Source organism: Luteibacter sp. NPDC104163 (assembly GCF_055584245.1).
This window is the reverse complement of sequence record NZ_JBVJMK010000002.1, coordinates 175,851-291,193: the sequence shown is the minus strand read 5'-3', so window position 1 is coordinate 291,193 and position 115,343 is coordinate 175,851. Positions and strand designations below refer to the sequence as shown.

General features: G+C 65.4%; 94 protein-coding genes, 1 other RNA gene and 1 riboswitch (2 of these 96 cut by a window edge). Of the genes, 38 read left to right on the top strand and 57 right to left on the bottom strand.

Annotation, left to right across the window (positions count from 1 at the left end):
• Positions 1–1,102, bottom strand: partial view of a BaiN/RdsA family NAD(P)/FAD-dependent oxidoreductase gene (locus ACZ6YI_RS04415; protein ID WP_465777582.1) — the 5' portion only. Its footprint begins 74 nt before the window's first position; only the first 1,102 of its 1,176 coding nucleotides appear in the window; its start codon is at positions 1,100–1,102; its stop codon lies beyond the left edge, outside the window.
• 89 nt (positions 1,103–1,191) lie between these two features.
• Between ACZ6YI_RS04415 and ACZ6YI_RS04410 the strand changes: the two genes are divergently transcribed.
• On the top strand, positions 1,192–1,674 hold the full coding sequence (locus tag ACZ6YI_RS04410; RefSeq protein WP_247427502.1) for a YajQ family cyclic di-GMP-binding protein: 483 nt from the start codon (positions 1,192–1,194) through the stop codon (positions 1,672–1,674).
• A gap of 254 nt (positions 1,675–1,928) precedes the next feature.
• A complete protein-coding gene (locus ACZ6YI_RS04405; protein ID WP_465777581.1) occupies positions 1,929–3,095 on the top strand; it encodes a M35 family metallo-endopeptidase in 1,167 nt (388 codons plus the stop codon).
• Between the two features lie 217 nt (positions 3,096–3,312).
• Here ACZ6YI_RS04405 and ACZ6YI_RS04400 read toward each other — a convergent pair whose 3' ends face one another.
• The 4 genes from ACZ6YI_RS04400 to ACZ6YI_RS04385 all read right to left on the bottom strand — a co-directional run bounded on the left by ACZ6YI_RS04400 (position 3,313) and on the right by ACZ6YI_RS04385 (position 10,679).
• The gene (locus ACZ6YI_RS04400) at positions 3,313–6,297 is read right to left on the bottom strand and encodes a ligand-binding sensor domain-containing protein (protein WP_465777580.1); all 2,985 of its coding nucleotides are present in this window, start codon (positions 6,295–6,297) and stop codon (positions 3,313–3,315) included.
• Positions 6,298–6,391: 94 nt separating this feature from the next.
• A complete protein-coding gene (locus tag ACZ6YI_RS04395) occupies positions 6,392–7,936 on the bottom strand; it encodes a putative bifunctional diguanylate cyclase/phosphodiesterase (RefSeq protein ID WP_465777579.1) in 1,545 nt (514 codons plus the stop codon).
• A 247-nt stretch (positions 7,937–8,183) separates the two neighbouring features.
• On the bottom strand, positions 8,184–10,238 hold the full coding sequence (locus ACZ6YI_RS04390) for a S9 family peptidase (protein WP_465777578.1): 2,055 nt from the start codon (positions 10,236–10,238) through the stop codon (positions 8,184–8,186).
• A gap of 150 nt (positions 10,239–10,388) precedes the next feature.
• Entirely contained in the window at positions 10,389–10,679 is a 291-nt protein-coding gene (locus ACZ6YI_RS04385; protein ID WP_440329022.1) for a GNAT family N-acetyltransferase, read from the bottom strand.
• A gap of 126 nt (positions 10,680–10,805) precedes the next feature.
• On the opposite strand from ACZ6YI_RS04385, the gene ACZ6YI_RS04380 reads away from it, so the two are divergent.
• The 4 genes from ACZ6YI_RS04380 (at position 10,806) to ACZ6YI_RS04365 (ending at position 14,613) form a co-directional block, all read left to right on the top strand.
• A complete protein-coding gene (locus ACZ6YI_RS04380) occupies positions 10,806–11,231 on the top strand; it encodes an OsmC family protein (protein WP_465777577.1) in 426 nt (141 codons plus the stop codon).
• A 60-nt stretch (positions 11,232–11,291) separates the two neighbouring features.
• A complete protein-coding gene (locus tag ACZ6YI_RS04375; RefSeq protein ID WP_465777576.1) occupies positions 11,292–12,254 on the top strand; it encodes a CorA family divalent cation transporter in 963 nt (320 codons plus the stop codon).
• A 2-nt stretch (positions 12,255–12,256) separates the two neighbouring features.
• Positions 12,257–13,177, top strand: a complete 921-nt coding sequence (locus tag ACZ6YI_RS04370; RefSeq protein WP_465777575.1) for an oxygenase MpaB family protein — start codon at positions 12,257–12,259, stop codon at positions 13,175–13,177.
• Positions 13,178–13,545: 368 nt separating this feature from the next.
• Complete coding sequence (locus ACZ6YI_RS04365) at positions 13,546–14,613, top strand: GGDEF domain-containing protein (protein ID WP_465777574.1); 1,068 nt, start codon at positions 13,546–13,548, stop codon at positions 14,611–14,613.
• Between the two features lie 102 nt (positions 14,614–14,715).
• Here ACZ6YI_RS04365 and sodC read toward each other — a convergent pair whose 3' ends face one another.
• The 3 genes from sodC to ACZ6YI_RS04350 all read right to left on the bottom strand — a co-directional run bounded on the left by sodC (position 14,716) and on the right by ACZ6YI_RS04350 (position 17,211).
• The gene (sodC, locus tag ACZ6YI_RS04360) at positions 14,716–15,243 is read right to left on the bottom strand and encodes a superoxide dismutase [Cu-Zn] SodC (protein ID WP_440329428.1); all 528 of its coding nucleotides are present in this window, start codon (positions 15,241–15,243) and stop codon (positions 14,716–14,718) included.
• Positions 15,244–15,406: 163 nt separating this feature from the next.
• Entirely contained in the window at positions 15,407–16,108 is a 702-nt protein-coding gene (locus ACZ6YI_RS04355) for a pseudouridine synthase (protein WP_465777573.1), read from the bottom strand.
• On the bottom strand, positions 16,105–17,211 hold the full coding sequence (locus tag ACZ6YI_RS04350; RefSeq protein ID WP_465777572.1) for a class I SAM-dependent methyltransferase: 1,107 nt from the start codon (positions 17,209–17,211) through the stop codon (positions 16,105–16,107). Before ACZ6YI_RS04350 ends, ACZ6YI_RS04355 begins: the two co-directional genes overlap by 4 nt.
• A gap of 133 nt (positions 17,212–17,344) precedes the next feature.
• On the opposite strand from ACZ6YI_RS04350, the gene ACZ6YI_RS04345 reads away from it, so the two are divergent.
• A complete protein-coding gene (locus ACZ6YI_RS04345; protein ID WP_465777571.1) occupies positions 17,345–18,166 on the top strand; it encodes an alpha/beta fold hydrolase in 822 nt (273 codons plus the stop codon).
• A 143-nt stretch (positions 18,167–18,309) separates the two neighbouring features.
• Here the strand turns inward: ACZ6YI_RS04345 and ACZ6YI_RS04340 are convergent, their stop codons facing one another.
• The gene (locus ACZ6YI_RS04340) at positions 18,310–19,863 is read right to left on the bottom strand and encodes a protein adenylyltransferase SelO (protein ID WP_465777570.1); all 1,554 of its coding nucleotides are present in this window, start codon (positions 19,861–19,863) and stop codon (positions 18,310–18,312) included.
• 214 nt (positions 19,864–20,077) lie between these two features.
• Between ACZ6YI_RS04340 and ACZ6YI_RS04335 the strand changes: the two genes are divergently transcribed.
• Positions 20,078–20,728, top strand: a complete 651-nt coding sequence (locus tag ACZ6YI_RS04335; RefSeq protein ID WP_440325971.1) for a hypothetical protein — start codon at positions 20,078–20,080, stop codon at positions 20,726–20,728.
• Here the strand turns inward: ACZ6YI_RS04335 and ACZ6YI_RS04330 are convergent.
• The 16 genes from ACZ6YI_RS04330 to ACZ6YI_RS04255 all read right to left on the bottom strand — a co-directional run bounded on the left by ACZ6YI_RS04330 (position 20,713) and on the right by ACZ6YI_RS04255 (position 48,817).
• Complete coding sequence (locus tag ACZ6YI_RS04330; protein ID WP_440325973.1) at positions 20,713–22,386, bottom strand: putative bifunctional diguanylate cyclase/phosphodiesterase; 1,674 nt, start codon at positions 22,384–22,386, stop codon at positions 20,713–20,715. The genes ACZ6YI_RS04335 and ACZ6YI_RS04330 overlap by 16 nt on opposite strands.
• A 145-nt stretch (positions 22,387–22,531) precedes the next feature.
• The gene (locus ACZ6YI_RS04325) at positions 22,532–23,479 is read right to left on the bottom strand and encodes a type II secretion system minor pseudopilin (RefSeq protein ID WP_465777569.1); all 948 of its coding nucleotides are present in this window, start codon (positions 23,477–23,479) and stop codon (positions 22,532–22,534) included.
• Positions 23,476–24,120 (bottom strand): prepilin-type N-terminal cleavage/methylation domain-containing protein, encoded by a 645-nt coding sequence (locus ACZ6YI_RS04320; protein WP_465777568.1) that lies wholly within the window; start codon positions 24,118–24,120, stop codon positions 23,476–23,478. Before ACZ6YI_RS04320 ends, ACZ6YI_RS04325 begins: the two co-directional genes overlap by 4 nt.
• Positions 24,117–24,554: a prepilin-type cleavage/methylation domain-containing protein gene (locus ACZ6YI_RS04315; protein ID WP_465777567.1), complete on the bottom strand. Its 438-nt coding sequence runs from the start codon at positions 24,552–24,554 to the stop codon at positions 24,117–24,119. The genes ACZ6YI_RS04320 and ACZ6YI_RS04315 overlap by 4 nt, the downstream gene beginning before the upstream one ends.
• A gap of 108 nt (positions 24,555–24,662) precedes the next feature.
• The gene (locus tag ACZ6YI_RS04310; protein WP_465777566.1) at positions 24,663–25,982 is read right to left on the bottom strand and encodes a substrate-binding domain-containing protein; all 1,320 of its coding nucleotides are present in this window, start codon (positions 25,980–25,982) and stop codon (positions 24,663–24,665) included.
• A 332-nt stretch (positions 25,983–26,314) separates the two neighbouring features.
• Positions 26,315–39,070, bottom strand: coding sequence for a filamentous haemagglutinin family protein (locus ACZ6YI_RS04305; RefSeq protein WP_465777565.1), 12,756 nt, complete (start codon positions 39,068–39,070; stop codon positions 26,315–26,317).
• A 38-nt stretch (positions 39,071–39,108) separates the two neighbouring features.
• Positions 39,109–39,498: a hypothetical protein gene (locus ACZ6YI_RS04300; protein WP_465777564.1), complete on the bottom strand. Its 390-nt coding sequence runs from the start codon at positions 39,496–39,498 to the stop codon at positions 39,109–39,111.
• Between the two features lie 86 nt (positions 39,499–39,584).
• Complete coding sequence (locus ACZ6YI_RS04295) at positions 39,585–40,211, bottom strand: hypothetical protein (protein WP_465777563.1); 627 nt, start codon at positions 40,209–40,211, stop codon at positions 39,585–39,587.
• Between the two features lie 9 nt (positions 40,212–40,220).
• Positions 40,221–41,927: a putative porin gene (locus ACZ6YI_RS04290; RefSeq protein WP_465777562.1), complete on the bottom strand. Its 1,707-nt coding sequence runs from the start codon at positions 41,925–41,927 to the stop codon at positions 40,221–40,223.
• 44 nt (positions 41,928–41,971) lie between these two features.
• On the bottom strand, positions 41,972–42,655 hold the full coding sequence (locus ACZ6YI_RS04285; protein ID WP_465777561.1) for a TonB C-terminal domain-containing protein: 684 nt from the start codon (positions 42,653–42,655) through the stop codon (positions 41,972–41,974).
• A 4-nt stretch (positions 42,656–42,659) separates the two neighbouring features.
• Positions 42,660–43,067 carry an ExbD/TolR family protein gene (locus tag ACZ6YI_RS04280; RefSeq protein WP_440327912.1) on the bottom strand — a complete coding sequence of 136 codons (408 nt, stop codon included), beginning with the start codon at positions 43,065–43,067 and terminating at the stop codon, positions 42,660–42,662.
• A 12-nt stretch (positions 43,068–43,079) separates the two neighbouring features.
• Positions 43,080–44,864, bottom strand: coding sequence for a DUF2341 domain-containing protein (locus tag ACZ6YI_RS04275; protein ID WP_465777560.1), 1,785 nt, complete (start codon positions 44,862–44,864; stop codon positions 43,080–43,082).
• Positions 44,865–44,898: 34 nt separating this feature from the next.
• Positions 44,899–46,506: a ShlB/FhaC/HecB family hemolysin secretion/activation protein gene (locus ACZ6YI_RS04270; protein ID WP_465777559.1), complete on the bottom strand. Its 1,608-nt coding sequence runs from the start codon at positions 46,504–46,506 to the stop codon at positions 44,899–44,901.
• A 135-nt stretch (positions 46,507–46,641) separates the two neighbouring features.
• Positions 46,642–47,610 carry a FecR family protein gene (locus ACZ6YI_RS04265; RefSeq protein ID WP_465777558.1) on the bottom strand — a complete coding sequence of 323 codons (969 nt, stop codon included), beginning with the start codon at positions 47,608–47,610 and terminating at the stop codon, positions 46,642–46,644.
• A 5-nt stretch (positions 47,611–47,615) separates the two neighbouring features.
• A complete protein-coding gene (locus ACZ6YI_RS04260) occupies positions 47,616–48,158 on the bottom strand; it encodes an RNA polymerase sigma factor (protein ID WP_465777557.1) in 543 nt (180 codons plus the stop codon).
• Positions 48,155–48,817: a hypothetical protein gene (locus tag ACZ6YI_RS04255; RefSeq protein ID WP_465777556.1), complete on the bottom strand. Its 663-nt coding sequence runs from the start codon at positions 48,815–48,817 to the stop codon at positions 48,155–48,157. The genes ACZ6YI_RS04260 and ACZ6YI_RS04255 overlap by 4 nt, the downstream gene beginning before the upstream one ends.
• Positions 48,818–49,045: 228 nt before the next feature.
• Here ACZ6YI_RS04255 and ACZ6YI_RS04250 point away from each other — a divergent pair, with 228 nt between their 5' ends.
• Positions 49,046–49,348: a hypothetical protein gene (locus ACZ6YI_RS04250; RefSeq protein ID WP_465777555.1), complete on the top strand. Its 303-nt coding sequence runs from the start codon at positions 49,046–49,048 to the stop codon at positions 49,346–49,348.
• An 80-nt stretch (positions 49,349–49,428) separates the two neighbouring features.
• On the opposite strand, the gene ACZ6YI_RS04245 is transcribed toward ACZ6YI_RS04250, so the two are convergent.
• The 3 genes from ACZ6YI_RS04245 to gndA form a co-directional block, all read right to left on the bottom strand.
• Positions 49,429–49,794 carry a hypothetical protein gene (locus ACZ6YI_RS04245; protein WP_465777554.1) on the bottom strand — a complete coding sequence of 122 codons (366 nt, stop codon included), beginning with the start codon at positions 49,792–49,794 and terminating at the stop codon, positions 49,429–49,431.
• Between the two features lie 214 nt (positions 49,795–50,008).
• Positions 50,009–52,360, bottom strand: coding sequence for a type II secretion system secretin GspD (gene gspD, locus ACZ6YI_RS04240; RefSeq protein WP_465777553.1), 2,352 nt, complete (start codon positions 52,358–52,360; stop codon positions 50,009–50,011).
• Positions 52,361–52,545: 185 nt separating this feature from the next.
• On the bottom strand, positions 52,546–53,961 hold the full coding sequence (gene gndA / locus ACZ6YI_RS04235) for an NADP-dependent phosphogluconate dehydrogenase (RefSeq protein ID WP_465777552.1): 1,416 nt from the start codon (positions 53,959–53,961) through the stop codon (positions 52,546–52,548).
• 203 nt (positions 53,962–54,164) lie between these two features.
• Here gndA and ACZ6YI_RS04230 point away from each other — a divergent pair, with 203 nt between their 5' ends.
• The 4 genes from ACZ6YI_RS04230 (at position 54,165) to ykgO (ending at position 57,054) form a co-directional block, all read left to right on the top strand.
• Entirely contained in the window at positions 54,165–54,884 is a 720-nt protein-coding gene (locus ACZ6YI_RS04230; protein WP_465777551.1) for a CoA transferase subunit A, read from the top strand.
• Positions 54,885–54,894: 10 nt separating this feature from the next.
• A complete protein-coding gene (locus tag ACZ6YI_RS04225; RefSeq protein WP_465777550.1) occupies positions 54,895–55,530 on the top strand; it encodes a 3-oxoacid CoA-transferase subunit B in 636 nt (211 codons plus the stop codon).
• A gap of 394 nt (positions 55,531–55,924) precedes the next feature.
• A complete protein-coding gene (locus ACZ6YI_RS04220) occupies positions 55,925–56,839 on the top strand; it encodes a LysR family transcriptional regulator (protein WP_440327923.1) in 915 nt (304 codons plus the stop codon).
• Between the two features lie 89 nt (positions 56,840–56,928).
• Positions 56,929–57,054, top strand: coding sequence for a type B 50S ribosomal protein L36 (ykgO, locus tag ACZ6YI_RS04215; protein ID WP_029213509.1), 126 nt, complete (start codon positions 56,929–56,931; stop codon positions 57,052–57,054).
• 1,057 nt (positions 57,055–58,111) lie between these two features.
• Here the strand turns inward: ykgO and ACZ6YI_RS04210 are convergent.
• The 6 genes from ACZ6YI_RS04210 to ACZ6YI_RS04185 all read right to left on the bottom strand — a co-directional run bounded on the left by ACZ6YI_RS04210 (position 58,112) and on the right by ACZ6YI_RS04185 (position 63,013).
• The gene (locus ACZ6YI_RS04210) at positions 58,112–59,905 is read right to left on the bottom strand and encodes a diguanylate cyclase (RefSeq protein WP_465777549.1); all 1,794 of its coding nucleotides are present in this window, start codon (positions 59,903–59,905) and stop codon (positions 58,112–58,114) included.
• A gap of 5 nt (positions 59,906–59,910) precedes the next feature.
• Positions 59,911–60,222, bottom strand: coding sequence for a hypothetical protein (locus ACZ6YI_RS04205; RefSeq protein WP_465777548.1), 312 nt, complete (start codon positions 60,220–60,222; stop codon positions 59,911–59,913).
• Positions 60,223–60,385: 163 nt separating this feature from the next.
• Positions 60,386–60,877, bottom strand: coding sequence for an Ohr family peroxiredoxin (locus tag ACZ6YI_RS04200; RefSeq protein WP_465777547.1), 492 nt, complete (start codon positions 60,875–60,877; stop codon positions 60,386–60,388).
• A gap of 22 nt (positions 60,878–60,899) precedes the next feature.
• Positions 60,900–61,661: an SDR family oxidoreductase gene (locus tag ACZ6YI_RS04195; protein ID WP_465777546.1), complete on the bottom strand. Its 762-nt coding sequence runs from the start codon at positions 61,659–61,661 to the stop codon at positions 60,900–60,902.
• 78 nt (positions 61,662–61,739) lie between these two features.
• Positions 61,740–62,747: a LysR family transcriptional regulator gene (locus tag ACZ6YI_RS04190; protein ID WP_465777545.1), complete on the bottom strand. Its 1,008-nt coding sequence runs from the start codon at positions 62,745–62,747 to the stop codon at positions 61,740–61,742.
• Entirely contained in the window at positions 62,744–63,013 is a 270-nt protein-coding gene (locus tag ACZ6YI_RS04185) for a sigma factor-like helix-turn-helix DNA-binding protein (protein ID WP_465777544.1), read from the bottom strand. Before ACZ6YI_RS04185 ends, ACZ6YI_RS04190 begins: the two co-directional genes overlap by 4 nt.
• Before the next feature lie 166 nt (positions 63,014–63,179).
• Here ACZ6YI_RS04185 and ACZ6YI_RS04180 point away from each other — a divergent pair, with 166 nt between their 5' ends.
• From ACZ6YI_RS04180 to ACZ6YI_RS04170, 3 genes are all read left to right on the top strand, one after another.
• Positions 63,180–63,662: a carboxymuconolactone decarboxylase family protein gene (locus ACZ6YI_RS04180; RefSeq protein WP_440327435.1), complete on the top strand. Its 483-nt coding sequence runs from the start codon at positions 63,180–63,182 to the stop codon at positions 63,660–63,662.
• 25 nt (positions 63,663–63,687) lie between these two features.
• A complete protein-coding gene (locus ACZ6YI_RS04175) occupies positions 63,688–64,113 on the top strand; it encodes a cupin domain-containing protein (protein ID WP_465777543.1) in 426 nt (141 codons plus the stop codon).
• Between the two features lie 217 nt (positions 64,114–64,330).
• Positions 64,331–65,224 (top strand): RNA polymerase sigma-70 factor, encoded by an 894-nt coding sequence (locus ACZ6YI_RS04170; protein ID WP_465777542.1) that lies wholly within the window; start codon positions 64,331–64,333, stop codon positions 65,222–65,224.
• A gap of 159 nt (positions 65,225–65,383) precedes the next feature.
• On the opposite strand, the gene greA is transcribed toward ACZ6YI_RS04170, so the two are convergent.
• The 3 genes from greA to carA are packed head-to-tail and all read right to left on the bottom strand — an operon-like array spanning position 65,384 to position 70,281.
• Positions 65,384–65,866 carry a transcription elongation factor GreA gene (gene greA, locus ACZ6YI_RS04165; RefSeq protein WP_440326577.1) on the bottom strand — a complete coding sequence of 161 codons (483 nt, stop codon included), beginning with the start codon at positions 65,864–65,866 and terminating at the stop codon, positions 65,384–65,386.
• Positions 65,863–69,090, bottom strand: coding sequence for a carbamoyl-phosphate synthase large subunit (gene carB, locus ACZ6YI_RS04160; RefSeq protein WP_465777541.1), 3,228 nt, complete (start codon positions 69,088–69,090; stop codon positions 65,863–65,865). The genes greA and carB overlap by 4 nt, the downstream gene beginning before the upstream one ends.
• A 51-nt stretch (positions 69,091–69,141) precedes the next feature.
• Positions 69,142–70,281, bottom strand: a complete 1,140-nt coding sequence (gene carA / locus ACZ6YI_RS04155) for a glutamine-hydrolyzing carbamoyl-phosphate synthase small subunit (protein WP_465777540.1) — start codon at positions 70,279–70,281, stop codon at positions 69,142–69,144.
• A 209-nt stretch (positions 70,282–70,490) separates the two neighbouring features.
• Between carA and ACZ6YI_RS04150 the strand changes: the two genes are divergently transcribed.
• Complete coding sequence (locus ACZ6YI_RS04150; RefSeq protein ID WP_465777539.1) at positions 70,491–71,183, top strand: 2OG-Fe(II) oxygenase family protein; 693 nt, start codon at positions 70,491–70,493, stop codon at positions 71,181–71,183.
• Positions 71,184–71,320: 137 nt separating this feature from the next.
• Here ACZ6YI_RS04150 and ACZ6YI_RS04145 read toward each other — a convergent pair whose 3' ends face one another.
• The 6 genes from ACZ6YI_RS04145 to hrcA form a co-directional block, all read right to left on the bottom strand.
• Positions 71,321–72,328, bottom strand: a complete 1,008-nt coding sequence (locus ACZ6YI_RS04145; RefSeq protein ID WP_465777538.1) for a sodium:calcium antiporter — start codon at positions 72,326–72,328, stop codon at positions 71,321–71,323.
• Positions 72,329–72,356: 28 nt separating this feature from the next.
• A riboswitch (yybP-ykoY riboswitch) is annotated at positions 72,357–72,548 on the bottom strand.
• A gap of 26 nt (positions 72,549–72,574) precedes the next feature.
• A complete protein-coding gene (dapB, locus tag ACZ6YI_RS04140) occupies positions 72,575–73,369 on the bottom strand; it encodes a 4-hydroxy-tetrahydrodipicolinate reductase (RefSeq protein WP_465777537.1) in 795 nt (264 codons plus the stop codon).
• A 150-nt stretch (positions 73,370–73,519) separates the two neighbouring features.
• Entirely contained in the window at positions 73,520–74,650 is a 1,131-nt protein-coding gene (gene dnaJ, locus ACZ6YI_RS04135; protein ID WP_465777536.1) for a molecular chaperone DnaJ, read from the bottom strand.
• A gap of 129 nt (positions 74,651–74,779) precedes the next feature.
• On the bottom strand, positions 74,780–76,705 hold the full coding sequence (gene dnaK / locus ACZ6YI_RS04130; RefSeq protein ID WP_465777535.1) for a molecular chaperone DnaK: 1,926 nt from the start codon (positions 76,703–76,705) through the stop codon (positions 74,780–74,782).
• A gap of 91 nt (positions 76,706–76,796) precedes the next feature.
• Positions 76,797–77,330, bottom strand: a complete 534-nt coding sequence (grpE, locus tag ACZ6YI_RS04125; RefSeq protein WP_440324227.1) for a nucleotide exchange factor GrpE — start codon at positions 77,328–77,330, stop codon at positions 76,797–76,799.
• An 82-nt stretch (positions 77,331–77,412) separates the two neighbouring features.
• Entirely contained in the window at positions 77,413–78,471 is a 1,059-nt protein-coding gene (gene hrcA / locus ACZ6YI_RS04120; RefSeq protein ID WP_440324229.1) for a heat-inducible transcriptional repressor HrcA, read from the bottom strand.
• 131 nt (positions 78,472–78,602) lie between these two features.
• Between hrcA and recN the strand changes: the two genes are divergently transcribed.
• Positions 78,603–80,273 (top strand): DNA repair protein RecN, encoded by a 1,671-nt coding sequence (gene recN / locus ACZ6YI_RS04115; protein ID WP_465777628.1) that lies wholly within the window; start codon positions 78,603–78,605, stop codon positions 80,271–80,273.
• Positions 80,274–80,368: 95 nt separating this feature from the next.
• On the opposite strand, the gene ACZ6YI_RS04110 is transcribed toward recN, so the two are convergent.
• Positions 80,369–80,998, bottom strand: a complete 630-nt coding sequence (locus ACZ6YI_RS04110; protein WP_440324231.1) for a response regulator — start codon at positions 80,996–80,998, stop codon at positions 80,369–80,371.
• Positions 80,999–81,087: 89 nt separating this feature from the next.
• Here ACZ6YI_RS04110 and ACZ6YI_RS04105 point away from each other — a divergent pair, with 89 nt between their 5' ends.
• Positions 81,088–82,707 (top strand): MASE1 domain-containing sensor histidine kinase, encoded by a 1,620-nt coding sequence (locus tag ACZ6YI_RS04105; RefSeq protein WP_465777534.1) that lies wholly within the window; start codon positions 81,088–81,090, stop codon positions 82,705–82,707.
• A gap of 302 nt (positions 82,708–83,009) precedes the next feature.
• On the opposite strand, the gene fur is transcribed toward ACZ6YI_RS04105, so the two are convergent.
• A complete protein-coding gene (fur, locus tag ACZ6YI_RS04100; RefSeq protein ID WP_045829542.1) occupies positions 83,010–83,426 on the bottom strand; it encodes a ferric iron uptake transcriptional regulator in 417 nt (138 codons plus the stop codon).
• A 75-nt stretch (positions 83,427–83,501) separates the two neighbouring features.
• Between fur and ACZ6YI_RS04095 the strand changes: the two genes are divergently transcribed.
• Positions 83,502–83,972 carry an outer membrane protein assembly factor BamE gene (locus tag ACZ6YI_RS04095; RefSeq protein WP_465777533.1) on the top strand — a complete coding sequence of 157 codons (471 nt, stop codon included), beginning with the start codon at positions 83,502–83,504 and terminating at the stop codon, positions 83,970–83,972.
• 86 nt (positions 83,973–84,058) lie between these two features.
• On the opposite strand, the gene ACZ6YI_RS04090 is transcribed toward ACZ6YI_RS04095, so the two are convergent.
• Complete coding sequence (locus tag ACZ6YI_RS04090; protein ID WP_465777532.1) at positions 84,059–84,316, bottom strand: RnfH family protein; 258 nt, start codon at positions 84,314–84,316, stop codon at positions 84,059–84,061.
• A 7-nt stretch (positions 84,317–84,323) separates the two neighbouring features.
• Positions 84,324–84,752 (bottom strand): type II toxin-antitoxin system RatA family toxin, encoded by a 429-nt coding sequence (locus ACZ6YI_RS04085; protein WP_440330219.1) that lies wholly within the window; start codon positions 84,750–84,752, stop codon positions 84,324–84,326.
• A gap of 80 nt (positions 84,753–84,832) precedes the next feature.
• Here ACZ6YI_RS04085 and smpB point away from each other — a divergent pair, with 80 nt between their 5' ends.
• The 5 genes from smpB (at position 84,833) to ACZ6YI_RS04060 (ending at position 87,390) form a co-directional block, all read left to right on the top strand.
• Positions 84,833–85,333: an SsrA-binding protein SmpB gene (gene smpB / locus ACZ6YI_RS04080; protein WP_440330217.1), complete on the top strand. Its 501-nt coding sequence runs from the start codon at positions 84,833–84,835 to the stop codon at positions 85,331–85,333.
• A gap of 146 nt (positions 85,334–85,479) precedes the next feature.
• Positions 85,480–85,872, top strand: a transfer-messenger RNA (tmRNA) gene (gene ssrA, locus ACZ6YI_RS04075).
• Between the two features lie 264 nt (positions 85,873–86,136).
• Complete coding sequence (locus ACZ6YI_RS04070; protein WP_440330213.1) at positions 86,137–86,361, top strand: hypothetical protein; 225 nt, start codon at positions 86,137–86,139, stop codon at positions 86,359–86,361.
• Between the two features lie 28 nt (positions 86,362–86,389).
• Complete coding sequence (locus ACZ6YI_RS04065; RefSeq protein WP_465777531.1) at positions 86,390–86,920, top strand: methylated-DNA--[protein]-cysteine S-methyltransferase; 531 nt, start codon at positions 86,390–86,392, stop codon at positions 86,918–86,920.
• A gap of 101 nt (positions 86,921–87,021) precedes the next feature.
• Positions 87,022–87,390: a VOC family protein gene (locus tag ACZ6YI_RS04060; RefSeq protein WP_465777530.1), complete on the top strand. Its 369-nt coding sequence runs from the start codon at positions 87,022–87,024 to the stop codon at positions 87,388–87,390.
• Positions 87,391–87,396: 6 nt separating this feature from the next.
• Here the strand turns inward: ACZ6YI_RS04060 and ACZ6YI_RS04055 are convergent, their stop codons facing one another.
• On the bottom strand, positions 87,397–88,305 hold the full coding sequence (locus ACZ6YI_RS04055) for a LysR family transcriptional regulator (protein ID WP_465777529.1): 909 nt from the start codon (positions 88,303–88,305) through the stop codon (positions 87,397–87,399).
• A 132-nt stretch (positions 88,306–88,437) separates the two neighbouring features.
• Between ACZ6YI_RS04055 and ACZ6YI_RS04050 the strand changes: the two genes are divergently transcribed.
• Complete coding sequence (locus ACZ6YI_RS04050; protein WP_465777528.1) at positions 88,438–88,989, top strand: lipocalin-like domain-containing protein; 552 nt, start codon at positions 88,438–88,440, stop codon at positions 88,987–88,989.
• Positions 88,990–89,053: 64 nt separating this feature from the next.
• On the opposite strand, the gene ACZ6YI_RS04045 is transcribed toward ACZ6YI_RS04050, so the two are convergent.
• Together ACZ6YI_RS04045 and ACZ6YI_RS04040 are read right to left on the bottom strand one after the other, a co-directional pair.
• Entirely contained in the window at positions 89,054–90,253 is a 1,200-nt protein-coding gene (locus tag ACZ6YI_RS04045; RefSeq protein WP_465777527.1) for a glycoside hydrolase family 27 protein, read from the bottom strand.
• Positions 90,254–90,291: 38 nt separating this feature from the next.
• Positions 90,292–93,201, bottom strand: coding sequence for a TonB-dependent receptor (locus ACZ6YI_RS04040; protein ID WP_465777526.1), 2,910 nt, complete (start codon positions 93,199–93,201; stop codon positions 90,292–90,294).
• Between the two features lie 283 nt (positions 93,202–93,484).
• On the opposite strand from ACZ6YI_RS04040, the gene ACZ6YI_RS04035 reads away from it, so the two are divergent.
• Both ACZ6YI_RS04035 and kdsA read left to right on the top strand, forming a co-directional pair.
• The gene (locus tag ACZ6YI_RS04035; RefSeq protein ID WP_465777525.1) at positions 93,485–95,902 is read left to right on the top strand and encodes a glycosyl hydrolase family 95 catalytic domain-containing protein; all 2,418 of its coding nucleotides are present in this window, start codon (positions 93,485–93,487) and stop codon (positions 95,900–95,902) included.
• 89 nt (positions 95,903–95,991) lie between these two features.
• Positions 95,992–96,837 carry a 3-deoxy-8-phosphooctulonate synthase gene (kdsA, locus tag ACZ6YI_RS04030; RefSeq protein ID WP_465777524.1) on the top strand — a complete coding sequence of 282 codons (846 nt, stop codon included), beginning with the start codon at positions 95,992–95,994 and terminating at the stop codon, positions 96,835–96,837.
• A 23-nt stretch (positions 96,838–96,860) separates the two neighbouring features.
• Here the strand turns inward: kdsA and ACZ6YI_RS04025 are convergent, their stop codons facing one another.
• Positions 96,861–97,193, bottom strand: coding sequence for a hypothetical protein (locus tag ACZ6YI_RS04025; RefSeq protein WP_465777523.1), 333 nt, complete (start codon positions 97,191–97,193; stop codon positions 96,861–96,863).
• A gap of 407 nt (positions 97,194–97,600) precedes the next feature.
• Between ACZ6YI_RS04025 and ACZ6YI_RS04020 the strand changes: the two genes are divergently transcribed.
• On the top strand, positions 97,601–98,854 hold the full coding sequence (locus tag ACZ6YI_RS04020) for a DUF6624 domain-containing protein (protein ID WP_465777522.1): 1,254 nt from the start codon (positions 97,601–97,603) through the stop codon (positions 98,852–98,854).
• A 75-nt stretch (positions 98,855–98,929) separates the two neighbouring features.
• On the opposite strand, the gene ACZ6YI_RS04015 is transcribed toward ACZ6YI_RS04020, so the two are convergent.
• Positions 98,930–99,886, bottom strand: a complete 957-nt coding sequence (locus tag ACZ6YI_RS04015; RefSeq protein WP_465777521.1) for a quinone oxidoreductase family protein — start codon at positions 99,884–99,886, stop codon at positions 98,930–98,932.
• A gap of 184 nt (positions 99,887–100,070) precedes the next feature.
• Between ACZ6YI_RS04015 and ACZ6YI_RS04010 the strand changes: the two genes are divergently transcribed.
• The gene (locus tag ACZ6YI_RS04010; protein WP_465777520.1) at positions 100,071–102,221 is read left to right on the top strand and encodes a TonB-dependent siderophore receptor; all 2,151 of its coding nucleotides are present in this window, start codon (positions 100,071–100,073) and stop codon (positions 102,219–102,221) included.
• Positions 102,222–102,250: 29 nt separating this feature from the next.
• Here ACZ6YI_RS04010 and ACZ6YI_RS04005 read toward each other — a convergent pair whose 3' ends face one another.
• Positions 102,251–102,757, bottom strand: coding sequence for a S1 domain-containing protein (locus tag ACZ6YI_RS04005; protein WP_465777519.1), 507 nt, complete (start codon positions 102,755–102,757; stop codon positions 102,251–102,253).
• Positions 102,754–102,984, bottom strand: coding sequence for a DUF4160 domain-containing protein (locus ACZ6YI_RS04000; protein WP_465777518.1), 231 nt, complete (start codon positions 102,982–102,984; stop codon positions 102,754–102,756). The genes ACZ6YI_RS04005 and ACZ6YI_RS04000 overlap by 4 nt, the downstream gene beginning before the upstream one ends.
• Before the next feature lie 208 nt (positions 102,985–103,192).
• On the opposite strand from ACZ6YI_RS04000, the gene ACZ6YI_RS03995 reads away from it, so the two are divergent.
• The 5 genes from ACZ6YI_RS03995 to ACZ6YI_RS03975 all read left to right on the top strand — a co-directional run bounded on the left by ACZ6YI_RS03995 (position 103,193) and on the right by ACZ6YI_RS03975 (position 108,819).
• Positions 103,193–103,606, top strand: coding sequence for a hypothetical protein (locus ACZ6YI_RS03995; protein WP_465777517.1), 414 nt, complete (start codon positions 103,193–103,195; stop codon positions 103,604–103,606).
• 136 nt (positions 103,607–103,742) lie between these two features.
• Positions 103,743–106,604: a beta-galactosidase gene (locus tag ACZ6YI_RS03990; protein WP_465777516.1), complete on the top strand. Its 2,862-nt coding sequence runs from the start codon at positions 103,743–103,745 to the stop codon at positions 106,602–106,604.
• A 277-nt stretch (positions 106,605–106,881) separates the two neighbouring features.
• Entirely contained in the window at positions 106,882–107,064 is a 183-nt protein-coding gene (locus ACZ6YI_RS03985; protein ID WP_440325221.1) for a hypothetical protein, read from the top strand.
• Positions 107,065–107,202: 138 nt separating this feature from the next.
• Complete coding sequence (locus tag ACZ6YI_RS03980) at positions 107,203–108,426, top strand: Fic family protein (RefSeq protein ID WP_465777515.1); 1,224 nt, start codon at positions 107,203–107,205, stop codon at positions 108,424–108,426.
• Positions 108,427–108,462: 36 nt separating this feature from the next.
• A complete protein-coding gene (locus ACZ6YI_RS03975; protein ID WP_465777514.1) occupies positions 108,463–108,819 on the top strand; it encodes a hypothetical protein in 357 nt (118 codons plus the stop codon).
• 5 nt (positions 108,820–108,824) lie between these two features.
• Here the strand turns inward: ACZ6YI_RS03975 and ACZ6YI_RS03970 are convergent, their stop codons facing one another.
• Positions 108,825–110,423: a Na+/H+ antiporter gene (locus ACZ6YI_RS03970; protein ID WP_465777513.1), complete on the bottom strand. Its 1,599-nt coding sequence runs from the start codon at positions 110,421–110,423 to the stop codon at positions 108,825–108,827.
• 121 nt (positions 110,424–110,544) lie between these two features.
• Between ACZ6YI_RS03970 and ACZ6YI_RS03965 the strand changes: the two genes are divergently transcribed.
• Together ACZ6YI_RS03965 and ACZ6YI_RS03960 are read left to right on the top strand one after the other, a co-directional pair.
• On the top strand, positions 110,545–110,763 hold the full coding sequence (locus ACZ6YI_RS03965; protein WP_440325228.1) for a hypothetical protein: 219 nt from the start codon (positions 110,545–110,547) through the stop codon (positions 110,761–110,763).
• Positions 110,764–110,844: 81 nt separating this feature from the next.
• Positions 110,845–112,830, top strand: a complete 1,986-nt coding sequence (locus tag ACZ6YI_RS03960) for a CocE/NonD family hydrolase (RefSeq protein WP_465777512.1) — start codon at positions 110,845–110,847, stop codon at positions 112,828–112,830.
• 50 nt (positions 112,831–112,880) lie between these two features.
• Here the strand turns inward: ACZ6YI_RS03960 and ACZ6YI_RS03955 are convergent, their stop codons facing one another.
• Together ACZ6YI_RS03955 and ACZ6YI_RS03950 are read right to left on the bottom strand one after the other, a co-directional pair.
• Positions 112,881–113,648, bottom strand: a complete 768-nt coding sequence (locus ACZ6YI_RS03955) for a LytR/AlgR family response regulator transcription factor (protein WP_465777511.1) — start codon at positions 113,646–113,648, stop codon at positions 112,881–112,883.
• Positions 113,641–114,882: a sensor histidine kinase gene (locus ACZ6YI_RS03950; RefSeq protein ID WP_465777510.1), complete on the bottom strand. Its 1,242-nt coding sequence runs from the start codon at positions 114,880–114,882 to the stop codon at positions 113,641–113,643. The genes ACZ6YI_RS03955 and ACZ6YI_RS03950 overlap by 8 nt, the downstream gene beginning before the upstream one ends.
• A 216-nt stretch (positions 114,883–115,098) precedes the next feature.
• On the opposite strand from ACZ6YI_RS03950, the gene ACZ6YI_RS03945 reads away from it, so the two are divergent.
• Positions 115,099–115,343, top strand: the 5' portion of a protein-coding gene (locus tag ACZ6YI_RS03945) for a hypothetical protein (RefSeq protein WP_465777509.1). It continues 88 nt past the right edge of the window; only the first 245 of its 333 coding nucleotides appear in the window; it begins with the start codon at positions 115,099–115,101; its stop codon lies off the right edge, out of view.

Sequence of the window (115,343 nt, the reverse complement as noted above, 5' to 3'; positions counted from 1 at the left end):
CGTCGAGCACCTCGCCGACGAAATACAGGCCCTGCTGGCGTTTGGACATGAGGGTCGCCGAGGACACCTCGTCGGTATCCACGCCACCCAGCGTGACCTCGGCGGTGCGATAGCCCTCGGTGCCGCTGGCGACCAGCGGCCAGTCCTGCAACTGTGCCGCGATGTCCTTCAATTCGGCGTCACGGTACTGGCGCATGGGCTTGCTCGGCAGCCACACCTCGCACAACCGCTCCGCCAGGCGGCGCGGCAGCAGGCTCGAGAGCACCGTGCGGAACTCGGCCGCCGGGCGCTCCTCCCGTCCCTCGCGCAGCGCTTCGTAGGCGTCTATGCCTGGCAGCAGGTTCAGGCGCAGGTCCACGCCCGGCTCCCAGTACGACGAGATCTGCAGGATCGCCGGCCCGCTGATGCCGCGGTGGGTGAACAGCATGGCATCGCGGAAGCTCGTGCCGTCGGCTCGCGCCTCGATCGGCAGGGCCACGCCGGCCAGGCCATCGTAGCGTTCCTGGTGCTTGCCGCTGAGCGTGAGCGGGACGAGCCCCGCGCGTACCGGCAGCACGGCATGGCCAAACTGCTTCGCCACGTCGTAGCCGAAGCCGGAGGCTCCCAGGCTGGGGATCGACAGCCCGCCGGTGGCGATGACCAGCGACGGCGCGCTGAACCGGCCCAGCGGCGTATCGCAGCCAAAACCACCCTCGCCCGCCTTGATCCGGGTCACCGGTGTGTTCAGCTCCACGCGGACGCCCGCGGCGGCACACTCGTCGAGCAGCATGCGCACGATGAGCTTGGAGGATTCGTCGCAGAACAGCTGGCCGGGGCTCTTCTCGTGGTATTTGATCCGGTGCTTCTCGACCAGGTCGATGAAGTGCCACGGGGTATAGCGGGCCAGGGCCGACTTGCAGAAATGCGGGTTGCGGCTGAGGAAGTTGGCGGGGGTGGTGTTGGTATTGGTGAAGTTGCAGCGCCCACCGCCGCTCATCAGGATCTTCTTGCCAGCCTTGTTGGCATGGTCGAGGACCAGCACCCGCCGGCCGCGCTGGCCGGCCACGATGGCGGTCATGAGGCCCGCGGCGCCTGCGCCGATGACGATGGCGTCGTATTCCATGGGTGGGGGCCTGCCTGGTCGTGCAAACGCATATGGTAGCCCGGTCGCGTAGACTTGTCGGCTGTGACCCCTATGTGAGGATTTGCCCCATGCCTTCCTTCGACATCGTTTCGGAAGTCGACAAGCACGAACTGAGCAACGCCGTGGACCAGGCCAACCGCGAGGTTTCGAACCGGTTTGACCTGAAGGGCACCAAGGCGAAGTTCGAGCTGGAGGACAGCGTCATCACGCAGAAGGCCGATAACGAGTTCCAGATCGAGCAGATCCACCAGATCCTGCGCACGCGCCTCGCCGCGCGCCAGATCGATGTGCGCGCGCTGGACGTGGGCAAGGTGGAAACAAACCTGGCCGAAGCCCGCCAGAAGGTGACCGTGAAGCAGGGTATCGAGCAGCCGGTCGCGAAGAAGATCATCGCGAAGATCAAGGAAGCGAAGCTGAAGGTCGAAGCGCAGATCAACGGCGAGAAGATCCGCGTCACCGGCAAGAAGCGCGACGACCTCCAGGACGCCATCGCCCTGCTCCGCAAGGCCGATTTCGAACTGCCGCTGCAGTTCGAGAATTTCCGCGACTGAGGCGGCTCGCCTTCGCGTCCGTACCGGAGTGCGCCTCCGGCGCAAATGTACGGATTCGGACTTCCGCCGCACTTACGTACCCTAGGATCACGTACAGACCGTCGTACTCCGAAACATCTGAAAAAATCCACGCATTTTTCAGACTGGTCTCATTCCCACTCTCGGATCACTTGCCTAGATTTCTCCCGTCCCACGCCACCCCGGCGTGGATATGGGAGATGTGCATGGGTTTGAGTTCAACACTAATGAGATGCATGACGGTTGCGACGCTGATTTTCACCAGTCTGACGCCTGACCGCGCGGCCGCGGCTGGCCGCATCGAGGTAATGCTCAAAGCCGCAAGTCCCGATACACCCGGAGGCAGGATCCTCGTAACAATGACGAACTCCGGGGACGCACCAGTTCACGTCATGAAACTGAACACTCCTTTCGTGGAGACCGGCGGACGCCTTCCTCGCAACCTGTTCAAAATCACCGACGAACAGGGGCACGAGGTGCCGTACCGTGGGCAGTCGATCACCTTCGGCCCGCCGACCATGAGCACCTTTCGACTGATATCACCGGGCGAAGTCCTGACCAAGGAAATCGACCTTGCGCCCGAGTATAAATTTCTTCCCAACAGCCTCTATACCGTCGACTACGAACTGAACCTCGACAGCGAGCCCGACGCCTACGTGACCTCCTCAGCCGAACGAGCATCGTTCTTGAAGCCAACGCAAGCGCGCGCCGTTGCAAACCAGATCACCATTTTCTTCGAGACCGCCGTCGCTACTCGAATAGCACCGCCGAGTGACCAAGACTTAACGTGCACCGACGACCAAAATATGGCAATCCTCGGCGCTCGTGCAGAGGCACAACGGAGGCTTTACGCAGCGGAAACTGCAATGGAATCGCGCTATACGGCGCATATCGAGCACGGAAAACTCGTTTATCGCTTCACACCCCATGCGAGATACACGCGATGGTTCGGAGTGCATGATGACTCGGAGGCAAACCGCGCTTCCGACGACTGGGGTCTAAACGATAATGCACGCGCTCTCGAGACAGTGGTGGCCACCGTGAAACGGATGAACGCGAGCAAGCTTGACGCCCAATGCGGGTGCCCAGGTTTTGACCCCAACACAGCCGCGCACGTCGTGAAGGATGAGCCTTATAGGATTTACTACTGCCCCAGGTTCTTCACACTTCCTAAATTTGCGGCGTACGCATCGCAAGCAGGCTCAGTGATGCACGAGCTTTCGCACTTCAACACGTTTTATCCCGGTACCGACGACTTCGAGTACGGCCGGATCGAGGCAGAGAAATTGGCTAAAGAAAGACGGTCGACCGCTGTACGCAATGCCGACAACTTCGAGTTTTTCTTCACTGACACCACGCCCTACGAAGCACCGGATATTTCTTCGCACGAGGGGACACCATAAGTGATTGTTAGTGCGGATGCGTTAATCGCCGCGCAGGATCAACTGCGACGCAAGTGCATTGCGATTGCCCTGCTCCATAAGGCCGACTTTGAACTGCCGCTGCAGCTCGAGACTTTCCGCGACTAACGATTCGCCGTGGGAGCGCGCTTGCGCGCGATTCGAGCGTTCGGCCAGCCCCAATCGCGAGCAAGCGCGCTCCCACGGGTCTCGCTCTGCTTTAAAGGCTAGCGATACGACTACGGTTACGCCCGTCGTTCTTTGCTTCGTAAAGCGCTTCGTCAGCGCGGCCAAGGAGCGAGTTCAACGACTCCGGCGCGCGCCACATCGCGACGCCCGCGCTCACCGTGATCCGGATCCTGTAATCGCCGTGGACGATCACCTGCGACGCCAGTGCATGGCGCACGCGCTCGGTGATATCCAGCGCATGTTCCGCCAGTGCGCCCGGCAGGCACAGGATGAACTCCTCGCCGCCGAAGCGGCCCGCCAGGTCATCCGCGCGGCACATCGACGAAATCACCCGCATCGTCTCGCGGATCACCGTATCACCCGCGAGGTGGCCGAACGTATCGTTCACCGTCTTGAAGTCATCGATATCCAGCAACACCATGCTGAACGGGATGCCATCCGTCGCCGCGCCCTGGCGCACCCGCTCCGCCTGCTCCAGGAACCGGCGGCGGTTCAACGAACCGGTCAGCTCGTCGGTACCCGCCAGGTGATCCAGCCGCTCATTCGCCGCCTTCAGGTCACGCGTACGCGCTTCCACCTGGGCCTGCAGCAACTCCGCGCGGCGGCGCAGGTACAGCGTGCGCAGGTAGACCAGGCCAAAGAACATCGCCACGGCCACCGCGACGCCAAGCAGCAGGGTCCACGGGCTCTCATACCAGCGCGGAACGACTTCCACCCGCACCGATGTCTCGATCGTCCGCGCGTCCAGCCCACGCATCGTCGCGCGCAGGCGCAGCGTGTACGTGCCGCTGGCCAGGTTCGTGTAGATCGCACTCGGCGGAATCCCGCGCGCCACCTCGTTCCACGCCGTATCCGTATCGTCCATGCGGTACGCGTAATGGGTTTCCTGCGGCGCACGGTAATCGAGCAACGCGAAATCCACGCGCAGGTTACGGCCGTCGCCGTCCAGCTTGATCCTGCCGTTCTCGTCCGGCAGCTGGGCCAGCGGCACGGACTTGTCATTCATGGCGATATGCGTGACCGCCAGGCGCGGCGACGCCATCTGCGGCGCGACCCAGTACGGGCGCACCACGGTCAGGCCGCCCAGGCCGCCGAACATCAGCTCGCCGCCGGGTGCTTCGGCCGCGGCGCGGTGGATGTAGCTCGGGATGCGTAGGCCATCGCGGATGCCCAGGTCGAACACCCGATGGCTCGCCGCGTCGACCATGGCCACGCCGTTGGCCATCGACGCCCACACGCGGTCATCGTGGTCCACCAGCAGCGCGTTGATCTTCGTATTGACCAGGCCCTCGCGCGCGCCGATCACGCCGAAACGGAACGGCCCGCGCTCCTGGAAATCATCCAGGTAGGCGATGCCGCCGAACGTGCCCAGCCACAAGCGGTTGTGCGAATCGAACGCCATGGAGCCGGTGTAATCCTGCGGCAGGCTCTTCGGGTCCGCCGGCTCGTGGCGGATATTCACGAAGCCTGGCTCGCCGTCATACGCGACGCTGATGCCGCTGATGGTTGCGAACCACCACGAATGCGCCATGCGCACGATGTGCCGCACCTGGTCGCCGACCAGGCTGCGCGGATCCTTGTCGTCGTGGCGCATCTGCCGCAGCGCGCGGGAGACAGTGTCGTAGCGGAACAGGCCATCGTACGTGCCGATGAGCAGGTCGTTCCCGTCGCGCTGCATGGAGAGGATGAGCCGGCCATCCAGGCTCGGGATCATCGAGCTCTGCAGGGCGAAGGTGTTCGGATCGATCCGCGATACGCCCTGGGCGCCCGCCCAGATCGACCCATCGGGCGCGACGACGAAGGCCTGCACGTCGCGCTCGGCCTGTTCACCGCCCAGCTGGAGGTGGCGCATGCCGCCGCTGGCGAGATCGAGCACGTCGATGCGGCCCATGCCCAGGCCGAGCCAGATCCGGCCGCGCGGGTCGACGAACACCGAGTGCACGTTGGCGTTCGAGAGGGTGTGTGATTGCAGCGGCGACGGCAGCACCGAGAACACCTTGCGGCCGTTCGGGTCGTAGTGCGCCGCGCCCAGCTCGGTCGCGACCCAGATGTTGCCGGTCCGGTCCTGGAAGATATCGCGGGTGATGTCGCCCGGCAGCGACGAGGCCATGGCCGCGTCGTGCGAAAGCGCGCGCAGTTGCCCCGTGTTGAAATCGTAGGTGACGACGCCCGCACCGTCGGTCGCAGCCCACAGCACGTGCTCGGGCGTTTCACGGAAGGCGCGGATGGTGCGGCGGCGTGCCAGGCCGGTCTTCCCGGAATACCCGGCGACCGCACGCGCATGCCAGTCCGCGGTGACGTATACCGCGCCCGACTGCCCGGTACCGATCCATATCCTGTCCTTGCTGTCCTGGTACAACGCCCAGACCTGGTCGTGCAGGATCGAGTCGATTTCCGGATCGCCGGAGATGATCCGTTCGAAATGGCCGCCCGGCTTGCGCACGAACACGCCGTTATCCAGGCCGACCCACAGGTTGCCGGCGCGGTCCTCGCTGACCGCGAACGTACGCCGGACCATCGACGGATCGTCGCCGGGCTGGCCCGACACGTGCGTGATCTCGCCGGTCGAAAGTTGCAGGCGGTCGAGGCCCCCTTCGGTGGCGATCCAGAACACGTCGGGATCGTGCGAGCGTGCGATCGCGAACACCTTGCCGTTCGAGGTACCGCCCTTCCCCACCGGATAAAGATGGAAGCGGACCGTCTTCGGATCGAAGCGCAGCAACCCACCCGCGTTGGTGCCTACCAGCAGGCCGCCATCGTCGAGCGGCATCAGCGCGCGCACGTAGGCATCGGGGAGCACCGCGCCGCCGTAGGAATCGGGTTCCTGCCCGAACACCTGCATGCGGTAGCCGTCGTAGCGCGCCAGGCCGCCGAAGGTGCCGATCCAGATGACGCCGGCCTTGTCCTGCACGATCGCCGTGGTCGTCGAGTGCGGCAGGCCGTCCGTGACGCCTACGGTATCGAACCAGGCCGTCTCATACGCCGCCCACGGATCGACACCGACTTTCGGCGCCACCTGTGCATGCGAGATACCCACCCACAACACAGAGGTGACAAAGACAACAAGAAGGGCACGCCACGACAGAAAGCGGAAGGGCCAGTGCGGACGTTCAGCCTGCATAAGCCATCGAAGGGTCGAGGTAACGGCTGAACGCATCGGCCGTCATGGGGCGAGCGAAGAAATAGCCCTGGCCGATGTCGCAGCCAAGGCCGCGCAGCCAGTCGGCCTGCGCTTCGGTTTCCACGCCTTCGGCGATGGTCCGCATGTTCAGCTTCTTGGCGAGCCCGACAATAGCCTCGGTGATCTCGCGATCGGCCAGGTTCGAGTCGCTGCCGCGGACGAAGCTCTGGTCGATCTTGATCGTGCCGACGGGCAGTTCGCGCAGGTGGCTGAGGTTCCAGTAACCCGCACCGAAATCGTCGATCAGCAGGTCGAAGCCGTGCGAGCGCAGCTTCACCAGCTGGCGAAGGGTCTCCTCGGGCTCGCGCATGGCCGTGGATTCAGTGAGCTCGAAGCGGATGCGCGTGGGGTCGACGCCGAACGAGCGGACCACGCGGTGCAGCGTCTCGACGAAGGCCGGGCGGCTGAGCTCGTGCATCGAAAGGTTGATCGCCACGTAATCCACGTGGCGGCCCGCCTTGTCCCAGGCCTGGACCTGGGCCAGCACGGCGCGCAACACGTATTCGCCGAGGCCATGGATCAGGCCGGAACGCTCGGCCACGGCCACGAAGACGCTCGGCGGGACATCGCCGCGCACCGGGTGGTGCCAGCGCGCCAGCGCCTCCACGCCGGCAAGGCTGCCGTCGTGCAGGTGGCGCTTGGGCTGGTACTCGACATCCAGTTCGCCGCGCTGCAGGGCCTCGCGCAATTCGACGGTCAGCGCGAGGCGCTCGCGGGCGGCCTCGAGCATGCCTTCTTCATAGAAACGGAAATCGGCCTTGCCGGTTTCCTTCACCGCATACATGGCGGCATCGGCGTTGCGGATCAGGCTGTCCGCTTCCTTGCCATCCTGCGGCGCAATGGCCACGCCGATGCTGGGGCTGACCGCGACGAGCTGGCCCGCCACGTTCACCGGCTGCGAAACGAGGTCGAGCACCTTGCGGCACACCCGGACCAGGTTTTCCATGCCGCCATAGGATTTGACCACCACGACGAACTCGTCGCCGCCAAAGCGCGAGACGGTGTCGCGCTCGCGGACGCTGCTCCGAAGCGAGGTGGCCACGGCGCGCAGGAAGGTATCGCCCGCTTCGTGGCCCAGGGTGTCGTTGATCGACTTGAAGCCGTCGAGGTCGATGAACATCACCGCCAGCATGGCGTCGCGGCCGTCGGCCAGCGCCTCTTCCAGCTCGCGCATGAGGAACGCCCGGTTGGGCAGCCCCGTCAGGGTGTCGTGGTAGGCATGGAAGGCCAGGGCCCGGCGCGCTTCCTCGCGTGGATCCTTCAGGCGGGCGTGGAGCTTGCGGCGCTGGGTGACCAGCATGGTGATGACGATGGAGGCCACCGCGAAGACCACCACCAGCGAGACCAGCCAGCCGAGCCCGGCGCCGCTGGTGCTGAATCCCGAGCAGCTGTTGCCGTCCGGCCCCGCGAGGGGCCAGCGTGCGCAGTTCGAGACGGCATGGCGTATGCCGTTTTCGACGCTAATTGTCAGCACGCCTCGCTCCGGCCTGGCTTTGCCAGGCGCTGGGACCAACCAACCATTGTGACCTCACCGGGAGCCTGGGGAGAGCCCGGGCAAGGTACGACTCATCTCCGGCTTATCGGCCGTGGGCACCCGCAACTTTAATGCCCCCGCCACGCCGGGTCCCGCCGTCTTCACATTCGGTGAGATTGGCGGGCCCAGCACGCATGATGCTGCCTTAGCGGAAAAACGCAATCCGTGCCGTTCGTCGTACCCCGGATCAGCGTCCCTTGGCCGGGGCGGCCAGGTAGGTGTCGAACCAGGCCAGGGCCCGTGCGAGCACGTCGCGGCGGCTGGCGTCGCGGGCAAAACCGTGGCCCTCGCCCGGGTAGACGATCAGCGAGGTCGGCACGCCCTGGGCGCGCAGGGCGTGCCAGAACTCGAACGACTGCGGCGCCGGGGTCTCGGCATCGCGCTCGCCGACCACCACGAGCGTCGGGGTCTTCACGTGCTTGATGTAGTTGATGGCCGAGCTCTTGCCGTAGACGCCCGGGTCGTCATACACCGAGGCGCCGAAATACGGCTTCATCCACTGGTCGATCAGGTTCTGGCCGTAATAGCTCTGCCAGTTGGAAATGCCCGCGCCAGCCACCGCGGCCTTGAAGCGGTCGGTCTGGGTCACCGCGAACATGGTCATGAAGCCGCCGTAGCTCCAGCCGGTGAGGCCCAGGCGCTTGTCGTCGACCGGGTGGGTCTTCTCGATCGTATCCACGCCGGCCAGGGCATCACGCAGGTCGCCGTAGCCGAAATCCTTGCGGTTGGCCTGGACGAAGGCTTCGCCCTGCCCGTAGCTGCCGCGCGGGTTGGGCATGAACACGAAGTAGCCGAGCGCCGAGAGCGGCGCCGCACCGTAGCCGGCGTTGGGCCAGCGCGGGAGCACGGCGGCGGCGGGGCCGCCGTGGATCGAGACGATCATGCCGTAGCGCTTCGCCGGGTCGTAGTTGGCCGGGTACAGCAGCCAGCCCTGGACGTCATGGCCTTCGTTCTTCCAGGTGATCGACTCGGCCTTGCCCCACGACGGCTTCAGGCCGGCGTTGAAGGACGTGACCGCGACCGGGGCCGACTTCGCGCCGAGGTCGGCAACGTGCACTTCGTAGGGCTTGTCGAAGCTGCTGGCGACGAACGCGGCGTGGCTCTGGTCCTGGGTCAGCGAAAGCGACATGGAGAGGCGGCCGTCGCCCAGCGACATCGGCAGGTCGAACAGCGTGGTGGGGGTAGCCGCACCCTGCGCCGGCACCGCATAGCTGGTGACGCGGCTCGCGCCGGCCACCTGCTCGGAGACCACGAGGCGATCATCCGCCGCCCACGACAGCCAGGCCGGCGTGGTGTGGATATCGGGGGTGATGTCTTCCGGGGTGCCGCCGTTGGCAGGCACGGTCCAGATGTCGCCGCCCGTGGAGCCCTGGTCGCTCATCAGGCCGCCGATGAAGGCGATGCGCGAGCCGTCCGGCGAGAAGCGCGGCACGGCGATCTGCAGGTCCTTCAGCGGCCCCTTGAGGGCGTTGGTATCGACGATGACATTGCCCTTGGCACCTTCGGTGGCGGGCTGGACGTAAAGCTTGGCGATCCACCAGTTGTTATCGCCCGGCGGCTCGGCGGCGACGTAGGCGATGCGTTTGGCGTCGGCCGAAAGTGCATATTCGTAAACGTGCAGCCCGGCCGGGGTGAGGACGCGCACCGGGCCGCCGGAGGCGCCGACGGTCGCGACCTGCTGCACCTCCAGGCCCTCCACGCCGATCTCGCCCAGCTGCGGCTTGGCCGCGGCGGTGGCGCTGGCACGGCGCGTGGCGTTAGGCACGTAGAGGAAGGCCAGCTGCTTGCCGTCGGCCGACCAGGCCAGGCTGCTGACGTAGCCGGTGAGGTGGGTCAGGCGCTGTGCCGCGGCCTTGCTGGTGGTATCGACCACCTGGATATCGTTCTGCTTGCCCTCTTCCACGCCGGCGCCCTTGCCGCCGCAATCGGAGAGGAAGGCGAGGTGCTTCGAATCGGGTGCCCAGGCGACGCTGGTTTCGCTGCAACCCTTCGTGGCGGTTACCCGGCGGGCGTTGCGCCCGTCCACATCGGCGACCTGCAGCACGGGCTTGCCGTCGGTCTTCACCGCCCAGGCCAGGTGCTTGCCATCCGGCGAGATCGCCACGGACTCCACCGTGCGGACCTTGCCAAGGCTTTCCAGGATCGCGGCGATGCGCGGGTCGTCGGCTTTCGGGGCCGGCTCGGCCTGTGCAGCGGTGACACAGGCAAGCGCGATGGCTGCGGCGATCCAGGTTGTACGCATCGTTTGGGCTCAGGACGTGTAGGAGCGGTGAAACCTACCACACCACGTCCGCCGGGTTGTGGGAGCGCGCTGTGGGAGCGTGCTTGCACGCGATGGGTGCTTGCGCCACCACCCATCGCGCGCAAGCGCGCTCCCACAAGGAAGGGCCCGTCAAACCAGCAGGTTCTTGTACTCCGTATTCCGCTCGAACCAGCGCACGGCGTAGGAACATGCGGGGTGGATCTTCCAGCCGTTGTGGCAGGCCACGTCCACCGCCTTGCGGGTCAGCAGGTTGGCGATGCCGCGGCCGGCGACCGGCTCGGGTACCCCGGTATGCGTGATGACCATGGTCTTGCCTTCCAGGCGGTAATCGAGCTCGCACTCGTGGCCGTCCACGGTCGCCAGGAACACGGTGTTCGCACGGTCGTGGGTGATTTCCAGGGGTTTCGGGTCTGCACTCATCGTCGTTCTCTCCAAGCCATCTCGGCCGCCCCTTCGCATTCTGTCGATGGCCGGGGCGTTAGCTTTATCGATGACAGAGCATGCGCGCCTTCACCACCACAATCCAACACCCAACGGAGAAGCATCATGCAGAAATGGGGCAAGGCAGTCTGGACGGGCAACATCAAGGAAGGCCAGGGGCTCATCTCGAGCCAGACCGGGGTACTGAAGGATGCACCCTACGGCTACGCATCCCGGTTCGAGGATGGCCCGGGCAGCAACCCGGAGGAGCTGCTGGGCGCCGCGCACGCGGCGTGCTTCACCATGGCCCTCTCGCTCATGCTGGGTGACAACGGCCTCACCGCCGACCGCATCGAGACCAAGGCCGACGTCACGCTGGCGAAGGATGGCGAAGGCTTTTCGATCACCAAGGTCCACCTGACCACCAAGGCGAAGGTGCCCGGCACCGACCAGGCGAAGTTCACCGAGATCGCGAAGCAGGCGAAGGAAGGCTGCCCGGTGTCGAAGGTCCTGAAGGCCGAGATCACCATGGACGCCACGCTGGAAGCGTAAACTGCCCGCGCCGCCGGGTTCGCCCGGCGGCGCATCCGGCTGCCAGGGTAACGACCACACGTGCTGATCATCCACGAACACGGCAAACACGAACGCGCGACCGTCTGGACGCCAGGGATGGGCCGCCCCGACGCGCCGATCTGGATCGACCTGCTGGAACCGAGCGAGGACGAGCGCCGCTGCGCCGCCGAGATCACCGGGCTACGCGTGCCCGAGCGCTCGGACATCGTGAACCTCGCGATGTCGAGCCGCATCCGCACGGATGACGACGCGATGTACCTGTCGATCCCCTATTTCGCGGACACCAACAACGGCCACGCGTCACAGCCCGTCGGCATCGTGGTGACCAACCACGTGCTGATGACACTGCGCTTCAGCGAATCGCCCGCGTTCGACCTGGCCAACGAGAGCTGCACCCACCAGAACTGGGAATCCAGCGCGGACGTGCTGGCCACGCTGATCGAGGCCATCGTGAACCTGGGCGCGCAGCGCATGGAGGATGTCTCGGCCGAGCTGAAGAAGCTCTCCGACCGCGTGTTTACCCCGGAACGGCTTGGCACGCCCGTGCTGCGGGATTGCATGCTCGAGGTCGGCCGACTGGAGGGCATGCAGGCGCGCAACCGCTCGTCGATGCTGGGCGTCCAGCGCATCGTCTCGTTCGTGCGTGCGAAGAAGCCGGAATGGATGAGCGAAGCGGTGGAGGTCCGCCTGCGCGTGGTGGAGCACGACCTGCGCACGCTCGATGAATTCGACGACCAGCTCACCAACAAGCTGCAGTTCCTGCTGGATGCGACGCTGGGCTTCATCAGCACCGACCAGAACCATGTGATGAAGGTGCTGACCGTCACCTCGGTGGCGACGATCCCGCCGGTGATCCTCGCCGGCATCTGGGGCATGAACTTCAAGTACATGCCCGAGCTCAACTGGCACTGGGGCTATCCGCTCGCCATCCTGGTGATCATCGTCAGCATGATCCTGCCGGTGCTGTTCTTTAAATGGCGCGGGTGGTGGTCGGGGGACTGAGCATGCTGCGCAACCTGCTCCGCCCCGCGACCGCGCCGATCCGGCGCTGGGTGATGACCGCCTTCCCGAAGCCCCCTTCCGGCGGCATCGACTATGAACGCCCCGTCGGCGACCCCGGCCTGTTCGGGCCGAACTCGGTCACCTGGCGCATCCACAACGATTTCTGCGGGATGCTGGCGGGTGGCTTGTGCGCGCTGTACCTGCAGACGCTGCATCCCCGTGCGCTGGCTGGCGTGTGGGACCATTCGAACTTCCGCGGGGACCTGGTCGGCCGGCTGCGCCGCACCACCACGTTCGTGGGCGGCACGACCTACGCGCCCACGCACGAAGCGCAGGCCATGATCGAACGGGTCCGCACGATCCACGCGCAGGTGCGCGGCGTCGACGAGGCGGGCGTGCCCTACACCGCCGATGACCCCGACCTGCTCACCTGGGTGCACGTGAGCGAGATGTCCAGCTTCCTGGCCGGCTTCCGCGCCTATGGCCCGATGGAGGTGCCGCCGGCGGCGGCCGATGCCTACTTCAATGAAACCCGGCGCATCGCGGAGGCGTTGGGCGCCCGCGATGTCCCCGGCTCCGTCGCGGCCCTGGACGATTACGTGCGCAGCGTGATCCCCACCCTCGCCTATACCGAGCGCACCCGCGTCGTCCTCGAGGTGCTCGCCGACCTGGACCTGCCCGTCCCGCTCGCCGGCCTGTCACGCGACATCTTCCTCCACGCCGGCGCCTACCTGCTGCCACCCTGGGCGAGCGAGCTGCTACGCCGCAGCCCGGCCGACCAGATCAAGGGCCGCGTCGCGGCGCGAACGCTACGCGGCATGGCGCCGCTGTTCCGCGCGGCCCTGACCGATGGGGTCGCGACGCGATCGTGTCACCGGGTTGGGGTGGATCGGGGGCTGCTCACGACTTGGCCCGCACGGTGACCTGCCCCAGCCGCACTTGTGGGAGCGCGCTTGCGCGCGATTGACGCTGCCGCTAGCACCCATCGCGTGCAAGCACGCTCCCACAGCACGCCCCCACAACACGCTCCCACAACACGCCGCGTCCTTACAGGGGCTAGCGCCGTATGTGAAGGCCGCCGCGTGCGACTCAGTTCACAGTTCTCACCATTCCGCGAGAATTTGCACTAAAGTTATCGGCTTTCCGGTCGCTATAACTTGCTGGGGAGCCCACCGGCTCCTTCGCGCGTCGCGATCACCAGGGCTCACAGGGGGCCTTCTCGGGGGAGGATGGGTTCGGTGCGACTTCATACGATCAAGCGTGGCCTGCTGGCCGCGGGCATGGGCCGGCCGTGAGTTCAGCCTGGCACTCGCTCGCCGGTGGCATGCCGGAATCCAGGCTCCTCGCCTCCGTGGCGGAGTTCACCCATCACCGCGATATCGACGCGCTGGACCACAGCCTCGTGCTGTCGATGGCCGAACTGGTCGCGGTGAAGAGCGTGACCCTGTGCAAGGCGGGCGACAGCCTGCAACACCCCGTTGAATCCCTGACCGTCTGCACCCGCAACGGCGAGGGCCGCTGCGTCGTCGAGGCGCTCGAGCCCATGCGCGATGGCGACCCGGTGGATACCATCGTCTGCTCGATGGAGACGCTGGAAGTCATCTCCGACGTGACCGACGACGGCAGCTGCCGGCTGGTCGTGCCGATCATCCGCGACCATGTCGCGATCGGCGCCCTGATGCTCGAGGCCGACGACACGCTGGATAGCGTGCGCACCATGGTCGAGGGCTTCGCCCGGATCTATGCCAACTACATCGCCCTGCTCAATGAGAGCGAGCGCGACAAGCTCACCGGCCTGTACAACCGCCGCAGCTTCGAACAGCGCCTGCAGCGGCTGCTGAAGCTCCAGCGCCAGCGCGCCCGCGCGCTGCGTCGCGACGAGGAGCGGCGCAGCGCCAGCGAGGATGTCGCGCAGATCTACCTCGCGATCCTCGACATCGATCATTTCAAGCGCATCAACGATACCTGGGGCCATGTCTACGGCGACGAGGTGATCCTGATGCTCGCGCAGCAGATGCGCGCCTGCTTCCGCCAGAACGACGTGCTGTTCCGGTTCGGTGGCGAGGAGTTCGTGATGCTGCTGGCGTCGGAGGACAAGTTCTCGGCCGCCAATGCACTGGAGCGTTTCCGCGAGCATGTCGCCCGCTGGTCGTTCCCGCAGGTCGGCCACGTCACGGTGAGCATCGGCTACGCGCGGATCAGCGAGCACGACTATCCCGAGATCGTGCTGGATCGCGCGGACAAGGCGCTGTACTACGCCAAGCAGAACGGGCGGAACAGCGTGCAGGGCTTTGAGGCGCTTACCGCGCGAGGCGAACTGGCTGCGCCGGTGGCGTTGGGCTCGATCGATCTGTTCTAAGCGCGTGACAACCTGTGGGAGCGCGCTTGCGCGCGATGGGTGTTACCGCAAGCCCCATCGCGCGCAAGCGCGCTCCCACAACGGCGTGACTGCAGCCGTTGGTTACTTCACCACACCGCAAGCAATGCGATCACCGCCACCGCCCAGCGGCTTGGGTTCGTCGGAGTAGTTGTCGCCGCCGGCGTGGATCATCAGCGCGTGGCCCTTCAGCGTGGCCAGGCTCTTCAGGTGCGGGGCGGTCACAGCGGTCGTATCCGTGCCGTCGGCACCCACCGTGATCTTCGGCAGGTCGCCTTCATGGCCCATGCCGTCCGGACCTTCGTGCTTGCCGGTCTTGGCCGGATCGAAGTGGCCACCGGCCGCCAGCGCGGCGCCCTTCTTGCCGTCCTTCTCGCCCGGCGCGCAGCTCGGCTTCTCATGCAGGTGGAAACCATGCTCGCCCGCCGGCAGGCCCTTGAGGTCCGGGGTGAAGACGAGGCCGCCAGCGCTTTCGCTGATCTTGACCGAGCCCACTGACGCGCCGTTGCCGTCAACCGAGACCATCGTCATCGGCACCGTCACGCTCTTGTCGGCCGCCTGCGCCGCGCCACACACCAGCAGCCCGGCCGCCACGATTGCGAACTTTCTCATCTTGCACTCCCCAAACGGATGAAAGGTGGTCTGGGATACTGCACCGCGCGTGCACGTGGCGTCCACATCGGCGACCCGGCCCTTGTGGGAGCGCGCTTGCGCGCGATGGGTTTGCCGCGAGCACCCATCGCGCGCAAGCGCGCTCCCACAGGCGGGGGGTGGGCTAGCTGCCGAAGATCGCGCGGATGTCTTCTTCCGTCAGCAAGCGCCACGTGCCCGGCTCGAGACCACCGAGCGTCAGGCCGCCGAGGGCGGTGCGCTCCAGCGTCTCGACATGGTTACCGACGGCGGCGAACATCCGCCGGACCTGGTGGTAGCGGCCTTCGGTGAGCGTGAGCCGCACGTGGCGTGGCCCGAGCACCTCGAGCGATGCCGGTTCCAGCGGATCGGTTTCGCCTTCCAGCATCAGCGTGCCCGCGGCGAACACCTCGGCTTCGTTGCCTTTCAGGTCTTCGGCCAGGGTCGCTTCGTACACCTTCCCGAGTTCGCTCTTCGGCGAAATGATCCGGTGCAGCAGCTGGCCGTCGTCGGTGAACAGCAGCAGGCCGGATGTATCCCGATCGAGCCGCCCCACGGTGGAGAGCACGGGGTTGCGCACTCCGAAGCGCGGCGGCAGCAGGTCGTAGACCAGCCGGCCCACGTCCTTGCGCGAGCAGGTGTAGCCGGTGGGCTTGTTGAGCATCAGCAGCATGCCCTGCGGCGGGTCGAGCGGCTCGCCTTCGAAGCGGACATCGGCGTGCTCGACCTTGTCGTCGGCGTACAGCACCTCGCCGCTGGCATCGGTTACCGCACCTTCGCGGAAGAGCTGGGCGACCTGCTTGCGGCTGCCGTAGCCGAGGTTGGCGAGGAGTCTTACGAGTTTCATGGGCGGGGATCCTTCGCTTCGATCACCTTGAAGCCATCGCGATCGACCACGGTGCGCACCTGCCCGAAGCAGGCGGCAAGCGTGGCCTCGTACGCGAGATGGCGGTTGGCGACCATCCAGAAGCGGCCGCCCGGCGCCAGCGCGCGGGCAGCGGTAACAATGAAGGCACGGCCAAGTTCAGGCTGGTCGGCACGGCCCTGGTGGAAAGGCGGGTTGGAAACGATGGCGTCGTAGCGGCCATCCACGCCATGGGTGACATCGCCCCACACGACCCGCGTATCGATCGCGCGGCCGCTGCGAGCGACCGCCGCGGCGATGTTCGTGCGGGCCGGCTCAAGGGCGCGCCCTTCGGCCTCGAAGAGGTCGATCGACGTCACCTGTGCGCAACGCTCGACTACTTCGCAGGCGAGGTAGCCGAAGCCTGCACCGAGGTCCGCGACGCGACCGCGCAGGTCGCCGGGGAGCACGCTGGCGAGCAAGGCCGACGCGATGTCGATGCGATCCCAGGCGAACAGTCCGCGGCGGCTGGTGAAGCGGCCGTCAGCGATCGGCTGGGGAGCGTCGAGCGCGAGCCATTCACCGAGCAGCGCGGCGTCGGGGGCCGCGCCGGGCAGCGTCCAGAAGACGCGGCATTTGTGTTTCGAGAGCTGGCCGACGCTTCCGGACAGCAGGGCGAGGTCCGCTTCGGCGGTCTTGGCGCCTTCGGTGTTGGGGACGCTGGCGACGACGATGCCGGTGGGTGAAACGACGCTCATGGCCTGGGCGAACAACAGGCGGGTTTCTTCGCGTTGGCGGGTGGGGAGGATGAGGACGAATTCGTACTTGGCGGCGTCTACCATCGCGCGCAAGCGCGCTCCCACAGGGGGTGTGTTGGCTGTGGGTGGGTCGGTGATGACGTCGTATTTGTGGCGGGCGAGTGCGTTGGCGGCGGGGGCGAATGATTGTTGCAGCACCCAGCCGGGGCGGATGTGTTCGCGAAGGGCCACGCCTTCGCGGGCGCGCAGCATCAGCACGCCGCCTTGCGCCGGCAGCGTGAGTTCGCCGGTGGCGAAGGGTACGAACAGCGCTTCAAGCGCGGCGTCGGAGGCGGAACCGGCGGACACGTCGGTGATTCCATGAGGTCTTGGACCCGCCATTCTAGCGTTTTGTACGGAGCCCGCAGATTTGTCCAATAACGACACCCGGCCAGCCGCCAGACTCTGCCTTCCCGACTTTTTTCCCCGGAGATCCACCCCCATGCCCTATATCAAGGTCAAAGACGGCACCGAGATTTTCTACAAGGATTTCGGCAACGGCCAGCCGGTCGTGTTCTCGCATGGCTGGCCGCTCAGCGCCGATGCGTGGGATGCGCAGATGATGTTCATGTCGAACAACGGCTTCCGTACGATCGCCCACGATCGCCGCAGCCACGGCCGCTCGACGCAGACGTTCGACGGCAACGACATGGATACGTATGCCGATGACCTGCACGCCCTGATCGAAGCGCTGGACCTGAAGGACATCATCATGGTCGGCCATTCCACCGGTGGTGGCGAAGTGGCGCACTACATGGGCCGCCATGGCACGAAGCGCGTTGCGCGCGCCGTGCTGGTGGGCGCCGTGCCGCCGCAGATGATCAAGACCGAAGCCAATCCGCTGGGCCTGCCGAAGAGCGTGTTCGATGGCATCCGCGATGGCGTGTGGAACGATCGCTCGCAGTTCTACCGCGACCTGACGATGCCGTTCTACGGCTACAACCGCGATGGCGCCAAGGTGTCCGAAGGCGTGCGCGAATCGTTCTGGCTGCAGGGCATGATGGGCGGCCTGAAGGGCCAGTACGACTGCATCCGCGAGTTCTCGGAAGTCGATTACGGCCCGGACCTCGACAAGATCGACGTGCCGGTGCTGCTGATCCATGGCACCGACGACCAGATCGTACCGATCGACGCCGCCGCCCGTTCGGGCGTGAAGCGCCTGAAGAACGGCACGCTGAAGGAATACCCGGGCGCCCCGCACGGCCTGGTGACCACCGAGCAGGACAAGTTCAACGCCGACCTGCTGGCGTTTGCGCGGGGCTAAGCCCGCACGCCTGCCTGACCCTTGTGGGAGCGCGCTTGCGCGCGATGGACGGTGCCGCACCCTTCATCGCGTGCAAGCACGCTCCCACAACGCCCCCCTGACCCTGTGGGAGCGCGCTTGCGCGCGATGGCGGTGCCGAACGGTCAGCTACTGCACGAAAGCATCGAGCAGCCGACCCGGTCGCGGGCCCAGTCGGGCCGGCGGCCGGCGAGGTGATCCTTCCCGGGCTGCGCCTCGTACGGATAACGCAGGACCTCGAGCAGCTCCGTCACGCCGCTGTTATCGCCCTGCTCCGCCTTGTCGATCGCCTGGTGGGCAAGGTAGTTGCGCAGCACGTAGCGCGGATTGCTCGCGTGCATCAGCGCCAGCCGCTCTTCCTCGGAGGCCTCGTCCTCGCGCACCCGCTGTACGTACTGGTTCAGCCATGCATCCAGCGGTTCACTGACCGCCAGGCGCTGCGCCTCGCTGTAGAACGCCGCACCCAGCACACCCGCATGCGGAGCATGCACGTCCAGCGACGCGAGGTCGCGGTAGAAGATCGTCATGTCCATGCCGCCGGCGGTCAGCACGCCGCGCAGGTCGGCGATGAGGTCGTCGTCGCCGTCGCGCGCATGCAGCAGGCCGAGCTTCGCGGCGGAATACGCCGCGTCGGTCGCCTCGAAGGTCTCGACGTACGCATCGAGGCCCCGCTGCAGCGGCTCCGCGCTATCGAACAGCGGCGACAACGCCTGCGCCAGCGCCTGCAGGTTCCAGTAGCCGATCTGCGGCTGGTTGCCGAACCGGTAGCGGCGGTGCTGGCGATCCGTCGTGTTGGGTGTCCAGTCCGGGTTGAAGTCGTCGATCCAGCCGTACGGGCCGTAATCGATGGTGAGGCCCAGGATCGACAGGTTGTCGGTGTTCATCACCCCGTGGACGAAGCCCACGCGCATCCATTCGGCCATGAGCCGGGCCGTGCGCGTGCTGACCTCGCGGAAGAAAGCGGCATAGCGCTCCGCTTCCGGCAACGCGTCGATCGCAGGGAAATGCGTGCGGACGGTGAAGTCCACCAGCCGCCGCAGCAAGGTCGTGTCTCCCCGCGACGAGGGCAGCTCGTAGTTACCAAAGCGCAGGAAGCTCGGCGCGACGCGACAGACGATGGCGCCGGGCTCCGGAGCCGGGTTGCCGTCATACATCACATCGCGCACGACCTGGTCGCCCGTGGCCACGACCGAAAGCGCACGCGTGGTCGGTACCCCCAGGTGGTGCATGGCCTCGCTGCACAGGAACTCGCGGATTGATGAGCGGAGCACGGCGCGGCCATCGGCGCCGCGCGAGTACGGCGTACGCCCTGCGCCCTTCAACTGGAGCTCCTGGCGCCCGTCGTGCGCGGTCAGGACCTCACCCAGGCCGATCGCGCGGCCGTCGCCGAGCTGACCGGCCCAGTGGCCGAACTGGTGGCCACCGTAGGCCATGGCGTAACCGGTCATGCCCCGGATGCTGGCGTTGCCCGCGAAGATCTCCGCGAAGTCCGGCCGCCCCGGGTCGATGCCGAGCATGGCCGCGACCTCGCCCGACACGGCCACGATGCGGGGTGCCGCCGCGGGCGTCGGTTCGACCCAGGAAAAGGCCGCGCCGGTCACCTGGCGCGAGGCCAGGTGCGTATCCGGGTCGGCGGGCAACTCGCGGGTGAAGGCGTTGTCGAAGCGGAGGTCTGTCATCGGGGTGGGGGCTTGGGCGTTCTCTGGTATATCCGGCCGGACATGGGCCGCAACAACCCCCATCACTCTGCGGGAGCGCGCTTGCGCGCGATGGATCTTGTCGCGGGTCCCATCGCGCGCAAGCGCGCTCCCACAGAATCCCGGAGGCGCGCGGCAGGACGGCCCACCATGAATTTGCGAAAACGTGCACACTAGCGCCCCCGAACCTTCGACCATGGCCCGCATGCGCCTGCCGACCGTCACCGCTGCCTTGCTTGCCGCGCTGGCCGCCCTCCCGGCGGAGGCGGCGGTGCCGCCGCGCAGCGACAAGACGCTGGTGGAGCTGATCGACAGCACCATGGGCACCCTGCCCAATGCGGTGGACCAGCTGGCGGCCAAGGTACCGGGCGGCCTTCACTCCACGCCGGATGCCCCCTCGCAGATCGTCCGCAGCGCGCCGTTCGTCACCCGGGATGGTTTCCGGGTTTCGGCCCTGGAGGTGCGCGGGTTCAACGAAGGCGGCGACGTGCCGATGGCCCGGTTCACGTCGATCCAGCTGGAGCAGCGCCCCTGCTTCACCCGCCAGGACATCGCCGGACACTTCCACGTGGCGAGCTCGGAGACGACGCTACCGACCGCGCCGTCGATGCTGCCCAACCGCTACACCATGATGCAGATGCCGTGGGGTCGCCTGTCGTTCGGCAGCTCCCAGGAAAGCGGCAGCTGCGTGATCGCCATCGTCGGTGACGCGACGGGTGGCTTGGCCGGCGTGCAGATGCCTTTGCCACTGCCCCAGCCGACCTCCATGCCCGGCATGCCCGACCTGCGCCGGACCTGGCCGATGCCCGCCAGCGCCTACCCGGCCAGCCCTTATCCCGCGGAATGAAGCAAGGCGGGTGAGAGCAGCCCGCTGACGCGCTCGATCCGGTCCTCCGGTACGGCGGGCGAGAACAGAAAGCCCTGTAGCTCGTCGCACCCGGCATCGCGCAGGAACTGCCGCTGCTCCTCGGTCTCCACGCCTTCCGCCACCACGCACAAGCCCAATGCCGAGCCCAGGTTGGAGACGGCCCGCACGATCGCGGCCGAGTCCTCCGCCAGCGGCGCCATCTGCACGAACGAGCGATCGATCTTCACCTTGTCGACGTCCAGGTCCTTCAGCAGCGTGAGGCTGGAATAACCCGTGCCGAAGTCGTCCAGCGAGACGCGCACACCGGCACGACGCAGCCGCTTCAGCAGCAGGGTCGCCGCGCCATCGGCATGCACGATCGCGGTCTCGGTGATCTCTAGCTCCAGCCGCCGCGGCGGGAGGTTGGTCTCGGCCAGGATGGACAGCACCGTATCGGCGAAGCGGCTGTCACGCAGCTGCACGGCACTCACGTTCACAGCGATATACAGGTCGTCCACGCCCTTCATCCGCGCACACGCCGTGCGCAACACCCATTCACCCAGGCGCCCGATCAGGCCGGTCTCTTCGGCCACCGCCACGAACTGCACCGGCGGGACGACGCCCAGCTTCGGGTGCCGCCAGCGCGCCAGCGCCTCCAGGCCGATCACCTTGCCGTCGGACGCCCGCACCATCGGCTGGTAATGGCAGCTGAGGCCTTCACCGGTGCGCATGGCTTCCTCGAGCGCCAGCTCCACTTCACGGCGGTGCGCCAGGGAAGCGTCCAGCGCGTCGGAAAACACGGTGTAGCGGTTGCGCGCCTTCTTGGCCTCGTACAGCGCGCTATCCGCCTTGCGCGCCATTTCGCCGGAGGTGACGGCGTCGGCGCCAATCCGTACCACGCCGATCGACGTGCCGATGAAGGCCTTCGCGGCAAGCACGTCGAACGGCGTCGCGGCAAGCGTCAGCATGGCATCGGCCAGCGCATCCAGGTCGAGATCGCCGCTGTCCTCGACGAGCACGGCGAACTCGTCGCCACCGATGCGCGCGACGACATCGTTCGCGCCGACCGCATGGCGCAGGCGCTGGCCAAACTGCACCAGCAGCTCATCGCCCACGAGGTGGCCGTAGGTATCGTTGACCTTCTTGAAGCCATCCAGGTCGAGGTAATACAGCACCGCCCTGCCCCCGTTCTCCGCGGCGCGCGCCACGCTCGCATCGAGGCGGCTGAAGAGCGCCGTGCGGTTGGAAAGACCGGTGAGCGCGTCATGGCAGGCCAGCCAGCGCACATGCGCCTCGGATTCGCGTAGCTCGGTGATATCCGTGACCGACGCGAGCACGTGCGGCTCGCCATCCAGTTCGATGCAGGTCTTGCGGGTCAGCAGCGTGCGCACCCTACCCTGGAAATCATGCACCGCCTCTTCCGATTCCACCACCTCGTGGCTACGCAGGACGGCGTCATCGCCCCGTGCGAAGCGCTCTGCCTGCTCCGGGGGAAACATATCCGCGTCGGTCTTGCCGAGCACATCGTCGGGCTGGAAACCAAAATAGTCACAGCCCATGCGGTTGACGAACACCCAGCGGTGCGCCGCATCGCGCACGAACATCGCCGTGGGCATCAGTTCAAGCACTTTCGACCAGTTGGCAAGGTCCTGGATCACGCGCGCCCCCGTGCTTCGTTAACGGCCAATCTGCGACCCATGTCGTGACGTGGGTGTGTGCGGTTCCGTTTATGTGCGCGCGGGGTTTCGAGGAATGCACTAAGTCGGCAAGAAAAGCGCGGCGCGGATAAGCACGCTCAAGGGATCAGCCGGGCGGTCCGTCACGCCAGCGGACGATGGTATAGAGGCTCTGCCGCGGGTCGCGCTCGGGTACCGCCACGGCGAACAGGACCGTCGCCTCCACCAGCGAACGCGAACCGTGGCCGTCATCCGCCAGCGCCCGGAACGTGATGGCCCGGCCAGGCAGCGCATCGCCAAGCGCCAGGCCACCTGGCAGGTTCTGCAGGGGCGTACCCGGGGGCGCACCATCGCGCGCCGCAATCACCGCGCGAGCCGATTCCAGGTCCAGCCCGCGAAGGGTGGCCATGGCCAGCAAGGGCGCGAACTCCGGCTGTGGGGTCTGGCGGCCCGACCAGATCGTTATGGCGGGTTCGATCCGGCCATACAAAGCCGGGTCCATGCCGGGCAACGCTTGCAACTCTTCTACCGCGGCGAACGGCACGGGACGCCTTGTCGGGGTGTTCGGCGGCTCCTGCGACGCCAGCCCCGGCGTCGCCGACGTGCCATCGTCAGCCACTGGCGCACCCACCATGCCTCGCGATGCCTCCACGCGGCGGCGCAGGGCCGTGGCACGCGAATCCGCGCACCCAGCGGCGATGAACAACGCCTGCAGCGTCCGCGAATCGGCACTGTTGATGTCGACCTTGCCATTTTCGTCCTGGATGCCCACGGCCACGTGCATCCCGTCGAAGTCGAAGGCGAGCGAGCGGCCATCGCCAGGCAAGCCGGCACCGGACGACGGTACGTCACTCATCTCCGCCAGCACCGCTTGCCGCCGTCGTGCGTCGATCGCGGCGATACCGCGCATGATCCCCGCTTCCGCCGCATAGCGGGCCCGCTGCTGGCCCAGGGTGAAGCGCGTCTGCAGCGCCTCGACCCGGGCGATGCTCGCGAAGCCGCCCACCAGGATGGCTAGCAAGGTGCACGCCCATAGCACCACGAGCAACGCGACGCCTTGCTGCCGAATCTTCATGGCGCCCCCGCAAGGCGAAGTGCCGCCCACTGCACATTGACCGCGTCCGGGTCCTGGCGAAGGGCGACCACGACGGGCGGCCACGCATCACGCCCCTCCTCCGGAACCACGCTGATTTCAACGGCGCCGGGCAAGACCGTCGGCGTCGTCCATGCATCGAGCCACATGGAAGAGCCACGGGCGGCATAGCGCAACCGTAGCGTTCGCACGCGGGCCAGGAGGACATCCTGCGCGCCGGCGGTCACATCGGACTGACTGCCGGGTAACGGGGAGAAATGTGCCTCAAGCGCCTGGCCCTGCGATGCCTCATTCGCGAGAGCCAGTTCAATGCGCTGCGGACCGAGCTTGCCAAGATAGCCTGGCAAGGTGGACACGAATCGAACGTGCGTGGCATCACCTTCGAATACCACGGGTGCACCTCGTTCGTTCAACATCCAGGGCAGCGCCGTGGCGGAAGCCAGCTGGCGGCGCAGGAATTCCCGGGCGCCGCGCACTTCATCGAGGCGCGCGATGATCGACGCGCCATGACCCGTGGCCAGCGTCGTCGAACGTACGCCCGAATAGACGCCAAGCAACAGGATCGCGAGCAACGCCAGCGCCGCCAGCACCTCAAGCAAACTGAAACCGCGGGCGCGCCTCATGGGCCGGCTACCGAAGTCATTGACGCAGGCACCGGTTCATCCTGCAGGCGCAGCGTGGCGAACGAAGCATGGCGCTCGGTGCGGCCTTCGTGCCAGCGAATATCCAGGTCGATGCGATACACATGCAAATCGGGGGTCTGACCGGGTGCGGCCGCTTGCGCGCGGGTGACGGTCCGCCATTGGAACTGCGCGTCATACCGGCCTTCCCGCGTTCCTTCGCGCAGCGGCTCAAGGCGGCCGGTCGCATCCAGCGTGGTGTCGGCGAACATCGCGACCCGGTTCAACGTGCGCGCATGCCCGGTCAGTTCCGTCGCGGCACCGGCTACGTGCATCACCGCACCAAACGCCAGGGCGAGCAGGAGAATGGCGGCGATCGTTTCGAGCAGGCTGAAGCCCGCTTGGGTGCGCTGGCAACGAAGGGAGGAGGCGGCCATGCGGCGAGGCTTGCATTCCATCGTTTCAGTCGCGTGTCGTTGCATGCAAAAAAGGGGGCGGCACCACGGCCGCCCCCTCTATCCGTCCTTCCTGGACAACCACTCCCCTTAGATACCGACGCAGCCGTTGACCTTGGTCTGGCCGGTGGTGTTGGTCAGGTCAGCATTGCTCAGCCAGGCGTAGCCGGTGGTGATGCGACCGATCTTCGTCACCGACGTGCGCGAGGTGGTGTTGTACGGCGAGAACATAAGGCCACGAACCGCAGCCGCGCTGGAACCGTTGGCCTGGGCATTGGCCAGCAGGTAGGTCACGGCGAGGATCGGGTAGCCCGTCGACGGATCGGCGTAGTCGTTCGGGTTCACCACGGCGATGCACTTGCTGGTGGTCGACAGCGCGTTCAACACCGGGCGGCCATTGGCGTCGGCGTTGTCGGCAATGACCTGGTCATAGGCAAGGTTCACGGCAACGGCGGTGGTGCCAAAGCCCGTCGACGGATTGACGGCCAGGCCGGAGTGGGAGTTCGTCACCGACGCAAACTTGGCCGGAGCGGTCACACCGTTCGCAGCTTCAGCGTAGCCGATCGAACCGTTGGTCGCATTGACCGCCGTGGTCACGCCAGCGTTGCCGCTCGCACCGACCTTGGTGGTCCACGCACCGAAGTACGCCTGCGCACCCAGCGCCTTGCCGGACGAATCGGTCGTACCGGTGAACGTCTGGGTCGTCGTGAACTTCGTCGCCGGCAGGGTGGCCGCAACCGGGTTGCCGTTGGAGTCGTTGTGCGCCGGCACGATGTTCGACGGGCACACCGCGGACAGGTGGTTGAGGAACGAGAACGAGGTGCCGCTACCGTCGCTGCGGTACACGATGTTGATCGGGCCCGACTGACCGGCGACCAGGTCCTTCCAATCGGTGATCTGGCCTTCGGTGAGCGTCATCGTGTTGACGCCGGTCTTGTTGAACACCACCGCGATCGAACCCGCGATGGCCGGCAGCTGCACCGGCTGGGTGCCGGCGCCATGGCCGGTGACATAGTTGTTGAACTCGCTCAGCGACATCGGCGCGTCCGACGCGGCGAAGGCGGCCTGGGCGAGGCTACCGCCACCCGGGGCGGCGCTGAAGCCCTGCGGCAGGGCAGCGTTGCTCTCGAGGCACTTGCCGTTGACCTGGAAGTGCGTCGCATCGTTGCCCGCAAGGATCTTCTTGCCGGCGCCGCTGCCCGTCGGGCAGTAAGAGACGCTGACGCCGCTGGTGGCGGCGGCATAGACGCCGAACAGCGAACCGGCGCCCGGGGTGATCGGGTTACCGATCGTGGTGGTGGCGGCACCGGTGTAACCGATCGCCGGCAGCGTGGCGCCACCGCCGACCAGGCTCTGGGCACCGGCAACAGAAGCGAGCGACATCAGCACCGCGCCCGCAACGAACTTCATGCGGGTGTTTCCCATCGAAAAATCGCAACGCATGGTGTATCCCCTTGCATAGAAGCCCCCCAAGTGGAGGCCTTGCAAGCATCCGCTCGCGCGATGACCTCCGCGTGTTACCGCGATGTCCGCGAATATGTTCGCTCAGTGACTTCGGCAAATGCGGAAACACGACTGCATCACACTTGCTGCGTAATGGACACATGACGCGTCACATAACAGGAAATGCATTTCCTACCCAGGATCTTGTGGGAGCGTGCTTGGGCGCGATGGGCGATGCCGCTAGCGCCCATCGCGTGCAAGCACGCTCCCACAGCAGGCTCCTACAGGGGTGGCAGTGATTACATGCGACGGAGTGCCTTGCGCTCGTCGTCGGTCAGCTGGCCGCTGTCGTTGCGGCTAAGCACCTGCACCGGTGATGTGTTGTCGTAGCCCGCCGCTGCCGGCAATACGCTCGAGGTGTTATCGCCATCGCGCAGCACGCGCACCGAGATCTCCGAAGGCATCTTGCTGCGCGAATCGCTCTGCTGCTTGCGCGCGACATCTTCTGCCGCCTGGGATGCCGCCGTGGCCGCCGCGCTCGCTGCATTGAGCGCACCCACGTTAACGGCGGCCGTCACCGGGATACCGATGGCATCGCCCTTGACCTGGATATTGTCCGCATTGGCCACGCGCGCCGCCGCGATAACCAGGTTGCCGGACACACGGATGCCTGCGTCGCCCGCATCGACCGTGCCGCGTGGCGCGATGAGGTAGGCGTTGCCTGGCTCGGCGCCCTCGACCGTCTGCAGGGTAGCGATACCGGCACCGGCTACCTGGCCACGCGCGTCGACGCTGCACCAGGCATCGTTGTCACACAGGAATACCGGCGGCGGTACTTCGCTGCTCGTCTTCGCACCCTGCCCCGCGTTGATATCACCGTTGGAGCTCCAGATGGTGACATCGCCGCCCTGCTCGGTGAACACGCGGCTCTGCGCGAGGAGCAAGCTGCGGTCGGTGAAGACATTGACATTGCCCGTCTCGAGCGTGAGCAAGCCCATGGAGTTAGGCCCGGCGAGCACGGTTCCCTGCGCGTTGACGAACTGCGCGGGGGCCGATGTGCTGCCGATAAGTGCCTGGCCGCCAGGGCCCAGCAAGGTAACGTCGCCGCCCTGCTGGGTCTGGATCGTCGAGCTGCGGATATCCAGGTTGCCCGTATTCACGGTGGCGGCCGCGCCATTCAATCCACCCTGCCCGCTGCCGTTGGCGGTGTAGCCGAGGGAACTTGGGAACAGCGTGTTCAGCGCCGCATAGCCACGCGCGTACTGCCCGGCGTAAGGGCTGGACGCGTCACCATAGTCCGCGCCAACCTGGCCGAGCAGCTTGAATAGTTCGGTTTCGGCGAACATCCGCTGGACGACCTCGGGCTCCTGGGCCAGCAGGTCACGCGCCTGCTGCGTCGTGAGCGGAGCCACCACGTCGTCGGTCACATGCCCCGTCGCGGTCGCCCTGCCCGCGATGCGCCGTTGCATGAACTCGACCAGGTCGGGAAGCAGGCTGGGCAGGCCATCGGTGCCATCCATGTAGTGCGCGAGGAACGCCACGGTGTCCACGCCGGGGCCAACACCGAAGTTCACCAGAACATCTGCGCTTTCGTGCGGAAGGTACGGGTTGTACGCATTACCGACGGCTTCGATACCGGTCGGATACGCGTTTACACCGTCACCGCGATTAGCGACATCGGCCTGGCTGATGAACGGCCCGACATCGCGCCCGGCTTCGACCACGAACGAACCCGGGCCGCCCAACTGGAGCGAGGGCGCCACTTGATCGTTGGAGGGCGTGTCGTAAATGTCGCGGCCGGCGGAGACAAGCGTGATATCCGCCCGACGCGTGTGCTGACCCACCAGCGAAAGATTGACGATGTCGCGTCCGGCGCGGATGTCAGCCTGTTTGGAAGGAAGCAGGGTAAGGAATTGTCCGTAGAGATTGCCTGAGCCGACTCGACCTTCACTGATGTCTCCTTCCAGTGCATAGATCCGTACCGGGTTCGTATCGTCGGCGTGTAGCGCATCGGCCTCATGGTAAATCGCATTGAATTGCGCGGCCCTGGGATCCCAGGTCACCCACGAGCTGCTGCGGATATCAATCGGATTCAGCGGCGAAGGCATGTCGTCGGGCGAGGAATCCACAAGGCCAAAGCTCCGGCTGGACGTATCGGAGGCGATCTTTGCCAACGAGACGTTGTCAGCCGCCAGCAGGGTGAGGTTACCGCTCGCGGAGGGGAACAGCTCACCGCTGGTCAGGATATCGATGCTGCCACCCAGCGCGGAAAACGCGATCGTTGAGGGCAAGAGCGGTCCGGCCAGGCCACCGCCCCCTTGGAAAGGCGCGTGCGAGAACAGGTCGCCTGGCGCAAGCAGGCTGCCGAACACCACATCGCCTGCTGCGGCTTGGGCGGTGAACGACGAGGACGTCGAATAGCCCTGGCTGTCCGGCCCACCTGCCGGAAGGATCGGCTGCAGGTTGGAGCTTCGATAATACGACGGGTCGTAAACCCCGCCGATATCCACGCCCTGCCTGGCACTCACGTTGACCTGCGCGTCCTGCATGCCTAACAAGGTGGACACCGGCGTCGTAGCCTCAACGCCGCCCGACGAATACCCAAGACCGAACGCGGCCAGCGAGGGCGAAGCGGCCACCGCGCCATCCGCACGGATATCGCCGGTGCCCTTCGCGACGAAGTACGTGCCACTGAGTATGTCGCCACCAGCATGCACCGAGAGATCACCACCTCCGACGGTGGTAATCGATTTGCCATCGGCATTCTTGTACCAGGTGGTGGGCAACGACACCGACAGCTCGCTGATATCCCCGCCGGCGTCCACATCGACATTGCCGCCAATGCTCATCACGCCCTGGTGGAAGTTCGAGAAATCGATGGACGAACTTGAGCCATCGGCTGCATTGCCCACCTGCATCCATTGCCACCAGTACTGCGCGATCGAACCGCCCGGGGTCCCCTTGGTCTGCGATCCGTCACTGTCGGCAAAATTCTGAATGCTGGCGATGTCGCCGCCGGCACGCAGATGGATATCGCCCGCGTGGTCAGGATTCACAAGGCCGTTGACCAGCATGTCGGGCTGGGTCGCAGCCGCACCGCTGTCGTGTTCAGACGGGCGCAATACATCGACGTTGGTGCCAGCAGACGTGCCATCCGCGGGAGCGCCCGCGGTATAGATGGTCGCGGGCGCCGCCGCATCCAGCCAGCGGATATCGCCGGCCGAGGCCAGGTCGATGTCGCCCGTGCCGGTGCGGATCGTCGTCGGCATGTAAAGGACCTTGCCGGCGAGCGGGCTGCCCACGGTCACGGCCGTGGGGTCGGTCAAGGTGTCCTTGACCGCGAAATGCCCATCCAGCGCGATGTCGGCGGTCGATGTGGCCGCGGTCCCCAGCGGATCGGAACCGGCGAGGTCCGCACCGGCCACAAGGCGATACGATGTACTCGGCCCACCCAGCAAGGTGGCCGAGGCCAGCGAAGCGGCATTGCCATACGAAGGCATGTTCGACGGCGAGTTGTTCGCGGCGGGCTTGCCGAACGAGATAGCCGGGGGCGCCGACGTATCCGCATCGTTGCGCGGCGCGAACGGCGCGTACGAAAGCTGGAAAGCGCCGCTCACCGGATCGCCCACATTGAAATCCACGTACGAGAAATAGTTCAGGTGGTTCGCGAGATAGGTGTCGTAGTTGTTCGACCAGGCCGCGTAGTCAGTATCGAGCGGCAAGAGGATCGGCGACGGCGTCTGGTTAGCGCGCAAGCCAACGCCAAATGTGCTGTACAGCCAATTCATGTAGCTGTCGGCGTAGTCCGAATAATTGTTGAACTGGCCGGGCTGCGGTGCCACCTCGGTGGTCGGGTTGTGCACGAGAAAGCCAATACCGCTGTTCTGCTGGACAAAGAAGAACGACCACATCGAGTTAACGTCGTCGCCGAACTCAGCGATGTATTTCTGGTAGTTGTTGTAATACTGGTCGGTCTGTTTGAGAGCCGGCGCGATCAGGGGCTGGAAGTATGGGTCCTTGCTGATATCGGCGATACCGCCGCCCGGCGTCATGCCACCAGCCGGGTCGCCGGCGGCAAGGTTGATCGTGCCATTCCAGGCGTTGTTCGCGTCGAGATAGGCTTGCGCACGCTGGTACGCCGTGAGTGCCGCTGCGTACAGCGGGTTCGATGGCGTCGGCGAAAGCTTGGGTGCGAATGGCGCGTAGGACAGCTGGAACGCGCCGGTAACGGGGTCGCCGACATTGAAGTCAACATAGGCCCAGTAGTTCAGGTGGTTGGCGAGGTAAATGCTGTTGTAGTTGTTCGACCAGGCCGCGTAATCCGTATCCACCGGGAGCAGGATCGGTGATGGCGTCTGGTTCGTACGCAGGCCGACACCGAACGTGTTGTACAGCCAGTTCATGTAGCTGTCCGCGTAATCCGAGTAGTTGCTGAAGCCCGCCGGCTGGGGCGCCACTTCCGTCGTCGGGTTGTGCACAAGGAAGCCGACGCCGCTGTTCTGCTGGACAAAGTAGAACGACCACATCGAGTTAACGTCATCGCCGAACTCGCCGATATAGTTCGTGTAGTTGGCGTAGTACGCATCTTCCTGCCCCTTGGAAGGCGCGGTCAGCGGCTGGTAGTACGGATCCTTGCTGATGTCGGCCACGCCACCGCCCGGCGTCATGCCGTCGGCAGGGTCGCCCGCCGCCAGGTTGATCGTGCCGTTCCACGCGTTGTTCGCGTCCAGGTAGGCCTGCGACTTCTGGTAGGCGGCCAGCGCCGCGTCATAGCGCGGATCATCCGGCGTGCTGCCGCTATCATCCCGCGGCGGATCATTGAGCGCGGCGCCGTCGTTCTGCTGGTAGAACCCGTCGGTGATACTCGCATCGAGCTTGAGGTTGCCGGCGGCGCGGACGGTGAGGATCGGCGCCTCGCCGTTGTAACGGTACGCCAGCTGAGGCTTGCCGTCGGCGCCGGTGACGCCGGCGCCGAGATTCCAGTGGGTGACGACACTGACATCGCCGGCGTTCGCCCCATCGGCTGGGTTACGCAGTTCGATACCCGGCCGCACGTGGACGTTGGCGATGCCGGCGAAGCGACCGCCGAAGGTGAAGCCCGGCTGCTCGACGAAGCCCATCAACGCACCAGGGCCCTGCGCGATATCGCCGTTCACGTAGCCGAAGAAGCCGGCGTGGTCGGTGTTGATCGCATCGGGGGTGAAGTAGTACTTGCCCATGTACACCGCCTGCTGCGCGGCGTCGGCGGGCGCTGGAAGCGCGTTGCCCTTCTCGTCGGTCCAGGTGCCGGCGACCATGGTGGTGCCGTCGCTGGTGAACCAGCCGGCGGGATCGATGACGCCATCGAAATGCCTCGACGGAGCAGTGCCCGGGTCATCGGTGTAGGGGTCCTTCGTACTCCACACCGCATACGGCTCGATGGTGACCGAGCGCGTACCCTGCAGAGACGCCGGGTTATCGACGGTGACGGGCACATCGCCATCGCTCAGCAACGGCGCGCGGATGCTGATCGTGCCGCCTGCGAAAGCGGTATCAGCCCCGCCGGCGACATTGATGAGCGCATTCGCCCCGACATGCACGTAACCCGCATCGGCGCGGTCGACCTGTTCATAGCCGTAGGTCTGATCGACCGTACCGTTAAACGTCCCCGTGGTTCCGAGGACCACATCGCCGCCACGCTGTTCCGGCGTGGTCGCATGGGCATCGAGGGTGCCATCGATATCCACGCCCTGGCGGCCCCACACTTCGATGCGGCTGGCCGCAGGCGCGCTGGCATCCACCGTGCCATCGATCCGCGCCTTCCCGCCGTTGGCGTACAGGAACACCTTTTGCGCGGTGAGCGTATGCCCGGCGGACAAGGCCAGATCGCCCTGCCCGCTCGTGATGTCGACCAGGCCGGTCGAACCGCTGGCCGCGACCAGGCCCGCCAGTGCATCCAGGTCGAGCGAGCCGCCGCTGCCGATCGTGAAATACCCACCGCGGTAGCCCTTGGCGGCCTGGCCGTCGTAGGTGCCGCCAAGCAGCAAGCCCCCACCCGCGACGGCGCTGAACGAGCCCGCATCGCCTGCTTCGGCGGCGCCGCCATAACGGAGCGTCGCGCCGTCGTCGATGGCGATATCGCCTGCCGCCTTCAACGCCAGGCTGCCGCCTGGGGCGTAGGCTGCTGTATCAAAGAATTGCTTTGTGATCCCGCCCACATCCAGCGCCGTGCCTGCCGCGACGTGCACACCACCCTGCGTGGCGTCCAGGGTCAGGCCACCCGCAGCCGCCTTCAGGTCCATGCCGTCATCGATGCTCGCGGCACGCAAGGTGAGCGAACCGCCCAGGCCATCGTTGGTGAGCGCCGTACCCGCCGCGCCGTGCAGACGCATGGCCCCGGTGGTCACCAGCGTGGTCGCACCGCCGCCGCCCGCGACGAACACCGGCGCCGTCAGATCCACCGATGCCGCGCCGAAATCCGCGCCACCCTGGCCAGCGGCCAGCATGCCCGACGAGGCGCAAGCCTCGAAGGCACCGAACCCATGCAGTGTCGTCGTGCCCTGGCCGAAATCCAGCTCGCCCGCATCGACGCGCAGCGTGCCGTCGGCGCTCGATGCCGCGCCGGCCGAAGCACCCAGCGTGTTAGCGAATACCACCGTGCCAGCGTGGATCGCGACATCGTTGCCGTCACCGTTGAGGGCACCCGCGCTCAACACGAGCTGGTTATCCACGGCGATATCCTGCGCACCGAGGAAATCGATGTCGCCGCGGCTGCGCAAGGTCACCGAGTTCGCCGCGCGCCATTGTGCCAGCGTGCCAGCACCCACGGTCAGCCCATCATCCGGCGCCGTCGCGCCGGCGCCGACGAACGCGATGCGGTTGGCAGTCGCGTCAATATTCTTGCCGGCAAGCAGCGCGGTGTCGTCCACGCTAACGCGCCCGGTCGCATCCAGGGTCAGGGCGTTGCCACCGAGGACGGATGCGCCCGCGCCGATCGTCAACTGCCCAGCCGGCGTCGTATTGGCGAGGCCATGGCGGGCGACGGGGGCGGCACCATGTTGCGAGACGCGCAGCAACGCGCCGTTACCGTCGATAGCCGAAACCGGGCTACCGCTGGCATCCGTTCCCGCATCGCGGCCGATCACCAGCGGCTGGCTTGCCACCGCGTTGCCATCGCCGCGCGCTTGCAGCACGCTACCGTCTTCCAGGGTGATGCCATCACCGCCCGAGCCGGCGACGAGGATGATCTCCTGGCCTGCCAGCGGATGCGCCGCGTCATTCGAAAGCAGGATGCTCTGGGCGCTCACGTCAATGTGGTCGCCATCGGTATCGCTGCTTCGCGTGCCGCCTAGCAGCAAGCTACCGGCACCCAGCGTGGTCAGCCCGTCGGCGGAAATACCAAGGTAACCATCGCGTGCCGTGTCGCCCGCGCCGAGCACCTGGATGGCTTCGCCAGCGATATCCACCTGTGAGGTGCGGCCACCTGTGCCCGGCGCCGCCGCCAGCGTGGCGCCCAGCTGCAGCGCATGTCCTGCGCCGATCTGCAGGCGACCCGCGTCGGCGGCGAGCTGCGGAGCCACCTGGCCTTTCTTCGTTGCGACGTTGCTGAAGAACGTATCGGCATCCGTCAGGCGGTACTGCGAATACTGCTGCCACACGGGCGCGGACTGCACTACGAAGGTCGTCGTGCGCGCATCATGCGCCCCGGTGAACGCATCGCCGTAATAACCCGCCACGGCATAGCCACCGTCGGGAGCGACGGCGGCACGTCCCACCACGCTATCGCGCGAGCCCGTCGCCTGGTAGATGCGCATCGCACCGGGCAGGTTCGCGTATTGGGCGGGGAGCAAGGTGTAATAGCCCGCAGCGAGGCCAGGCACGCCCGAGAGGTAGACCTGGCGGCCGACGCCGGGCTGGGGGACGGCGAGCCCCTCCATGGACATGTCGGTGGCCGCGATCTTGCCCTGGAAACCGGGGACGATGGCGTAAACCGTCGCTCCATTGGGTGCCGTGGCGAGCAGGTCTCGCGTGCCTCCGGTACCGGGCACGAATTCCGAGGCCTGCAGGTGGCCCCCACCGGAAAGGTCGATGGTGGCGCCGGCATCTAGCGACACTGAGTCACCTTGCACTTCAATCTGCTTGGCCGGTGGCGCCGTGACGACGCTGGCCACCCCGCCGACGGTTGAGGGTTTGCTGGTGCCATAGCGCCAGTCGACGCCATCGATCGTATTGCCATACGGCACCGTGAGGCCATCCAGCGATACCGACGTGATGCTGCCCGGGGCAAGGTGCACGCTCTGGGTTTTTGTCAGTGCCGGCAAGCCCCCCGTCAGCCCGAACGCGGCCGCATCCGCCGACGGATCGGTGGTGCCGATGACAAGGGAGCCTGAAGGCACGCGAATGCTGCCCTTCTGCTCGATATGGTCCGCGCTGATCAGCAGCGCACCACCCGCCGACAACGGCGTGCTTGGCGCATTGCCCGAAGGCAGGAAGGTAATCGTGGTCTCGCGGGCATTGCCTTGCGCGTCTGGAAGGTTGGAAGCGTTGGCGTCGATCGCGAAGCGATAATTGCTGGCCGGGTAGACCTGGCCGGTGGTGAACGTCAGGTCGCCGGTGGAGAACAACATGCCCTGCAAAGCATTCGTTCCGCTGCTAGCCGAGGCGGGGAACGTGAAGCGAAGGTCATCGCTGGCGTTGAAGCTGGATTGCTTCCAGCCCTGCAGGTTGACCATCCCACCCATGTCGATGGTGGATGCATTGACATCGAGGATGCCATCGCCCGCCACCGCCTTGGGCGTTGCCGACGTGCCGGTGATATGGACGTAGGGCGCGGTGATGGTCACATGGCCGGTGTCGGTGAGGTAACCCGATGGCAGGTCGACGCGCGACGCACCCGCGCCCAGCGCTTCGATACCTGTCGCGTTGATAATGACCTGGCGGCCCAGGTTGAGATTGACATCCCCCGCGAAGCCGAGCGGTAATATCGTCTGTCCCCCAGGGTTCTGACCCGCGGTCGGGCCAAACTGCAGCGTGGTGATGCCGGAGCCATGCAGGACATCGGCCGCGAACACCAGGGTTCCATCGGCATCGCCGATGACGTCCCGTCCGCTCGCGAATGCGGGCTTGCTCGCATACGACTGGCGCACGAGGATACCCTTCGCGCGCACCCTGGCAACGATGTCGCCCTGGTCAAGCGTCACCACCTGGAGCGAGCCGCCTTCCGCCAACGGCGTACCGCCATGCCCTTCGAGCGTCGCCCCGAGGTAAAGGCCCGCCGATGCGCCGAACAGCATGCTACCGGCATCGCTCCAGACGGCCGTGGGTACGACCTCCGAGGTCATCCCGTTCAGACGGCTAGACGCCGTCGGCAGATCGAACGTATCCGAGGCACCTGAGACATCGATGCGCGATCCGTCGTCGGCCACGACGAAGGTCTCGTCGTCGCCGGTCATTGCCACGGCGCCACCCGCCAGCACATCACCCGTACGCGGGGTCATACGTCCCGATGGGCCCATGGCGGGCGCCGCCGTCGGGTTCACCAGCGAGATGCCGCTGACATCGAGGACACCCTCACTGCCAAGGCCAATGCGCGAAGTAAGCCCCGTATCGCCGGTAGGCTTGATCGTCGTCAGATTGATGGCGCCGCCATGCGCGGTGAGCTGGCCTTCCACCTGCACATCATGGGTGGCCGACACGTCGATTAGGCCGCCGGCGTCGACGGTAATGACCGCATCACGGCCAACGACGACGCTGCCGGATACGCCCGCCACGTGGGAGTACGTAGAAGGATCGTTCTCGTCCGAGACCCAATTCAGGTAGTCGCCGGCCCGGATCGTCAGGCCGGGCGCCTGTGCTGCGGCGGCGCCCCTTGTCGCCCATCGCTGCCATGCGTCGAGTTCGCCGATACCGGTCACCGCTGGCGTCGCATACACATCGCTGCCGGTAGCTAGCCCACGCAGGGCGCCAACGTCACCGATGAGATTGGCCGGGCGTACGACGACCGTGCTGTTATCGGCGATGGTCGCGTCTGTGACCGAATCCAGGTTGTAACGACTGAAACCCTGGCCATCGAAGAATCCCGGGGCGAGCCACAGGCCGTTCGCCAGGGCCATATCGGACGGATCGCCACCCACCTGGATCTGCGCCGCCCGCAATGTCAGTGCGCCGCCGCCTGAAAAGCCCCAACTGCGAATCGTGCCATCGAGCACCACACGAGCATGGTCATACGTCGCCGAGGGGGCGAAGCCATTGAGGTAGGTTTGTATCGACACGTTGCCGCCGCGTCCTGCTGGCACACCGTGATCCAGGCGAACATTGCCTGTGGTGTCGACGTAACCACCACCGGACACGTCGATGGTGCTGCCTTCGTCAAGCACCACGGATCCCGTAACGTCGTCGCCACCGCTACCAGCAGCGCCTCGGCTCGAAGAGAGCGCAACGTTCCCGCCGTTGGTCCACCGGCTCCCCTGCGCGTGCTCGCTGTCAGCACCGCTGTCGTTGATCCATTGCCCGCGCGCGCTGAGCAGCGCGCCATCGTGCAGCGTGATGTCCTTGCCTGAGGTTGTTGTAATCGAGATGCTGCCGGCCGGCGCTTCCAGGCTCCCGTAGATATCCACGCCCGAGCCGGCGAGAGAAATGCTGCCGCCCGGTTGAACGGCTAACCGGGTACCAGCGGTCACCTCGATCGCGCTGTTAGTGAGGCTGACCGAGCTGAACCCGGCCTTGCCCAGGGTGTCGGCACTGAGGACCATCCACGGTGCGTCCAGCCCGCCGCTGACGTCGAGCTCGCTCCACTTCGTATCCTGGTCGAAGTCGGGCACCAGGGATTCGAGCGTACGCGTCATCTGCTGCACGCGAAGGCCCGCCGGGGCGCGACCATTGCCGGCTGAGTTAGCCGCCTGGTCGAGGATGAACGTGCCCCCATCGGGCTGCGTGCCATCCCCCGTCTGCCGCGTCCCCGGCGTGGCCTGCGCCGAGATCTCCCCATCGAGTGCCACCGCCTGTCCCGCGTGCACGGTCAGCGTGCCGGCGTCGGAGCCTTTGACGAAGCCCTCCTGGTACCGCTTCGCGCCACCGAAGAGGGGCGAGTTGTACGTCTGGCTGACACCCCAGCGCGCATGGTCGCTGGTGAACTGCCCCGCGAAGCCGACGTAGGCCACATCCGGATCGGCTGAAGCGATGTTGTGGATCAGCCCATCCGCGCCCAAGAGGTTCGGCGTGGTGATCCAGCCCGATTGGTAGGCCAGGTAGCCGCCATCGAGCGCGATACGTGAACCGGTCCGCGCGATGACTTCATTGCCGTCAAGCGTTACCGTGCCACCGGTGGTCAGCATCTGGCTGATATCGCGGGGCACGTTCTGCACATAGCCAGCCGCGTTGAGAATGGGACTGCCGATCCAGTCGAGGCCATCCGCGCGCGTACCGGATACCGTGCTATCGAGCACGATGTTTTTCTGCCTGTAAAGGAAGCTGTTGCGAAGCAGCGGCGAGTCGGCGAGTTCGTTCTGGCCAACGCGGGGAATGCTGACGAGCAGCGCGGACATCGGCAGCTCGACGTCCGCCAGGCCAGAGACATCGACGATCGCACCACTATCGATGTACACGCGGCCATCGGTGGGCCCCGCTGTCGGGCCGCCCGCGGACGCCGCCCGCAGCGTTACCTTACCGCCCGGTGCTTCGATGAGCGATCCGCTATTCAGCGTCACGCGGGAGCCCGAGACCAGGATGGCGCCCGGGACAAAGGCCTTGTCGGCTTCAGGCGTCGACGTGGTTGTCGCGCCATCCTTTTCGGGCAATACCGTCGTGACCGATCCGGCGCCGAACTCGACCGGTCCGCCGGTAGCAACAGGGGTCGTGCCCTGGATAGTGATCTTGCCCGGTCGCGCGATGCTGGTGGAGACGACTGCTACGCCGTCCTGGGCGATATCCGGGCCCAACAGGGTGATCGACCCACGACGAGCCTGAATGAGACCGCCATTCTCGATGCCGTCAGAGGCGCCCGACGTGCCGCCGTTCACTGCAAGCTGGATGTCACCCGTGTTGCTGGTGTTTTGCAACTGCGGCGACGAAGCAAGGATCACCGACCCATCGTCGGCGACGATCGAACCCCGGTTGACCACCTTCGGCGCCGCGACCAACACAAAGCCGCCGCCGCTCGCATTGATGGATGCGCCCTTCTCGATCACCACACCGGCACCATCGACGGAAGCAGGATCCGTCAAGAACAGCGCCTGGTTCGACCGGGTCTGGTCAGCGATGCCGGATGCCAGGAATACGGTATTGCTTGTCTTCAGGTCGTTCGAGAACAGGTTCATCGAACTGGCGATCAGCGAGCGCGTATTCACCTGCGCGCCCTGGCCGAAAACCACGCCGTTGCGGTTGAGCACATACACCGTGCCCTCGGCCTTCATGGCACCGAGGATCTGGCTGGGCTTCGCGGAAGGGTCGTTCACCCGGTTCAGCGCGATCCAGTCGTTGCCCCCGCCACTGAGGTTGCCGGCGCTCTGGTTGAAGTACAGGGTGGTGTCGCGGCCCACGTTGAAGCTATCCCAGGTGAGGATGGCTTTCTTCGCGGTCTGCTTCACTTCCACCGTGTGCTTGCCGCCCGCCGCCACGGTATCCGTGGGCTTCAGCGCGTTCTGCCACAGCGAGGGATCGGTGGCGACACCGGCGGATGGCTTCAGCGCGCCATCACCCAGCCCGTTCGGCACGGTCGAGACCAGTTGCGCGGCCGCGGCCTGCGCGTCCTTCTGCTGCTGCATCTGCGCGGCGAGCGCCGCGGCGGCGTTGTTGAGGTTGGTGATGGATTGCTGGACGCGCTGCTGCTGGAGCGCGTTGCCCGGGTTGTAGCTCACCGTGTTTCCGCTGCCGCCCGCCGGCTGGGCCGGTGCCGTGGCACCCTGCTGCTGTTTCGCAGCAAACCAGGCCTGGCTGAACGCCGGTGGGTTCGCCGCGTGAGCGGCACCGCTACCCACGAGCGCGGCCATGATGAACTGGCACATGGCGCGGCGGCGAAGGGTCGGCCGCGGCTTCGGTGCCGGGCGGCGGGTGGTGGCTGGCGTGTGGCGAACGATCATGGCAAGGCCTCGTGAAGCATGTTTTTTAGGGGCGTCGATTACGGAGCGATTCCGCCCGTGAAATCGCTGGTCATGGACGCCACTTCGTCGTGGATATCGGGTAAATGGGCGAGCTCATGCAGTTCGGCCACGGTGCATTCGCGGAGCACCGCGCGGATGGCCATGCGGCGCCCGTCATGCAGCCATGCGTTGAGCACCGCGCTGATCGCGCGCAGCGTCGTATGGCTCGGATCCTCAGGGCGTTTGCGGTGGCGCAACGTATCTTCGATGGCGTAGCGCACGCGCGCGCCGAGGAAGGCCGAAGACTCACCGAGCATCTCCTGCAACGCATCGCGCGGCACGCGGTCGAGCAGGATGTCGGCGGCTTTCGCCTGGCGCGCCGCATATAGCTGGCGCAGCATCTCGGCAAGCGCATGCAGGCTGCTCATGCGTGCCTCGACAAGGGGACGTCCCTGTCCATCGCGGGCTCCTGTGTCGTCCGTGGCGACCCACCGCGGGGTTGACGGGTCCTTGATCATGGGTTGGCCGCGGCCTGGCTGGCGCGCGGATCGAAGCGCTGGTCGTAGAGCTTGTCGCCGAACGCCTGCGCCGCGGTTTCCAGCTTCACCCGCGCCTTCGCCGCGAACGGCTGGCGCGAGCTGAACACGTCGCCCATGTCGATGTTTTCATAGGCCGCGATGACTTCCTGTCCTACGCGGTACATCTGCACGTTGCGCGCGGTGCAGACATCCACCTGGCTGTTCGCGGCATCCAGTGCCTTGGCCAGCCGCGCGCGCTCGGTCTCCGCGGTGCGCAGTGCGACCGCCGCCGAATCGGCGTCGGCCTTGCCCTTCTGGGCGGAAGCTTCCGCAGCCTCGCGCCGCTGCTTTTCAGCAGCCAGCGCGCGCGAGGTATCGGGCGATACCGCACTGCCCTTCTTCGCTTCCGCGCGGGCCGCCTCGGCCTCGGCCTTCGCGGCATCGCGTTCCTTCTCCAGCTGGGCTTTTTCCGCGGCCCAGCTGGCCTGCTGGGCCTGGAGATCCTGCAGCTGGCCGCGCGTTTCCGCGAGCTGGCTGCGGATGCGGCTCTCCAGGCTGGCCTGTTGCGCGAACGCGGCCGGCATGGCGGCGGTCAGCGCGATGGCGATGAGCAAGCGTTTCATGGCGCCTCCTTAGAACCGTGCGTTCATTTCAAGCTGGAACACGTCGATCGAGAGCGGCGGGCCAAACACTTCCTTCGCGTTGAAGTAGCGCAGGCTCAGCCAGGAGTACTTCGAAATGCCGTAGCTGCCGCCAAGGATGAAACCCTTGGCATTCGTGCCACCGAGGTGGAAGTCCGGATCGTTGAGGCCATCCAGCGTCGCGTCCGGCTGCAGGTACTTGTAAGCGACGCTCACGTTCCAGTCGCCGGCCGCGTGCGGATCCGGGTTGCCCAGCGTGGCGCGGAACATCCAGCCCACCGGGCCGCTCTTGTACGTGGCTTCGGAGAAGTCACCCGCGCCGAAGTTGTTGACCAGGCGGTTGAGGCCCACGTCCTCGCGGAACGCATCCTTGCGGTGATAGGCCATGTTGCGGATGTAGTCGCCTTCCAGGCGCAGCGGCGTATCCGCGACGTTCATGTCGAGGCGCGTGGTGGCGTTGGCGACGTGGTAGTCGTAGACCAGGCCGACGAACTGCGGCTGGGCGTAATTGCTGGGCGAGTTCGGGTCCGGGATGATGTCGCGGATCAGGAACAGCGAGTTGCCCTTCTGCATGAAGGTCGGACGCGTGGCATCCGTGCTGCAGTAGGTTACGCCCAGGTAGATCGGGCACGGGTCGGAGAGCTGGCCCTGCATGTGGTCGAAGCGGTAGTACGCCAGGGCGAATTTCCATTCCGCATCGTCGGCAAACTTCCACGTAGCGCCGAGCTGCGCGCCGGTCATCCACTTGTCGCGGCTGGCGTTCTTCGTGCCCGCCTGGGACGGGAAGTCATCCGACTGGTACTCGATCGGGAACATGCCCACGGTGGCGAAGGTGCTGACATCGTCACTGGCCGGCACATCGAAATGGCTGGCGATGCCGTCGAAGTTCAGGTCGTCGGCGTAGACGAGGTTGGTGCTGAGGAACGGGTTCGGCATGCGGCCGCCGGTCACCTTCACCCAATCCGCCGGGCGCCATGCAAGCCACGCCTGGTCCAGCCAGACGTTCTTCTTGCCGAGGCCACCGCCCAGGTTCTGCGTGGTCGACACCGGGTTGTTGTCGTTGCCGGTGCCGATTCGGATGCCCGCGGTCACGCCGTCACCCAGGTTCACGTTGACGCCGAGGCGCGCACGGATACGCAGGGAGTTGGTGCGGTTCTCCAGCGTGTTGAGCTGCGGCGGCGGGACCACGCCGTTGAGGTCGTAGGGGCCGGTGCGGTTGAGCGAGGCGAAGTCCACGACCTGCGAGGCATTGCCCTTGTCGTAGTAGTGGAATTCGTCGCGCACGCGCATGTCACCGGTCCACTCGATGCGATCGAGCCACTCCGGCAGCTTGCCCGGCTCGGCCCAGCGCTCTTCCTTCGCCTGGGCCACCACCTCCTGGCGCAGCTCGTCCTTGATCTGGTTACGCACCACCTCGGGTACGTATGTCACGCGCACCTGCCCCGGAGCGGCCGGCGCGGCGTTGGCGGTACCGGCAGCCTTCTGTGCGGCGGCCGCATCGGCGTTGGCCTGCGCGATGAGGCCATCCGCGTCGGCCTGGGTGAGCACGCCGCGCTTTACCAGCAGGCGCACGAGGTTGATGGTGGCGTTCTCCGACGGCGCGGACTGGGCGTGGACGCCCGTGGCGCAGATGGCCAGGCCGATGGCGGCGGCCAGCAGGGCGCGCGCGGGTCGCTGGCGTGCCTTTCCGTGGGTCATGCGGAATCTCCGGGAAACAAAGGACTTGGAAGGAATGAGCGTGTTCATGCGGGACGTTTCCCGCGGATGGACACGCGAAGAGGGAAATGCAGCGAGGACGGCGGCGCCACGTCGATGCGCGGCATCGCGCGCAAGGCTTCGATCAGCGCATCGTCTGTCGCCTGGTTGCCGCTGGGCGTCACCAGTTCGGCGCGCACGAGGCGGCCATCCGCATCGAGCCAGACATCGGCCTGTACCTGGAACGCGAGGCGGTTGACCTTGTCGTTGCGCTGGATCGCCTGCTGGATCGCGTAACCGAGGTACTGGTCGTAGCTGCCGGTGCCGCTGCCGTTACCGCCGTTCGAGCCGACCATGCCACCACCGGCGCCCGCGCCGATGTTGAAGCTGTCGCTGCCGGCCTGCGCGTCGGTGTTCATGGTGACCTGCTTCGCCACGTCCGGCGTGGACTTCGGCGCATCGACCGGCTTCTGCGGCTGGTCGAGCGGCTTGTCCTCTACCGGCTTGATTTTTTCCTCCGGTTTTTGCGGCTCCGGCGGCTTTTCCTTCGGCGGAGGCGGCGGTGGCGGCAAGGGCGTGATCGTCGCGATGCGCGGCGCCTCGCGGCGCACGCCCACCGTGCTGGAGGCGAAATGCCAGACCAGCGCGACGAAGCCCAGGAACACCGCCGCGGCGACGGCGGTGCCTAGCCAACGGCGTGGCGGACGGCGGCGTGGTTCGAAAGCGTCCACGCCATCAGCCCTTCGGCGCCTTGCCGGTCACGAGGCCGACCTGCGGCAGGTCCACGCGGCGCAGCAGGTCCAGGATGTCCATGACCTTCTGGTACTGCACCGTGGAATCGCCCTTCACCACCACCGGGAAATCCGGGTTCAGCGCCTTGAGCGAACGCAGGCGCTGTTCCAGCTCGGCGAGCGTGACCGGGTAGGCATCGAGGAACACCTGGCCCGTTTCGGAGACGGTGATGGCCTTGGTCTGCGGCTTGGCCATGCTCACGGCGGCCGAGGCCTTGGGCAGGTTCACCTTGATGCCCTGCACCGAGGCGGTGGTCATGATGATGAAGATGACGAGCAGCACATACGCCAGGTCGAGCATCGGCGTGATGTTGATGTCGTCGTACGGCTTGTCGTCGTCCTGGGCGCGCATGGCGGCGGGTCCTTACGCGGCGACCGCGGCCGGGGCCACGACGCGCTGCTGTTCGGCCAGGCGGGTGACAAACTCATCGACGAACACCTGCATGTTCGCGGTGACGTTCTTGTTGCGGATGAGCAGGTAGTTGTAACCAAACAGCGCCGGGATCGCGACGAACAGGCCCGCCACCGTCGCGAGCAGCGCGGCGGCGATACCCGGGGCGATCGCGTTGACGTTCACGTCGCCCGCCGCGGCGATCGCCGCGAAGGTGATCATGACGCCGACCACGGTGCCGAGCAGGCCAAGGAACGGGCCGCCGGAGATGGCGATGGTGAGCATCACCATCGACTTCGCCAGGCGCTGGTTCTCGCGGACCATGGTCGAATCCATCGTGGCGCGGATCGCTTCGATCGATTCCGGGGCGATATGGTCGTGGCCGTCGGCGTCGCGGCGACCCCACACTTCGCCCGCGCCCACCTTGTACAGGCGGTACAGCGACGCATCGGCCAGGCGGTTGGCGGCCGGGTCACGCGACAGGGCCAGGATGTTGCGGCCCTGCTTGCGGAAGGCATCGAGGAACTCGTCGTTGGCCCGGCTTACGCGGTTTACGTACGAGGCGCGCTGCCACATCACGACCCAAGAGATCACCGCCATGACCAGCAGGATGCCGATGACAACCCAGGCATCGGCGGTCACGGACTTCACGATGATGCCGAAGTAGCCGAAGCCCACGCCGGCCTGCTTCTCATCGGTGCCATAGGCCACCAGCTTCGATTCGGCGCCCTGGGCCTGCGCATCCATCGCGATCAGCACGGCCGGGCGAGCGATGCGCGAGATGCGTACTTCGTCCATCTGGCCGGCGAAGGGGGCGCCCGCGTTCGTCACGTCGGCGCTGTCGCTACCCAGCGACGCCTCGGTGTTCAGCGCCGGCAGCGCGGCGGCGAGCGTCGCGTACGGCTTGCCATCGACATAGAGCTGGACGTTGCCGTCGGCGGCGGTGACGGCGATATGCGCCCAGCTGGCCGCCTTCAGCGGTTCGCCCGGCGTGCTCGCGGGGGCGGCGTCGCCCTCACCCACCTGCACGAACGGCGCGCCGTTCTGCAGGCCGACGACCAGTTCCTGCGTGCCCTGGTGGCGCGCATAAAGCGTGACCTTGCCATCGGCGATCGCATCCGGCTTCACCCAGGCGCTGAACGTGAAGGCGCCACCCTGGGCCACGGCCATCGAGACCGCGCCGGGAATCTTCAGCCCCTGCTTGCCATCGAAGCGTGCGGCCTTGCCGATGATGCCGTCGACCGTGGCGACGGTACCCGCGGCGTTGTTCGCATAGGCCGTAGCGTCACGCGGCGCGCTGCCCGCGGCGTCCTCGAAGTGGTAGACCGCGGCGTAGTCGGCATCGAACGTGGCGCTGCCCTTGTCGGCGCCCTGCGCCTTGGGGTTGCCGTAGTACATCCACACCTGCTGCTGCGCATCCGCGCCGACCTGCGGCAGATCCAACCAGACCAAGGCGACGCCCAGGACCGGATCGAAGGATTCGATCTGGTAGTTCAGCGGGGTCTTGTCATCGGCGGCCACGAAGCGAACGTCGGCACCGCTCTCGTTGACGCCATCGAAAGTGAAGTTGCCCGAATGCAGGCGGACCAGCATCGGCACGCGGCCGGCGGCGGTGCTGACGTTGCCGCCCTTCGCCGTGGTGTCGATGGTGATGGCCTTGCGATAGGCGAAATCCTGGTTCCACCACGAGGCATCGGCAGCGTGGGCCGCCGGCGCGAGGCCGACCAGCATGGAGGCGAGGAACAGAAGTCGTTTCACGGTGATACCCCTGGGTGGATGCCCTTGTGCCCGGTCAGAGCTCGGCCTTGAGAGAGAAATGGATGCGGGTGTCGTGCGCCTTCGTGGCCTGGCCGTCGTTGAACGGATAGGCGATCTCGAAGGCGCCGGTGGCGATGTTGAACAGCTGGAAGCGGGTGCCGACGCCGACGCTGGAGAGGTCGTAGCTCTTCACGGTGCGGCTGCCGGCATCCGGGTTGTTCGCGTCGATGAGCTGCGGCAGCGCGTTCATCAGCTGCAGGTGCGCACCATCGGCAAAGGCGAGGAAGCGCCAGTCGTTGACCCAGCTGCCGAGGTGCGCGCCGATGGAAGGCGTGCGCAGCTCGAGCGAGCCGATGACACCGTGGTCGGCGGTTTCCTCGGCTTCGAGGTAGCCGCGCACGGTGCTTTCACCACCCGCCGCGAACTGTTCGCTCGACACCAGCGACGACGTGGAAAGCTGTAGCGCGAGGCGGCCCATCAGGCTCCATCCGCTGTCGAAATTGCGGGTGTGGCCGCCTTCGGCCTTCACGTAGAAGAAGTTCTGCCGCGCCTTGTAGCGCTGGTTGTCGAACTCGGCCGCGCTGCTGCCACCGGCGCGGAAGCCCGCCACCGCGCCCAGCGACATCGTGCTCAGCGACTTCTCGCCCACGCGCTGGCCCTGGTAGGTCACGCTCACGGGGATATAGGTGATCGGTGCCTTCGAGGTGTCCTCGCCAAGCACCAGGTTCTGGTCGAAGTGCTTGCGGGTGACTCCGAGCGAAAGCGATTGCGAGAACTCGCCATGCGTGGGCAGGTTGCGCACGAAGGTGAAGCCGAACGCGTTGCCCTTGTCGAGCACCGTGGTGCCGCCGACGGCGTTGGCGTTGCTGTTCGACTTGTACCCCGACGCCAGCATGCTCCAGTCACTGCTGAACGGCACGAGGTACGAGCCGGCCCACACTTCGGAGCTGTTGCGATCCTGTGGCGCCACGATGTACGTCAACGACGCCGCGTGGCCATCCTGGAAGAGGTTGTCGTCGCGGATGCTGGCGACGGTGCGCAGTTCCGGCGTGTTCACGCTGTGGTCGTTGTTGACCTCCAGGCTCGCGGTGACCGGCTTGTTGTCGGTGACCTTCAGCGTGACGTCCATGGTGTTCGGCAACTTGCCCGGGGTAAGCACGGGCACCACCTGTGCACCGGCACGGCGGTTCACGTCGGTGAGCTGCTGCTGGGCACTGGAGAAGTTCGGCACGTCGCCTTCGGCGAGAGCCGGTACGCCGTCGCGGATATCCTTCGGCGAGCGGTACGTCGCGCCCTCCACGCGCACGCGGCCGATCGTGTTCTCGGTGACCTGCAGGCGGATCACGCCTTCCTTCACCTGCTGCGGCGGGATGTCGACGACGACCGACTGGTAACCCTTCGCCTGGTAGGCCTTCTGCAGCGCATCGCGCGCACCGGAGACGTCGTTCATCGACTTGCCCGGGCCCAGGAACGGGTACACCGCGGTTTCGATATCCAGCGCCTGCAGCGTGGTGTTGCCATCCACGACGTACTCATTCACATCGAACGACTGCGGCGCATCCTGCGCCGTGGCATGGACGGAAAGCCCGCATGCGATGGCGAGGGCCAATGCCTTCGCCAGTGGGTTCGCGGCACGCTTCATGCGTTCACCCGTAGTGCTCGTGTACCCACGCCAAGTTCCCCTGTGTTCCGTTTGCCCCTTAGACGCGCGGGCTGTCGTCGCACTGAACCGGTGTCACGAAAAATTCATGCGGCCGCGGGTGCCGGCCCGTTCCATTCAGCTCAACAGCACCCAGCCGCCCGGCAGGTTCGTCGCATGCGCGCCATACGCGTCCTGGATCAGCGTGGCCACTTCACCCATCTGGTCGAGGGTGAAGCGGGCATGGACGCGACGCTCGGCGAGGGCACGATCGGTGATGACGATGCGGCCGGGGCGGTAGCGATTGATATCGGCCACGACATCGCCGAGCGGCTGGTTGTCATAGATGAGCACGCGGTTACGCCAGGCCAGCGCGGTGTCCAGGTTCACCGCGGTGATCGCGCCCACGCCCGTGGCGTCGAACGCCAGCTGTTGCGACGGCTTCACCGTGGTGTTCACCCCATCGCGGGTCAGCACGGCCTGCCCGTTCATGCAAGTCACCGTGGCGGCATCGCCTGCACAGCGCACGGCAAAGGCCGCACCCGGGCTCGAAAACAGCCGGCCATCGGCCACCTCGACCACGAACGGCTCCTTGCGCGACGGATCGACCCGGACCACGGCCTCGCCGCGTCGCAGGTGCATGCCGGTGACCACGCCACCGCGCTTGCGCACGGCGATGTCGGTATCCGTGTTCATTTCCAGCGCGACGCCAGGAGCCATCGCCAGGGTCTTCTGCTCCCCGACCTGGGTACGCAGGCCGTCGCCATCCGGGGCACTGCCGCGGGTGAACACATCGCTGCGCACCATGAGCAAGGCGGCGACCGATGCGGCCACGGCACCGCCCAAGAAGGCGCGCCGCGACAGGCGGACGCCATGCGCGCGTGGCGACCTGCCCCGTGTGCCGCGCCGGTGTTCACGCAGCGCCGCGGCGGGGCCCAGGGCCTCCCACAGCGCGCGCGCTTCGGCGAAGGCGTGCGCATTCGCCTCGCTGGCGGCGCACCAGCGGCGAAACGCCTCGCCATCCTCGCGGGTGGCGGTGCCCGAGGTCAGGTGCACCAGCCAGCCATGGGCTTCCGTGCGGCGATCGTGGCGGTTGAAGGTATCCATACCGGTCAGGACGTTTCCCGGGCGCCGGGACCGAACCGCTGGAACGAACGACGGCCGGTTTTCGCGGCACAGGTCTCAAGCGCCTTCTTCAGTTCCTTGCCGACCATGCGCACGGAGATGCCGTGGCGGGCCGCGATATCGGCCTGGGGCAGCTCGTCCACGCGGGCGGCGAGCAGGATCTCCCGCTGCCGTCGGGTCAGCCCCTCCAGCGCGACGCTGAGCGCCGCGATGTCCTGTTGCGAAGCGAGGACGGTGGATGGATCCACGATGTCGTCCACGGCGTGCAGGAGGTCGTCGACTTCCTCGCCGGTCAGCAACCGCCCTTGCGAGCGGTGATGGTCGGCCGCCATGTTCAGCGCCATGCGGAACAGATAGCTCGTGGGGTGCGTCGCGTGACCCTCGGGCATCGCGAGCTTTTCCACGCGCAGGTAGGTCTCCTGCATCACGTCGTCGGCGAGGTCGTCGGAACGCAGGCGGCGGCGAAGGCGGCGGCGGAAATCCTCGTAGTTATCGAGGAACAGGCCGAGGAGCGTGACCTGGGAATTCATGCGTCCCCGCAGGCATCGCGCCGCGACGGCGCGAGCAGCACGGTGAACGGACTACCTGCGGACAGGCGCGCAGGCACGCGGGCCTGGCGTACGGCGCCGAGCACGCGTGCATCGCGTGCGCCATCGTCGGAGGGCGCCAGCGCCACGACATCGGCGACCGTACCGTTTCCATCGATCCATATCTGGAGCGCAAGTCGGAAGGTCCCGGGCCTTGTATCGCGGCGCAGGCAAAGGACTTTCTCGAGCGCCTGCTGCAGTTCGGTCGCATCGTTTTCGGCAAGCGCTGGCGGCGCCACCGGTGGAGTGCCGGCCTCTTCGCCGGCCGCGGCGGGCATGGTGTTGACGGTGAACGCGTTCATCGACGTGAAATGCGCGCTGAGGTCGGTGCCGACCAGGAGGATCCGCAGTGCATCGCGTGGTCCGGCCTCCCCATGCAGGCCAGGCGAACTCCGGCCGGCGACAACCGCGTCATCGAACAGCACCGCGATGCCCGTGGTTTCGCTGAACGCACGCAACGCGCCGGCGAGCGGCTGTGCATCGATATCGAAGCGCGTCGTTCCATGCGTCATCCCTTGCGTGGCATCCCCTCCCCGTGGCGCGGCGAGCGCCGTGCCGAAGCACAGCGCGCAAGCCAGCAGCGCGAAGGCACAACGCGTCACGGTCAGTCCTCGCGGTGGCCCATGCGGTACGGGTAATCCGAGCCAAGGCTAGGCAGCGTGGATGACACAAAGACGCCGGTTCGGTGACAAGGTTGATGACGCAACCGTGACAAGCGTGACGCGCTTCCTTTCCCGGGTGATGGCGTGTTATCCAATGCGCGCCAGCGAGGGATCAAGGCTATGCGTAATCGGCAATATTGTCTTCTGCTTGTCGGATTGTCCGCCGCGATGAGCGTGCATTCGCAATCCGTGGTGGACCTTCCCGGCGTGCATGCGAGCGCCACCGCCACCTGCGTGCAACCGGCACACGCGGGCAGCGCCGCGTTGTCATACGACTGCCTCAACCAGCAACTCGCCACGCCACCCGGCATGCCGTCGCCGCTGGATAGCAATGACATACGCAAGGTGCCAAGCAACCGGCTCGGCCTGTACAACGCCGCGGCGCTCGGCCAGCGCATGGGCACGAACCTCGGGCGCAGCGTGCAGCCGTACCGGCCGCCCGCGCCGGTGTACCCCTCACCCGTGCACTAAAAACGACTGTGGGAGCGCGCTTGCGCGCGATGGGTGCTTGCGGCAAGCGCACTACCTGTTAGCAGACACGCCGAACAGGCTTATCCGTCGCGACGGACATCCCAGTACGAGCCCTTCATCTTGCTATCGGTGGGGCACCCTCGCGGAACTCCGACGATATTGATGATGTTCCAGCCAGGCGGAAGCGACTGGTTTGGACAAATGCTAATCACCGTGCCGACAGGCTTGTCGAAGTGGCTCTCATGCATATAGGCGAGGCGGCAGCCGAGCGACCCCATCATGCCGACAAGGAAGTATCCCGTGATCCCTTTGTATTCACAGCTCACGATCTGGTGCTTCGGACGCGCGATTCGTCCGGGTGGACTACCTGCACTAGCTTCCGCCATCGACGTGGCGCATGTCGTCAGAATCAGGGCGGCAACGATACCGTTTCGAAGTTTCTTCATAGCGTGTTTCTCTCCATGGCTGTTGCGACCGATTTGGCCGCGATGCAAGGGTGGACCTTGCAGCGACTCCGGTAAGCCGGGACAAGCCCTGGCGAGATGAGCGCCTTCGAGGATGATTGCGTAGGGAATTTCGTTTCCGCCCGTAGGCAGCGCCCCAAAAAGAAGGGCCGGCAAAAAATGCCGGCCCCGTTTTTGTTGCAAACCCAGGTGAGGGTCACTTCAGCGGCACGGTCACCGTCGGCTCATTGCTGTTGCCCAGTCGCGCCGTACCCGGAGCGACGACGGGCTTGAAAGGACGGAGCGACTCGAACTTCTGCTGGTACTCGTCCGTTACCTGTTTGGCTTCGTCGCCGTTGGTGATCACCTTCGGCGTGATGAGAACGATGAGCTCCGTGCGGTTCTTGCTACGGTCCGTGCTTCCAAACAGGCGCCCGAAAATCGGAATCCGATTGAGGCCCGGGATCCCTGTATCCGTCGTATTGTCGATCTGCCGAATCAGGCCGCCCAGAAGAACGGTCTGACCACTTTGCACTGCCACCTGGGTGGCAACTTCGCGCTGCTGGATCGGGAAGTTGTTGGTTGTCGGGTCCTTCGTACCCGGCGAACTGACTACCTGATTGATGTTCATGTAGACGAGACCACCCGGATTCACGCGCGGGCGCACGTTGAGGATCACACCAGTGTCCTTGTATTCCACCTGGCCGATGGTGTTATCGGTGTTGGCGTTGGTATTGATGTAGGTCTGCTGGATGGGGATCTGGTCGCCCACCTGGATGTGCGCTTTCTGGTTGTTCAGCACGACCAGCGACGGTGCGGACAACGTTTTCGTGTTGCCATTCTGCTCGAGGGCGTGAAGCGCTACCGATAGATTGTTATTGACGAACGAATAGAAGAACGCATCGTTAGCCGGCGTGTAGACATTGCCAATGTTGCCGATGGCCCACTGCTGTTTGTTGCCGGGTTGTCCGACGGAACCGTTGGTGCCGCCGACCAGTCCCTCCAGATACCACTGCACGCCAAACTTGAAGTCGCCCGTGAGGCTGACTTCCAGGATACGGGTCTCGATCTGCACCTGCAGCGGTACCGCGTCCAGACGCTTGATCGCTTGCTCAATTTCCGTCCATTGCGAGGGACGGCAGCGGACCATGAGCTGATTATTGTTGTCCACAGACGTGATGCGCACGCCATCGTCGGTGGTGATGCCACCGCTGTGCTGGCGACGGCCGGACGAATCGTCATCACCGAAGCCGCTGCCGGACGACCCGGCGCTACCGAAGGCCGAGCCGCTGCTGTTGCTGCCGAAGCCACCGGTGCTGGAGCCGTTCAGCCCCGAATTGTTCGAGGTATTGAGATAGCCGGAGTTGGACGAGGACGAGCTGTTGCCGAACGCACCGGTGGTGCTGCCCATGCCCGAACCGCCGCGGTTGCCGAGGTCGCTATCGCCGCCGCCGAGCGTGCCGGAGGAAAGGCCGGGGCCGACGCGGCCGCCACGATCGGAGGAACCGCCGCCCGAACCGCCACCATAGATATCGGAGAGGTAATCGGCCAGGTCGGACGCCTGGACGTTGCGGACGTCGTATACGAACAGCTGCGGCTCATTGCCGCCACCGCGGTCGATGCGGTCGATCCAGCTCTTCACTTCCTCGAGGTACGTGGCGTTCGGGCTGATCACTACCAGCGAGTTGGTCCGCTCGATCGGGATGAAGCGGAGCATGCCGGCCATCGGCGTGTTGCCCTTGTCGCCGAAGATCGAATCGAGCTTGGGCGTCAGGTCTTTCACTTCCGCGCGCTGCAGGCTGAACACACCCACGGACATGCCCCGGAGCCAGTCCACATCGAAGGTTTTTACGGTGCGCGCGTAGTTATCGAGTTCGCTGGAAGTGCCCGCCATGACCAGCACGTTGCGGGTCGGGTCGGCCAGCAGGGTCGCATCGGCGCGGGCAAACGGCTTTATCAGCTTCTGCATCTCGGTCGCCGAGATGAAGTGCAGCGGAAACAGGCGCGCCTGGAGGCCGCCGGGAGGCGCCGCGGCGCCGATGCTCGGGACCACGTTACCCGGCACGGCATCCTTCGATGGCATGACCACATAGCGGCCATTGGTCCGGACGAGCGCATTGCCCGTCCACGACAGGAGCGTTTCGAGAATCGGCAGTGCTTGTTCGGCGGTAACGGGCTGCGCGGTCGAGAAGGATACATTGCCCTGGACGCCCGGAACGATCGAATAGTTCTCGTGCAGCAGGTCACCCAGGATGGCTTTCACCACCGACTCGACGGGCTGGTTCTCAAAATTGAATGTGACCGTGCCCTGCCCTTCGGCCACTGGCTTCGGTTCGGCCAAGCCGACCGGCTTAACGAATTCGCCCGTGCCGGTCGTGATCTGGGCGGGAGCGATCACCGCGCTCTGTGGGCCGACCGGCGGAGCGATGACGGGGCGAGGCGCCGGCTTCTCGGTACCGGCCAGCGCTTCTCGCTGCAGTGCGCCATCGTCTTTGGGTTGTGGGAGCGACTGGCATCCGGCAAGCGCTACCGCCAGCGCCGTAACGCTGATCACGGGCTTTTTGAACATGGAACAACGTACTCCCTCGTTGGACTCGGCGGCCATTCCCCTCGGGTGGCCACCCCTTAGAGGCCCAACTCTATAGGGAGGTTCCCTTCCAGCGCTAGCGTGCGTTTGCAACAACGCGACGCGCGCACGTAATGGCCGCGCCAGGCCTTGCCCGGAGCGGCCATTAACAAGCCACGCGCCGTGGATTAACCGCCGGCCCACTCCGCGTGGAAACTGCCCTTTTCGTCGATTCGCTCGAACGTGTGGGCACCGAAGAAATCGCGCTGGGCCTGGATGAGATTGGCGGGCAGCACATCGGCGCGGTAGCTATCGTAATAAGCGATGGCGGCGGAGAAGCCGGGCACCGGTACGCCGACCCGCACAGCTTCGCCCACGACCTCGCGCAGGGCGCCCTGGTAACCCTGGACGATATCGCTGAAATACGGGTCGAGCAGCAGGTTCTTCAGCTGGCCATCGTGCTTGTAGGCATCGGTGATCTTCTGCAGGAAGCGGGCCCGGATAATGCAGCCGGCGCGGAAGATCTTGGCGATCTCGCCGTAATGGAGATCCCAGTGGTTCTCTTCTGATGCGGCGCGCAACTGGGCAAAGCCCTGGGCATACGAGATCAGCTTGCTCATGTAGAGCGCCTTGCGCACCGACTCGATGAAGGCCTTGCGGTCGCCACTGAACTTCGGCTGCCCGGGCCCCTTCAACACCTTGCTCGCCGCCACGCGCTCCTCCTTCATCGAGGAAAGCACGCGGGCGAAGACGGACTCCGTGATCAGGGTCAGCGGGACACCGAGATCCAGCGCGCTCTGGCTGGTCCATTTGCCGGTGCCCTTCTGCGCGGCGCGGTCAAGGATCATGTCCACGAGCATCTTGCCGCTCTTCTCGTCCTTGCGGCGGAAGATCTTCGCCGTGATCTCGATCAGGAAACTGTCGAGCTCGCCCTTGTTCCATTCGTCGTAGACATCGGCCAGTTCCTCATTGGAGAGGCCGAGCACATGCTTCAGTACCGCGTAGCTCTCGGCGATCAGCTGCATATCGCCGTATTCGATGCCGTTGTGCACCATCTTCACGTAATGGCCCGCGCCATCCGGGCCAATGTACGTGACGCATGGCTCGCCATCCGGCGCCTTGGCCGCTATTTCCGTGAGAATCGGTGCCACAAGGTCATACGCATCGCGCGGGCCGCCGGGCATGATCGAAGGGCCTTTCAATGCACCCTCCTCACCACCGGACACACCCGTGCCGATGAAATGGAGACCATCCTTGGCGAGTTCTTCGCCGCGGCGCACGGTGTCCTTAAAATAGGTATTGCCACCGTCGATCACGATATCGCCCTTGTCGAGCAATGGGCGCAGTTCCTCGATCACGGCATCGGTGCCCTTGCCCGCCTGCACCATGAGCAGGATGCGCCGCGGCTTCTCGAGCGAATCGACGAACTCCTGCAATGAATACGTCGGGATGAGCTTCTTACCCTTGCTCTCCTCCATGACCTCATCGGTGCGGGATTTGGTGCGGTTGAATATGGATACCGCGTGGCCGCGGCTTTCGATATTCCAGGCCAGGTTGCGGCCCATCACGGCCATGCCAATAACGCCAATCTTCTGCTTGCTCACGGGATACTCCGGCGAAGCCCACGGAAAGGGACGAGGATAGGTGGCGCGATGCCATCGCGATTGGCGAAATTCGCACGACATTCGCCGCATTGCAGCATCACTCGTATCAAGCATGCCCGGGAAAACCGCCACGGAACGTGACGGCCGTCGGCTATGATGGCGGGCGAACCGGCGGCTGGCCCGCCATGAAGGAACAGGTACGCATGAACCAGGTGACGTCGCACAAGCGCGACAAGCGTGTGGCCACTGCCCGCGAGGCACTGGCCGGGCTCGTAGCCGATAACCAGATCGTCGCCGTCGGTGGCTTCGGCCTCTGCGGTATCCCCGAGTTGCTGATCGAGGCCTTGCGCGATTCAGGCGTGAAGGGGCTCACCGCAGTCTCGAACAACGCCGGCATCGACGGCGTGGGCCTGGGCATGCTCCTGGCGACCCGGCAGATCCGCAAGATGGTTTCCTCGTACGTCGGCGAGAACAAGGAGTTCGAACGGCAGTTCCTGGCCGGCGAACTCGAGGTGGAGTTCACCCCGCAGGGTACGCTCGCCGAGAAGCTGCGCGCCGGCGGCGCCGGCATCCCCGCCTTCTTCACCCGCACCGGTTACGGCACCCAGGTGGCCGAGGGGAAGGAGACCCGTGAATTCGACGGGCAGATGTACGTCATGGAGCGTTCGATCGTCGCGGACGTGGCGCTGGTGAAGGCGTGGAAGGCCGACCCCTCGGGCAACCTCGTCTTCCGCAAGACCGCGCGCAACTTCAACCCCATGGTCGCCACCGCCGGCAAGGTTTGCGTGGCCGAAGTGGAGATCATGGTCGAGGTGGGCGAACTCGACCCGGACCAGATCCACACCCCGGGCATCTATGTCGACCGCATCGTGCACAACCCCGCGCCGTCCAAGCGCATTGAACAGCGCACCACGCGCGCCTGAGGAGAAGACCATGGCCTGGACCCGTGAACAGATGGCGCAGCGCGCCGCCAGGGAACTCTCCGATGGCGATTACGTGAACCTCGGCATCGGCCTGCCGACGCTGGTGGCCAACCACCTGCCGGATGGCGTGGATGTATGGCTCCAGTCGGAAAACGGCCTGCTCGGCATCGGGCCCTTCCCGACCGACGACGAGGTCGATGCCGACCTGATCAATGCCGGCAAGCAGACCGTGACCGCCCGCCAGGGCGCGGCGTTCTTCTCCAGCGCGGATTCGTTCGCGATGATCCGCGGCGGCCATATCGATATCTCGATCCTCGGCGCCATGCAGGTCACCTGCGAAGGCGACATCGCCAACTGGATGGTGCCCGGCAAGATGGTGAAGGGCATGGGCGGTGCGATGGACCTGGTCGCCGGCGTGAAGCGCGTCGTGGTGGTCATGGAACACACCGCGAAGGATGGCGGCCACAAGATCCTGAAGGAATGCACCCTGCCCCTCACCGGCAAGGGCGTGGTCGATCGCATCATCACCGAGCTGGGCGTGTTCGACGTGACACCGGGTGGCCTCGAACTGATCGAGCTGGCGCCTGAGGTGGATGTCGAGTCGCTGCGCGCTGCCACGGGCTGCGATTTCACCTCGAAGGTCTGAGAAGCATCGCGCGCAAGCGCGCTCCCATAGGATCATCAGGCGATCAGCTGTTGTGGGAGCGCGCTCGCGCGCGATGGCAGTCCCACAACACCCAATGGAATCGCTGGACCCGTGGGAGCGCGCTTGCGCGCGATAGCCCCGACCGACGACCCTAAAGAAAAAGGCCCCGGTCTCACGACCGGGGCCTTCAGAAGAAAGTCGCTCCGCAGAGGGTGCCTCAGCGTGGGCCTCGGGGGGGGAGGTAGGCCAAAACGCCGGTTGTTAGCACCGTTACGGAGCGAGGGGCACTACCGACCCAGGGGGAGGGGTTGGTGGTAGGCCGAGACGAATCATAGATTTCCTAGGAAATGTTCGCCAATATATCTTTCAGCGATCACTTATACGAAAAACCACTATGTTCGATTTGCGCCAACTGCGCTACTTCGTGGAAGTGGCGGAAACCCTGAGCTTCACCCAGGCAGCGCAGCGACTGCATATCTCCCAGCCGCCGCTTTCCCAGCAGATCCAGGCACTTGAGGCCGATCTCGGGGTGCGCCTGCTCGACCGCAACCGCCGCCGGGTGGCACTGACCGAACCGGGACGGATCTTTCTGGTCGAGGCCAAGGCGATCCTGGCGCGGGCGGAAACGGCGCGGACCGTCGTGACCGAGGCCGCGGCCGGGTTCACCGGCCAGCTCCGGCTGGCCTATGCAACCTCGGTATCTTTCCACAGGGCGCTTCCCGAAACCCTGCTCCGGTTCTCACATGCGGCACCGGGCGTCAGCCTGCACCTCGTGGAGATGCCCACCGGCGCCCAGTACGACGCCCTGCTCAGCGGCCAGATCGACGTAGGCCTGCTCCGCTCGCCGCCCGAGGGCATCGCCAATGCCCGCCAGCTGACCATGGAAGTCATCGACGAAGAGCCGCTGATCCTCGCCCTGCCCGCCGGCCACCGCCTCGCGAAGCAGGAGACGGTGAGCATGGCGGACCTCGCCCACGAGCGCTTCGTGGCACCACCCCGCACCGCCGCCGCCACGCTGATCGACCGCCTGACCCTGCTCGCCGGGAAGGCGAAATTCCGCCCCAATATCCGCCAGGAAGCCCAGCAGATCCCTTCCCTCTTGCCCCTGGTGGCGGCGGGCATCGGCGTGGCGCTGGTCCCGGCTTCGTTGCGCGCCGTGCACCTCGACAAGGTGGCTTTCGCGAACATCGACGACCCGGAGGCGTTCTGGTTGCTCGCGGTGGCCTGCCGCGTGGACAATACGTCCCCCGTGCTGGAAAGCTTCCTGCGCACGGTGCGCGAGGCCCGGACCAAGCTGGGGCTTGGCTGAAACGCGAATTGATTCCGGGGCTTGCGTTGGCCCGGCGGGATGGTTACAATCCCGTTTTTCCCGTATCTCATTTGTATCAGGAGCTGGCCGTGAAGGTGCTTTCTTCTTTGAAGTCCGCGAAGTCGCGTCACCGTGACTGCAAAGTCGTTCGCCGTCGCGGCAAGGTGTTCGTGATCTGCAAGTCGAACCCGCGTTTCAAGGCCCGTCAGCGCTAATCAGCCGCGATGGGTTCTACTTAAAAGGCCGCGCAAGCGGCCTTTTTTGTGCGCGCTGTTTGGACTGGGCTCGTGCTCAATTCCACGAGCAGGCTCGCCTTCGCCTTCGGCTTCGCGGGGCGGGCTCGGCTTACGCCATCGCTTCTAGCGCTCTGACGTCTCCGGAAAGAGCCCTTGGCGCCCACCCTCGCTGCTCAGACAGGTCCTCGTCGTTCGAAAAGGTGTGCCCCTCCGGGGCAAATGTACTTATTGCCCTACGGGCGCGAACCGGCAGCCGGGCGGGGCTTTTCTACGAGACGTCCCTGTCTCGTAGAAAAGGAACGCACATCCATGTGCGTCCCCCCTGCGGGGCTGTTTCCCGCCCGACTGCCTCGCCTGCGGAACTCGCCTCGAGGGTGGGCACCAAGGGCTCTCGGACGCACTGAGGCGGGTTGATGGGAAAGCCTCGCCGCGCCGGCGACCTGCAGGAGGCCACCCTGTGGCCGTCAGCTTTCGCCTCGATCGACATGGTCCTGTAGCGCTTTCGCGAAAGATGTCGCGCGCAAGCGCGCTCCTACAGGAGATCTGCGCAGGGCGTGGGGTATCGCGCGCAAGCGTGCTCCCACAACAGCATTGCCGTCCGGCCGCCATTCGCCTGTGGGAGCGCGCTTGCGCGCGATCACCTACAGCGCGATGAAGCGGTGACCAATCATCGAAGCGGCGTCGGCTCTCCCACCACCCAACCCCACCGCGTCCGAGAGCACTTGGCGCCCACCCTCGAGGCGAGTTCCGCAGGCGAGGCAGTCGGGCGGGAAATGGCCCGCAGGGGGTCGGCCATGGATGGCCGGCCCTTTTCGACGAGACAGGGACGTCTCGTCGAAAAGCCCCCGCCCGGCTGCCGGTTCGCGCCCGTAGGGCAATAAGTACATTTGCCCCGGAGGGGCACTCCTTTTCGAACGACGAGGACCTGTCTGAGCAGCGAGGGTGGGCGCCAAGGGCTCTTTCCCGAGACGTCAGAGCGCTAGAAGCGATGGCGTAAGCCGAGCCCGCCCCGCGAAGCCGAAGGCGAGCCCGATCGTCAGCTCGAAGCCGCGACCGGGTACGGCGAATCCGGGATGTCCCCGCTATCGCCCATGAAGACGCAGTTGCGGCCCGAGCGCTTCGCCCGGTACAGCGCGCCATCCGCCACCACCAGCAGGCGATGCAGCTCGAACCCGCACTGCAGCGTCGAGGCCACGCCGAAGCTCGCCGTCACCACCAGCTCCGGACGCGACGGCGTCGCCGACGTCGCCGAAATGGAAAGGCGCAGCTGCTCCGCACGTGCACGCGCCTGCGCCGGGCTGCAATCCGGCAACAGCACCGCGAATTCCTCGCCACCCAGGCGGCCAAACACATCGCACGCATGCAGCGCGCGCCGGCACACATCCACCGCCCGCTTCAACACCTCATCACCCACCGAATGACCCCACGTGTCATTCACGTTTTTGAAGTGATCCAGGTCGAACAGGATCAGGCAGGCACCGCGATCCGAACGTGCACCGTACGCCAGCACGCGCTCCGACTGCTCCACGAAATGCTCGCGATTGCAGATGCCAGTGAGGCCATCACGGCGCGCCATGCGCATGAAGCGCAGCTGCGAGCGGCGCAGGCGCAACACCAGCGCGACGATGCCCACCAGGCTCAGGCCCAGTACGAAGATGTACAGACGCCCGGTTTCCACTTCCTTGCGATCCAGCGCATTCGACAGGCGCAGGATCTCGTTCTTCTTGTTCAGCGTCTCGACTTCCGCCTTACGCGCGACCACCTGCTGGTCGACCAGCTGGAACGCGAGGCTGCGCGCGCTGATGTCGTCCAGGTAGCCCTTGTCGGCCGCCATGTACTGCTCGTGGTACGCCAGCGCGGACTGCGCATTGCCCACGCGCTGCTCCACTTCGAACAGCACCTTGTAGCCCACGCGGCGCGGGTCGGTGTATTCATCGCGCACCGCGCCAGCCACGGCGGAAAGCGCGTGCTTCCGCGCATTGGCCAGGTCATCCATGGCGAGGTAAGCGCTGGCGAGCGTCGCGTCGAATTCAGCCAGCAGGGTCGCGTAGTTCGTGTCGCGAAGGTCATCGCGGTGCGGGAGCAACAGGTCGATCGCCGCGCGCGGCTGTCCGTTGCGCAGGTAGAACATGCCGATATCGGAGCGCATGGCGTCGGCGAACACGGTATCGCCACTGCCTTCGCACGCTTCGATCGCCCCCTGGTACAAGGGCTCGATCGCCGTGAGGCGGCCTGCTTCGCGGCGCGCCCGCATCAGGTGCTGTACGCCCTTGCACTCGCTCTCGCCCGGCGGCGGTTCGTCCACCATCTGCCGGGCGTACGCTTCGGCGGCATCGAACTGGCCGGCCGAACTGAGCAGCTGCGAGGCCTCACCCAATGCGGCGAAACGCGCGCGGACATCGCGCACCGACGGCAGCAGTTCCTGCATCTGGTTGAGCCGGCGGAACGCATCCTCATAGCGATGCGCGATGCCGAGCAGGTTGATCAGGGTCGCCATGGCGCGGACGCGCAGCACGGAATCGGTGGCGGTATCGGCCACGCGATCGAGCAGGCCGCGCGCCTTGTCGTAGTCGCCCACCCAGGTCGCGCGCCAGCCTTCGAGGAAGGCCAGCTTGGCCGCGGTCGCATCATCCAGTTCGGCGCGTACTGGCTCGACCTGCCCGAGCAGGCGGGTGAAGCCATCGAAATCGGCGTGCTTGATCTGGTCCGCCTGGTCCAGCGTGCGGCTGGCCTTTGCCGATGTCGCGGCATCGGGTGCCGCATGCACGGCCGCCACGCCCAGGAAGGGCATGGCCAGCGCGAAGATAACCTGGCGAATGCAGCGACGCACGGCGGTCAGCGCTCCTTCGCCGGCGGGCTGCCGGGCCCCTTCTTCTTCAACGGCTCGTCGTTGTCGTCATCCTCATCGCCTTCGTCGTCCGGCGCTTCCTTCTCGCGCTCCGGACCATCCGGCATCTGGGTGGCGATGAACTGCGCGCCGCCAAGGAGGCGACGCAAGCCGTCGGCGTCGCCGTAGGCCAGCGCCTCGCGCGTCGCATCGTCGTCGATCCCCAGTTCGGTCAGCAGCGCCTCGCGGTCGGCCGGTGAGCCATGCCGCAGCGCCGCGTCCTGCCCGACGCGGGCGAGATAGTCCGTGACGTTTCCCATCGCACCTGTCCCTTGGGCTCAAAGGCCTTGCCTTCGGCCCGCGTGGCTCGCCTCCCCTCGAGGACGAATCATGGCGCGATCATACCGCCACCGGGCACGGCGCAGTAGTAGGCCACGTGGCCGGGACTAAAGGGTCGAGACGACCGTCACGGGCGCCGCGCGGTCAGGGCTCGAGGGCCACGGTGCAGTCGATCCCCTGCTTCGCCATCTTGGCGTAGGGGCACAGGCGCTCGGTGTGGCGGACCAGCTCCTCGGCCAGCGGCCGGTCGACCCCCGGCAGCGCGATCCGCACCTCGGCCACCAGGGTGAACTGGCCATCCACGGGATCACGGCCGAAGGTGACCTTCGCCTTCACGGCCGCATCCGGGATGGCGATGGACGAGCGATCCGCCAGCAGCTTCAGCGCCCCGTGGAAGCAGGCCGCAAAGCCGGCGGCGAACAATTGCTCGGGATTGGTACCGCCGCCCGGGCCGCCCAGGGCCGGCGGGAGGCGCAACGAGACGTCCAGTTCGCCATCCGACGAGCGCGCCACGCCCGATGCGCGGGCGTGGGCGGCCGCGCCACCGGTAACGGTGACGTCGGCCGTGTACAGCGGCTGGAAGACGTCACCGTGGTAACGATCCAGGAAGGAGACATGCGGCACCTTGGGTTCCATGGCGTGGGCGCCTCCTGTGGCGTCAGGCATGCGCACCCGGGGTCGGCCCGGCGAGCCAGGCATCCAGGCTCACCTTGCCGAGATGCGCGCCCGGGCCCGGCAGCAGCGAATCCTTGCCGATGACACCACCGAAATACGGCGCCGACGGATCGCCGGTCACGACGCGCGGGTCGCCCTTCGCACGAAGGAAACGCCGCACCAGCTCATCCATCGCGTACGCCTCGGGGCCCGCGATCTCGATATAGCCGTTGCGCGGCGGCTCCAGCACCGCCTCGGCGACGGCATCGGCCACGTCTTCCGCGGCGATGGGCTGGATGCCACCCGTGGAGACCGAGATCTCCGGGCCCTGCCCGCGCTCGTCGGCAATGCCGCCGGTGAATTCGAGGAACTGCGTCGCTCGGACGATCGTGTAAGGCACGCCGGATTCCCGGATGAGCTTCTCCTGCGCGTTCTTCGCTGCGAAATAGGCGTTACCGGGCTTGCGGTCGGTGCCCACGATGGACAGCGCCACGTGGTGCTGGATGCCGGCCTTCTTCTCCGCCGCAGCGATGTTGCCGCCGGCCGTGGTGAAGAAGTGCATGACGGCATCCGCGGCGAACGACGGCGAATTGGCCAGGTCGACCACGGTGTGGACGCCTGCCATGGCCGCGTCGAGGCCTTCACCGGTCAGCGTGTTCACGCCACTCGACGGTGACGCCGGCACGACGTCATGGCCCTTCGCGCGCAGGCGCGCCACCACCTTGCTGCCGATCAGGCCGGTACCACCGATGACCAGGATTTTCATGGCTGACTCCTCATGCCGGGTTCTCTGAAAGGAAAGGCTAGGCCCGGGCCCCGGTGACGGGTAGCCCCGGGCGTGACGTCACCGTGTTGCCACGGAGGCACCAATCCGGTTGTCATCGCCGCAATCGAAATCCAGCGCGCGGATGCCCGCGATCATGTAGTCCACGAACACGCGGATCCGCGACGGCATCTGCTGGCGGCTGAGGTAGCACACGTAGTGCCCACGATCCTCGGGCGCGTGCTGCGGCAGGCAGGCGACCAGCCGCCCGGTCTTCAGGTGGTCGCAGACCTGGTAGCCGGCCAGCTGGGCCAGCCCTTCGCCATCCAGCGCCGCCTGCAGCACGAGGTCGGCATCGTTGAACGACAGCATGGAGGCCGGGCGCACCTTGCGGTCACGGCCGTCTACGCGGAACTCCCAGTCGAACGTGCGGCCGCTCGCGAGCCGGTAGCCAAGGCACTCGTGGGCCGCGATGTCGTCGAGCGACATGGGTGCCGGGTTGCGCGCCAAGTACCCGGGCGAGGCGCAGAGGAACATGCGCATCGGCACGATCTGCCGGGCGATCACCTGGCTGTCTTCCATCCGCCCGTTGCGGAACGCGACATCCACCTGGTCGGTGATGAAATCGGCCGGCCGGTCGTCGAGCAGCAGCTCCACCGCCACGTCCGGATAGGCCGCGCGGAACCCATGCAGCAAGGGCGCCACCACGCGACGTCCGAAACCGACCGCCGCACTGATCCGCAGGCGCCCGCGCGGCGGGCCTTCGCGCAGCTCGCGCATGTCTTCCAGTGCCTGGGCGATGCGCTCGACGCCGGGCTGGCAATTCTCAAAGAACAGCGAGCCTTCCGGGGTAAGCGAGGTGCTCCGCGTGGTCCGCGAGAACAGGCGCGCACCCACCTGTTGCTCGAGCTTCTGCACGCTGCGGCTGACCGCGCTGCGGCCGATGCCGAGGCGATCGGCGGCGCGGGCGAAACTTCCCTCGTTCACCACGGCGATGAAAGCGATCACGCCGGCATAACTGGCGGAAAAGCTCGAGGTGAGTGCATCGGCGCCCACGCGGGCGCTTTGCGGAAACGGCGTGACATTCATGGGTGGTCTCCGTGGGCGCCGGCGCGCAAGGCACGCAGGCGTGTTCGGGCATCGTCGATAAGCTGGCGGCAGGTGTCGGCATCGCGACCGAGCAGCGCGGATACCTCGCCGATCGGCTTGCCCAGCACGTCGCTAAGCAGGAAGGCCACCCGCGGCAGCAGGGGAAGCTGCTGAAGCGCGGCCTGGAATTCGATCCATACGCGGTCGCAACCCTCGACACGGGCCGTTCCGGCATGGCGCTGCTGCGTGGCTTCTGGGGTGTCCATGCCATACAGACGCGGTAGCTCCCGCCGCTGTGACATGGCCATTGGTGCGTTACGCGCAACATCGTGCGGACGCCGCCGTGGCTACCGAATGCAAGGCACTGGGCCTAGCTTGGTGAGCGTCCCGCCCATGCCGGGCCCACCTTCCCTACCCCATGAGGAGCGATCCATGAGCAAGCGTCTCGATTACCAGCTGCAGTCGCCGGAATTCACCAAGAAGCTCGTCGAGCTTTCGATCGCGCAGCGCAAGGAAAGCAGCATCGAACCGGGCCTGAAGCACATGCTCGACCTGCGCGCGTCGCAGATGAACGGCTGCGGCTTCTGCGTCGATATGCATGTCAAGGAAGCTATTGCCGGTGGCGAACGCCAGCTGCGCCTCCACCACATCGCTATCTGGCGGGAATCGGACCAGTTCAGCCCGCGCGAGCGCGCCGCGCTGGCCTACACCGAGGCGCTGACCGACCTGAATCCGGAAGGCATCACGGATGAGCTTTACAAGACGGTGCGCGAGCAGTTCTCCGAAAAGGAACTGTCCGACCTGACCTTCGCGATCATGACGATCAACGCCTGGAACCGCGTGAACATCGCCTTCCACACCGTGCCCGGTTCCCTCGACAAGGCTTATGGCCTCGACAAGGTCGCCGTCGGCTGATCACCCGCACCTGGAGGACACACCCATGAAAACGCTCTTTGCGCTTGCGGCGTTCGGCCTGCTCGCCGCCTCGGCCACGGCCTGCGCCCACGAGGAACACGCCGCCACGGCCGTCGAGCCGAAGGTCACCCCGGTGACCCAGAAGGACATGCCGGATGTCCCGGGCAAGGAAATCGTCGTCATCACCGTCGACTACCCGCCGGGCGTCGTCGAGCACGTGCACCACCACGACGCGAACGCGATCGTCTACGTGCTCGAGGGCAACATCATCGAGGGCGTGAAAGGCCAGCCGGAGCAGCACCTGAAGGCGGGCGATACGTTCTACGAAGGCCCGAACGACACGCACACCATCGGCCGCAACGCCAGCCAGACCGAGCCGGCGAAGTTCCTGGTCTTCATCGTGAAGGACAAGAACAAGCCCGTCGTGCTGCCGGGTGACAAGGGCAAGTAAGCCCCACCGTTGAGCGACATCTTGTGGGAGTGAGCTTGCGAACGATGCTCGTCCGCGGACCCATCGTTCGCAAGCTCACTCCCACAGTCGCCTCATGGCCACCCTGGCTGAAGACGGCCACGCCCGCCCCGCCAATTCGGTCAAAAAGCGCAGGAACTTGCTGGACGCTTCCGACGGGCCGTGTCACAAAAGGCGTACCTGATCCGTCTGGTATGACATGACCGCCGCTACCGCCACTTTCACCGCCCTGCGGCCTCGCCTGCATGGCATTGCCTACCGCATGCTGGGTTCGGTTCCCGAAGCCGAGGATGTCGTGCAGGACGTGTGGCTGCGCTGGCATGGGACGGATGCCGACGGGATCGACAACGCCGAGGCCTGGCTGGTCGCGGCGACTACCCGCCGGGCGATCGACCAGCTGCGTGCCGCGCGCACGCGGCGCGAGCACTACGTGGGTATCTGGCTCCCGGAGCCGGTGCTGACCGACGACAGCGCCACGCCGGAGGACCTGCAGGAACTGGCCAGCGACGTCTCCGTGGCCTTCCTGGCCCTGCTGGAACGGCTGGCGCCGGAAGCGCGCGCCGCGTTCCTGCTGCGCGAGGTGTTCGACGAGGATTACCCGGAGATCGCGCAGGTGCTGGGCAAGAGCGAGGCCGCCTGCCGGCAGTTGGTGCATCGCGCGAAAGAACAGTTGCGTGACGAGCGCCCACGCTACGAAGTGAACCGTGACCTGCACGCCACCCTGGTCCGCCGTTTCGCCGGTGCGATGGCCTCGGGTGACTTCCGCTCCATGCGCGAGATCCTTGCGCCGGATGCCGTGCTGATGGGCGACGGCGGCGGCTACGTCAGCAGCTTCCCCAAGCCGATGGAAGGTGGCGTGCGCATCGCGCAGCTGCTCTATGCCCCGAGCATCCGCAACGACCGCGGCATGCGCGTGGAGATCGCCAGCGTCAATGGCGAGCTCGCCGTCATGCGTTACTTCGAGGGTGCGCTCGAATCGGTGCAGACCTTCGCCATCGAAGGCGGCAGGATCACGGCGATCCACGTGCAGCGCAACCCGGAGAAGCTGGCGCGGTTTGTTGCCAAGCAGGCGGGATTCGCACCGCTTTTGTAGGAGCGCGCTGGGATTGCGCGTTTATCCCCTCTTCGGGGGCGATGGATCTTGCGGTGCCCCCATCGCGCGCAAGCGCGCTCCCACGAGAGCGGCGGGTTACCAAGGTCCAGCAGGAGGGACAGGCCCCACAAGAACAAGGCCCCTTTCGGGGCCTTGGTTTTACTTGTAACGGACGCCCTTGATCTCGTACGTCTTCGTGCCGTTGGGTGCGTTGAAGTCGAACTCGTCGCCTTCGTTCTTGCCGATCAGCGCGCGCGCGATCGGTGAGCTCACCGCGATCAGGAACTTCTTGATGTCCGCTTCCAGGTCACCCACGATCTGGTAGGTGACTTCGGCCTCGCTATCCAGGTCGATCAGGTCCACGATCGCGCCAAACACGATGCGCGGCGCCACGGTAAGACGCTCCGTATCGATGATCTCGGAGTTCGACAGCGCGGCCTCAAGCTCGTTGATGCGGCCTTCGTTGAAGCCGTGCATCTCACGGGCGGCGTGGTACTCCGCGTTCTCCTTCAGGTCGCCATGCGCACGGGCTTCAGCCACGGCAGCCACGATCTCCGGACGCTTGACGCGCTTCAGGTACTCCAGCTCGTCACGCAGGCGGTCGGCACCGACCGCGGTCATCGGGGGACGGGTAGCGCTCATGCCTTCAGCTCCTTGTGCAGATCCTGCAGGCTGTTGACTTCCGGTTCCGCGTGGAAATCAAGCGAGTGCACCAGGGCACGCGCGCCTGCGACAGTCGTGGAATACGTGACGCGCTGCTGCAGCGCTTCACGGCGAATTGAGAACGAATCGGAAATGGCCTGCTTGCCTTCCGTCGTGTTGACGATATAGACCACCTCGCCGTTCTTGATCAGGTCGACGATGTGCGGACGGCCTTCGAGCACCTTGTTGATGCGCTCGGCCGGAACACCGTTGTCCTGCAGGAACTGCGCCGTGCCGGCGGTGGCGACCACGGTGTAACCGCGCGCCGCGACTTCCTGGGCGATCGGCAGCAGGCGATCCTTGTCGGCATCGCGCACGGACATGAACACCTTGCCCTTCGGCGGCGCCTTGATGCCCGCGGCCTCGTGGCCACGCGCGAATGCGGCGCCGAACGTACGGCCCACGCCCATCACTTCGCCGGTGGAACGCATCTCGGGGCCGAGGATCGGATCCACGTTCTGGAACTTCAGGAACGGGAAGATCGCTTCCTTCACCGAGTAGTACGACGGGATGATTTCCTTCGTGGCGCCCTGCTTCACGAGCGAGCTGCCGGCCATGGCGCGCGCGGCGATCTTGGCCAGCGACATGCCGGTGGCCTTGCACACGAACGGCACGGTACGCGAGGCGCGCGGGTTCACTTCCAGGATGAACACGTCATCGCCCTGGATCGCGAACTGGGTGTTCATCAGGCCGATGACCTTGAGCTCCTGCGCCATCAGCTTCACCTGGCGGCGCATTTCATCCTGCACCTCTTGGCTGAGCGAGTACGGCGGCAGCGAGCACGAGGAGTCGCCCGAGTGCACGCCGGCTTCCTCGATGTGCTCCATGATGCCGCCGATGAGCACGTTGCCCTCGGCGTCAGCGACGATATCGACGTCCACTTCCACGGCGTGGTCGAGGAAGCGATCGAGCAGCACCGGCGACTCGTTCGACACCTGCACGGCCTCGCGGATGTAGCGCGAGAGGTCGGCATCGGCATAGACGATTTCCATGGCGCGGCCACCGAGCACGTAGCTCGGGCGCACGACCAGCGGGTAGCCGATCTCGCGGGCCAGGGCCAGCGCTTCGTCGGCGTTGCGCGCGGTGCGGTTCGGCGGCTGCTTCAGATCCAGCTTCTGGATCATCTTCTGGAAGCGCTCGCGGTCTTCGGCCAGGTCGATCGAGTCGGCGCTGGTACCGATCACCGGCACGCCGGCGGCCTCAAGCGCACGGGCAAGCTTCAGCGGGGTCTGGCCGCCGTACTGCACGATGACGCCCTTCGGCTTCTCAAGGTCGACGATCTCGAGCACGTCCTCGAGCGTGAGCGGCTCGAAGTACAGGCGGTCGGAGGTGTCGTAGTCGGTCGAGACGGTTTCCGGGTTGCAGTTGACCATGATGGTTTCGAAACCATCCTCGCGCAGGGCGAGCGCCGCGTGCACGCAGCAGTAGTCGAACTCGATGCCCTGGCCAATGCGGTTCGGGCCACCGCCGAGGACGATGATCTTGTCCTTGTCGGTCGGGTTCGCTTCGCACTCTTCCTCGTACGTGCTGTACATGTACGCGGTGGTGGTGGCGAACTCGGCGGCGCAACTGTCGACGCGCTTGTACACCGGGCGCACGCCCAGGGTGCGACGCAGGTGGCGCAGCGCGCCCTCGTCGGTGCCGACCAGCTCGGCCAGGCGGGCATCGGCGAAGCCCATGCGCTTGAGTTCGCGCAGGCGCGGCTCATCCAGGGCGGTGAGGCCCTGGCGCTGCACTTCGCCTTCGGTCATCACGATGTCTTCGAACGCGGCGAGGAACCACGGATCGATGCGCGTGAGATCGTGCACTTCCTGCAGCGACAGGCCGGCGCGGAATGCATCGGCGACGTGGAAGACGCGATCCGGGCGCGGCTCGCGCAGTTCGCGCTTGAGCGTCTGGAAGCCTTCCTCGCTGCCGATGTCCAGGCCGGTCGGGTTGAGGCCGGTCTTGCCGATCTCGAGGCCGCGCAGGGCCTTCTGCATCGATTCGTGGAAGGTGCGGCCCATCGCCATCACCTCGCCCACCGACTTCATCTGGGTGGTGAGGCGGGCGTCGGCGGCCGGGAACTTCTCGAACGCGAAGCGCGGGATCTTGGTGACGACGTAATCGATCGACGGCTCGAACGAGGCCGGGGTGAGGCCACCGGTGATGTCGTTCTTGAGTTCATCGAGCGTGTAGCCGACGGCGAGCTTGGCGGCGACCTTGGCGATCGGGAAGCCGGTGGCCTTGGAGGCCAGCGCCGACGAACGCGACACGCGCGGGTTCATTTCGATGACGACCACGCGGCCGTCTTCGGCGTTGATGCCGAACTGCACGTTGGAGCCGCCGGTATCCACGCCGATCTTGCGCAGCACCGCGATGGAGGCGTTACGCAGGCGCTGGTATTCCTTGTCCGTCAGGGTCTGTGCGGGAGCCACGGTGATCGAGTCACCGGTGTGCACGCCCATCGGGTCGAAGTTTTCGATCGAGCACACGATGATGCAGTTGTCCGCCTTGTCGCGGACCACTTCCATCTCGAATTCCTTCCAGCCGAGCACCGATTCTTCGACCAGCACTTCGTGCGTGGGCGAGAGCTCGAGGCCGCGGCCGACGATCTCGACGAACTCTTCCTTGTTGTAGGCGATGCCGCCACCCGAACCGCCGAGCGTGAAGCTCGGGCGGATGATGGTCGGGAAGCCGACGGTGGTCTGGATCTCGAGCGCCTGCTCCATCGAGCGGGCGACGGCGGCCTTGGGGCATTCCAGGCCGATATCGGCCATGGCCTTGCGGAACAGGTCGCGGTCTTCGGCCATGCGGATGGCTTCGCGCGAGGCACCGATGAGCTCGACGCCGTAGCGCTCGAGCACGCCGTTGTCGGCAAGGTCGAGCGCGCAGTTCAGGCCGGTCTGGCCGCCCATCGTCGGCAGCACCGCATCCGGGCGCTCCTTGGCGATGATGCGCTCGACGGTCTGCCAGTTGATCGGCTCGATGTACACGGCATCGGCCGTGTCCGGGTCGGTCATGATCGTCGCCGGGTTCGAGTTGACCAGGACGACGCGGTAACCCTCTTCCTTCAGGGCCTTGCAGGCCTGGGCGCCGGAGTAATCGAACTCACAGGCCTGGCCGATGACGATCGGGCCGGCGCCGATGATGAGGATGGTCTTTAGGTCGGAACGCTTTGGCATGGTTTTTCTCGCGAATCGAAGGCTGGATGGAGGTGTGTGGCGCGCGGCGTGTTACGCCTGCTTCGCCTTGTGCGCTTCCATCGCGGCAATGAACGTATCGAACAGGTAGCCGACGTCTTCCGGGCCGGGGCTCGCTTCCGGGTGGCCCTGGAAGCAGAACGCCGGCCGGTCCGTGAGGGCGAAGCCCTGCAGGGAGCCGTCGAACAGCGAGGTATGGGTGACGCGGACATTGGCCGGCAGCGTCGCCGGATCCACGGCGAAGCCATGGTTCTGCGAGCTGATCAGCACGCGGCCGGTGTCGTGGTCCTTCACCGGGTGGTTCGCGCCGTGGTGGCCGAACTTCATCTTCAGCGTCTTCGCACCGATGGCCAGCGCCATGATCTGGTGGCCGAGGCAGATGCCGAACACCGGGATCTTCGTGGCGAGGATCGTCTTCGTGGATTCGATGGCGTAGTCGCACGCGGCCGGGTCGCCCGGGCCGTTGGCGAGGAAGATGCCATCGGGGTTCATCGCGAGCACGTCGGCCGCCGGCGTCTCGGCCGGAACCACCGTGATGTCGACGCCACGGCCGGCGAGCAGGCGCAGGATGTTCTGCTTCACGCCGTAGTCGTAGGCCACGACGCGGAACTTCTTCGGCGCGTTGTAGAAGGCCTGTTTGTCGAGGTCGTAAACGCCCTCGCTCCACTGGTAGGTGGTCTTCGTGCTGACGACCTTGGCGAGATCCATGCCGTTGAGGCCGGGGAAGGCCTTCGCCTTGCCCACCGCAGCATCGGCGTCGATCGCGTCGCCGGCCACGATGCAGCCGTTCAGCGCACCCTTCTCACGCAGGATGCGCGTGAGGCGGCGGGTATCGATGCCGGCGATGGCGACGACGTTGTGGCGCTGCAGGTACTGCGGCAGCGGTTCCTGGCTGCGCCAGTTGCTGGCCAGGCGCGGCACGTCGCGCACGATGAGGCCAGCCGCATGAACCTGGCTGGCTTCGACGTCGACGTCGTTGGTACCGGTATTGCCGATGTGCGGGTACGTCAGGGTGACGATCTGCTGGTTGTACGACGGGTCGGTCAGGATTTCCTGATAACCGGTCATGGCGGTGTTGAACACCACCTCACCGACAGTCTCACCGCGGGCACCGACCGAGTGGCCGTGAAAAACGCTGCCGTCTTCGAGAGCAAGCAGAGCAGGAGTACGCATGGGATGGCCGCCTTCGGGTGCAGCAAAGCCCGCAAGCCAGCTTTATAGCGGCTCGTGGGCCTTGGGGATGGGAACGTTTGGGCGGGTAAGAATTGTAGGCGCGAGAGGGCGTTCTGTCCACCGGGTTAGACTGAACGCGTAGGTAGGAATACGCGCCGGATCACCGCTCTGGCACGATACAATGGCTGTTAGTGGTACCTGACCGAGAAATGCCCGCCATGCTGCTCGACCCCGCCCGCCTGGACCGTCCCGACACCGACACCCGGCACGAGCCTTTCTCGTTCATGATCGCCCACGGCCAGTTGCCCGATGAGGCCCGCGGCGAGCTCGACCGCGACTTCCCGCAGTACTCCAGCGCCGGCTTTTTCCCTTACGACGCGGCCGATTGCGGCCCCTCGGTCAACGAACTGGTCGGCCAGATGACCTCGCGGTCGTTTTCAGCCGCCATTGGCCGCCACCTGCAGATCGAAGGGCTCGAGGACTACCCGACCCTGGTCACCCTGTGCCGGCACCTCAACCGCCGCCACGGCACGATCCACACCGACAGCAAGTCGAAGATCGCCACCGCGCTGATTTACCTCAACCCGATGTGGCCAGATACGAGCGATGGCTGCCTGCGTTTCCTGGCCTCGATCGACAACATCGACGACGTGGTGGCCCCGGAACTGAAGCCGCTCTACGGCGAGTTCGCCGTCTTCCGTCGCGCTGAGAATTCCTTCCACGGCCACCTGCCCTACGAGGGCGAGCGCCGGGTGATCCAGGTCGCCTGGCTCACCTCGGAAGAGGAAAAGGCCCGCAAGACCAAGCGTGGCAAGTTCTCGCGGGCCTTCAAGAAGCTCTTCGGCAAGCTGGACCGCAAGGTCGGCGCCGACCGCGACCGCAACGCCTCCCACCGCGACTAAGCCCCTGTGGGAGCGCGCTTGCGCGCGATCCGCCGGTGACCCTCTGCCCTTGTGGGAGCGCGCTCGCGCGCGATCCGCCGGCAGGCGGCAAGGCCGTCGCGACCCCATCGCGCGCAAGCGCGCTCCCACGACACGGGTCAGGCGGCGCCGAAGTACCAGCCAACGAACAGCGCGAAGACCCCGTACAGCGCCCCGATCGGCATCAGCCAGCGCGCCTCCACGGCACCGCGGCGGAACATCGCCCACAGCGCGATCACGGCCACCATGGTGATCACACCCGCCACGATCAGCGGCGTATCGAACAGCCACGGCGTGGCGAATAGCGCCAGCGAGCTCGGGATGGTCGCCTGGATCATCATCGCGCCGGAGATGTTGGCCAATGCCAACCGCTCCTTGCCCTGGCGGACCCAGATCAGCGCATTGACGGTCTCCGGCAGCTCGGTCGCGACCGGGCTCAGCACCAGTGCGACCAGGTGCGGCGAGAGCTTGAAGAACTCGCCGAAGGCTTCCAGCTGCCAGACGAACACGCGCGAGGCGATGGCGATGACGACGAGGGCCAGGCCGGTTTGCAGGAGGACCCACTTCATCGCGGGATCGGCATCGCGCGGGCGGAACGACAGCGGCTCCAGCTCCTCGTCCTCGGGCGCCGAACTGTCGTCGCCGATTTCGCGCCAGACGTAGAGGCCGTAGGCGAGCAGGAAGAGCACGCCGAGCCACGGCTTCCATGCGAAGGCGATCAGGCCCAGGCCGACCTTCACCACGAAGATGGCGAGAAACCAGGACTGGTCGCGGGCGAGGCGCTGATGGTCCACGCGAATGCGGGAATCCGCCCGATTCAGCCGCTTACGGCCGAGATATAAGGCGAAACCTACGACAGCGTATGCGATGGTCGCGAGGACGAGCGGGCCACCGAGGGCGGCGCCGACGCCGATGTCCCTGGCTTCCGGCGTCTTGCCGAACATCACGGCGACAAAGGTGACCGCACTCTCCGGCAAGGCCGTGCCGAACGCGGCGAGGACCGTGCCCGTGGCAGTGGCGCCCAGGTTGAGCTTGCGCCCAAACCACTCGACGCCGTTGACGAAGTATTCGCAGGTGAAATAGATGGCCCCGGCGGAGACCAGGAACAGGAAGGTTGTCAGCAGCATGGATAAGGATCAGGCCGGGCGAGCGCGCGTTAACCGATGGCACAACGACACCGCTCGCCCGGCCACGGGTGAGCATGTCGATGGCCAAAGGTCTCGCCGGGCCGGCAGCGTGCTCTCCACACGCTACTGCCGTTCGCGCCATGGGGTCCGGGGACCACCAAGTCTGTTGACGCGAACTCCTCAGGGGGAACGAGGATGGCTACTCCCCAATGACTTCGGCGCGCATGTTAACACGGTTTCTACGACTCAGACCTTTGCGGCGATGACGTCTTCGATGGTCCAGGCGCCGGGGGCACGGCCGGCCATCCAGGCGGCGGCTTCCAGGGCGCCGCGGGCGAAGATGCGGCGATCGGTGGCGCGGTGGGCAAGTTCGATGCGCTCGCCCTGCCCCATGATCAGCGCCTGGTGCTCACCGACGATATCGCCCCCGCGGACCACGGCGAAACCGATCGTGCCGGCTTCACGGGCGCCGGGGCGGCCTTCGCGGGCGTACACCGCCAGGTCTTCCAGCTTCGCGTCGCGGCCGGCGGCTGCGGCGTGGCCCAGGGCCAGTGCGGTGCCCGACGGCGCGTCTTCCTTGCGGCCGTGGTGGGCTTCGACGATGTCGATGTCCCAGCCTGGCAGGGCGGCGGCGGCTTCGCGCAGCAGGCGGGTGAGCACGGCGACGCCGAGGCTGAAGTTCGCGGCGCGAAGAATGGCCGTCCGCTCGGCCGCCCGGCCCAGGCGATCTTCCATGGCCTGGTCGAGCCCGGTGGTCCCCGTCACGAGTGCGGCGCCGGTGGCTTCGCACACATCCAGGGCCGCACCGAGACCTTCGGGGCCACTGAAATCGATCACGACGTCGATGCCCGCGGCATCGTCCCAACCGGTGAAACGCAGCGCCGAAACATCGCCATACGCCGCCTTGCCGAGCCGCGTGGATTGCGTCGATACCACGGCGCGGACCAGCTCGAAGCGTTCGTCATCGCGCACGAGGTCAAGCAGCGCGAGGCCCATGCGGCCGGAGGCGCCGCTGATGGCGAGACGGATGGGGCGGGTCATGGGGTGAGCCTTCGAGAACGTAGAGGCTCATCGTAATAGGTCGCCCCAACCAATGCGACGAGGTCGTTGTGGGAGCGCGCTTGCGCGCGATGGGTGCTCGCGGCACCTTGAATCGCGCGCAAGCGCGCTCCCACAAGAGCATGGGCGCGGTTACGAGGTCACTTTGGACCAGAAGTCCTTTACGCCATCCATGAAGCTGTTGGAGCGCGGGGTGTGCTTCGCGGCTTCTTCGCCGACGAAGGTCGCTTCCAGCTGCTGCAGGATTTCGCGCTGTTCCTTCGTGAGGCGCACCGGCGTTTCAACGACCACCGTGCAGATGAGGTCACCCGTACGGCCGCCGCGGACGGACTTCACGCCACGGCCGCGCAGGCGGATCTGCTGGCCCGTCTGCGTTTCCGGCGGGACGTTCACGGCGACTTCGCCATCGAGTGTCGGCACCATCAGTTCGGTACCCAGCGCGGCCTGGGCGAAGCGGATGGGCATCTCGCAGTGCAGGTCGGAACCGTCGCGCTGGAAGATCTTGTGCTCGCGCACGCGCACTTCGACGTACAGGTCACCCGCCGGCGAACCCGCCGGGCCGGCTTCACCCTGCCCCGTAAGACGAATGCGATCGCCGTTGTCGACGCCCGCCGGAATCTGCACCGACAGGGTGCGCTCTTCCTCGAGGCGGCCTTCGCCGTGGCACTTCTTGCACGGCTTGTCGATCTTCTGGCCGGAGCCGTGGCAGGTCGGGCACGCCTGCTGGATGGAGAAGATGCCGTTCTGCATGCGTACGCGGCCGTGGCCGGCGCAGGTGGAACAGGTGGAGACCTTGCCGTCTTCCGAGCCCGTGCCATTGCAGTGGTGGCAGTTCACCTGGGTGGGAATCTCGATCTTCTTCTCGACGCCGAACACGGCTTCCTCGAGGTCGAGCTCCATGATGTAACGCAGGTCGGCGCCACGTCGGGCGCGCTGGCGACCACCGCCACCGCCGCCGAAAATGTCACCGAAGATATCGCCGAAGATGTCGCCGACGTCGCCGAAACCGGCGCCACCGCCACGACCGAAGCCGCCACCCTCGAACGCCGCATGGCCGTACTGGTCGTAGGCCTGGCGCTTCTGGGCATCGGAGAGGACGTCATACGCCTCCTTGGCTTCCTTGAATTTGTCGATCGCCTCCGGGTCATCCGGATTGCGGTCAGGGTGGTACTTCATCGCGACGCGACGAAAAGTCTTTTTCAGATCCCCGTCGGTGACGGTACGTTCAACACCGAGGATTTCGTAGTAGTCGCGCTTGCTCATGTGACGCTTTTGCTTCCCTTGGACGGACAAACGCGCCGAAGGCTTTCGCCCCGGCGCGGTCGCGTCATTGATACTTCAGACAAGTGGCGCGGGAAGCTACCCGCGCCACGGATCCCACCATCAGGACGATTACTTCTTGTCGTCCTTGACTTCGGTGAACTCGGCGTCGACCACGTCGTCGGGCTGGGCCGAACCGCCGCCCGGTGCCGACTGCTGCGCCGTATCCGAGGCGCCACCCGACTGGGCCGCCGCGTACAGCGACTGGGCGACCTGCTCGAGGTTGGCGATCTTCGACTCGATGGCCGACTTGTCGTCGCTATCCTTCGCCTTCTCCAGATCCGACACCGCGCCGTCGATGCTGGCGAGCTGCTCGGCCGGGATCTTGCCGCCATGCTCCTTCAGCTGCGAACGGGTCTGGTGCACGAGCTGGTCAGCCTTGTTGCGCACCTGGACGAGGTCGTGGAACTTCTTGTCCTCTTCGCGGTTGGCTTCGGCATCGGCCACCATGCGCTGGATCTCTTCCTCGGACAGGCCCGAGCCCGCCTTGATTTCGATCTTCTGTTCCTTGCCGGTGTCCTTGTCCTTCGCCGACACGTGCAGGATGCCGTTGGCATCGATATCGAACGTAACTTCGATCTGCGGCGTGCCACGCGGCGCCGAACGGATACCCGACAGATCGAACTTGCCGAGCGACTTGTTGGCGTTGGCACGCTCGCGCTCACCCTGGAGCACGTGCACCGTCACCGCGGTCTGGTTGTCATCGGCGGTAGAGAAGGTCTGCGAGGCCTTGGTCGGCACCGTGGTGTTCTTCTCGATGAGCTTGGTCATGACGCCGCCCATCGTTTCGATACCCAGCGACAGCGGGGTCACGTCGAGGAGCAGCACGTCCTTCACCGAACCACCCAGCACGCCGCCCTGGATCGCGGCACCGACGGCGACGGCTTCATCCGGGTTGACGTCCTTGCGCGCTTCCTTGCCGAAGAAATCCTTGACGGCTTCCTGGACCTTGGGCATGCGGGTCTGGCCACCGACGAGGATGACCTCGTTGATGTCCGACACGCGCAGGCCGGCGTCGTTGAGCGCGGTGCGGCACGGCTCGATGGTGCCCTTGACCAGGTCTTCCACCAGCGACTCGAGCTTGGCGCGGGTCAGCTTGATGTTGAGGTGCTTCGGGCCCGAAGCGTCGGCCGTGACGTACGGCAGGTTCACGTCGGTCTGGTGTGCCGAGGAGAGTTCGATCTTGGCGCGCTCGGCGGCGTCCTTCAGGCGCTGCAGGGCGAGCTGGTCCTGGCGCAGGTCGATGCCCTGCTCCTTCTTGAACTCTTCCACGAGGTAATCGATGACGCGGTTGTCGAAATCTTCGCCGCCGAGGAACGTGTTGCCGTTGGTGGCGAGCACTTCGAACTGCTTCTCGCCATCGACGTTGGCGATTTCAATGATCGAGACGTCGAACGTACCGCCGCCGAGATCGTACACGGCGATCTTGCGGTCGGCCGTGCCGGACTTGTCGAGGCCATAGGCCAGGGCGGCGGCGGTCGGCTCGTTGATGATGCGCTTGACGTCGAGGCCGGCGATCTTGCCGGCATCCTTGGTGGCCTGGCGCTGGCTGTCGTTGAAGTACGCCGGCACGGTGATGACCGCTTCGGTGACCGACTCGCCCAGGAAATCCTCGGCGGTCTTCTTCATCTTCATGAGCACCTTCGAGGAGATTTCCTGCGGTGCCATCTTCTTGCCATCGGCGGTCTGCACCCAGGCATCGCCATTGTCGTGCGCCACGATGCCGTACGGCACGAGCTTGATGTCCTTCTGCACTTCCGCGTCGGTGAACTTGCGGCCGATGAGGCGCTTCACGGCGTAGAAGGTGTTCTTGGCGTTGGTGACAGCCTGGCGCTTGGCCGGCGCACCGACGAGGACTTCGTTGTCCTTGGTGAACGCGACGATGGACGGCGTGGTGCGATCGCCCTCGGCGTTTTCGATGACGCGTGCCGTGGTGCCCTCCATAACGGCGACGCAGCTATTGGTGGTACCGAGGTCGATGCCGATGATCTTGGCCATAAAACGTGCTCCGAATTTCAATGCGGCCCCCGCGGCCGCGACTGTTTGTGGAAATGGGGCCTTGCCCCATCAATTCAATGCGTTGTGAGACTCAGTGGTCCTTGACGACCGCGACCAGCGCCGGGCGCAGCAGGCGATCGTTCAGGACGAAGCCCTTCTGGACCACGGCGACCACCGTGTTCGGCGCATGCTCGGTCGAATCGACCGCGCTGATCGCCTGATGGTGTTCCGGGTTGAACGGCTGGTGCAGCGGATCGACCAGCACGAGGCCGTTCGACGAAGTGACCTTTTCCAGCTGCTTGAGCGTGAGCTCGAGGCCCTCGCGCAGCGCCTTCGCATCGGCGTTCTCGTTGGCGAGGCCCAGGGCCACGCTGTCGTACACCGGGAGCAGGTCGCCCAGCAGCTTCTCGTTGGCGAAACGGCGGGCCTGGTCCAGGTCGCGCTGGAGGCGGCGGCGCTGGTTTTCGATCTCCGCCCGCTCGCGCAGCACGGTATCGCGCGCCTGAGACAGCTCGGACTCGAGGGCCGCCAGACGGGCGGTCAGGGCATCAAGATCGGCGTTGACGCTGTTGGCGGCACCGCTCTCCTGCGCCGGATCCGTCGCGTGGGGATCGTGGTTCTGCATGATTACTCCAAATGTAAGCAAACGGCCCCCGCGAGGGGACCGAACATTCGCGGGAAATACTAAACCCGCCTCCCGTGGCGGTTTATGAGGTCGCCACGGCGCGATTCAAGGCGTCACTGAGCAATCCGGCGGTGGCTTGTACCACCGGGATGACCCGCTCATATGCCATACGCGTCGGTCCAATAACTCCGATCGCGCCCAGCATGCGGCCGCTGGTGCCGTAGGTAGCCGTGACGATGCTGCAGCCGTCGAGGGCGGAGAAGCCCGATTCCTCGCCGATGAAAAGCCGCACGCCCGGCGCCTTCACGCAGTTTTCCATGAGCTGGAGCAGCTCGCGCTTCTGCTGGAAGGCGTCGAACAGATCGCGCAGGCGATCGATATCGGCCAGTTCGGAGTAGCCCATGAGGTTGGTCTGGCCGCTGACGAGGACGTCGTCGGTGTCGTCATCCCGGAAGGATGCGGTCGCCAGTTCCACCGCGCTGGCCAGCAGCCGGTTGAGCTCGCCACCGGCCTCACGCAGCTCGGCCGCCAGGTGGGCCCGGATATCCGCAAGGCGGAACCCGGCGAAGTGGGCGTTGAGGTAGTTGGCGGCCTGTTCGAGTTCGCCCGCGTCGATGGGGCGCGAAAGCTGCACGACCCGGTTCTGCACCTGGTTATCGGAGAAGACCAGGATGACCAGCACGCGGGCATCCGGGAGATTCACGAAATCGATGTGGCGCAGCGGGAAGTCGCCCTGGCGCGGCACTGTGACCACGCCGGCGAAATGGGTCATGGCCGAGAGCAGGTGGGAAACGTTGCCCAGCAGGTCGCGGGTGGTCGTCTGGTGCGGCGGGAGTCCGCCTTGCAGGCGCGCCATCTCGTCGCGCGGCAGGGGCTTGAGCTCGAGCAGGCTATCCACGAACAGGCGCAGGCCACGCGGTGTAGGGATACGCCCCGCCGAGGTGTGCGGCGACGCGACGAGACCCGCCTCTTCCAGGTCGGCCATGATGTTGCGGATGGTCGCCGGGCTGACTTCCAGGCCGGAGGACTTCGCCAGCGTGCGTGAGCCGACCGGCTCGCCATCGGACAGGTATTGCGAAATCAGGGTACGCAACAGTCGCCGCGCGCGAGCATCAATGTCTTGGCCGGAAAACGGATTCATGCGCGTGGGTGGGCTGAGGGCGGGATAGCAGGCGATATCAATAAGGTCTGCGCGCCCGCCTTGCAAGTCTCGGTTCCTGCGACGCGGCTCCCGCTACAATTGGCGTGATTCCATCCGCCACGCCGGTGCCCATGCTCACCTCGCTCTACGTCCGCCAGTTTGCCGTCGTTGAAGAAGCCGAAGTGGCCTTCGGGCCCGGGCTTACCGTGGTCAGCGGCGAAACCGGCGCAGGCAAGTCCCTGCTGGTCGATGCCCTGATGCTGCTGGCCGGCGCCCGCGCCGATAGCGGCATGGTCCGCGCCGGCAGCGACCGCGCCGAGCTGGCCGCCGAGTTCGACCTCACCGGCCTCCCGGAAGCCCTGGGCTGGCTGCGCCAGGAGGAACTGGACGACGGCGATACCTGCCGCCTGCGCCGGGTGATCCGCACCGAGGGCAGCTCCAAGGGCTGGATCAACGGCCGCCCGGCCAGCCTGGCGCAGATGTCCGCCCTCGCTGCCCTGATCGTCGAGATCCATGGCCAGCACGAACACCAGGCCTTGCTCTCGCGCCAGCACCAGATGGGCCTGCTCGATGCCTTCGCCGGCAACGAGGAAGGCCTGGCCCGCGTGCGTGACCTCGCGAAGGCCTGGCGCGACGCGGTGGCGAAGATCCGCCAGCTCTCGGGCGGTGACGACCGCGAGCGGCAGATCGAACTGCTCGCGCACGAACTGGAAGAGCTCGACCGCTGGGCGCTTGCGCCGGCCGCGCTGGAAGACCTCGAGGCGCAGCACCGCCGCCTCGCGAACGCCGGCCGCCTCGCCGAAGGCGCCAACGGCGTGGTGGAGCTGCTCGACGGCGAGAGCGAATTCGCCATCGGCCGTGCCCTGTTGCGCGCGCATGCCGAACTCTCGCGGCTCGCCGAGCTGGATGCCTCCCTGACCCCCACCCTGGAACTGCTCGACAGCGCGCAGATCCAGGTCGGTGAAGCCGTGGACGGACTGGGCCGCTATGCCCAGGACGTGGAACTCGACCCGGAGCGCCTCGCCGAGGTGGACACCCACCTCACCCACCTCCACGACCTGTCACGCCGTTACCGGCTGCCGATCGAGGAGCTCACGGGCAAGGCCGAGGAACTGCGCGAGCGCCTTGCCGAGCTCGAAGGCGCCGGCGACGCGCTCGAGCGGCTGGGCCGCGAGCGCGACCGCCTGCGCAGCGAATACGACACCGCCGCCGCTGCGCTTTCGAAAGCACGCTCCGACGCCGCCGCCCGGCTGGGCTCCTCGGTCGCCGCCCTCATGGGCGAACTCGGCATGTCCGGCGGCCGGCTGGAAGTGGCGCTGGAACCCGCCGACGGCGACGATCCGGACCCGCAGGGCCGCGAACGCTGCGAACTGCTCGTCAGCGCCAACCCCGGCCAGCCGCCGCGCGCCCTGCGCAAGGTCGCCTCGGGCGGCGAGCTCGCCCGCATCAGCCTGGCCATCGAAGTGGCGACGCTGGGCAACGACAACATCGGCTGCATGATCTTCGACGAGGTCGACACCGGCATCGGCGGCGCCGTGGCCGAAGTGGTCGGCCAGAAGCTGCGCGCCCTCGGCGAGCGCGTGCAGGTGCTCTGCGTCACCCACCTGCCCCAGGTCGCCGCGCAAGGCCACAACCACCTCAACGTCGCCAAGGAAAGCGACGGCGAATCCACCCGCACGCGGATCAGGGCGCTCGACGCCAACGGCCGCCGCGAGGAGATCTCGCGCATGCTCGGCGGCGTGGAAATCACGAAGGAAACCCGCGCCCACGCGAAGAAGATGCTGGACAAGGCGCAGGGCTAAACAGGGACACGACCGTCACTTGTGGGAGCGCGCTTGCGCGCGATGGACCGCGGCAAGCTCCCATCGCGCGCAAGCGCGCTCCCACAGGGGCAGTGCTAGCTGCGGATCAGCCCGCGCTCCTGCGCCATGCGGTACAGGTCGAGTTCCGACCCGGCGTTGAGCTTGTTCATCACCGCGGCGCGGTGGATGTAGATGGTCTTCTGCCCGATGCCGAGTTCCGCCGCCACCTGCTTCGGCGCCCGGCCGGCGGCGAGCAGCAGGAATACCTCGCGCTCGCGCGCGGTCAGGCGGCTGAAGGGATCGAGATCCTGCGACGAGCGGCTGGAGCGACGTTCACGCAGGTCCGAGCTCAGGTACTGGTCGCCCGCCAGAACGGCTCGGACGGCGGCCACGAGTTCTTCCGGGGCCACGCCCTTGGTCACGTAACCACGCGCGCCACGGCGCATGGCTTCGGACACGTACGGTTCGCCATCGTGCATGCTCAGCACGACGATGCGCATGTTCGGCTCGATGCTGCCCAGGTGCTCGATAAGCGGCAAGCCGCTGCCATCGGGAAGCGAGAGGTCCACCGCCACGAGGTCCGGGCGGTGCTGGGTCACGGCATCCACGGCTTCATCGGCGTTGCGCGCTTCGGCAACGACGTCCAGGTCCGGTTCCAGCTGGATCAGCCGCTTGAAACCTTCACGGACGATGGCGTGGTCATCTACAAGGACGATTCTTGGCATGGGCTGAATGTAACAGTACTCAACCGAATGTGCGCATATGCGCGCACATGGCGTCAGCGCGCCACATGGGCCGTGTAACATTCACGCGTATGCGCCTTCGCCCCCTTTTCCGCTTCGCCGGCCCGATCATCGCCATCAGCTACGCGCTGGCCTGGGTGATGCTCTGGCCGACCGAGCAGCCGTACTGGGTGCTTCCGTTCGGCCTGCGTTTCGGCGCCCTGCTGCTGACCCGCACGCGGGACTGGTTCTGGATCCTGGGCGGTGAAATCGCCGCCAGCGCCTTCTGCGAGTGGCGCAGCGGCCTCCCGATTGGCGGTGCAGGGTTCGTGCTGGGCGATACGCCGGAACCGCTGATGGTCGCGGCGTGCCTCTGGCTCCTGCGCCGCGCGCACCTCCATGCCAGCCTGAATACCCCCGAGGACGTCGCCCGCCTGCTGCTCTCGGCCATGGTCACAGCGACGGTGGCGACGGCCGGCAACGCGGCCATGATGGCCTCGCTGCACCCGGCGGCCCCGGTCGAAATGCTCGGCACCACCTTCGGCAGCGACCTGCTTGGCAACTACCTGGGCGTGCTGCTGGTGGTGCCGGTGATGGTGCTGGTGTTCCGGGAACGCCCCACCCAGACGGCATTAGCCGAGCTGTTGCTCGACGGCCTGCTGGTGATGCTGCCCTCTCTGGCCATCCTGGTGACCCTGGCCGAGTACTCCCCCCAGCCCCAGTTCGCCCGCGTGCTTTCGCTGGCACCGGTGCTGTTCTTCGCCTTCCGGCACGGCTGGCGCGGTGCCGGCCTGGCCATGCTGATCACGAGCGTGGGCCTGAACGTCACCGAGGACATGATCGGCCGTGGCGCCCCCACGGCCGCCGCCCACCTGTTCCTGGCCGTAGCCGGCACCGGCACCCTGATGCTCGGCGCCGCGACCGACGCCCTCCGCCGCAGCAGCGAACGCGTGGCCCAGCAGAACACCCACCTGGCCGCGGCCAACCAACGGCTCGACCAGCTGGCCCGGCAGCTTCGCGACGCGGCCCGAGGCAACCTGCAGGCGGAGGAAAGCCTGCGCCGGCACATGGCCTCGGAGCTGCATGACGAGCTCGGCCAGAACCTGACCGCCATCCAGACCCACCTGAAGCTCGCCCAGAGCCGCCTCGGCAACGCCGGCCTGGACGACATCGGCAGCGCCATCAACGGGATCCTCGGCCACATGCGCCGGGCCCTGCACAAGATGCTGGATAGCCTGCGCCCGTCGGTGCTGGACGAGTTCGGCCTTCTGCGTGCCCTGGACGAAGGCCCGATCCGCGACATGCTGACCGCGGCCGGCATCCAGTATGTCACCGACCTGCGCGGCGAGCCCCGGCTGCTCGATGACGACACCCTGACCGCCATCTACCGCGTGGTCCAGGAGAGCGCCACCAACGTCGTGCGCCATTCCGGTGCAAAGGAAATGCGCCTACGCCTGCGGATCGGCCTGCGTGACAGCGGCCCCGTAGCCGTCCTCGACATTCGTGACGATGGGCATGGCCTACCCTCCACCCCGCGCCCGGTCAGGACCGATGGCGGCGGTCGCGGCCTGCAGGGCATGAGCGACCGGATCACCGCCCTGGGCGGCCTGTTCCGCATCGTCCCAGAGCCCGTGGGATTGCATCTCCGCGTGTTGCTCCGCAGCACAAGTATCGGAACGAACATAGGAAATTTTCCAATAGCCGGTTCGTGAACGCTTCGTTACGATCCTTCCATCGATGTGGGGGAGCCGCCGTCGAGAGACGGTGAGCCCAGGTCGATCGTGGGGACGATCGACCTGAAGAGGCGACAGGATGTCAGCCTCGCCGGCGCCAGGTGGTGTACGGGATCTAGCGAGCAACTCGCGATCCACGAACCACCAGGTATCCGGATCAGCCGCCGGTGGACAGGAGTCCACCGGCGGCGTTTTTATTTGTGCCGCCGAAAACCTGCCCCACCCCTGTGGGAACAAAAAAGCCCCCGATATACGGGGGCTTTTTCTTTTGAAGCAATTACTTAGCGGGCTTTCTTCTTCGGCCGCACATACAGGACCAGGCTATGGTCCTCGATGACGTACCCATGCCGCTCGGCGATCTCATGCTGGAGGCGTTCGATCTCCTCGCTGATGAACTCAATGACCTTGCCGCTGTCAACGTCGATCATGTGGTCGTGATGCTTGCCACGGTCCAACTCGTAGACGGCCTGGCCGCCCTCGAAGTTGTGCTTCATCACGATGCCGGCCGCTTCGAACTGGGTCAGCACCCGATACACCGTGGCAAGCCCGATGTCCTCCTGGTGCGCAAGCAGGCGCTTGTAGATGTCTTCGGCCGTGAGGTGGCGCTCGTCCGCCTCTTCGAAGACCTGCAGGATCCGCATGCGCGGATGGGTGACTTTAAGGCCCGCCTTGCGGAGCTCTTGGGTTTCCTGGTCCATCTCAGACCTCATCTCGCGGTGCCGTCAGGCGCTTAGTGTATCATCGCTCGCTTCACGATCTGGACGCTTCAACGCATGCAAAAGCAGCTCATCCGCACGCTGGGTATGGTCCTCCTGGCAACCGCCACCGCTGGCTGTGGCCTTGTCTACGTCCCGGACGTGCAGCAGGGCAACCTGCTCGACAAGAAGAACGTCGACCAGCTGCAGCCCGGCATGACGAAGCGTCAGGTCCTGGTCCTCCTGGGTACCCCCTCGGTCATTTCCCCATTCGATAACGACCGCTGGGACTACGTCTCCACGTATTCGCACCGTGGCAAGCCCATGACCACGCGTACCCTCACCCTCACCTTCAACAACGACACGCTTGTGAAGACCGAGGGCGATTTCTTCAAGCAGGATGCCCAGCAGCTCCTCGAAGACTCGAAGAAGTACAAGAGCAACCCGATCGAAGACGCCAAGGGCGACAAGAACACCAGCGCCAACGACAAGAAGGACGACAGCGTCATCTTCGGCGGCGGCGCCACCACGGACGACTCCAAGAAGTAACCGGATCGGGGGGCGGCTTCGCCCCCTCTTCGCATGCGGTTGTGGGAGCGCGCTTGCGCGCGATGGGGGCCAGAGACGCCTCCCAACTACCGGGCCGCCCTCCTCCGCCGCGCCTCCATCGGATCCAGCGTAAGCGCCCGGTAGATCTCCACGCGGTCACCCTCTGCCAGCACCTGCCCCGGCCCCACCTTCTTTCCGAAGATGCCCAGGCGCCCCTGGTCTGGCTGGATCTCACCGGGAAGCGTCGGCAGGGCCAGCCCCACCGCCTCCCACGCCGTCGTACCAGCCGGCACCACCAGCTCAACCACCGCCTGCCCCTCGGGACCGGCGTAAGCTACTTCCACGGCCAGCTCAGCCATACTGCCGACGCGCCTCATCGCAGAAGTCGTCGACCATCTTGTTCGCGAGCTGCTGGAAACCCATCTTGAGGACGGAGCCGCCGAGACCGGCGTAGTCGAAATCGAGCTCCAGGGCGATCTTGCAGCCTACGTCGCCCAGGGCCTGGAAGGTGAAGACGCCATCCAGCGACCGAAACGGCCCTTCCACGAACTTCATGGTCAGCCGGTTCGGCCGCTCCATGGTGTTGCGGGTGGTGAAGTTCTGTTTCATCCCGGCGAACTTGAGGTCGAGCCGGGCGACCAGGGCGTTTTCCTCGCGCTCCACGATGGTGGCGGCGTCACACCAGTTGAAGCGCTTTGGGTATGCTTCAACGTCGTTGACCAGGTCGAACATCTGCGCGGGCGTGAAAGGCACGATCGCACTGCGGCGGATTTCAATCACTGGATAGACCTCGTCGTATTTGCCGGCTCACGGACCCGCCGGCCTCGTATCAGGGACCGATTCGGAAGATTTTAGCGGACATGGCGAAAGCGAAGATAAAGGACACGGAAAAAGAGGGCCGCGGCACGATCGCGCTGAACAAGCGCGCGCGCCACGAATACCAGATCGACCAGCGCTTCGAGTGCGGCATGGCGCTGCAGGGCTGGGAACTGAAGTCACTGCGTGCCGGCCGGATCAACTTCGGCGAGGGCTGCTACGCCATCATCGAGCACGGTGAGGTATTCCTCGTCGGCGCCCAGATCCCGCCGCTGATCAGCGCCTCCACCCACGTGGTCGCCAACGACCGCCGCACCCGCAAGCTGCTCCTCCACCGCGAGGAAATCGACCGCCTCATCGGCGCCGTCGAGCGCAAGGGCTACACCCTCGTCCCCACCGCGCTGTACTGGAAGAACAACAAGGTGAAGTGCGAGATCGGCCTGGCCAAGGGCAAGCAGGAGCACGACAAGCGCAACTCCGACAAGGAACGCGAATGGGCGATCGACAAGCAGCGGGTAATGCGCTCCCACAACCGCCTGGGCTAACAGCCGTGCCCCAGTGGGAGCGCGCTTGCGCGCGATAAACCCACCTCAACGTAGGCCAACACCCACAACCCACCGGGCTAACCGCCCATTGTGACCCCGCCACCCCGCCCATATACTGTGTGGCGTAGGTTCACCACGTTTTCCCCGGGGATGTTTTGGTTTCGACGGGGGTAGTGCGATCTACTGGTGCATGCCGAGGGGGTAGCTTTCCTCGTTAAACCAGCTGCAAAACATATAGTTGCCAATGACAACTACTACGGTGACAACTCGGTGGCTCTCGCCGCCTAAGCTGTCCGGCCCCTAAAAAAGGCCAAACCCCCGAACCGGTCTTGTGCTCATGCTCGCCGGTGTAGGGTCACTATCATGAGACCGCCGAAAGCCTCTCCGCCTGTGGGGCTGACGCCAGATCAATCAGGTATGTCCGCCGGTGCGCTTAGCACGCCGTGCTGTCGGTGGACGAGACTTAACGGTGAGCTAAGCATGTAGATCTGGAGATTAAACGCCTTCGGACGCGGGTTCGACTCCCGCCATCTCCACCATCAAAAGAACAAGCCCCGGCGGGAAACCTCCGGGGCTTTTTCTTGGGCTCGCCAGCCGCCGCGAGCCGGTCTCGCCAACCCCGGAGAACGCGCACCGCGCGTACGTACATCCCGGTGTGGCTGGGACAATATGCCTCGATGCATTGGAATGGGTTCCGAGTAACATGACATCGAGCATGCAGCATCATTCGTGCATGGCCTGCCCTGACGCCTCCCCATTGCCCTTACGTCAGGTAGCGACACGTCATCGCCTGGAAACATACCGTGGACTGGGTCCCCGTAGCTTTCATCACCTTCAAGGTGCTCGTGTTCGGCACGGGCATGTTCTTCGCCATCAAATGGCATCACGATCAAGGAAAGAAGGGACGCCAGACCGAGCGGCGCGCGATGTTACGCACGCTAGGCAAGGCGGCCGCCATTTTCGTGCCGACGCTTGCTCTCCTGCTGTTCGTCACCTTCGCCGTTGCCAAGCATCTCGGTTTGACTTGACCACCGCTCGAGCGCTATCTCGTCGACCATGCCCTACGTCTACACAGCGCTCCCATCACCTGTCGGCACCCTGAAGCTAGTCGCAAGCGAGCAGGGATTGGTGGCGATCCTTTGGGAAAACGACACGCCTCGCCGCGTCCCGCTGCCGCACGCTGAAAAAGCGGACGACCATCCGGTGCTCAACGAAGCCGCGCGACAGCTCAGCGAATACTTTTCAGGCGAGCGACACGTCTTCGACCTCCCACTCGATTTCCACGGCACGGCCTTCCAGAAGGACGTCTGGGCCGAGTTGCTTCGCGTGCCCTTTGGCGAAACCCGCTCGTACGCTCAGATCGCCGAATCCATCGGGCGACCGACCGCTTCGCGCGCAGTGGGCGCGGCGAACGGGCGCAATCCGATATCCATCGTGGCTCCCTGCCATCGGATCATCGGTACGAACGGCAGCCTCACGGGCTTCGCTGGTGGACTTGAGGCAAAAACCTGGTTGCTGACGCTGGAAGGTTCACTGGTTCCAGCGAAGCCCATTGCCGACCAGCGCACTGGTGATCTGTTCGCCTGACCCGGGGACGCGTCCGCACGCCCGGGCGAACATTCGCGACCTTGTACGGCCACCCACGCGGGCGTAGCCTCGACCGAGGCTTTCCACCGGAACACCTGCGCATGTTCAAGAACCTGATCCCCAAGATCTTCTACGACCACATGCAGGACGGCCTGGATTTCTTCGTCGACGGGCTTGGGTTCGAAGTCCTCTACCGCGACGACAACCTGGCCGTCATCGCCCGCGATGGCGCAAAGGCATACATCGTGGAAAGCCCGGAGTTCGCAGCGAAGGACCGGCCGGAACTCAGTATCGACACCGACGATGTCGACGACATATTCAAGGAACTATCCCAGCGCGTCCCGCACCTTCTGCATCCCAACTCGAAGCGGCCCGAGCTAAAGCCCTGGGGTTCCCGTGAGTTCGCGATGCTGGACAAGACCACGGTCTGCGTGGTCTTCCGTGAATGGCCAGAGGCAAAGACCGCGTAACCAAGCTCACCCCATCAGCTCTGTCGCATCCCCCGACATCGCCACGCGCATCTCCGCCTGCAGGAACTCCACGAACCGCCTCACCCGCGGTGGCTGGAACGTGTTCGCGTGGTACACGGCATGGATGGGCGCCGGCGCCGACCAGGCCGGTGCATTGACCAGCACCAACCTCCCCTCGCGGACGTCCTTCGCCACGGCCCATAGCTGTCGATAGGCGAATCCACGCCCAAGTACGGCCCAGGTGCGGATGACTTCGCTGTCGGAGCATTCGTGGTAACGGAGCATGCGCACCGTCGCATCGCCAAGCCGCCATTCATTGCGCGGCCCTGCCTTGGTGGTGATCACCAGGGCGGGAAGATGGGCGAGATCTTCCGCGCGCGCGGGCAAGCCATGCTCGGAAATGCACGACGGCGAAGCACACACCACCCGCCAGCTATCGGCGAGATGGCGCGCCACCAGGTCCGTGTCTTCCAGCGGCCCCACACGGATCGCCACATCGACATCATCCGGCACGAAGCGCGAGAGTGAATCCGAAAGCGTCAGCACGACGCGCACCCCAGGGTGCAGCTGCATGAAGCGATCAAGGATGTACACCAGCAGGTTGCGCCCCATGTCCGAAGGTGCAGATACGCGCAGCGTTCCACTCACGCTCTCCGTGCCACTGCGGACTACCCGTTCCGCCTCGCGCATCGTCTCGATCGCGATCCGGCAGGAAGCGACGTAGGCCCGCCCTTCGTCTGTCAGCCGGAGCTGACGCGTGGTGCGTTCGAACAGGCGTGCGCCCAGTGCGGTCTCGATCCGCTGGACGCAGGCACTGGCCGCCGCGGGCGAGAGGCCGGCGCGTCGGCCGGCGGAGGACAGGCTGCCAAGGTCCGCCGCATCGACGAGTAGCTGCATATCACTCAGACGGTTCATCACCCTGCCCCAGGCCAGCCAGTCGGCCGGATCATCTTCAAATCCGATTTGAAGGTCAATAAACGACGGGGCCCATTATCAAATTGCGACGGAAGCCACAGGATCGGGGCACCCCAACCTCGAGGCACCACCATGTCGCACTTCACCCTGCCGCTGCTCACTTCCGCCCTGGCCATGGCGCTCATCGCACCTGGAGCGATCGCCGCGCCGGCGGCGCCCCCTGGGCCAACGATGGCCATGGGCACCGCACCGGTCCCGAAGGAACTCGTCGGCACCTGGACGCTGGTCCGCTGCGACAACGTCTACCCCGACGGCCGCCGCGTCGAACTCTATGGCCCGTCACCGGAAGGCATGTGGCTGATCGACGAACATGGGGATTACATGATGCAGATCGTCAGGGCGAAGCGCATGCCGTTCGCCGTGAACGACAAATCGAAAGGCACGCCCGAGGAGTACAAAGCGGCATCGATGGACTTCAACGCCCACTACGGCCACGTCAGTGCCGACGCGCATACGATGCACAGCCAGATCCTGCGCGCCTCGTTCCCCAACTGGGATGGCAAGGGTGGTGACAGCGCCTACACGCTGAAGGACGACCAGCTGACCTATATCGTGGCCAAGCCCTCGAGTGGCGCCGCCGAAGGTGCGCATGGCGAGGTGGTCTGGCGCCGGGTGCGGTCCTGATACGACCGCACGCAAACGCGAACGTGCATCGGCCGGGCGCCCGCGCCCGGCCGATGCCGTCGTGTTACTTGATGCGATACATCACGGTCGCATGCGGCTCCAGCGCCACCTTGATCGACCCATCACCCTTGGCATCGGTATGCGCCCAGAGGTCGCGCATGGTGTAGCTGCCACCGGCCTTGAGGCCGATCTCGGCAGGCGCCACCGTCACGTCCTTCGCCGCATCGCCTTCGTTGAAGACGGCCACGGCACGCCCGCCATCCTTGAGCGGCTTGACTATCACGTGGATCCCGTCGGCATCGCGCACCTGCTTGCCCTGGACACCCAGCGGATCCTGGTCGATGGCGATCACATCCTTGTTGAGCAGGATCTTCAACGCCTCCGGCTTGATCGTCCGCAGGTCGGTGCCGATGAGCAGCGGCGAGGCCATGATCGACCACAGGCTGAAGTGGCTGCGGTACTCGACATCCGTCATGCCGCCGTTGCCCACTTCGAGCATGTCGGGATCGTTCCAGTGACCAAGCCGGGCGTATTTATCGAGGACCACGTTCTCCTTGAAGATCTTCAGCATCGAGGCGTACGTATCGGTGATATCGCCCGTGGTACGCCACGAACCCGCATCGACCGGCGGCTTGCTCGCCCAGAGCCAGGGCTTGTTCTCGCCCCACTCGCACATGCTGAAGAAGATCTGCCGGCCGCTGTTGCGCAACGCGTTGGCCATGTCCGTATAGCGCTTGTGCGCATCGAGCTTCTGGTTATTGCAGTTGTCGTACTTCAGGTAATCGACTTTCCACGAGGCGAAGCTCTTCGCATCGTCCTTTTCGTGGCCGAGGCCACCCGGGAAACCCCGATCTTCCTGGAGCGGCTCGCACGTCGACGTGCCGGCGCTGGAGTACAGTCCGAACTTCAGCCCACGCTGGTGGATGTAGTCGGCGAGCGCGGCGATGCCACTCGGGAAGCGCTTCGGGTTGGGCTGCAGGTGCCCATCCTTGTCGCGCTGCCAGTTGGCCCAGCAATCGTCGATGTTGACGTAACGGTAGCCGGCGTCCTTCAGGCCAAGGCTGATGAACTTGTCGGCAATGCCGCGGATCATGGCTTCATCGAATTCCGGACGGCAGTGCGTCGAGTTCCAGTTGTTGAAGCCCATCTGCGGTAGCAGGTCGGCGGTGTCGGCCGCTTTCGCAGGTGCGGTTGCGACACCCACAGCGCACAGCAGCGTGCCGAGAGCCACGCCCCGGAGAAGGCTGGGAAGGCTGTCACTCATCATGGAACCTCGTTTCTTCAGCAAGGAAAGTCGCACCATCAGAACGTACCCCGGAAGCCCACCGTGTAGACGGTGCCGTCGGCTTCCGCGTACAGGAATCGGTTGCGGTAGACCGAGTAGTCGTACAGATGCTCATGGGTCAGGTTCGTGCCCGAGACGAAGACCGACACGAACTTGTTCACCTGGTAGCTCGCACTCAGGTCCAGCTGGCCGTAGGCGCTACGCGTGGCCGGCTGGGCGCCGCCGCCGTACGAGATGCTCTCGAGGTACTTGCCACGCCAGTTGTAAGCGGCGCGCACCTGCACGGGGCCCTTCTCGTAGTACAAGCTGGCGTTGGCCGAGTCGCCGATGCCGGGGACGGCGAACTTGCCGGAAGCGGCGATCACGCCCGGGCTCAGCGACGTGCTGCTCTTCACATGCGTGTAGTTCAGCGCCACGCCCAGGCCGTCGAACGGATCGGGCAGCACGTTCTTGAACTGGTAGTTGAAGGTCAGCTCTTCGCCGTAGATGTTCGACGAGTTCAGGTTGACCGGCTGGGTGAGCGACCAGGTCAGGGGCTGCCCGCTGTTCTGATCGGTCAGGAACTGCACCGGCGAGCTGACCAGCGTGCTGAAGTTGCTGACCTTCTTGTAGAAGCCTTCCAGCGCGATATAGCTGGCGTCATCGATGTACCACTCCAGGCCCATGTCGTAGTTCCGCGAGGAATACGGCTGGAGCTGCGGGTTACCGCGCGAGATGGTCAGCGAGTTCGGGCGCACGCCGTAGCTCGTGTTGTAGTAGAGGTTGCTGAGCTGCGGCGGCGTCAGGGTCTTGGAGAGCGAGAAGCGGTAGACCAGGTTATCCAGCAGGCTCCACTTGAAGTTCATCGACGGCAACCACTTGTGGTAACCGCCATCCGCCGACTGCGGCGCCAGCGGGCCATACGACACCTGGGCATTGCTGGTGTCGTTCGGGTCGACGTAGTACGTGACCGGCGGCTGGTTCACCGCCGTGGACGTCGAGGCGACGTGGAGGTAACGCACGCCCACGTCGACCGCCCAGGGCATGTTCCAGGCGGTGCCTTCGAAGAGCGCCTTGGCGAAGAACGCCTTCTGGTCCTCACCCACGTTGTTGTAGCTACCGGGGTTGGGGGCGGCATCCAGGGTGCCACCGTTCGCGGCCAGGCCGGCAAGCAGCGCGTTGCGCTTGTCGTCCGGAAGCTGGTTGTACGCCGCCGGTGACGCCAGCCAGGCCAGGTACGCGCGCGGGTCGTACTGGATCCACTCCGACGGAGCGCCCGGCGACGACACGCCGTGGACCTTCGACGGCGCTTCGTAGACATACGCACCGACCGCTTCCGGCGGCACGTTGAGGGAATAGCCGCAGTAGGCGTTGCAGAGGATACCGTTGGGCGTTCCCCAGCTGTCGGACTTCATCCACTGCTTGGTGTACTGCACGCCCGCCTGCAACCGCGTGAGCGTGCCGTCGAAGGCCTTGTCCAGCTTGAGCTGGTAGTTGTTCACCTTGTTGGTGATGTTGTTGCCCGAACCCGCGTTACAGCAGTGTGCCGCAAGGTTGGACATGTCGGTGGTCGACAGGATGTTCGAGTAGCTCGGCGGCTCGCTGTTACCGCCGTTGGTCCAGGTGGGATTGGTGCCGAAGTTCTTCGCACCGATCACGAGGAAGTAACCGTTCGGGCTTTCCTTGTTCCAGGCCTTGGAGCTGGACACGTCCAGGCTCAGCTTGGTGTCCTGGTCGATATCGAAGCCCAGGTTAAGGCCGTTCTGGTAGCTCTTTTCGTAGCTGGGCGCGTAGGACATGACGTAGTCGTTCGCCATGACGTTGGGACCGGAGCTATTGCGTACGAAGTTGAGCGCGGTGCCATTCGGATCCAGCGTCATCGACTGGATGTCGCCCGTGTTGCCGTACTCGCCGAATTCGTGCTCAAGGCCGTCGACCTTGTAGCTCGAGAACAGCGTGTCGAACTGCACGGTCAGCTGGTCGATCGGCTTCCAGTCGATGGCGCCGCTGACGCCCTTGCGGGTGCGAGTCTCGTCCAGCACGTTGGTGGCCAGGGTTTCCGGCACCGCGACGCCGGTGTACGTCGGTACCGTCTGGTCCGGCGAGGTCTTGATGCTCTGGTCCGCGTACCAGGAGTTGGCCTGGGTATTGAGCTGGGTATCCTTGCGCTTGTAGTACGTGGCGTTGGCCATCCAGCCGAACGTGTGGTCCGAGTTCGTCCAGCCGAGCAGGCCCGAGGCCTTGGGCGTGGTCTTGCCCTTCCAGGAACCGGTCAGGTTGCTGTTGACGCCCGCCCCGCTCCAAGCGCCGTGGTAGCCGCTGAAGTCGAGCGGCCGCGCGGTCTGGATATCCACGACGCCGCCGATGTCGACTTCGGAGATATCCGCCGACGAGGTCTTGTTGACCTGGGCGACGCTGATGATTTCAGAAGGCAGCACGTCGAAGTTGAAGGCGCGCGAGCCCGAGGCCGTGGCCATGGGGCGGCCGTTGATCGTGACGGCGACGAAATCCGGGCCGAAGCCGCGGATGGCGATCTGGCTGGATTCACCACCGCTACGGTTCACCGAGACGCCCGGTACGCGCTGCAGCGCGTCGGCCACGTTGGGATCCGGGAACTTGCCTGCCTCTTCGGCGGAGATCGAGTCGACGACGTTGACGGCGTCCTGCTTGATCGCCTGCGCGCGCTGGAGCGCCGCGAGCTGGCCGGTGACAGCGACAGCGCCGAGCTCGGTGACCTTCTTCTCGTCCTCTGCCGCGGTGCCGGGTTTCGCCGGCTTCGCCGGTTTGGCGGGCTTCGCCTGCGGCGCGGGCGCTGCCGCGCCGGTCGATGCTGCATCGGGCGTGGCCGCCGCCTGGGCGAAGCCCGGCGCGCCGTAACCCATCATCCAGACAACACCCGTTGCTACGAGCGAACGCCGCACGGCGACCGCAAGCTTCGTCAACTGCATGGTTACCCTCCCCGACACTGTGGAAAACCCCAATGAGCACACGTGGCTTGCTAACCGACGCACATCGGACCCGTCCCCCGAGACGGAACCTTGAAGCTTGATGTTCCCCGTCATCCCACAACACCTGACAGAGCCGCCAGCTGCTACCGCGCATTTGTAGTACTTATTAATCGTTGCCCAAATTCGGCTCTCCCAACAAGCTGCGGCGCAACATGACAAGTCCGCGACAGGGGTCTACATTCATTTGTCTTACAAATCGATTCGGCAGGGGCGTCGGCGAACGATGGGCACGGGCGGAGATCCGCGGAGGGATCCAGCAGGCCGGCGGCACTTCCTGAAACTGACCTGCGCTACGGCGGCCGCCCTGCCGTGGCTCGCGCTGCCCCGTTTCACCGAGGGCAAGCCTGTGGTGCGCCCGAAGGGGCCCCTGCCCGCCACGCCGGGAAAGCACGTGCTCTGGTACGACACGCCCGCCGCCGAATCCAACGTGCTGCGCGAAGCGCTGCCTGTCGGCAATGGACGCCTGGGCGCGCTGGTCGGCGGCGACCCCGCAGCCTCGTTCCTCTACCTCACCGACGCCTCGATGTGGCTGGGTACGGGCGATGTCGTGCTGGGTGAAGACGGCCAGTTCGACTACACCACCGGGCACTTCGGCAGCCTGGTGATGCTGGCGAAGCTGTACCTGTCGATTCCGGGACACGATGCGGCCCACATCACCGATTACCGCCGCGAGCTGGACCTGGAACAGGGCTATCTCCGTGTGTCGTACCGGAAGGACGGCGTCGGTTACAACTGGAACGTTTTCGCCAGCCACCCCGACGACATGATCGCCATCCAGTTGTCCCAGACGGGTGGTGGCAGCTACAGCGGCTCGCTCGCGTTGCACGGCATGCATGGCGACACGTCGCACGCCGGAGGTCTGCCGGAGCCCCTTCACGCCGCGACGTGCCACTTCGAAGGGGCACTGCCGAACGGCCTGAAGTACGCGGCGAATGTGCTTGCGTTAGGTGGGTCCGGTGAGATTCGCGGCGATGCCGGCGGGCTTCGTTTTGCCAACTGCGACACACTTTCGATCGTCGTCTGCGGCGGAACGAACTACACACCGGAGTCGGCGAAGCACTTCATGGATTCGTCGCTGGATCCCCTGGTGCTCGCGACCCGGAAGACCCTCGTCGCGGCCGGGCAGACGCCGGCCACGCTTCTTCACACCCACGTGGCCGACTACCGGTCGCTCTTCGATACCATGCGTGTCGACCTTGGCCAGTCCACGAAAGCGCAGCGCGCGATGGATACGTGGACCCGCCTCAAGGCGCGCGCGGCTGCCGGGGCCGCACCGGATCCTGAACTCGAGGCCACGTATCTGCAGTATGGCCGCTATCTCACGATCGCCGGCTCCCGTGACAGCCTGCCCACCGGGCTGCAAGGCCTTTGGCTCGAGAGCAACATCTCGCCGTGGATGGCCGATTACCACAACGACATCAACATCCAGATGAACTACTGGCTGCCCGATCGTGCCGGGTTGCCCTCTTGCTTCGAACCCTTCACGGATTACTGCATCAGCCAGGTCGATGCCTGGACCACGGCAACGCGGCAGCATTTCAACGACCCGCGCAGCAGCTACCGCAACAGCTCCGGAAAGATCGCCGGCTGGACCGTCGGCATCTCGATGAATATTTACGGCGGTGGTGGCTGGCGCTGGCACCCTGCCGGGAATGCCTGGCTGTGCAACAACCTGTGGCAGCACTACCAGTACACACTGGACCAGGCCTATCTCGCGCGCATCTATCCCTTGATGAAAGGGGCTTGCGAGTTCTGGGAGTCGCGCCTGCTGGAGGTCAGTGTGAAGGATCCTGCGACGGGCAAGGCGCGCAAGGTCCTGGTCGACGATGCCGACTGGTCCCCCGAGCACGGCCCGACCGATGCCAGGGGGAATACGTATTCGCAGGAATGGGTCTGGGACCTGTTCGAGAACTACCGCCAGGCCAGCGCCCTGCTCGGCAAGGACCGCGACTACGCCGCAACGATCGCGCAGCTGCAGGCTCGGCTCTACCTGCCGCAGGTCAGCCCCAGAACCGGTTGGCTGGAAGAGTGGATGACGCCGGACGACCTCGGCGAACACGAGCACCGGCACCTGTCGCCGCTCGTGGGTTTCTTCCCCGGCGACCGTATCCGCGCCGAAAGTAGCCCGCCGGCACTGATCGAAGGCGTAACCCGCCTCCTCGAAGCACGCGGCACAGGCGGCTACGGCTGGGCATGCGCCTGGCGCGCGATGTGCTGGGCTCGGCTAGGTAACGCGGCGAAAGCCTACGACTTGATCGTCACCAACCTGACGCCGTCCGCGCACCTGACCAACGGCACCGCGAAGAACCTCTTCGACATGTACAACCTGGACGCGAAGAACGACGCCTTCCAGATCGACGCGAACTTTGGCACGCCCACGGCGATGCTTGAGATGCTGATGTCCTCGCGGCCTGGGGAGATCAAGCTTCTCCCCGCGCTGCCAACCGCCTGGGCAGCATCCGGTACGGTTACCGGCATGGGCGCCCGTGGCGGATTCCAGGTCGACCTTTCGTGGAAACAGGGCAAGGTCACCTCGGTGACCGTACGCAGCGTGGGCGGCGAACAGACCGTGTTGAAGGCCGGGACATGGACCAGGCCCGTCAGGCTTGGATCCGGGGAATCGATCACGCTGACGCCGTGACGGTGCCCTCCGGGCGCCCCGGGCGCGGCGATCAAGCCTTCAATGGCGTTACCATGGGCGGCCTGCCCCACCCCTTCCGGAGCCACCCCATGAACGTTTCCATCGCCCCCGGCGTCGAAGTCGGTAACCGCCTGCCCTTCGTGCTCTTTGGCGGCATCAACGTGCTGGAGGACCTGGATTCGACCCTCAATGCGGCGGCTCACTATGTTGACGTCACCCGTAAGCTGGGCATCCCCTACGTCTTCAAGGCCAGCTTCGACAAGGCCAACCGCTCCTCGATCCATTCCTACCGCGGTGTGGGCCTGGAAGAAGGGATGCGCATCTTCGAGAAGGTGAAGGCCGAATTTGGTATCCCGGTCATCACCGACGTCCACGAGATCTTCCAGGCGCCTATCGTCGCTGAAGTAGTCGATGTGCTGCAGATCCCCGCGTTCCTCGCTCGCCAGACCGACCTGGTCGAGGCGATCGCGAAGACCGGCCGCGCGGTGAACATCAAGAAGCCGCAGTTCATGAGCCCGACGCAGATGAAGCACGTGACGGGCAAGATCAAGGAAGCCGGCAACGAGCGAATCATCCTCTGCGAACGCGGCGCCCAGTTTGGCTACGACAACCTCGTGGTCGACATGCTCGGGTTCCGCGAGATGATCGAAGCCACCGGCGGTTACCCGGCCATTTTCGACGTGACCCACAGCCTGCAGCGTCGTGATTCCGGCAGCGAGGCCAGCGGTGGCCGCCGTCGCCAGGTCGTCGAACTGGCGCGTGCCGGCATGGCCGTGGGCATCGGCGGCCTTTTCCTCGAGGCCCATGCCGATCCGGACAACGCCCGCTGTGACGGCCCCAGCGCGCTACCCCTGGCCGCGCTCGAACCCTTCCTGACCCAGATCAAGGCACTGGATGATCTGGTGAAGGGCTTCGCACCACTCGATATTCGCTAAGCCGCAAGGCGATCGCGGCTGACCTAAGCGTGCCAGCTGATATGCGTGCAAATAATGGCCCATAGGCTGGCGCCGGCAGCGAAAAGCCCGCCGGCGAGAACGACCATGCCCCATATCCGTTCCTTCCAGCGCCCGAGATCACGCACGCTGCCAGCGAGGTTCACGAACTCGCTGTCCAGCTTGGCAATGGCGCAATCGAGGCCATCGAACTTCTGATCGTGACGGGCCAGCGTTCCCATGATCTGGACCAACATCGTGTCGACGCTCATCTGGCCGCCCGCGGTGAGCGACGCGCCCGACGGCGAATGACCCGCGGCGCCCATGACCGGCTGGGAATGTCGTACTTTCGGGCTCATCTACCTTCTCCATTGGGGCGGATTGCACGGCGCACATCCACGCGTGCGGAAAGTAAGGCAGGAGGCATCCCGCGTATGTAGGCGAATGACGCGACCTGGTGTCATCCCGCTATCGATCGGCTAGAGAACCATCGCGACCTTCCCGATTGCACGATGATTTTCCAGGAATTCATGTGCCTTAGCGCCGCGCGGGCGTATTGCTCACACTCCACCGAGTAGCAGCGGCGCGTCCATCACGCGGCCTCTTAGATCAATTAACGGCAAAACGATCGCAAGATCTTGCCTATTGACAAATTGACGCTACAAAACGCAAGTTATTTCCTGCAACGGATTTGTAAGCTTGGTGCGGCGAGGCGACGAACACCGCCGCGAAATCCGAATAATGGACTACCGAAATTGGGACACGGATGACCGAGACGCTGTTTCGAACAGAAGTCGTGACCGCGCGACGGAGAGACCGCCAGGGCGCCATCAAGGTCCGCCCGCCCAGGATGGGATGGATCCTGCTCGGCTATGGCATAACGATGTTCGCGAACCTCCGACGCGGCCTACTCCTTGCAGGAGCTCTCCTCCTTCAGTTGCCGGTGATGGCACAGACGCGCCCGCCCTACGTCATTAAGATCAATCGATCCGAGAACTTTGACCAAGCTCTCCACGATCAACTTATCGATCAGCGAAAAGCGGCATCGTCGTCACTGGATTCAAATGAGCTCGCATCGTTTCGAGAACTCATTCGTCGATCTGGCTGGCCAACAGTTACCTCAGCGGGCCAGGATGGCGTTGATGCGGCCGGGGACCTCATGCGTCTTGCGACCGATGACTACAAGTTTCAGGATGCGCTCGAGCAGATCGTAGGAAACCGCGTTGGCATAGACATCGACGGTCTTGCGTTCGCTCGCCTGGTCGACAACATCGAGTTTTCGCACGATGGAAGTCAGCAGTTCGGAACCTTACTTAGATTGAATGGTACGAACGTCGTACCATCACCGCCTGTTCCCGAGACATTCGCAAACACTGCAAGGGGTTTCACTGGGTTGCCGCTGCTTCAGGACTATCTTGCAGCTATCCAAACCCGCGTGGATAGGGGGCTTTCGCTTGACAAGGCAAATCCCATACCACGCTTGTCGACGCCGTCGTTCAAGCTGACCGATCCTTCGCTCCGTCAGCAGCTCTACGGCATGATCACTCAAGATCAGGCGTCGCGCAGCGCGTTCATGAAGGATGGCATGAAGGCTGACTCCCCGCTTCGAAGGAAGATCCAGGATGTCGATCGGCAGAACCTTGTAAGCCTGAAGACCATTTTTGCAAAGTCCGGCTTCCCGACGGTACAGATGATTGGACGCGATGGCGTCTCTACCGTATTTCTTTTGGTCCAGCACGCGGACGAGGACCACGCGTTTCAAAAGCATGCGCTGGATCTGGCAAAGCCTCTCATGGAACGCAATGAGTTAGCACGCGCCGAATATGCCATGCTCGTGGATCGCGTGCGGTTGGCCGATGGCAAGATGCAGCTGTATGGCAGTCAGGTGAAGATGGATGGGGGAGAGGCTCAGCCGTTCCCTGTGGAAGATCCTGACCATCTTGATTCGCGTCGACGATCGATGGCGCTGCCGCCAGAGGCCCAGTACCTCGCTCAATTCCGCACCATGGGAAGGCACTGAATTGAGAGTGGGCACCTAGTCACACCTCGACGGATACATAGACGCCTTCGTCTCACCGCCATGCCGTCCCTCCGCTTACTCGATCACCATCACAACCTTACCGACCGACTGGCGACTCTCAAGAAAGCGGTGCGCACTCGCGCCATCGTTCAAGGCATAGCTGGCGGCGATTGTCGGCCGCAGCGACCCGTGGCGAATCTGCTCAAACAGTGCGGCTGCCCGCTCGCGTCGAATCGGCGCGCTGGTCAGCACGTTCCACAGATCGCCGCCCGTGAGCGTGAGGGAGCGATCCATCAGGGTTCGCGGATCCACGAAGTCCGGATCACCTGCGGCCATCCCGTAGAACACTACCGTCCCGCCCGTGCGAGTCGCCGCGAGGCTCTCGCCCAGTGTGCGACCGACGGAATCATAAGCGACGTCGACGCCATGACCTTGCGTCGCTTCGTGCACACGCTTTACCAGATGATCGTAGCCGAGGACGACATCGGCGCCCGCCTTGCGCGCCGCCTCGCGCTTCTCCTCCGACGACGCGATGCCAATCACCCGAACGCCTTTCGCGCGAAGCATCTGCACGAGCAACAAGCCCACGCCTCCGGCCGCCGCATGAACCAGTGCGACCTGCCCCGCTTTCGGCTGCGAACTGTCCGTGACCAGATACTGCGCCGTCAGCCCCTGCAGCAGCACGGCCGCGGCCGTGTCGTAGCTGATGTCATCAGGCAACGGAATCAGCTTGTCGGCATCGACGGCGACCAGCTCAGCATTCGCGAACGGCATATCGGCGAAGCCAACCCGGGTGCCCGCCGGAAAGGGGCCGCCATCCGACACGATGTCGCCCGCGCCTTCGTAACCGGGAATCCACGGTGCCTCGCCAGCGAGGTGATAGGTACCGTTACGCCGGTAGACATCGGCGAAGTTCAGGCCAACCGCACGCGCACGCACCAGGACCTGGCCCGGGCCAGCGACGGGATCCGGCATGTCCTCCCAGCGGAGTACATCGGCATTGCCGAACTCGCGAAACATCAAAGCTTTCATGGTTGTACCGGGAGACATCCAGGGATGGGGTCGACGATTTTAGTGCAGCGCGCGGCGTCCGGATGCCAGCCGATCACTCGCAACCATTTGCGAATCACTCGCATTCTCAGGATAATCTCAGATTCAAACGTCACGCCAAGCCATCCCGCCTGGGTAGCCGGCCATCCACAAAAGGCCTCTATCCATGGACCGTCGCTTGTCCAGGCGCGCCCTTGCGCCTCGCGTTTCCGCCCTCTGCTTCGCTGCCTCCTTCGCCTTCGCGCACGCCGCCGTCGCTGGTGACACGAGCACGGCCGATACGGATGCGAAGAAGAAACGCGCGAATACCACCGAACTCGACAGGGTCGCCGTCGAAGCCACCACCTCCGATGCCACCTCTTCGGGCAGCAAGATCGACATTCCCAACCTCGAAACAGCCCAGGCCGTGTCGGTCATTCCGCGCCAGCTGATCGATGACCAGGGCGTCAGGCGGCTGCCGGACGCCCTGCGCAATGTCGCCGGTGTATCGCGCAGCGACGTGTACGGCTTCTTCGATGGCTTCAACATCCGCGGCTTCGACGCATCGTCCGGCGCTACGTATCTCGACGGCCTGGCTTTGACGAACGAGATGGCCAGCACGGAGCTGGGTGGTCTGGAACGCATCGAGGTGGTCAAGGGACCGGCATCGGGACTGTACGGCCAGGGCCCGCTGTCCGGTCTGGTCAACCTCATGAGCAAGCGCCCGCGCAACGAGGCGTTCGTCGACGTGCGCGCCGCCGTCGGCACGGACGACTACCGTGAGATCGGCGTCGATGCCAACACCCCGCTCTCGAAGGATGGCCACTGGCTCGGCCGTATCAACCTGATCCAGCGTGACCAGGATTACTTCGTGGATGGCTCGGACGCGAAACGCACCTACATCGCCCCTGCCCTGACCTGGGCGCCCAATGGCGACACCACCTGGACGTTTCTCGGCACCTACCAGCGCGACCGCCTGCATCCGTGGTCGCCTACCACCGCTTACGGCACGATCCTCTACAACCCCAATGGCGAATTGCCGCGCGACCGCGCGGTAAACGACATCCGCTACCCCGCGGAGCAGAGCCGCGACCAGAAAGCGATTGGCTGGCAGCTGGACCAGCGCCTCACCGACTCGCTCTCATTCCACCAGGGCCTGCGTTACGAGGACTTCCACAATTCATGGGACCACTGGCTGTTCGCCAGCGGGTTGCATGAGGACGACATGCGCACGCTGGACCGCTTCTATTACGGGCCATACAACGAGCACGGTCACTCGCTACGCGTCGACAACAACCTGACCATCACCGGGAATACCGGCACCGTCGAGCACGAAGTGTTGGTCGGCGTGGACTTTGCGCGCCGCATGAACACGTACACCAACAACTTCGACTTCGGGCCTTATCCATTCGATGTCTACTCGCCCCAGTACGGCATCGTGCCTGGGCCAGTGAACCTCGATATCACCCGCTCGCGCGGCGACACGAAGCAACTGGGCTGGTACGTGCAGGACCACGCGAAATGGGGTCGGTGGACGGCCACGTTTGGCGCACGCATCGACAAGGCCCGCACTGGCACCGGTGAAGACCAGACGTCGGATACCGCGATCAGCCCGCGCGTCGGCCTGACCTACGCCATCAGCGACAGTGCCGCGTGGTATGCCAACTGGTCGAAATCCTTCAACCCGCAGGGTGGATATCCGCGCTTCGATGGCGGCAACGTGCCACCGGAGCGTGGTCGCGATATCGAGACCGGCCTGAAGGTGCAATCCACCGACGGCACCCTGCACGGCATGGTGACCGTATTCCAGCTCACCCGGCAGAACGTCGCGACGGAAGACTTCGAGCACCCCAACTTCTACGTCGTGACCGGTGAACAGCGCAGTCGCGGCGTCGAGCTCGAAGGCGGCGTGCATCCCCTTCCGGGTTGGGATATCACGCTCGCTTATGCGTGGACCAAGGCCGAGATCACCGAAGACAACACGCTACCGACGGGTGTCCGACTGGCCGGGATCCCGCGCCACAACGCCAACCTGTGGACCAAGTACGTCGTGGCATCCGGCGCACTGGCTGGCTGGGGAATCGGCGGCGGCATCAACTACCAGAGCGAACGCCTCGCCAGTAACTACGAGCCCGTTGATCCGATCTACGGCCGACCGTTCGTCATGAAGGCCTACACGCTGTTCGACGCCGCGATCTACTACTCGCACGGCCCTTGGGAAACACAGCTCAACGTGCGCAATCTGTTCGACAAGAAGTACTTCGTCACCGCGTCAAGTGACCGTACGGCCTGGGGCTCCCCGCGTAGCGTGATGCTCGAGGTGGAACGACACTTCTAACTCGCTTCACAGCTGCGCCATTTCGATGTTCAGCGGTCGGCCGCCCTACCCACGGGCGCCGGCCGACCACGCACGTGTCGGTGCTTTGGCCTTGCGATGGTCTCCCATCCGAGCAGCGCAAGCCCGACCGTCCGTGGAACGGGCTTCTCGCCGCTACGGTAGTAAGCCAGCATTCGGCGGCTAAGCCCCAAAGCTTTCGCTGCCTGGTCGAGGGTCATGCCGTGGCGTGACATCCATACAACGATATCTTCGTGGGAAAAATGACCAGCCTGCCGAAGGGACTTTGCGCGCAGATTGTCGCCCGCCAGGTGCAAGTCGTCGCTATCGCCAAAGACAACGCCTCGGGAGCACTCGTCGACGGAAACCTTCTTGAACAACTCCCAGCTTCGCAGTGGCGCGAGGGCGCGAAGGCGATCTATGGACTCCGAGATGTCGACAGATCCCTGGTAGCCATCTGCAAACGAAACGGAGAGCACGCCGGGCTTTATCGCGACGACGGAGGTCAACACGAACTGGGATTGATGAAGTTGCCTCATGAATTCAGATCCGCCCATTTTTCCGTCAGCAGATGCTCGTTTAGTACGGCCCACGACATCGGTTCTTCCATTTCACGCGGATCCATTGCCCCGGCGATAACGGTGAACGCGCCAACACTGATCGCCACGTCGCGACCATCGCGCAGCCGAATATGAAAATGAGGGGGCGGGTGGTCGTCCGAATATATGTAGATAACGGAACGGGAAAATCTGGCGATCGCTGGCAAAGGTCATCCTACCGATGGCGGCCATTCAGTGCAACCATTGCACTCCATTGCCGGGGACCAAGATCGTATGCGGCGCGTGCCCTCTGCTATGTCGGTCTTAGCTGGAATGGCTGTCGGGATTGTTCGGCTCGTTTGTAGGCAATGCCCTTCCGCAGCGCGGCCATCGGCCTACAATGGGTAGCACCCCGCTCTCCCCCAGGTGGCCGTCATGTCGCCCTCAGTCCGCTCTTTCCTGCCCCTCATCCTCGCTGCAGTCGCAGCCGCCGCCTGCCCGGCCCAGGCCCTCGGCAAGGATGACCCAGCCGCGCAGCTCGCGAAGATCACGGAGGGCCGCGTCGCCGGCGACCCACGGCAGTGCATCGACCTGCCCCAGGTCTACAACACCCAGATCATCAACAAGACCACGATTGCGTACCGGATCGGCAACACCTGGTACGTCAACAAGCTCCGCTCAGGTGCCGAGGCGCTCGACTCGGACGACGTGATGGTGACCCGGACGTTCGGCTCCCAGCTATGCGAACTGGATAGCGTCAAGATGGTCGACCGCTACGGCGGGTTCATGCGCGGCTTAGTGGTGCTTGGGCCCTTCGTGCCTTACAAGCCGGTGGCGAAGGATCATTGAGTCAGCTGGCATCAGCGCCATCGCTGGCGGCAGGCAACCTGTAACGCAATCCACATATTTGCAAAACTACCCAAATTCCCCCACCCTCTCCCGGCGGCGTCATGCCGCCAGCCAGAGAGAGCACGGGGAGATGGGGATGTCGCGTTTCAGCAGGCCGCAGGGCCGCCGCACGGCTCTTTGGGCCAGTTTCGCCATGGCGCTAGCGTGTGCGAGCTCGGCCAGCGCCGCGGCGGAGGCTCCTGCGCGGGGCGCGCACACCGTCACCTTCGACCGCCATTCGCTGGTCATCGATGGCAAGCCCACCTACCTCTGGTCCGGGTCGTTCCACTACTGGCGGCTGCCAAGCCCCGAGTCGTGGAAGGACGTGCTGCAGAAGATGAAGGCAGCCGGCTTCAACGCGGTCGAGATCTACTTCCACTGGGGTTACCACTCGCCCAAGCGCGGCGTCTACGACTTCAGCGGCATCCGCGATGTGGACCGCCTGCTCGACATGGCACGGGACGTCGGCATTTATGTCATCGCGCGCCCCGGCCCGTACATCAACGCGGAAACCGATGCCGGCGGCTTCCCTGACTGGCTGGTCACCACCGCAGGCAAGCCACGCTCGACGGCACCGGACTACACGGCGGCCTACCGCGAGTGGATGACCGAGATAGACCGCATCCTGGCGCGCCACCAGGTCACCGACGGACGCGGAACGGTGCTCCTCTACCAGGTCGAGAACGAGTTCTATAACGACTCGGAGGATGGCCGCGCCTATATGCAGGCGCTCGAGGACAAGGCACGCGAAGACGGGATCACCGTGCCGCTGTTCGGCAACCACAACACCAATTTCTTCGAAGGGGTCGGCAAGCTCGATATGCCCGGGTACGACTCGTATCCCATGGATTTCGATTGCAGCCGGCCCGAGCGCTGGAACGGCGTCTACGATTTCGCCAGCGAGCGCGAGGGCCTGAAAAACACCCCGCTGTTTTTCCCCGAGTACCAGGGCGGCGCGTTCGACGTATGGGGCGGCCCGGGGTACGAGGCGTGCCGCAAACTGACCGGCCCCGAGTTCGAGCGCGTCTTCTACGAAGCGACCATGGCGTCCGGGTCGACCATGCAGAACTTCTACATGACGTACGGCGGCATCAACTGGGGCTGGCTCTCGTCCCCGGGCGTGTACACCTCGTACGACTACGGTGCCGCGATCACCGCGAGCCGGCAACTCACGTCGAAGTACGACCAGCAAAAACTCATCGGCTACATGACCCGCGCCGCTGCGCCGCTCGCACGAACGGACGCGGTCGGCAGTGCCGTCGCCGAGAACCGCCGCCTCCGCGTCATCGCCCGCCGGAACCCGGACGACGGCACGCGCTTCTACATCCTCCGTCACGCCGAGGCCGCGGACACCACGAACGACGCCACCCGCCTCACGATCGCGCTGCGCGACCAGGGTGACATTCGCATACCGCAAGCCCCCGGCAGCGCGATCCATGTGAACGGGCGCGATTCGAAGGTCTTCCTCGCCGACTTCCGTTTCGGAAAGCAGGACCTCGCTTATTCGACCTCGGAGCTGCTGACCCAGCTGCATGCCGGCACCCGTGACCTCGCGGTGTTCTACGGCCGCCATGGGGAAGCAGGCGAAACCGTGCTCCGCTATCCGGAGAAGCCCGAGGTAAAGGTCATTGACGGGAACGTCGCCAGCCAGTGGGACGCGAAGACGCACACGCTCCGGCTCAACTACCAGCACGATGGCCTGGCGCGCGTGGCGATTACCCAGGGCGCCAGCTCGCTGCTCCTGCTGCTCGGCGATAACGAAGCAGCGACGCGCTTCTGGCAGCTCGATACAAACGAAGGCCCCGTACTGCTTCGCGGACCCTACCTCGCACGCACGGCAGAACTGCACGGCGGCACGCTGGCACTTACCGGCGATACCGATGCCGCGGGCGACCTGGAGATTTTCACCTCGCCGGACACGCGAACTGTCTCGTGGAACGGCGCCGATGTAGCCACGACCACGACGACGTCGGCCACACTGGTCGGTCACCTTGACGGGCCGGCCCCGGTGACGCTTCCGCCGCTTCGCACCTGGCACGTGGCCAACGGTGCGCCCGAGATCGAAAGCGGCTTCGACGACCACGCATGGCAGGCCGCGAACCGCACCAGCACCCCTAACCCCTATTGGGAACACACGCTGCCCATCCTGGATAGCGACGACTACGGCTTCCACCATGGGCACGTCTGGTACCGCGGCCATTTCAAAGCAACAGGCACTGAAACGTCGGTTCGACTATCCGCCAACCTGGGCATCCATCTTGGAAACCACGGCATCTTCACCGCATGGCTCAATGGGCACTACCTCGGGAATAACCCCAGCGGCGCACAGCAGTTCCCGATCGACCCGAGCTGGCTGAAGAAAGGATCCGACAACGTCATCTCCGTGCTGACCGAAAACACCGGCCATCTCCAGGAAGAACATAACGGCGCGTTCCGCGAGCCGCGCGGCCTGATCTCGGCGAAGCTGCAGGGCTCGGACGCGCCCATCGCGTGGAAGCTGCAGGGCAACGCCGGTGGCGAAGACCTGCCCGATCCGGTGCGCGGCCCGTTCAACGTCGGCGGCCTCTACGGCGAACGCAAGGGCTGGTACCTGCCGGGATTCGTCGACACGGCATGGGCAACGACCACCCTGCCGCACGCCACGGACAAGCCCGGCGTCGATTGGTATCGCACCACGTTCACGCTGGACTCGCCGAAGGGCCAGGATGTGCCGATCGCGGTGCGGATCAAGGACGCCGTTCCCCACCACTACCGCGCGATCATCTTCATCAACGGCTGGCAGATCGGCCGCTACATCAGCGACGTGGGCCCGCAGACCGATTTCGAACTGCCGCCGGCGCTGCTGAAGCGTAACGGTGAAAACGCAATCGCTATCGCAGCATGGAGCACCGCGCAGGATGGCGGACTCGGCGAAGTGTCGCTGGTGATGCAGGGCAATTACCGCTCCGGGCTCAGGTAACCGCCCGGAGCGCGTTCACAGACCGGCAAAGCGCTTCCTGAGACCCAACGCTGGCGCACCGCGGACTCCGTGGCGGCCATGGTGCATAGATACTTGAATAGATTGTCTACGCCAATATATAGTTAAATCAATAACATATGAATTTCTTCACATGCATGGTGAATAGATTCTTGAGGCGATTTGGCGCCCTGGCTTGTCCGAACCCAGCTAACGCCGCAGCCACCCCGCATTCACGGCTACCGGCGAACAGTGACCCCCACAGCACGGGAGGCACGCCATGAACCACGATCGCCACGACATAAACCATCCTGACCACAAGAATCCGGCCCACGAAGAAACGCCTTCGGAGAAGAAGGAACGCAAGACCCACGAGAGTGACAACCAGGACCAGGCGCTCGAAGAGACCTTCCCGGCAAGCGACCCGGTATCGCCGTTCGTGCCGGCCAAGGCCCCGGATTAAGTCTCGCTGCAAGGGAGGGTCGACGACGTCGGCGTGAGACTCCATGGCCACCTGTCACCATCGGTCACGACCGCGTGCGGTGAATAGAGGGCCTATTCACCGCAGAATATGCGGTGAATAATTGACCATGCGGTGAATATGAGGCATATTCGCCGCATGGAATGCGGTGAATACGGCACCACCTACATCTGGCAGCAACCGGACTGGCCCGTCTGGCGCTACGACCTGCGGCGGCTTGCGGGGCCCCTGGCCGAAGTCAGCCAGTTGCAGGGTCGCCTCCTGGGCCGGCTGAGCGATGTCGGCATGGTCCTGCGTAGCGAGGCAAGCCTGGTGGCCCTCACCGACGACGTGGTGAAGACCAGTGCGATCGAGGGTGAGCACCTCGACGTGGCCTCGGTACGTTCCTCGGTGGCCCGCCGCCTCGGTGTCGATGCTGGAGCCCTTGCACCCGTCGATCGCCATGTCGAGGGCGTCGTCGCCATGGTGCTCGACGCTACTCTCGATGCGCACGCAACGCTTACGGCCGAGCGCCTGCAGGCATGGCATACGGCTCTCTTCCCTACTGGCTACAGCAACCTTACCCGGCTGCGCGTCGGTGCGTGGCGTGATGATGCAACCGGCCCGATGCAGGTGGTTTCAGGTCCCATGCATCGCCACAAGGTGCATTACGAGGCGCCGCCGGCCGCCTGCCTGGATGTCGAGATGACGCGCTTCCTGGAATGGGCGAACGCCGACACCGGCGAGCCCGCCCTGATCAAGGCCGCCCTCGCCCATCTGTGGTTCGTCACGCTGCACCCGTTCGACGACGGGAATGGCCGCATGGCTCGCGCGGTAGGTGATCTTTTCCTGGCTCGCGCTGACGATAGCCCCCAGCGTTTCTACAGTTTGTCGGCCGAGATCCAGCGGCGGCGCTCGGCTTATTATGACGTCCTAGAGCGCACCCAGAAGGGCCCCCTTGAAGTCGATGAGTGGCTGACATGGTTCCTGGCGACCCTGCGCGACGCCATCGCCGCGGCCCAGGTGTCGCTCGACGGCGTGCTGGCCAAGGCGCGCTTCTGGCGGCGCTGGGCCAGCACACCGATGAACCCCCGTCAGGTGAAACTCGTGAACCGCCTTCTCGATGGCTTCGAAGGCAAACTCACCTCGGGCAAGTGGGCCGCGATCGCGAAATCATCGACCGATACGGCACTCCGCGACATCAATGAGCTGATCGCCCTGGGCATGCTCCGCCGCGCCGAAGGCGGCGGCCGAAGCACGGGCTATGAACTCGCCCCAGTGGAACCCGACCCGGTACCCCGGACGGAATCCGTCGACCGGCGCACAAAGCCCATGGCTCACCCCACCCGGCCGATAGACCGGTAACCGGGGGTTGCGTATGCTCCGCCCAAGGGGGAGTCCATGGACGAAAAAAAGAAGAACATCCTGCACGTGCGGCCGCCGAACTTCACGACGGGCGTAGCGACCGGTATCGCCATCACCGGCCCGACCGACGACGGTTTCGTCCACCTGCATTTCTTCCGGGAAACGCAGCGCATCACGCACGACGACGTCCCGGCACGCTCGCACGCGCCGAACGAGATGGAATTCGCCTGGAGCCGCGCGGAGCCGCATATCCACCCGCAACGCGAGGAGCTTGCCGTGATCTCCGTGCCGATGGCGCGGCTGCAGTTCATGGCGCAGGCGCTGGGCCGCGCGGCGCAGTTCGTCGAAACGCTCAACGAACCGGTAGCTCGCGGGCCTGGCAAGGTCGCCTGAGGCGGTTACTCGCCCGGGCCCCTGCGATCGTTCTCCGCTGCGACCTGCTGGAAATCGAGGTCGCGCTCGAGGTAATGCAGCAGGTCGTCGTGGATATGCCCGGCCCGGTGCAGGCGTAGCAGTTCAACACGCCCCGCCGCGAGCGCGGCCAGCACCACGTCGTAATGCGCCTCGCGATCGCCGGTGATCGAGCGCTCTTCCTCCAGCACGCGCCGGGCAATGGTCACGCGGTAGGTGTATTGCTCGAGCAGGCGCGGGTGGACGAGCTTGCCCTCCGTGTCATAGGCACGTGCCTTGACCGCCTCCAACTGCGCCGTGTCCACGTGCAGGTAAGCCTGCATTTCGTTGAGGTGGTTCCCTTCCGCCTGGACGTTACGGTCCAGCCCCAGCCAGCGGATGACCGGGCCGATCGTGCCGCCCTGCAGCACCACCGTGACCAGGATCGTGGCGAACGCCGCCGCCAGCGTGAGGTCGCGGCCCGGCATATTTTCAGGCAGCGACAGCGCGATGGCCAGCGTCACCACGCCGCGCATGCCTGCCCAGCCGAGCAGGAAGGTGGACTTCGGCGAGGGAGGCGATGGCTTCTTCCCCAATGCGCGCAGCACCGGGACACGCAGGTAATCGGTGGCGTAGACCCAGACGAAGCGCGAGGCGATCACGGCCACGATCACCCCCAGGATCGGCAGGCCCAGCTGGTCGAACGTGTTGCCGATGCCGCCCAGGCGCTCGATCACGCCGCGCAGCGAGAAGCCGATGAGGATGAAGACGAGGGCCTCGAGGATGAAGATCATCACCGCCCAGAACGAGCCGCCGCGCACGCGCGCGCTGGCCGAGAACACCTCGTGCTGGAACCAGCCGAAGATGATGCCCGTGCTGACCACGGCCATCACGCCCGACACATGCAGGCTCTCGCCGCCGATATACGCCGCCCAGGGCGACAGGCACGATGCGGTCACCGCGAGGAAGACGTCATCGATTCGGCGCAGCACCAGCACCACCAGCGCGCCGACGATGATGCCCACGGCGATGCCGCCCAGCGCCAGCCCCGCGAAGCTCATCAGGGCGCCGCTCGCACTGAAGGCACCGGTAAGTGCCGCGGCCACGGCGAAACGGAAGAGGACCAGCCCCGTGGCATCGTTCAGCAGGCTCTCGCCCTCGAGCAACACCATGAGCCGCCGCGGCAGGCGCACCTTGCCGAGCACCGCCTTCGCGGCGACCGCGTCAGGCGGCGAGACGACCGCGCCCAGGGCGAAGCAGGCCGCCCACGGCAGCGAAGGAACGATCCAGTGGACGGCGGCGCCGACGACCAGCGTGGTAAACACCACGGCGCCCACGGCCAGCCACAGGATCCCGCCAAGATAGCGGCGGAAGTCCGACCACACCGTGTAATACGCGCCATCCATCAGCAACGGCGGCAGGAACACGATGAGGACCAGCTCGGGATCGAAGCTCACGGCGGGCACGCCCGGCAGGAAGGCGATGCACGCGCCGCCGGCCAGCAAGGCGGCCGCAGTCGGCAGGCGCAGCTTCCGCGCGATCAGCTCCAGCGCCACGATGGCCACGAGAAGGATGAGGACGAACTCGAAAGTCGTGGTCGATGACATGGCAGGCGGGGTAATGGGACGTCCCGGGAGCATACCGTCACACAGGCCTTGCATGATTGAACGTACCCCTCAGCAGGCACGTACACGACATGCGGACATATACCGGGGTTACCCTTGGGCCATGAGCCATCGTGACGACCTCCAGGGCATGCTCGACCGCCTCGATATCGAGGTGGCAGCCGGCCTGCGCGACAACCCCGACCCCGATGCGTTCTGGCCCACCTTCGCCACGCAATCGAACACCGTGCTCGAGGCCGCGGGCCCGGATTACTTCGATTGGGTGAGCTCGGAGATCTCGGCGATCCTGGCCCGCTACGGCATCCCGGTCCCCGAAGCCTGACCCTGCCAGAAGTCACGATTTACCTGCCATGGTGCGTTTGCCAGACTCGGATGATCGTCCCGAGCCCAAAGGCCAATGCCCATGCGACCGAAGCGCCCTGCCCTCCACATTGCCAGGACCGCGCTGTCGGTCGCATTAGGCGCCACCGCCCTTGCCATGCTCGCAGCACCGGTCGCCGCCCAGGCGGTACTCACGCCCGAGCAGAAGGCGCTTATCGCCAAACGCAATGACACCGAGCAGAAGCTCGAAGACATCGCCGTGATAGACCGCAAGGTCATGGTGAAGATGCGCGACGGCAAGCGCATGGCCGCCGACGTCTACCGCCCGAAGAACGCCACGGGCAAGGTCCCGACGATCTTCGTCCGCACGCCCTACAACTTCAATTTCTGGGACGTGAAGAACGGCGCGCCGCGTGACATGACGCGCCAGCTCGAAGCGGTGAAGCGCGGCTACGCGTACATCGACATGAACGAGCGCGGCCATTATTTCTCCGAGGGTAACTACGAGATCCTCGGCGCGCCCCTATCCGACGGCGTCGACGCCGTGAACTGGATCACCGCGCAGCCGTGGTCGAACGGCAAGGTCGGCACCACCGGCTGCTCGTCGACGGCGGAATGGCAGATGGCCGTGGTCGCCGAGAACACCAAGGGGCTGGCGACGTTCAACGTGCAGGGCTTCGGCGCCGGCGTCGGCCGCGTCGGGCCGTACTTCGAGCAGGGCAACTGGTATCGCGGCGGCGCGGTGCAGATGCTGTTCATCGCCTGGCTCACGAAGGAGCAGAACCAGGTACGCCCGATGTTCCCCGCGAACGCCTCGCAGGCTGACCTCATCGCAGCGTCGAAGCTCTTCGATCTCGATTCGCAGCCCGCGGACATCGACTGGGACAAGGCCTTCTGGACCTTGCCCGAGAAGGACATCATGAAAAAGGCCGGCGGCCCCAAGGGCATCTTCGCCGACGCCATGGATGTGCCGACCGGCGGCAACATGATCGCGCGCACACCGAACAGCCCCGCCTGGTACAAGGGCGGCCTCTGGCACGACAACATGAAGATCAACAAGCCCGGCCTGTGGTTCATGAGCTGGTTCGACGTGTCGGTCTCGCCGAACCTGGCGGCGTATAACCACGTCCGCGCGACCGCGCCCAAGGACATCGCCGACCAGCAGTACGCGGTGATCTCGCCCTCGCTGCACTGCGGCTACTCGCGTGCCACCGAGCACACGATGATCGGCGACCTCGACGTGGGCGACGCACGTTTCGACGTGGATGGCCTGGTCTACGGCTGGTTCGACAAGTGGCTGAAGGGCGTGGACAGCCCGGTCGTCGATAAGCAGGCCAAGGTCATGTACTACGTGATGGGTGAGAACAAGTGGCACAACACCCAGACCTGGCCGCCGGTCGGCGCGGTGACGCATGACCTCTTCTTCACCAGCGGCGGCAAGGCCAACACCCTGTACGGCGATGGCAAGCTGGTCGAGACCGCCGGCGGCACCGACCATCCGGACTCGTTCCTCTACGACCCGATGAACCCGGTCACCACGTTCGGCGGCGGTGGCTGCTGCCAGGGCAACGCCGTGAAGTTCGGTTCGTTCGACCAGAACACCCAGCTCGCACGCAACGACATCCTGGTGTACGACTCGGAGCCGTTCAAGGAAGGCACCGAGGTCTCGGGTCCGATCACCGTGACGCTCTATGTTTCGTCCGATGCGAAGGACACCGACTTCACCTTCAAGGTGATGGACGTGTACCCGGATGGCCGCGCCTTCAACCTGACCGAGAACATCCAGCGCATGCGTTACCGCGAAGGCTACGACAAGCCGCCGGTGTGGATGAAGGACGGCGAGGTGTACAAGGTGACGTTCCAGCCGATCGACACCAGCAACTTCTTCTTCCCCGGGCACAAGCTGCGCGTAGCGGTATCGAGCAGCAACTTCCCGCGCTTCGATCGCAACCTCAATACCGGTGGCAATAACTACGATGAAACGAAGGGCGTGATCGCGCACAACGTCGTGCACCACGATGCGGAGCACCCGTCGAAGATCACGTTCACCGTCGTGCCCCGCCAGTAACGCTCAGATCGGCTTCCAGCCGGCGCCCATCGTGGCGCCGGCTGGCAGGCTCACATGGCGCGGAAGATCGCCATGAACGGCTGGCTCACGGTGAGGGCTTCCGGCCGGCCGCGCAGGCGCAGGCAGCCGCGTCCACCGTCATCGCGCTCGACCGAGGCGACCTGGCGGAGGTTGACGATGGTCGACCGGTGGATCTGCCGGAATGTGCGCGGGTCGAGCTGCTCCAGCAGCTCGCGGATCGGCCGGCTCAGCAGCGCATCGCCTTCGGCGGTCGCCACCAGCGTGTACTTGTTGTCGGCGCGGAAATAGATCACGTCCTCCACGAGGATCAGCCGCGTCGCCTTGCCGGTGCTCGCCGTAATCCACGTCAGCGGCTCGTCGGGCGTGTTCTCGAACTGGTCACGCATGTCCTTCGCCAGGCGCCCTGCCCGGCTCGCATGCTTTTCCACATCGGCAAGCCGGGCGCGCAGCCTCGCGACGGTCTGTGCGAGGCGATCGGCCGACACCGGCTTCAGCAGGTAGTCCACCGCACCGCGCTCAAAGGCATCCACCGCGTACTGGTCATACGCGGTGATGAACACCACGAGAGTCCGCGGGCTGGCATCGGCCGCCGCGGCCGCGACCTCCATGCCGGTGAGCCCGGGCATGCGGATATCGAGGAAGGCGACATCGGGTTTGTGCTCCACGATGGCCTCGAGCGCGGCGCCGCCATCCTCCGCCACGGCGACCACCTCGAGCTCTGGCCACGCCTTCGCGAGCTCGCGCTGCAGCGCTGCCGAGAGCAGCTTTTCATCTTCGGCGAGAATGCACTTAGGCACGTGCGGCCTCCGTGACCGGCAGCGTGATCGTGGCCGCCACGCCGCTCGGGAAGTTGTTGCCGATCGTGAACGACGCGGCGTTGGCATAGGTCAGGCGGAGCCGCTCGCGCAGGTTCTTAAGGCCTATGCCCGTACCGCTGCCATCCATGCGCAGGCCCATGCCATCGTCGGCCACGGTGAGCGAGAGACCCGTCGGGTCGCACGCCGCACGGATCCATACGCCACCGCCGCCCGGCTTGGGCTCCAGACCGTGCTTGATGGCGTTTTCGACCAGGGTCTGGAGCATCATCGAGGGCATGGCATAGGCGAGGCACGATTCGGGGACATCGACATGCACGGCCAGGCGGTTGCCCATGCGCAGCTGCATGATTTCAAGCCATGCCGTGGAGCGTTCCAGCTCTTGCCCCACCGTCGACAGCGAGCCATCCGTGCGTGGCAGCGAGCGGCGCAGGTAGTCGATGAGGTGGCCGAGCATCTTGTCGGCGCGGGCGGGGTCCGTGCGCACCAGTTCCTGGGCACTGGCCAGCGTGTTGTAGAGGAAATGCGGCTCCACCTGCGCCTGCAGGAGATTCAGCTGCGCGGCGGTGAGCTCCTTCTCCATCGATGTCTGCCGGGCATCGGCACGCTCGCGGTTGCGGCGCTCGTTGATGCGCTGGGTGAGTGCACGCACCAGTGTTTCCGCGTACTCGAGCGAAACGCCGCCGTCGGGGTTGAACCAGTCGGTCCATGCACCGCTATCCGGCTCGCATACGAAAAGCACGGTACAGGCACCCTCACCCGGAACCACCGACGCGTTGATCCGCGTATTCCGCTGGAACGGATCATGCGGGCGGCGCTTGCGCAGCGGCACCGGCGCGGGCTCGACCACGGCATGGCGTATGGTGCCGCGCACCTGCAGTCCGCCACGCGCGGCGGTGACATCCTGTATGTCCGGCAGCCCACGTACCACCGCCTCCACGATATCCAGCGTTTCGTCCGCGCCGTACGGCACTTCCACCCGACGGCGCTGGCGGTTGGCGACGGTCTCCGGATCGATCCGGCCCGCGATGGTGCGCACCCGGTAGAGATGGCTCACGCCCCGGCCCAGCGCCAGCAACAGGCCGACGAACCAGATCAGCGTGAAGATCGTCGGAAACTCGCGCTCGGTACCGAGGGTCTGCCAGCAGACGAGCAGCACGCAGAGCGCGGCCACCCAGGCGGCGATCAGGCGGGCGAGGAAACGGATGCTTGCCATGCGTTGCACTCCATTGAACATGGCGGCGAGGATACTTCGCCGCACCGCGGTCGGCGGCGGTTATCCGACGAAACGCCCTGGGCGCCGATGAATCCACCCCCGATCACGGCGTGAAGCGGGTGGCGCGGCGCAGCATGACCTGAGCTAGCGCATGGTCCATGCTCGGGAAATGGCTTCAGCGGTGGGGACCGCGAGCCACGACCGAGGGGTTAATGCATGGCTTTGCTGCTCATCGTTTTCGCTGTCGTCGTTCTTGCCATCTATCTTGGCGTCCAGCTTCTTCCGAAGAACCATCCTTCCAACTGGCTACTTGGCATCGTCGGCGGTGCCTGCCTCATCCTCGCCTGGTACGCGATCTTCCGGCCGATGCTTATCGCGTCGGGCGGCGATCCTTCGCTTGCCGCACTGGGTGTCACGGCCGCGGGCATCGTCTCATGCATGCTCGGGGTCGTCTGCCTCGG

What these genes read in the sequence shown, in the direction of transcription:
- ACZ6YI_RS04180 (WP_440327435.1), top strand. Translation starts at nt 63,180, where the DNA reads ATGAGCAAGCGTCTCGATTACCAGCTGCAGTCGCCGGAATTCACCAAG.
- ACZ6YI_RS04005 (WP_465777519.1), bottom strand. Translation starts at nt 102,757, where the DNA reads ATGAGGCAACTTCATCAATCCCAGTTCGTGTTGACCTCCGTCGTCGCG.
- ACZ6YI_RS04095 (WP_465777533.1), top strand. Translation starts at nt 83,502, where the DNA reads ATGCAAAAGCAGCTCATCCGCACGCTGGGTATGGTCCTCCTGGCAACC.
- recN (WP_465777628.1), top strand. Translation starts at nt 78,603, where the DNA reads ATGCTCACCTCGCTCTACGTCCGCCAGTTTGCCGTCGTTGAAGAAGCC.
- ACZ6YI_RS04170 (WP_465777542.1), top strand. Translation starts at nt 64,331, where the DNA reads ATGACCGCCGCTACCGCCACTTTCACCGCCCTGCGGCCTCGCCTGCAT.
- ACZ6YI_RS04050 (WP_465777528.1), top strand. Translation starts at nt 88,438, where the DNA reads ATGTCGCACTTCACCCTGCCGCTGCTCACTTCCGCCCTGGCCATGGCG.
- carB (WP_465777541.1), bottom strand. Translation starts at nt 69,090, where the DNA reads ATGCCAAAGCGTTCCGACCTAAAGACCATCCTCATCATCGGCGCCGGC.
- ACZ6YI_RS04380 (WP_465777577.1), top strand. Translation starts at nt 10,806, where the DNA reads ATGCAGAAATGGGGCAAGGCAGTCTGGACGGGCAACATCAAGGAAGGC.
- ACZ6YI_RS04335 (WP_440325971.1), top strand. Translation starts at nt 20,078, where the DNA reads ATGGCCCGCATGCGCCTGCCGACCGTCACCGCTGCCTTGCTTGCCGCG.
- ACZ6YI_RS03990 (WP_465777516.1), top strand. Translation starts at nt 103,743, where the DNA reads ATGTCGCGTTTCAGCAGGCCGCAGGGCCGCCGCACGGCTCTTTGGGCC.
- grpE (WP_440324227.1), bottom strand. Translation starts at nt 77,330, where the DNA reads ATGCAGAACCACGATCCCCACGCGACGGATCCGGCGCAGGAGAGCGGT.
- carA (WP_465777540.1), bottom strand. Translation starts at nt 70,281, where the DNA reads ATGCGTACTCCTGCTCTGCTTGCTCTCGAAGACGGCAGCGTTTTTCAC.
- ACZ6YI_RS04025 (WP_465777523.1), bottom strand. Translation starts at nt 97,193, where the DNA reads ATGAGCCCGAAAGTACGACATTCCCAGCCGGTCATGGGCGCCGCGGGT.
- hrcA (WP_440324229.1), bottom strand. Translation starts at nt 78,471, where the DNA reads ATGAATCCGTTTTCCGGCCAAGACATTGATGCTCGCGCGCGGCGACTG.
- ACZ6YI_RS04340 (WP_465777570.1), bottom strand. Translation starts at nt 19,863, where the DNA reads ATGACAGACCTCCGCTTCGACAACGCCTTCACCCGCGAGTTGCCCGCC.
- gspD (WP_465777553.1), bottom strand. Translation starts at nt 52,360, where the DNA reads ATGTTCAAAAAGCCCGTGATCAGCGTTACGGCGCTGGCGGTAGCGCTT.
- ACZ6YI_RS04315 (WP_465777567.1), bottom strand. Translation starts at nt 24,554, where the DNA reads ATGGCCGCCTCCTCCCTTCGTTGCCAGCGCACCCAAGCGGGCTTCAGC.
- ACZ6YI_RS04035 (WP_465777525.1), top strand. Translation starts at nt 93,485, where the DNA reads ATGGGCACGGGCGGAGATCCGCGGAGGGATCCAGCAGGCCGGCGGCAC.
- ACZ6YI_RS04045 (WP_465777527.1), bottom strand. Translation starts at nt 90,253, where the DNA reads ATGAGTGACAGCCTTCCCAGCCTTCTCCGGGGCGTGGCTCTCGGCACG.
- ACZ6YI_RS03965 (WP_440325228.1), top strand. Translation starts at nt 110,545, where the DNA reads ATGAGCCATCGTGACGACCTCCAGGGCATGCTCGACCGCCTCGATATC.
- ACZ6YI_RS04195 (WP_465777546.1), bottom strand. Translation starts at nt 61,661, where the DNA reads ATGAAAATCCTGGTCATCGGTGGTACCGGCCTGATCGGCAGCAAGGTG.
- dapB (WP_465777537.1), bottom strand. Translation starts at nt 73,369, where the DNA reads ATGACCCGCCCCATCCGTCTCGCCATCAGCGGCGCCTCCGGCCGCATG.
- ACZ6YI_RS03970 (WP_465777513.1), bottom strand. Translation starts at nt 110,423, where the DNA reads ATGTCATCGACCACGACTTTCGAGTTCGTCCTCATCCTTCTCGTGGCC.
- sodC (WP_440329428.1), bottom strand. Translation starts at nt 15,243, where the DNA reads ATGAGAAAGTTCGCAATCGTGGCGGCCGGGCTGCTGGTGTGTGGCGCG.
- ACZ6YI_RS03950 (WP_465777510.1), bottom strand. Translation starts at nt 114,882, where the DNA reads ATGGCAAGCATCCGTTTCCTCGCCCGCCTGATCGCCGCCTGGGTGGCC.
- ACZ6YI_RS04185 (WP_465777544.1), bottom strand. Translation starts at nt 63,013, where the DNA reads ATGGACACCCCAGAAGCCACGCAGCAGCGCCATGCCGGAACGGCCCGT.
- ACZ6YI_RS04405 (WP_465777581.1), top strand. Translation starts at nt 1,929, where the DNA reads ATGACGGTTGCGACGCTGATTTTCACCAGTCTGACGCCTGACCGCGCG.
- ACZ6YI_RS03985 (WP_440325221.1), top strand. Translation starts at nt 106,882, where the DNA reads ATGAACCACGATCGCCACGACATAAACCATCCTGACCACAAGAATCCG.
- ACZ6YI_RS04055 (WP_465777529.1), bottom strand. Translation starts at nt 88,305, where the DNA reads ATGAACCGTCTGAGTGATATGCAGCTACTCGTCGATGCGGCGGACCTT.
- ACZ6YI_RS04190 (WP_465777545.1), bottom strand. Translation starts at nt 62,747, where the DNA reads ATGAATGTCACGCCGTTTCCGCAAAGCGCCCGCGTGGGCGCCGATGCA.
- ACZ6YI_RS04300 (WP_465777564.1), bottom strand. Translation starts at nt 39,498, where the DNA reads ATGAGCAGCCTGCATGCGCTTGCCGAGATGCTGCGCCAGCTATATGCG.
- ACZ6YI_RS04020 (WP_465777522.1), top strand. Translation starts at nt 97,601, where the DNA reads ATGACCGAGACGCTGTTTCGAACAGAAGTCGTGACCGCGCGACGGAGA.
- ACZ6YI_RS04310 (WP_465777566.1), bottom strand. Translation starts at nt 25,982, where the DNA reads ATGAAGTTCGTTGCGGGCGCGGTGCTGATGTCGCTCGCTTCTGTTGCC.
- ACZ6YI_RS04305 (WP_465777565.1), bottom strand. Translation starts at nt 39,070, where the DNA reads ATGATCGTTCGCCACACGCCAGCCACCACCCGCCGCCCGGCACCGAAG.
- ACZ6YI_RS04145 (WP_465777538.1), bottom strand. Translation starts at nt 72,328, where the DNA reads ATGCTGCTGACAACCTTCCTGTTCCTGGTCTCCGCCGGGGCCATCTAT.
- ACZ6YI_RS04220 (WP_440327923.1), top strand. Translation starts at nt 55,925, where the DNA reads ATGTTCGATTTGCGCCAACTGCGCTACTTCGTGGAAGTGGCGGAAACC.
- ACZ6YI_RS04385 (WP_440329022.1), bottom strand. Translation starts at nt 10,679, where the DNA reads ATGAGTGCAGACCCGAAACCCCTGGAAATCACCCACGACCGTGCGAAC.
- ACZ6YI_RS04150 (WP_465777539.1), top strand. Translation starts at nt 70,491, where the DNA reads ATGCCCGCCATGCTGCTCGACCCCGCCCGCCTGGACCGTCCCGACACC.
- ACZ6YI_RS04320 (WP_465777568.1), bottom strand. Translation starts at nt 24,120, where the DNA reads ATGAGGCGCGCCCGCGGTTTCAGTTTGCTTGAGGTGCTGGCGGCGCTG.
- fur (WP_045829542.1), bottom strand. Translation starts at nt 83,426, where the DNA reads ATGGACCAGGAAACCCAAGAGCTCCGCAAGGCGGGCCTTAAAGTCACC.
- ACZ6YI_RS03980 (WP_465777515.1), top strand. Translation starts at nt 107,203, where the DNA reads ATGAGGCATATTCGCCGCATGGAATGCGGTGAATACGGCACCACCTAC.
- ACZ6YI_RS04205 (WP_465777548.1), bottom strand. Translation starts at nt 60,222, where the DNA reads ATGGGAAACGTCACGGACTATCTCGCCCGCGTCGGGCAGGACGCGGCG.
- ACZ6YI_RS04250 (WP_465777555.1), top strand. Translation starts at nt 49,046, where the DNA reads ATGAGCGTGCATTCGCAATCCGTGGTGGACCTTCCCGGCGTGCATGCG.
- ACZ6YI_RS04270 (WP_465777559.1), bottom strand. Translation starts at nt 46,506, where the DNA reads ATGAAGCGTGCCGCGAACCCACTGGCGAAGGCATTGGCCCTCGCCATC.
- ACZ6YI_RS04105 (WP_465777534.1), top strand. Translation starts at nt 81,088, where the DNA reads ATGCGCCTTCGCCCCCTTTTCCGCTTCGCCGGCCCGATCATCGCCATC.
- ACZ6YI_RS04325 (WP_465777569.1), bottom strand. Translation starts at nt 23,479, where the DNA reads ATGAAGATTCGGCAGCAAGGCGTCGCGTTGCTCGTGGTGCTATGGGCG.
- ACZ6YI_RS04345 (WP_465777571.1), top strand. Translation starts at nt 17,345, where the DNA reads ATGCCCTATATCAAGGTCAAAGACGGCACCGAGATTTTCTACAAGGAT.
- ACZ6YI_RS03960 (WP_465777512.1), top strand. Translation starts at nt 110,845, where the DNA reads ATGCGACCGAAGCGCCCTGCCCTCCACATTGCCAGGACCGCGCTGTCG.
- ACZ6YI_RS04065 (WP_465777531.1), top strand. Translation starts at nt 86,390, where the DNA reads ATGCCCTACGTCTACACAGCGCTCCCATCACCTGTCGGCACCCTGAAG.
- smpB (WP_440330217.1), top strand. Translation starts at nt 84,833, where the DNA reads ATGGCGAAAGCGAAGATAAAGGACACGGAAAAAGAGGGCCGCGGCACG.
- ACZ6YI_RS04200 (WP_465777547.1), bottom strand. Translation starts at nt 60,877, where the DNA reads ATGGAACCCAAGGTGCCGCATGTCTCCTTCCTGGATCGTTACCACGGT.
- ACZ6YI_RS04010 (WP_465777520.1), top strand. Translation starts at nt 100,071, where the DNA reads ATGGACCGTCGCTTGTCCAGGCGCGCCCTTGCGCCTCGCGTTTCCGCC.
- ACZ6YI_RS04060 (WP_465777530.1), top strand. Translation starts at nt 87,022, where the DNA reads ATGTTCAAGAACCTGATCCCCAAGATCTTCTACGACCACATGCAGGAC.
- ACZ6YI_RS03995 (WP_465777517.1), top strand. Translation starts at nt 103,193, where the DNA reads ATGTCGCCCTCAGTCCGCTCTTTCCTGCCCCTCATCCTCGCTGCAGTC.
- dnaJ (WP_465777536.1), bottom strand. Translation starts at nt 74,650, where the DNA reads ATGAGCAAGCGCGACTACTACGAAATCCTCGGTGTTGAACGTACCGTC.
- ACZ6YI_RS04355 (WP_465777573.1), bottom strand. Translation starts at nt 16,108, where the DNA reads ATGAAACTCGTAAGACTCCTCGCCAACCTCGGCTACGGCAGCCGCAAG.
- ACZ6YI_RS04175 (WP_465777543.1), top strand. Translation starts at nt 63,688, where the DNA reads ATGAAAACGCTCTTTGCGCTTGCGGCGTTCGGCCTGCTCGCCGCCTCG.
- ACZ6YI_RS04245 (WP_465777554.1), bottom strand. Translation starts at nt 49,794, where the DNA reads ATGAAGAAACTTCGAAACGGTATCGTTGCCGCCCTGATTCTGACGACA.
- ACZ6YI_RS04280 (WP_440327912.1), bottom strand. Translation starts at nt 43,067, where the DNA reads ATGCGCGCCCAGGACGACGACAAGCCGTACGACGACATCAACATCACG.
- ACZ6YI_RS03975 (WP_465777514.1), top strand. Translation starts at nt 108,463, where the DNA reads ATGGACGAAAAAAAGAAGAACATCCTGCACGTGCGGCCGCCGAACTTC.
- ACZ6YI_RS04390 (WP_465777578.1), bottom strand. Translation starts at nt 10,238, where the DNA reads ATGCGTACAACCTGGATCGCCGCAGCCATCGCGCTTGCCTGTGTCACC.
- ACZ6YI_RS04295 (WP_465777563.1), bottom strand. Translation starts at nt 40,211, where the DNA reads ATGAAACGCTTGCTCATCGCCATCGCGCTGACCGCCGCCATGCCGGCC.
- ACZ6YI_RS04260 (WP_465777557.1), bottom strand. Translation starts at nt 48,158, where the DNA reads ATGAATTCCCAGGTCACGCTCCTCGGCCTGTTCCTCGATAACTACGAG.
- ACZ6YI_RS04290 (WP_465777562.1), bottom strand. Translation starts at nt 41,927, where the DNA reads ATGACCCACGGAAAGGCACGCCAGCGACCCGCGCGCGCCCTGCTGGCC.
- dnaK (WP_465777535.1), bottom strand. Translation starts at nt 76,705, where the DNA reads ATGGCCAAGATCATCGGCATCGACCTCGGTACCACCAATAGCTGCGTC.
- ACZ6YI_RS04225 (WP_465777550.1), top strand. Translation starts at nt 54,895, where the DNA reads ATGGCCTGGACCCGTGAACAGATGGCGCAGCGCGCCGCCAGGGAACTC.
- greA (WP_440326577.1), bottom strand. Translation starts at nt 65,866, where the DNA reads ATGAGCGCTACCCGTCCCCCGATGACCGCGGTCGGTGCCGACCGCCTG.
- ACZ6YI_RS04040 (WP_465777526.1), bottom strand. Translation starts at nt 93,201, where the DNA reads ATGCAGTTGACGAAGCTTGCGGTCGCCGTGCGGCGTTCGCTCGTAGCA.
- ACZ6YI_RS04110 (WP_440324231.1), bottom strand. Translation starts at nt 80,998, where the DNA reads ATGCCAAGAATCGTCCTTGTAGATGACCACGCCATCGTCCGTGAAGGT.
- ACZ6YI_RS04230 (WP_465777551.1), top strand. Translation starts at nt 54,165, where the DNA reads ATGAACCAGGTGACGTCGCACAAGCGCGACAAGCGTGTGGCCACTGCC.
- kdsA (WP_465777524.1), top strand. Translation starts at nt 95,992, where the DNA reads ATGAACGTTTCCATCGCCCCCGGCGTCGAAGTCGGTAACCGCCTGCCC.
- ACZ6YI_RS04015 (WP_465777521.1), bottom strand. Translation starts at nt 99,886, where the DNA reads ATGAAAGCTTTGATGTTTCGCGAGTTCGGCAATGCCGATGTACTCCGC.
- ACZ6YI_RS04370 (WP_465777575.1), top strand. Translation starts at nt 12,257, where the DNA reads ATGCTGCGCAACCTGCTCCGCCCCGCGACCGCGCCGATCCGGCGCTGG.
- ACZ6YI_RS04410 (WP_247427502.1), top strand. Translation starts at nt 1,192, where the DNA reads ATGCCTTCCTTCGACATCGTTTCGGAAGTCGACAAGCACGAACTGAGC.
- ACZ6YI_RS04265 (WP_465777558.1), bottom strand. Translation starts at nt 47,610, where the DNA reads ATGGATACCTTCAACCGCCACGATCGCCGCACGGAAGCCCATGGCTGG.